The 115,343-nt window shown below is 52.6% G+C and carries 97 protein-coding genes and 1 pseudogene (2 of these 98 running past the window's edge); 41 read left to right on the forward strand and 57 right to left on the reverse strand.

From position 1 onward, the window contains the following. The 4 genes from C8N40_RS09420 to C8N40_RS09435 form a co-directional block, all read left to right on the forward strand. A protein-coding gene (locus C8N40_RS09420; RefSeq protein ID WP_108211529.1) for a ribose-phosphate pyrophosphokinase crosses the window boundary here: on the forward strand, positions 1-72 show its 3' end. 858 nt of this gene lie to the left of the window's left edge; the window shows 72 of its 930 coding nt (coding positions 859-930); its start codon lies off the left edge, out of view; it ends in the stop codon at positions 70-72. Positions 73-187: 115 nt separating this feature from the next. After that, positions 188-772: a 50S ribosomal protein L25/general stress protein Ctc gene (locus tag C8N40_RS09425; RefSeq protein WP_108211530.1), complete on the forward strand. Its 585-nt coding sequence runs from the start codon at positions 188-190 to the stop codon at positions 770-772. A gap of 300 nt (positions 773-1,072) precedes the next feature. Further along, positions 1,073-1,636, forward strand: a complete 564-nt coding sequence (gene pth, locus C8N40_RS09430) for an aminoacyl-tRNA hydrolase (RefSeq protein ID WP_108211761.1) — start codon at positions 1,073-1,075, stop codon at positions 1,634-1,636. A 205-nt stretch (positions 1,637-1,841) separates the two neighbouring features. After that, positions 1,842-3,107, forward strand: coding sequence for an MFS transporter (locus tag C8N40_RS09435; RefSeq protein WP_108211531.1), 1,266 nt, complete (start codon positions 1,842-1,844; stop codon positions 3,105-3,107). A gap of 43 nt (positions 3,108-3,150) precedes the next feature. On the opposite strand, the gene C8N40_RS09440 is transcribed toward C8N40_RS09435, so the two are convergent. After that, positions 3,151-5,139 (reverse strand): adenylate/guanylate cyclase domain-containing protein, encoded by a 1,989-nt coding sequence (locus C8N40_RS09440; protein WP_108211532.1) that lies wholly within the window; start codon positions 5,137-5,139, stop codon positions 3,151-3,153. Positions 5,140-5,547: 408 nt separating this feature from the next. Here C8N40_RS09440 and C8N40_RS09445 point away from each other — a divergent pair, with 408 nt between their 5' ends. Next, the gene (locus C8N40_RS09445) at positions 5,548-6,732 is read left to right on the forward strand and encodes a Pycsar system effector family protein (RefSeq protein ID WP_108211533.1); all 1,185 of its coding nucleotides are present in this window, start codon (positions 5,548-5,550) and stop codon (positions 6,730-6,732) included. A gap of 107 nt (positions 6,733-6,839) precedes the next feature. Here C8N40_RS09445 and metG read toward each other — a convergent pair whose 3' ends face one another. Then, positions 6,840-8,885 carry a methionine--tRNA ligase gene (gene metG, locus C8N40_RS09450; RefSeq protein ID WP_108211534.1) on the reverse strand — a complete coding sequence of 682 codons (2,046 nt, stop codon included), beginning with the start codon at positions 8,883-8,885 and terminating at the stop codon, positions 6,840-6,842. 187 nt (positions 8,886-9,072) lie between these two features. Between metG and C8N40_RS09455 the strand changes: the two genes are divergently transcribed. After that, positions 9,073-9,303, forward strand: coding sequence for a hypothetical protein (locus C8N40_RS09455; protein WP_108211762.1), 231 nt, complete (start codon positions 9,073-9,075; stop codon positions 9,301-9,303). 57 nt (positions 9,304-9,360) lie between these two features. Here the strand turns inward: C8N40_RS09455 and C8N40_RS09460 are convergent, their stop codons facing one another. The 3 genes from C8N40_RS09460 to msrB all read right to left on the reverse strand — a co-directional run bounded on the left by C8N40_RS09460 (position 9,361) and on the right by msrB (position 10,893). After that, positions 9,361-9,699, reverse strand: a complete 339-nt coding sequence (locus tag C8N40_RS09460) for a hypothetical protein (RefSeq protein WP_108211535.1) — start codon at positions 9,697-9,699, stop codon at positions 9,361-9,363. A 165-nt stretch (positions 9,700-9,864) separates the two neighbouring features. Continuing rightward, on the reverse strand, positions 9,865-10,134 hold the full coding sequence (locus C8N40_RS09465; RefSeq protein WP_092105101.1) for a hypothetical protein: 270 nt from the start codon (positions 10,132-10,134) through the stop codon (positions 9,865-9,867). Between the two features lie 201 nt (positions 10,135-10,335). After that, positions 10,336-10,893, reverse strand: a complete 558-nt coding sequence (gene msrB / locus C8N40_RS09470) for a peptide-methionine (R)-S-oxide reductase MsrB (protein WP_245905059.1) — start codon at positions 10,891-10,893, stop codon at positions 10,336-10,338. A 197-nt stretch (positions 10,894-11,090) separates the two neighbouring features. Here msrB and typA point away from each other — a divergent pair, with 197 nt between their 5' ends. From typA to C8N40_RS09495, 5 genes are all read left to right on the forward strand, one after another. Then, positions 11,091-12,896, forward strand: coding sequence for a translational GTPase TypA (gene typA / locus C8N40_RS09475; RefSeq protein ID WP_108211536.1), 1,806 nt, complete (start codon positions 11,091-11,093; stop codon positions 12,894-12,896). Between the two features lie 250 nt (positions 12,897-13,146). Next, entirely contained in the window at positions 13,147-14,109 is a 963-nt protein-coding gene (locus tag C8N40_RS09480) for an aldo/keto reductase (protein WP_108211537.1), read from the forward strand. Positions 14,110-14,354: 245 nt separating this feature from the next. Next, entirely contained in the window at positions 14,355-15,569 is a 1,215-nt protein-coding gene (locus C8N40_RS09485; protein ID WP_146173543.1) for an OmpA family protein, read from the forward strand. A gap of 222 nt (positions 15,570-15,791) precedes the next feature. Continuing rightward, positions 15,792-18,131, forward strand: a complete 2,340-nt coding sequence (locus C8N40_RS09490; RefSeq protein WP_108211539.1) for a TonB-dependent receptor — start codon at positions 15,792-15,794, stop codon at positions 18,129-18,131. A 4-nt stretch (positions 18,132-18,135) separates the two neighbouring features. Further along, positions 18,136-19,239 carry a PepSY-associated TM helix domain-containing protein gene (locus tag C8N40_RS09495; protein WP_170114067.1) on the forward strand — a complete coding sequence of 368 codons (1,104 nt, stop codon included), beginning with the start codon at positions 18,136-18,138 and terminating at the stop codon, positions 19,237-19,239. A 573-nt stretch (positions 19,240-19,812) separates the two neighbouring features. Here C8N40_RS09495 and C8N40_RS09500 read toward each other — a convergent pair. Then, positions 19,813-22,299: a DUF5686 and carboxypeptidase-like regulatory domain-containing protein gene (locus tag C8N40_RS09500; RefSeq protein ID WP_170114069.1), complete on the reverse strand. Its 2,487-nt coding sequence runs from the start codon at positions 22,297-22,299 to the stop codon at positions 19,813-19,815. 295 nt (positions 22,300-22,594) lie between these two features. On the opposite strand from C8N40_RS09500, the gene C8N40_RS09505 reads away from it, so the two are divergent. Then, positions 22,595-24,187 (forward strand): hypothetical protein, encoded by a 1,593-nt coding sequence (locus C8N40_RS09505; protein ID WP_108211542.1) that lies wholly within the window; start codon positions 22,595-22,597, stop codon positions 24,185-24,187. Between the two features lie 9 nt (positions 24,188-24,196). Beyond that, positions 24,197-25,843, forward strand: coding sequence for a hypothetical protein (locus tag C8N40_RS09510; protein WP_108211543.1), 1,647 nt, complete (start codon positions 24,197-24,199; stop codon positions 25,841-25,843). 97 nt (positions 25,844-25,940) lie between these two features. On the opposite strand, the gene C8N40_RS09515 is transcribed toward C8N40_RS09510, so the two are convergent. From C8N40_RS09515 to C8N40_RS09530, 4 genes are all read right to left on the reverse strand, one after another. Beyond that, positions 25,941-26,693 (reverse strand): SDR family NAD(P)-dependent oxidoreductase, encoded by a 753-nt coding sequence (locus C8N40_RS09515; RefSeq protein ID WP_108211544.1) that lies wholly within the window; start codon positions 26,691-26,693, stop codon positions 25,941-25,943. Between the two features lie 3 nt (positions 26,694-26,696). Further along, positions 26,697-27,461, reverse strand: a complete 765-nt coding sequence (gene porT, locus C8N40_RS09520; RefSeq protein WP_108211545.1) for a type IX secretion/gliding motility protein PorT/SprT — start codon at positions 27,459-27,461, stop codon at positions 26,697-26,699. Then, positions 27,410-28,132 carry a bifunctional demethylmenaquinone methyltransferase/2-methoxy-6-polyprenyl-1,4-benzoquinol methylase UbiE gene (ubiE, locus tag C8N40_RS09525; RefSeq protein ID WP_108211546.1) on the reverse strand — a complete coding sequence of 241 codons (723 nt, stop codon included), beginning with the start codon at positions 28,130-28,132 and terminating at the stop codon, positions 27,410-27,412. The genes porT and ubiE overlap by 52 nt, the downstream gene beginning before the upstream one ends. A gap of 150 nt (positions 28,133-28,282) precedes the next feature. Further along, positions 28,283-30,274, reverse strand: coding sequence for an OmpA family protein (locus tag C8N40_RS09530; protein WP_108211547.1), 1,992 nt, complete (start codon positions 30,272-30,274; stop codon positions 28,283-28,285). 555 nt (positions 30,275-30,829) lie between these two features. Between C8N40_RS09530 and yihA the strand changes: the two genes are divergently transcribed. The 4 genes from yihA (at position 30,830) to C8N40_RS09550 (ending at position 33,378) form a co-directional block, all read left to right on the forward strand. After that, positions 30,830-31,438 (forward strand): ribosome biogenesis GTP-binding protein YihA/YsxC, encoded by a 609-nt coding sequence (gene yihA / locus C8N40_RS09535; protein ID WP_092105126.1) that lies wholly within the window; start codon positions 30,830-30,832, stop codon positions 31,436-31,438. A 76-nt stretch (positions 31,439-31,514) separates the two neighbouring features. After that, positions 31,515-31,925, forward strand: a complete 411-nt coding sequence (locus tag C8N40_RS09540; protein WP_108211764.1) for an energy transducer TonB — start codon at positions 31,515-31,517, stop codon at positions 31,923-31,925. A 21-nt stretch (positions 31,926-31,946) separates the two neighbouring features. After that, entirely contained in the window at positions 31,947-32,471 is a 525-nt protein-coding gene (locus tag C8N40_RS09545) for a DUF5606 family protein (RefSeq protein WP_108211548.1), read from the forward strand. Between the two features lie 583 nt (positions 32,472-33,054). After that, on the forward strand, positions 33,055-33,378 hold the full coding sequence (locus C8N40_RS09550) for a hypothetical protein (RefSeq protein WP_108211549.1): 324 nt from the start codon (positions 33,055-33,057) through the stop codon (positions 33,376-33,378). A gap of 82 nt (positions 33,379-33,460) precedes the next feature. On the opposite strand, the gene fbp is transcribed toward C8N40_RS09550, so the two are convergent. After that, positions 33,461-34,468, reverse strand: a complete 1,008-nt coding sequence (fbp, locus tag C8N40_RS09555; RefSeq protein ID WP_108211550.1) for a class 1 fructose-bisphosphatase — start codon at positions 34,466-34,468, stop codon at positions 33,461-33,463. 82 nt (positions 34,469-34,550) lie between these two features. Between fbp and C8N40_RS09560 the strand changes: the two genes are divergently transcribed. The 4 genes from C8N40_RS09560 to C8N40_RS09575 all read left to right on the forward strand — a co-directional run bounded on the left by C8N40_RS09560 (position 34,551) and on the right by C8N40_RS09575 (position 38,638). Beyond that, a complete protein-coding gene (locus C8N40_RS09560; RefSeq protein WP_108211551.1) occupies positions 34,551-35,825 on the forward strand; it encodes an aspartate kinase in 1,275 nt (424 codons plus the stop codon). Positions 35,826-35,899: 74 nt separating this feature from the next. After that, positions 35,900-36,673 (forward strand): enoyl-CoA hydratase-related protein, encoded by a 774-nt coding sequence (locus C8N40_RS09565; protein ID WP_108211552.1) that lies wholly within the window; start codon positions 35,900-35,902, stop codon positions 36,671-36,673. An 836-nt stretch (positions 36,674-37,509) separates the two neighbouring features. After that, positions 37,510-37,977, forward strand: a complete 468-nt coding sequence (locus C8N40_RS09570) for a Fur family transcriptional regulator (protein ID WP_108211553.1) — start codon at positions 37,510-37,512, stop codon at positions 37,975-37,977. Positions 37,978-38,008: 31 nt separating this feature from the next. Then, positions 38,009-38,638 carry a peroxiredoxin gene (locus C8N40_RS09575; RefSeq protein WP_108211554.1) on the forward strand — a complete coding sequence of 210 codons (630 nt, stop codon included), beginning with the start codon at positions 38,009-38,011 and terminating at the stop codon, positions 38,636-38,638. A 76-nt stretch (positions 38,639-38,714) separates the two neighbouring features. On the opposite strand, the gene C8N40_RS09580 is transcribed toward C8N40_RS09575, so the two are convergent. Beyond that, positions 38,715-39,629: a ClpXP adapter SpxH family protein gene (locus C8N40_RS09580; RefSeq protein ID WP_108211555.1), complete on the reverse strand. Its 915-nt coding sequence runs from the start codon at positions 39,627-39,629 to the stop codon at positions 38,715-38,717. A gap of 124 nt (positions 39,630-39,753) precedes the next feature. Here C8N40_RS09580 and C8N40_RS09585 point away from each other — a divergent pair, with 124 nt between their 5' ends. Beyond that, positions 39,754-40,068: a winged helix-turn-helix transcriptional regulator gene (locus C8N40_RS09585; RefSeq protein ID WP_108211556.1), complete on the forward strand. Its 315-nt coding sequence runs from the start codon at positions 39,754-39,756 to the stop codon at positions 40,066-40,068. Between the two features lie 3 nt (positions 40,069-40,071). On the opposite strand, the gene crcB is transcribed toward C8N40_RS09585, so the two are convergent. The 8 genes from crcB to C8N40_RS09625 all read right to left on the reverse strand — a co-directional run bounded on the left by crcB (position 40,072) and on the right by C8N40_RS09625 (position 46,557). Further along, on the reverse strand, positions 40,072-40,443 hold the full coding sequence (crcB, locus tag C8N40_RS09590; RefSeq protein ID WP_108211557.1) for a fluoride efflux transporter CrcB: 372 nt from the start codon (positions 40,441-40,443) through the stop codon (positions 40,072-40,074). A gap of 104 nt (positions 40,444-40,547) precedes the next feature. After that, the gene (locus C8N40_RS09595) at positions 40,548-40,979 is read right to left on the reverse strand and encodes a VOC family protein (protein ID WP_108211558.1); all 432 of its coding nucleotides are present in this window, start codon (positions 40,977-40,979) and stop codon (positions 40,548-40,550) included. A gap of 215 nt (positions 40,980-41,194) precedes the next feature. Next, positions 41,195-41,821 carry a class I SAM-dependent methyltransferase gene (locus tag C8N40_RS09600; RefSeq protein WP_108211559.1) on the reverse strand — a complete coding sequence of 209 codons (627 nt, stop codon included), beginning with the start codon at positions 41,819-41,821 and terminating at the stop codon, positions 41,195-41,197. Then, positions 41,818-42,300: a GNAT family N-acetyltransferase gene (locus tag C8N40_RS09605; RefSeq protein WP_108211560.1), complete on the reverse strand. Its 483-nt coding sequence runs from the start codon at positions 42,298-42,300 to the stop codon at positions 41,818-41,820. Before C8N40_RS09605 ends, C8N40_RS09600 begins: the two co-directional genes overlap by 4 nt. Positions 42,301-42,399: 99 nt before the next feature. Beyond that, the gene (locus C8N40_RS09610) at positions 42,400-43,278 is read right to left on the reverse strand and encodes a dimethylarginine dimethylaminohydrolase family protein (protein WP_170114070.1); all 879 of its coding nucleotides are present in this window, start codon (positions 43,276-43,278) and stop codon (positions 42,400-42,402) included. 152 nt (positions 43,279-43,430) lie between these two features. Continuing rightward, positions 43,431-44,207: a Type 1 glutamine amidotransferase-like domain-containing protein gene (locus C8N40_RS09615; RefSeq protein WP_108211562.1), complete on the reverse strand. Its 777-nt coding sequence runs from the start codon at positions 44,205-44,207 to the stop codon at positions 43,431-43,433. A gap of 87 nt (positions 44,208-44,294) precedes the next feature. Next, positions 44,295-44,708, reverse strand: coding sequence for a DUF8192 domain-containing protein (locus C8N40_RS09620; protein WP_108211563.1), 414 nt, complete (start codon positions 44,706-44,708; stop codon positions 44,295-44,297). Positions 44,709-44,817: 109 nt separating this feature from the next. Further along, on the reverse strand, positions 44,818-46,557 hold the full coding sequence (locus C8N40_RS09625) for a TlpA family protein disulfide reductase (protein ID WP_108211564.1): 1,740 nt from the start codon (positions 46,555-46,557) through the stop codon (positions 44,818-44,820). A 205-nt stretch (positions 46,558-46,762) separates the two neighbouring features. On the opposite strand from C8N40_RS09625, the gene C8N40_RS09630 reads away from it, so the two are divergent. Continuing rightward, the gene (locus tag C8N40_RS09630) at positions 46,763-48,004 is read left to right on the forward strand and encodes a 3-deoxy-D-manno-octulosonic acid transferase (protein ID WP_108211565.1); all 1,242 of its coding nucleotides are present in this window, start codon (positions 46,763-46,765) and stop codon (positions 48,002-48,004) included. Between the two features lie 5 nt (positions 48,005-48,009). Then, a complete protein-coding gene (gene rsgA, locus C8N40_RS09635; RefSeq protein ID WP_108211566.1) occupies positions 48,010-48,933 on the forward strand; it encodes a ribosome small subunit-dependent GTPase A in 924 nt (307 codons plus the stop codon). Positions 48,934-49,424: 491 nt separating this feature from the next. On the opposite strand, the gene C8N40_RS09640 is transcribed toward rsgA, so the two are convergent. Then, positions 49,425-50,084 (reverse strand): fasciclin domain-containing protein, encoded by a 660-nt coding sequence (locus C8N40_RS09640; RefSeq protein ID WP_108211567.1) that lies wholly within the window; start codon positions 50,082-50,084, stop codon positions 49,425-49,427. 128 nt (positions 50,085-50,212) lie between these two features. Here C8N40_RS09640 and C8N40_RS09645 point away from each other — a divergent pair, with 128 nt between their 5' ends. The 3 genes from C8N40_RS09645 to C8N40_RS09655 all read left to right on the forward strand — a co-directional run bounded on the left by C8N40_RS09645 (position 50,213) and on the right by C8N40_RS09655 (position 54,012). Beyond that, complete coding sequence (locus tag C8N40_RS09645; protein ID WP_108211568.1) at positions 50,213-50,671, forward strand: peptidylprolyl isomerase; 459 nt, start codon at positions 50,213-50,215, stop codon at positions 50,669-50,671. A gap of 315 nt (positions 50,672-50,986) precedes the next feature. Beyond that, positions 50,987-52,291, forward strand: a complete 1,305-nt coding sequence (locus tag C8N40_RS09650) for a dicarboxylate/amino acid:cation symporter (RefSeq protein WP_108211569.1) — start codon at positions 50,987-50,989, stop codon at positions 52,289-52,291. 62 nt (positions 52,292-52,353) lie between these two features. After that, positions 52,354-54,012 carry a S8 family peptidase gene (locus C8N40_RS09655; RefSeq protein ID WP_108211570.1) on the forward strand — a complete coding sequence of 553 codons (1,659 nt, stop codon included), beginning with the start codon at positions 52,354-52,356 and terminating at the stop codon, positions 54,010-54,012. Positions 54,013-54,076: 64 nt separating this feature from the next. On the opposite strand, the gene C8N40_RS09660 is transcribed toward C8N40_RS09655, so the two are convergent. After that, the gene (locus tag C8N40_RS09660; protein WP_108211571.1) at positions 54,077-54,808 is read right to left on the reverse strand and encodes a hypothetical protein; all 732 of its coding nucleotides are present in this window, start codon (positions 54,806-54,808) and stop codon (positions 54,077-54,079) included. 110 nt (positions 54,809-54,918) lie between these two features. Here C8N40_RS09660 and C8N40_RS09665 point away from each other — a divergent pair, with 110 nt between their 5' ends. Together C8N40_RS09665 and C8N40_RS09670 are read left to right on the forward strand one after the other, a co-directional pair. Continuing rightward, a complete protein-coding gene (locus C8N40_RS09665; protein ID WP_108211572.1) occupies positions 54,919-55,545 on the forward strand; it encodes a hypothetical protein in 627 nt (208 codons plus the stop codon). Positions 55,546-55,557: 12 nt separating this feature from the next. Beyond that, positions 55,558-55,851, forward strand: a complete 294-nt coding sequence (locus C8N40_RS09670; protein WP_108211573.1) for a hypothetical protein — start codon at positions 55,558-55,560, stop codon at positions 55,849-55,851. Positions 55,852-55,950: 99 nt separating this feature from the next. On the opposite strand, the gene C8N40_RS09675 is transcribed toward C8N40_RS09670, so the two are convergent. From C8N40_RS09675 to C8N40_RS09700, 6 genes are all read right to left on the reverse strand, one after another. Beyond that, on the reverse strand, positions 55,951-57,471 hold the full coding sequence (locus C8N40_RS09675; RefSeq protein ID WP_108211574.1) for a sigma 54-interacting transcriptional regulator: 1,521 nt from the start codon (positions 57,469-57,471) through the stop codon (positions 55,951-55,953). Between the two features lie 200 nt (positions 57,472-57,671). Then, entirely contained in the window at positions 57,672-58,772 is a 1,101-nt protein-coding gene (locus C8N40_RS09680) for a vWA domain-containing protein (RefSeq protein ID WP_108211575.1), read from the reverse strand. Between the two features lie 170 nt (positions 58,773-58,942). Next, positions 58,943-59,926, reverse strand: a complete 984-nt coding sequence (locus tag C8N40_RS09685) for an acyl-ACP desaturase (protein WP_108211576.1) — start codon at positions 59,924-59,926, stop codon at positions 58,943-58,945. 190 nt (positions 59,927-60,116) lie between these two features. Beyond that, complete coding sequence (locus C8N40_RS09690; protein ID WP_108211577.1) at positions 60,117-61,058, reverse strand: glycosyltransferase; 942 nt, start codon at positions 61,056-61,058, stop codon at positions 60,117-60,119. A 947-nt stretch (positions 61,059-62,005) separates the two neighbouring features. Continuing rightward, positions 62,006-63,112: a DegT/DnrJ/EryC1/StrS family aminotransferase gene (locus tag C8N40_RS09695; RefSeq protein WP_108211578.1), complete on the reverse strand. Its 1,107-nt coding sequence runs from the start codon at positions 63,110-63,112 to the stop codon at positions 62,006-62,008. A 130-nt stretch (positions 63,113-63,242) separates the two neighbouring features. Further along, positions 63,243-63,656, reverse strand: a complete 414-nt coding sequence (locus tag C8N40_RS09700; RefSeq protein ID WP_108211579.1) for a sugar 3,4-ketoisomerase — start codon at positions 63,654-63,656, stop codon at positions 63,243-63,245. Between the two features lie 107 nt (positions 63,657-63,763). Here C8N40_RS09700 and C8N40_RS09705 point away from each other — a divergent pair, with 107 nt between their 5' ends. Together C8N40_RS09705 and corA are read left to right on the forward strand one after the other, a co-directional pair. Next, positions 63,764-64,387, forward strand: a complete 624-nt coding sequence (locus C8N40_RS09705) for an IMPACT family protein (RefSeq protein ID WP_108211765.1) — start codon at positions 63,764-63,766, stop codon at positions 64,385-64,387. Positions 64,388-64,423: 36 nt separating this feature from the next. Continuing rightward, positions 64,424-65,554, forward strand: coding sequence for a magnesium/cobalt transporter CorA (corA, locus tag C8N40_RS09710; RefSeq protein WP_108211580.1), 1,131 nt, complete (start codon positions 64,424-64,426; stop codon positions 65,552-65,554). Between the two features lie 19 nt (positions 65,555-65,573). Here corA and C8N40_RS09715 read toward each other — a convergent pair whose 3' ends face one another. Beyond that, positions 65,574-66,362, reverse strand: a complete 789-nt coding sequence (locus C8N40_RS09715; RefSeq protein WP_108211581.1) for a hypothetical protein — start codon at positions 66,360-66,362, stop codon at positions 65,574-65,576. A gap of 82 nt (positions 66,363-66,444) precedes the next feature. Next, positions 66,445-69,147: a hypothetical protein gene (locus C8N40_RS09720; RefSeq protein WP_108211582.1), complete on the reverse strand. Its 2,703-nt coding sequence runs from the start codon at positions 69,145-69,147 to the stop codon at positions 66,445-66,447. 154 nt (positions 69,148-69,301) lie between these two features. Between C8N40_RS09720 and C8N40_RS09725 the strand changes: the two genes are divergently transcribed. Beyond that, the gene (locus tag C8N40_RS09725) at positions 69,302-70,207 is read left to right on the forward strand and encodes a universal stress protein (RefSeq protein ID WP_146173545.1); all 906 of its coding nucleotides are present in this window, start codon (positions 69,302-69,304) and stop codon (positions 70,205-70,207) included. Here the strand turns inward: C8N40_RS09725 and C8N40_RS09730 are convergent. Beyond that, positions 70,204-71,100 (reverse strand): ATP-grasp domain-containing protein, encoded by an 897-nt coding sequence (locus C8N40_RS09730; RefSeq protein ID WP_108211584.1) that lies wholly within the window; start codon positions 71,098-71,100, stop codon positions 70,204-70,206. The genes C8N40_RS09725 and C8N40_RS09730 overlap by 4 nt on opposite strands. A 148-nt stretch (positions 71,101-71,248) precedes the next feature. Between C8N40_RS09730 and C8N40_RS09735 the strand changes: the two genes are divergently transcribed. From C8N40_RS09735 to C8N40_RS09745, 3 genes are all read left to right on the forward strand, one after another. Continuing rightward, positions 71,249-71,884, forward strand: coding sequence for a hypothetical protein (locus tag C8N40_RS09735; protein WP_108211585.1), 636 nt, complete (start codon positions 71,249-71,251; stop codon positions 71,882-71,884). Between the two features lie 157 nt (positions 71,885-72,041). Next, the gene (gene dtd / locus C8N40_RS09740; protein WP_108211586.1) at positions 72,042-72,500 is read left to right on the forward strand and encodes a D-aminoacyl-tRNA deacylase; all 459 of its coding nucleotides are present in this window, start codon (positions 72,042-72,044) and stop codon (positions 72,498-72,500) included. Positions 72,501-72,502: 2 nt separating this feature from the next. After that, on the forward strand, positions 72,503-72,829 hold the full coding sequence (locus C8N40_RS09745; RefSeq protein ID WP_108211587.1) for a nucleotide pyrophosphohydrolase: 327 nt from the start codon (positions 72,503-72,505) through the stop codon (positions 72,827-72,829). A gap of 514 nt (positions 72,830-73,343) precedes the next feature. Here the strand turns inward: C8N40_RS09745 and C8N40_RS09750 are convergent. Together C8N40_RS09750 and gcvT are read right to left on the reverse strand one after the other, a co-directional pair. Then, positions 73,344-74,072: a 2-phosphosulfolactate phosphatase gene (locus C8N40_RS09750; RefSeq protein WP_108211588.1), complete on the reverse strand. Its 729-nt coding sequence runs from the start codon at positions 74,070-74,072 to the stop codon at positions 73,344-73,346. Positions 74,073-74,151: 79 nt separating this feature from the next. Continuing rightward, positions 74,152-75,240, reverse strand: a complete 1,089-nt coding sequence (gene gcvT, locus C8N40_RS09755) for a glycine cleavage system aminomethyltransferase GcvT (protein ID WP_108211589.1) — start codon at positions 75,238-75,240, stop codon at positions 74,152-74,154. A gap of 335 nt (positions 75,241-75,575) precedes the next feature. Between gcvT and C8N40_RS09760 the strand changes: the two genes are divergently transcribed. Further along, the gene (locus C8N40_RS09760) at positions 75,576-77,078 is read left to right on the forward strand and encodes a sensor histidine kinase (RefSeq protein ID WP_108211590.1); all 1,503 of its coding nucleotides are present in this window, start codon (positions 75,576-75,578) and stop codon (positions 77,076-77,078) included. 23 nt (positions 77,079-77,101) lie between these two features. Next, a complete protein-coding gene (locus tag C8N40_RS09765; protein ID WP_108211591.1) occupies positions 77,102-77,536 on the forward strand; it encodes a response regulator in 435 nt (144 codons plus the stop codon). Positions 77,537-77,697: 161 nt separating this feature from the next. Here C8N40_RS09765 and C8N40_RS09770 read toward each other — a convergent pair whose 3' ends face one another. The 20 genes and pseudogenes from C8N40_RS09770 to C8N40_RS09860 form a co-directional block, all read right to left on the reverse strand. After that, a complete protein-coding gene (locus C8N40_RS09770; RefSeq protein ID WP_108211592.1) occupies positions 77,698-78,288 on the reverse strand; it encodes a ribonuclease HII in 591 nt (196 codons plus the stop codon). A gap of 116 nt (positions 78,289-78,404) precedes the next feature. Continuing rightward, on the reverse strand, positions 78,405-80,006 hold the full coding sequence (locus tag C8N40_RS09775; protein WP_108211766.1) for a RagB/SusD family nutrient uptake outer membrane protein: 1,602 nt from the start codon (positions 80,004-80,006) through the stop codon (positions 78,405-78,407). 36 nt (positions 80,007-80,042) lie between these two features. After that, positions 80,043-83,180 (reverse strand): SusC/RagA family TonB-linked outer membrane protein, encoded by a 3,138-nt coding sequence (locus C8N40_RS09780; protein ID WP_211318070.1) that lies wholly within the window; start codon positions 83,178-83,180, stop codon positions 80,043-80,045. Between the two features lie 414 nt (positions 83,181-83,594). Continuing rightward, the gene (locus C8N40_RS09785) at positions 83,595-85,040 is read right to left on the reverse strand and encodes a RagB/SusD family nutrient uptake outer membrane protein (protein WP_108211593.1); all 1,446 of its coding nucleotides are present in this window, start codon (positions 85,038-85,040) and stop codon (positions 83,595-83,597) included. Between the two features lie 27 nt (positions 85,041-85,067). Further along, positions 85,068-88,226 (reverse strand): SusC/RagA family TonB-linked outer membrane protein, encoded by a 3,159-nt coding sequence (locus tag C8N40_RS09790; RefSeq protein WP_108211594.1) that lies wholly within the window; start codon positions 88,224-88,226, stop codon positions 85,068-85,070. A 621-nt stretch (positions 88,227-88,847) separates the two neighbouring features. Next, positions 88,848-89,925 (reverse strand): peptide chain release factor 2 gene (prfB, locus tag C8N40_RS09795; protein ID WP_108211595.1). Its coding sequence is split into 2 segments (ribosomal slippage): positions 88,848-89,864 and positions 89,866-89,925, totalling 1,077 coding nucleotides; the frame shifts between segments, so codons are not numbered across the junction. Positions 89,926-90,017: 92 nt separating this feature from the next. After that, positions 90,018-91,091: a branched-chain amino acid aminotransferase gene (locus tag C8N40_RS09800; RefSeq protein ID WP_108211596.1), complete on the reverse strand. Its 1,074-nt coding sequence runs from the start codon at positions 91,089-91,091 to the stop codon at positions 90,018-90,020. Between the two features lie 41 nt (positions 91,092-91,132). Then, positions 91,133-91,684: a cob(I)yrinic acid a,c-diamide adenosyltransferase gene (locus C8N40_RS09805; RefSeq protein ID WP_108211597.1), complete on the reverse strand. Its 552-nt coding sequence runs from the start codon at positions 91,682-91,684 to the stop codon at positions 91,133-91,135. A 154-nt stretch (positions 91,685-91,838) separates the two neighbouring features. Then, positions 91,839-92,564 carry an ABC transporter ATP-binding protein gene (locus C8N40_RS09810; RefSeq protein ID WP_108211598.1) on the reverse strand — a complete coding sequence of 242 codons (726 nt, stop codon included), beginning with the start codon at positions 92,562-92,564 and terminating at the stop codon, positions 91,839-91,841. A gap of 10 nt (positions 92,565-92,574) precedes the next feature. Beyond that, entirely contained in the window at positions 92,575-95,613 is a 3,039-nt protein-coding gene (locus C8N40_RS09815; RefSeq protein ID WP_108211599.1) for a tetratricopeptide repeat protein, read from the reverse strand. Between the two features lie 16 nt (positions 95,614-95,629). Then, the gene (gatC, locus tag C8N40_RS09820; protein ID WP_092101546.1) at positions 95,630-95,917 is read right to left on the reverse strand and encodes an Asp-tRNA(Asn)/Glu-tRNA(Gln) amidotransferase subunit GatC; all 288 of its coding nucleotides are present in this window, start codon (positions 95,915-95,917) and stop codon (positions 95,630-95,632) included. Then, entirely contained in the window at positions 95,859-96,665 is an 807-nt protein-coding gene (locus C8N40_RS09825) for a lysophospholipid acyltransferase family protein (RefSeq protein WP_108211600.1), read from the reverse strand. Before C8N40_RS09825 ends, gatC begins: the two co-directional genes overlap by 59 nt. A 99-nt stretch (positions 96,666-96,764) precedes the next feature. Continuing rightward, positions 96,765-97,328 carry an NUDIX domain-containing protein gene (locus tag C8N40_RS09830; RefSeq protein WP_108211601.1) on the reverse strand — a complete coding sequence of 188 codons (564 nt, stop codon included), beginning with the start codon at positions 97,326-97,328 and terminating at the stop codon, positions 96,765-96,767. Between the two features lie 103 nt (positions 97,329-97,431). Then, on the reverse strand, positions 97,432-97,761 hold the full coding sequence (locus tag C8N40_RS09835; RefSeq protein ID WP_108211602.1) for a DUF1801 domain-containing protein: 330 nt from the start codon (positions 97,759-97,761) through the stop codon (positions 97,432-97,434). A 113-nt stretch (positions 97,762-97,874) separates the two neighbouring features. Next, positions 97,875-98,255 carry a RidA family protein gene (locus tag C8N40_RS09840; protein WP_108211603.1) on the reverse strand — a complete coding sequence of 127 codons (381 nt, stop codon included), beginning with the start codon at positions 98,253-98,255 and terminating at the stop codon, positions 97,875-97,877. An 880-nt stretch (positions 98,256-99,135) separates the two neighbouring features. After that, positions 99,136-101,034, reverse strand: a complete 1,899-nt coding sequence (gene acs, locus C8N40_RS22930) for an acetate--CoA ligase (protein WP_211318076.1) — start codon at positions 101,032-101,034, stop codon at positions 99,136-99,138. Positions 101,035-101,112: 78 nt separating this feature from the next. Next, positions 101,113-103,005: pseudogene (locus C8N40_RS22935) on the reverse strand (propionyl-CoA synthetase); the annotation flags it as partial. A gap of 97 nt (positions 103,006-103,102) precedes the next feature. Next, complete coding sequence (locus C8N40_RS09850; RefSeq protein WP_108211605.1) at positions 103,103-104,794, reverse strand: sodium:solute symporter family protein; 1,692 nt, start codon at positions 104,792-104,794, stop codon at positions 103,103-103,105. A gap of 27 nt (positions 104,795-104,821) precedes the next feature. Continuing rightward, positions 104,822-105,085, reverse strand: a complete 264-nt coding sequence (locus C8N40_RS09855) for a DUF4212 domain-containing protein (RefSeq protein ID WP_108211606.1) — start codon at positions 105,083-105,085, stop codon at positions 104,822-104,824. 275 nt (positions 105,086-105,360) lie between these two features. Then, positions 105,361-106,089 carry an SDR family NAD(P)-dependent oxidoreductase gene (locus C8N40_RS09860; protein WP_108211607.1) on the reverse strand — a complete coding sequence of 243 codons (729 nt, stop codon included), beginning with the start codon at positions 106,087-106,089 and terminating at the stop codon, positions 105,361-105,363. Positions 106,090-106,328: 239 nt separating this feature from the next. Between C8N40_RS09860 and C8N40_RS22640 the strand changes: the two genes are divergently transcribed. Next, a complete protein-coding gene (locus C8N40_RS22640; protein WP_170114072.1) occupies positions 106,329-106,496 on the forward strand; it encodes a hypothetical protein in 168 nt (55 codons plus the stop codon). Positions 106,497-106,583: 87 nt separating this feature from the next. On the opposite strand, the gene hslU is transcribed toward C8N40_RS22640, so the two are convergent. From hslU to lon, 3 genes are all read right to left on the reverse strand, one after another. Then, entirely contained in the window at positions 106,584-107,978 is a 1,395-nt protein-coding gene (gene hslU / locus C8N40_RS09865; RefSeq protein WP_108211608.1) for an ATP-dependent protease ATPase subunit HslU, read from the reverse strand. Positions 107,979-108,047: 69 nt separating this feature from the next. Further along, the gene (porQ, locus tag C8N40_RS09870) at positions 108,048-109,091 is read right to left on the reverse strand and encodes a type IX secretion system protein PorQ (RefSeq protein WP_108211609.1); all 1,044 of its coding nucleotides are present in this window, start codon (positions 109,089-109,091) and stop codon (positions 108,048-108,050) included. A gap of 180 nt (positions 109,092-109,271) precedes the next feature. Further along, entirely contained in the window at positions 109,272-111,758 is a 2,487-nt protein-coding gene (gene lon / locus C8N40_RS09875) for an endopeptidase La (protein WP_108211610.1), read from the reverse strand. 223 nt (positions 111,759-111,981) lie between these two features. Between lon and C8N40_RS09880 the strand changes: the two genes are divergently transcribed. The 3 genes from C8N40_RS09880 (at position 111,982) to C8N40_RS09890 (ending at position 115,243) form a co-directional block, all read left to right on the forward strand. Beyond that, positions 111,982-113,955, forward strand: a complete 1,974-nt coding sequence (locus C8N40_RS09880) for an OmpA family protein (protein ID WP_108211768.1) — start codon at positions 111,982-111,984, stop codon at positions 113,953-113,955. A 212-nt stretch (positions 113,956-114,167) separates the two neighbouring features. After that, positions 114,168-114,419: a hypothetical protein gene (locus tag C8N40_RS09885; RefSeq protein WP_108211611.1), complete on the forward strand. Its 252-nt coding sequence runs from the start codon at positions 114,168-114,170 to the stop codon at positions 114,417-114,419. A 65-nt stretch (positions 114,420-114,484) separates the two neighbouring features. Further along, positions 114,485-115,243, forward strand: a complete 759-nt coding sequence (locus tag C8N40_RS09890; RefSeq protein ID WP_108211612.1) for a DUF4184 family protein — start codon at positions 114,485-114,487, stop codon at positions 115,241-115,243. A 51-nt stretch (positions 115,244-115,294) separates the two neighbouring features. Here the strand turns inward: C8N40_RS09890 and C8N40_RS09895 are convergent, their stop codons facing one another. Continuing rightward, positions 115,295-115,343 carry the final stretch of a LysM peptidoglycan-binding domain-containing protein gene (locus tag C8N40_RS09895; RefSeq protein ID WP_108211613.1) on the reverse strand. Its footprint extends 1,112 nt past the window's final position, so the window shows 49 of its 1,161 coding nt (coding positions 1,113-1,161); its start codon lies beyond the right edge, outside the window; its stop codon occupies positions 115,295-115,297.

Consider the following 115,343-nt stretch of genomic DNA (forward strand, 5'->3'; position numbering starts at 1 on the left):
TTTGCAGACCTGTTCGCAAGGGCGATCAACAACGTGGTAACGCACGAGTCGATCAGCTCGCTGTTTATTTAGTTGTTTGTTACCCGTTATCCGTTATTCGCTCTCAGAATACGATCAACGGTTAACCAGCAACGCTTAACGAAAAAGGCTATACTTTTGTAGCGATATATTTTAACAAAACAATTTTATGAAAACGTTAGAGATTATAGGGTTTAAAAGAGCAAATCTCGGCAAGCAGCAATCCAAAGAACTGCGCAATGAGTCTTATGTACCAGGCGTGCTGTATGGCGGCAAGGAGCAAGTGCACTTCTACACTCCTGCCATCATGTTCCGCGAACTGATCTACACACCAGAGGTACACGAGGTAGACCTGAACATTGAGGGTACTCACTACCGCGCTATCCTTCAGGATGCTCAGTTCCACCCAGTGAACGAGATGCTGCTGCACGTTGACCTTCTGGAGCTGCAGGACGACAAGGAAGTAAAAATCGATGTGCCTGTTAAGTTTGTTGGTGTTTCTCCTGGTGTATTGGCCGGTGGTAAGCTGGTAACGAAGCTGCGTTCTATCAAGATCAAGGCGCTTCCTGCTAACCTGCCAGATTTCGTAGAGGTAAACATCTCTGACCTGGAGCTTGGTAAGTCTATCAAGGTTTCTAAAATCCAGCCGGAGAACTACGAAATCCTAACAAACCCGAACGCTCCAATCGCTACAGTAACGATTCCGCGTGCCCTTAAGAGTGCACAGGCTGAGGAAGCTCGTGGCAAGAAGTAATTTTTTGAGCCACAGCTCAGAATATTCTCAAAAGTCCTGTCCTGCGCTATGCGGGGCAGGATTTTTTGTTAAGGTATATTGTTAATTGGCTAAATTGCCGGACCGGTGATGGTATAGAATTACCCATCACAAAGGATTTACAGGCCCCCCGGATCAGTGGGATTTGTAGTTCAGACCACCGTTTAGTCATTGAGCAATAAAACAATTAGCAATCAACAATTGAGCAACTCAACCTTTCAAAGTATAAAAAAGTGGCTGGGCCTCTCCCCTGCGGCTCCCGCCACGGCTGAAGATACAAGTATGAAATACCTGATCGTGGGCCTCGGTAACATCGGCCCGGAGTATGCAGAGACACGCCACAACATTGGCTTTATGGTGCTGGACTACCTGGCCAAAAAACATGAAGCCAGCTTCGACTCAGGGCGCCATGCCTTTGTAACGGAGATTAAAACCAAGGGCCGCACCTTTGTACTGGTAAAGCCCACTACTTACATGAACCTGAGCGGGAAAGCAGTTGGCCACTGGCTAAACTCCCTGAAGCTGCCTGTAGACCAGATGATGGTGATTACCGATGACATTGCCCTGCCTTTCGGGAAGATGCGCATACGTGCCAAAGGCAGCGCCGGCGGGCACAACGGCTTGAAGCACATTGAGCAAACGCTGGGGCACAACAACTACCCGCGCCTGCGCTTCGGTGTCGGCGACTCCTTCCACAAAGGCAAGCAGGTAGACTATGTGCTGAGCAAGTTCGGTGAGGACGAGCTCCCCGAACTACAGACGCTGATTGAGAAAGCCGCGGAGTCGGTGGTCTCCTTCGGTACCATCGGGCTGGAGCGCACCATGAACCACTTTAACACCAAGTAAGCATTGGGGAGCGGAGGATCACAACAGCGTTAGTTGTGTTCAATCTCCTCCTCAATTTGCTACCGCTCTTAGTGTTCAGTTAAGCACCACAAAAGCCCCTCCTGGTTTATACTTGCGAGGGGCTTATACTTTTAGGTGAGCAGCAACTAGAATATCCCGCCGAACCCATACATTTGCCATCTCCCCATTCGTTGGGGCCACTGCTATGAAAAAAGTTCTTCTCCTCTACCGCAATGCCTTCGGCGGCCTCTCCCGCCCTGCCTGGATGCTCTCGCTCATTATGTTCATCAACAGGAGCGGTGCCATGGTAATACCTTTCCTGGGGGTTTACCTCACAGAGTCGCTTGGTTATACTTTAAAGGAGGCCGGTATTATACTTAGCATTTACGGGCTTGGCGCCGTGAGCGGCTCGTTCCTGGGGGGCTGGCTAACCGATAAGATCGGGCATTTTAAGGTGCAGCTGTTTAGCCTTACCGTGGGGGGCAGTTTATACTTCATGTTCCTGTTTCTGGAGGAGTTCCAGTACATTGCGGCGGGCGTATTTATACTTAGCCTGGTAAACGACATGCTTCGCCCCGCCAACTCCGCCTCCATTGCACATTACGCCAGGCCCGAAAACGTAACCAGGGCTTTTTCCTTAAACCGGATGGCCCTGAACTTGGGCTTCTCCATCGGCCCGGCGATTGGCGGCCTGGTGGCTGCCATCTCTTACAAATATCTGTTTATCGGAGATGGGGTCGCCTCCATGATGGCGGGCCTGTTCTTCTTTATTTACTTCCGGAAACGGCAGGGGCACAAACCGCAAAAGGCAGCAGCTACCGCTGCGGCTGTCACAGAAAAGGTGCGCTCGCCTTATACCGACGGCATGTACCTGGTCTTCATTCTGCTTAACTGCGGCTTTGCCATCCTGTTTTTCCAGTTGCTCTCCACGCTGCCCTTATACTACCGCCAGGTGTATGTGCTGCCGGAAGGACGCATCGGCACACTGCTGGCCCTAAACGGGTTCATTGTTTTCCTGTTCGAGATGATCCTGGTGTACCTGCTGGGCGATAAAATAAAGAAGGCGTGGCTGATTCCGGCGGGGGTGCTGGTGCTGGGCTCGTCTTTCGTGGTCCTTAACCTGGGGCACCATACTTCCCTGCTCTACATGGCCATGGTGCTGCTTAGCTTCTCGGAGATTCTGGTGATGCCTTTCATGGCTACTATTTCGGTGGAACGCTCCAACGACCGGAACCGCGGCTCTTACCTGGGGCTTTATACTATATCCTATGCGGCAGCGCACGTGGTGGCCCCTTACCTGGGCACTACCATTGCCTCCCGGTATAGCTTCGATACACTTTGGTGGACACTAAGCGTGTTTGCCATAGCGGTAAGCATCGGTTTATACTTTGTAGTACAGCACATGGAGCGGGAGCGACTAAGCGGGAAAACCAGAATAACAGCAAACGAGGCAGGCGTGACGGTGAGCTAAATCTCTATCTAAGCCGGTTATACTTTTGATAAACGGGGTACTTCTACCTGCGCTGTGACCGCGGCAAGTTAGGGGAATTCATTTTATCCAGCAGCCTCTGGTAGCGCGGGTCCGCCCGGACGGCATCGGAAACCCAGTGCTCGTGCCTGAGCGAGACCAGCAGGGGGTCGTGCTCCCGGTAGCCTCTCTCAAAGTAATGAAAAGCCTCATCCAGGCTGTCGTTTACCCAACCGGCCGCAATCCCGATTACGGTGCACACAATGTACTCCTTTTCAGCCCGATCCTTGAGGTTGCTCAGTTCCAGGCGTGCGCGCTCCAGGTCTCCCATTTTGCTCAGTGTCATCACCAGGGCCCCGTGCACGAAGTTATGCCTGTCTGAAAGCACCATCAGCCGCTCAAAACAGGCCAGCGCCTTCTCATATTGCTTCATGAAAAGGTAAGAGTAGCCCTCATAAAGCAGGCACAGGAAGGAATTGCCATCCAGTTCCAGCCCCGTTTTACAGGCTTCGAGCGCCTCTTCGAACTTGCCGGCCGTGTGCAGAATCTGGGCATAGATACCGAAGCAGATGGCGCTAAGCGGCTCCAACTTGATGGCCTTCCGACCATGCTCCTCCGCTTTGGCGAAGTCTCCTTTTATCCAGGCCAGGTAATTCAGCCCGTAGCGGACGTGCGCCGGCGCGTAGCTTGGGTTGAGCTCCAACGACTTGAGGAAATGCCTCTCCGCCTCTGGTAAGTCCCAGACGTAGCAATAGTAGGACCCAAGGGCACAGTAGGTCTCGCACAGCAGGGGGTTCAGCTTAAGGGCCGTTTCAGCTGATCGCCTGGCTTTGAGCATCACCTTGTTGGGCGGCACCAGCCCGTAGAGGCCGGCCATAAGGTTGGCGTCGGCGTATTCGGCATGTGCCAGGGCAAAATCCGGATCCAGTTTGATGGCCTGCTGCAGGTATGATATACCTGTTAAGATGTAAGTGCCCCTCCTGTTGAGGTAGAACCTGCCTTTCAGGTATAGCTCATAGGCCTCTGAGTTATGGGTAGAGGTTTTGCGTAACTTGCTCTTGCCTTTTCCCAGCAGCGTCACCTTCATTTTCTCTGTTATTTCTGTCGCGATCTGGTCCTGCACCGCAAAAATATCATGCATGTCCCCGTCATAACGCTCCGACCAGATATGAAACCCATCCTCTACCTTGGTCAGCTGAACGGTGATGCGGAAGCGCTCGCCCTGCTTGCGCACGCTTCCTTCCAGCACTGTGCTCACGCCCAGCTTCTCGCCCACTTCCCGCAGGTCCACGTTATTCCTGTCGAACCTGAAGGAGGAGGTGCGGCCGGCCACTTTCAGGTCCTTCAGGTTCGACAGTGAGTTGATGATCTCCTCGGCAATGCCATCGCTGAAATACTGCTGTTCCGGGTCGTTGCTCATATTTACCAGGGGGAGCACGGCTATACTTTTGGGGGGCGGCCTTTTAGAGGTTCTCAGGGAAGCTTTCTTCTTTATTTCCGTCTTCCCGTTTAGGGAGTCTGGCGCTGGTCTCACCAAGCCTTCGTGGTCCAGGGCAAACACCTCCACTTTCCGCTCCACGTTCTTGAACTGATAAGCCCCCACAGAGTATGTCTTGATATTCGGGTGGTTCAGGACTTCGTCCCGGATCTTGTCCGAGATCAGCACGCTGCCGGCCACGCCCAAAGACTCCACGCGGGAAGCCAGGTTCACCCCATCGCCAAAGAGTTGCTCCTCATCGAAAACCACGTCCCCCATGTGCAGGCCCATGCGCACCGGAACCTGCGGCGCTTGCCGGTATGCCAGCTGCATGGCCAGGGCACACTCTACCGCATTCACAGCGCTCTGAAACATACTTAGCGCTCCGTCTCCATAGTACTGCACAATGCGGCCATTGTATTGCTGATGACAGCGCTGCAGCACCTCGCGGTGCCGGTTTTTAAGAGCCAATGCCTGCTGCTCATTCTGCTGCATGATAGCAGTGTACCCTTCGATATCGGTAAACATGATAGCGGCAAGTTGTCTTTTTTGGCTCATCTGTAAAGCAATTACATACTATTGGTATAATTCAGATTGATATTTTATACTTCATATTTACGTCAACAGAGATAAAATGAATGCTGTCGGATAGCACATTGTTTGCAGTTCTGTCCAATGTTTTCTGCTGCGTCGGCTTACTTTATAATAGTCGAAAAAAGACCTGTCTGTCTGGTAGAAGGAAGACTTTAAGCCCTGAATACGATCAGCATGGAGGTGGGTGCGAAGAAGAGCACCAGTACACTTTAAAAACCTCGCCACCCGCTAAATATACTGGATCACACCTATGACCAAAGAAACCGTATACATAAATTACCTAACAATCATTTATACTTTACTTATTCCTTATAGTGGCAGTTATGGACCCTGAGTGATTTTGAACAAGTACTAACCTAATGCCGTGCGACCATGATAGAGGATGATATTCTGGATAGGGCGAATGTCTTTGTGGGACACCACCTTCCGATAGAGGGCACCAACGAGTCGGTGGGGTTTGACCTGCAGCACACCAAAAGTCTGGTTGCCGTGGCAGAGTCCATCAGCAGGTTCTGTGACTTCAATGAGCGCGACAACAGGCTGCTGATGCTGGCGGCATGGCTCCACGACCTGTACTGCAATGAGGACGGGGATCTGCTGGAGGAGCAAAAGATCCTGCCTGTTACCGAGTTCCTGGTGAGCTGCGGCCTGACCAAAGCCGAGATATTGCGGATCTCGCAGAGTATAGCCGCCACACGCTATCCCCAACAGCCACGGGACCTGCTGGAGGAGGCGCTCTGCGATGCCGTTGCCAGTTTCCTGGCGGCAGACGACTACGTGACCAGGGCCGAGAAGAAAGCGGCGGACCCGAGCTCGAAGCTTGGCCAGTATGACTGGATAGACAGGCACATCGCCCTCCTGAAAAAGCATTATTACTTTACCAGGTACGCTAAGCGCGCTTTCTCCGGTGGCAAAGAGAGCAACCTGAAGCTCCTGAAGAAGAAGCGAAAGGAATTGAGTAAAGAAAATGCGGAACTAGAGACTTTGTGGGAGGAAAACAAAAGCCTGAAGAAGGACCTGCGCAAGGAGAAGGAGCAGAAAGTGAGCAAAGGGATAGAGACCATGTTCCGGACCACCATGGCCAGCCACCTGCAGCTGAGCGTGATAGCCGACAACAAGGCCAACATGCTCATTTCGGTGAATGCCATCATCGCCTCCATCATGATATCGTCCTTCTTCAGCAAATTCCAGGACGTGCCGCACTTACTTCTCCCCTCCATCCTGCTCACGGTAGTTTGCCTTGTCACCGTCATCCTGGCCATACGCTCCACCCGCCCCAACATCAAGAACACCGTGATGCCCGACAACAAGATCGACTTTCTCTTCTTCGGAGACTTCGTGCAGCTGGACCCGGGCACATACAGGGATGGCATCCGCAACATCATGCGCGACCATAACCTGCTCTACAACAGTATGGCCGACAACATCTACCTGCAGGGGAAAGTGCTGTCCAGGAAATACCGCCTGCTCAAGCTGGCCTATACTGTTTTTGCGCTGGGTGTGGGACTTGTGCTGGTTAGCTACGTACTGGCATGGCTGTTCTTCAGCAATTCCTGAGCAGGGAGTTGAAGGTCTAACTACGACGCCTTGTATCAAAAGTATAAACCTCACCCGCTTTACAGGCAGGTGAGGTTTAGTTTTATACTTTGAACTTAGGCTATACTTTAGCTAACCGTGCCGCCATTCTTAATAGACTTGCTTGGTTGCACAAATGCCAGCGAACCATCTGCGTTCTCGGCCATCAGGATCATGCCCTGGCTGGTGATGCCTTTTATCTCGCGCGGCGCCAGGTTTACAAGTATACTTACCTGCTGCCCGACGATCTCCTCCGGGTTAAAGAACTCGGCAATGCCACTCACTACCGTGCGCTGGTCAATGCCGGTATCAATGGTCAGTTTCAGGAGCTTTTTGGTTTTGGCTACTTTTTCAGCGGCAAGTATGGTTCCGATACGGATATCCATTTTGGAGAACTCGTCGAACGTGATGTCCTCTTTGGCTGGGGCTACAACAGCGTTTGCCGCCTCGTTTGCCTTCTTGGTATCCAGCAGCTTCTGCACCTGCGCCTCTACTGCGGCGTCCTCTACCTTCTCGAACAGCAGTTCCGGTTTGCCAATTACGTGGCCTTCCTTCAGCAGATCGGCAGCGCCGGCATCAGCCCAGCTGTTGCCTAAAGCCAGGTTCAGCATGTTGCGCAGCTTTGTGGCAGACTCTGGCAGGAATGGCTCCATCAGGATGGCAAGGCTACCGGAAATCTGCAGCGCGATGTTCATGATCGTCTTCACCCGCTCTTCATCCGTTTTGATCAGCTTCCAGGGCTCGGTGTCGGCCAGGTACTTGTTGCCCAGGCGCGCCAGGTTCATCAGCTCGGCCAGTGCATCGCGGAAACGGTAGCGCTCTATATAAGTGGCGATTACCATCGGCATGCCTTCCAGTACCTCCAGCACTTGCTTGTCGTAGTCGGTCAGCTCGCCGCGTGCAGGCACGGCGGCCTCATAATATTTTTGGGTGAGCACCACCGCCCGGTTGATGAAGTTGCCAAGTATAGCCAGCAGTTCGTTGTTGTTGCGGGCCTGGTAATCTTTCCAGGTAAAGTCGTTGTCTTTCGTTTCGGGCATGTTGGCGGCCAGTGCATAACGTAGCACGTCGCCTTTGCCCGGGAACGCCTCCAGGTACTCGTGCAGCCACACGGCCCAGTTGCGCGAAGTAGAGATTTTATCGCCCTCCAGGTTCAGGAACTCATTGGCCGGCACATTGTCCGCCAGAATATAGTCGCCGTGCGCCTTTAGCATGCTCGGGAAGATGATGCAGTGGAACACGATGTTGTCCTTGCCGATAAAGTGCACCAGCTTGGTTTCCTCGTCTTTCCAGTATTTCTCCCAATCATCGGTAAGCGCCTTAGTGGCCGAAATATAACCGATAGGCGCATCGAACCACACGTAGAGCACTTTGCCCTCGGCACCTTCTACCGGCACCGGCACACCCCAGTCCAGGTCGCGGGTTACAGCGCGCGGCTGCAGGCCCTGGTCTATCCAGCTCTTGCACTGGCCGTACACGTTTGGTTTCCAATCGCCTTTGTGGCCCTCTACAATCCACTCACGCAGCCATGGCTCGTACTCGTTCAGGGGCAGGTACCAGTGCTTTGTCTCGCGCATTACCGGCACGGCTCCGCTCAGGGTGCTTTTCGGGTTTATCAGGTCAGTCGCGTTGAGGGAAGTGCCGCAGCTTTCGCACTGGTCGCCGTAAGCGTTCTCGTTGCCGCACTTGGGGCAGGTACCCACAATGTAACGGTCGGCCAGGAACTGCTGGGCCTTCTCGTCGTAGTACTGCTGCGTGGTCTGCTCTATAAACTTGCCGTCGTTGTAGAGCTTCAGGAAGAAGTCGGCGGCTGTCTCGTGGTGTATTTTAGACGAGGTGCGATCGTAGATATCAAAGGAGATATTGAAATCGGCAAACGACTTCTTTATCAGCTCATGATACTTATCCACGGCCTGCTGAGGCGTAATGCCCTCTTTCTTGGCCCGAATCGTGATCGGCACACCGTGCTCATCTGATCCGCAGATAAATTTCACGTCGCGGTTCTGCAGGCGCAGGTAGCGCACATAGATATCAGCCGGCAGGTATACCCCGGCCAGGTGGCCGATGTGCACCGGTCCGTTGGCGTAAGGCAGCGCCGCTGTTACAGTATAGCGTTTGGGAGTAGTTGTTGTCATTTTTCGTCTTAAAAAAACAAATATACAAATACAGCGCGGAATGAATGGCCAAGCGACGGCAAACCCGCTGCAGGAAATACGGCTACGCCCCCGGGTTTTCCGTAAAACAGGGCAGGCAATGCACCCATACTTTACTTTCAGGCGCTGCAGGGCCTTTGTTTCGGAAACAAAATCATCCTTAAACTATATGAAGAGCAAAGATAATTTCAAAACCACGAAGCACGATGGCGACACTTTAGGTGAACGTGACAGCAAGCAGAAGGTGACAAAAAACCCGGCCCCGCGCCAGGCCGATCGCGAATCGATGAACACCCCACCCGAGAACGAGGTTTACGTGGACCTGGAGCCAGACGAGCTGCACCTGGGCGATGACGAGCAGCCCGAGGAGGTTGGTAAAAAAGAGAAAAACAAAAAATAGGCCTCTGGTTTACCTGAAGAAGCGGCCCGAAGTAAGGTATACTTCGGGCCGCGTCTTTTATCGCTGATCAACCGGCGGCAAGGGTCTCACCTCGGATTGTTGCGGCCAGTTAATGTTATGCCTCGAGGAGTCTACGGGCGCATTGGGCAACAGCTGCGGGCGCATGCTTTCGGGCGTCATGGCCGGGCGGTTGGAGTCGAACTGCTCTATGTTGCGCTTGCGGTTTATCTCGCTGGCCTGGTTATTCATCCGCTGCCGCAGGTTTTGGCTGGCGTCGGGGCGCAGCCTCACCCGCTCTACTGTTGGCGCTGCCGGGATTGTCTCCTGCCCCTCGCTCAGCGATGTACAGCCGGCCAGCAGCACTATACTTATACTATATCCATACTTTATTTTCATAGCTGCTTATACTTAATCCCCTCTTATCTAGGGTATTTTTGTATACGCACAGGTGCAAGCTATGGCTTATAGTTATGGCAGCAACGCAAACAGCCCGCACCCAAAGTATAGCTTATACTTTGGGTGCGGGCTGTTTATACTTGTACTATAGTATAATCAGGGATTTCAGGCCTCACTTTCTCCCCAAACATACGCATCGCCGACCTGCGTCAGCATCAGGCCGTCGGGTGCCGGGTTCACATAGCCTTCTTTGGTAAGGTGATGCTCGGCCTCTTTCTGCACATCTTTGTAGTGCGGGTAGCGCTCCTGCAGGTAGGGGTACAGCTGCTGGTAAGGCAGCACATCCCCTGCCCGGATGTCGAATTGCTTAAAGGCCTCTACAATGCACTGCGCGGTATTTTCTATATTGTCGGCTTCAGAACGTATTTCTGCCATAATTCTATACTTTTTGGTTTAGAGTTTAAGGTACGGCAGAGGGTAGTTGTTAGTTAGTTATAGTTATTGGTTGATAGTTATTCGTTGTTAGTTATTAGAGGTGGCCGGTTTATACTTGGTAAGGGACGAACAAAGGGTAACCTCCCCTACTCATTTCGATAGAGAACCCAATAACGAATAACTATCAACCAACAACTAACCTCACTTCTTTTCTGTGAAGCTAAGGGCGGCGGAGTTGAGGCAGTAGCGCAGGCCGGTTGGCTCGGGGCCGTCCTCAAACACATGCCCGATGTGGGAGCCGCAGCGGGCGCACTCCACTTCCGTTCTCACCTCGCCAGGGAAAGACCTGTCTTCCACCTCTTTTATGCGATCTTTGGCTAAGGGCGCGTAAAAGCTTGGCCAGCCGGTACCGGAGTCGAACTTAGTCCGGGAGCTGAACATGGGGTTGCCACAGGCCGCACAGGCGTAAATACCTTTCTTTTTATTGTTGTTATACTTGTTTTTGAAAGGAGGCTCGGTGCCCTCCTGCCGCAGCACATAATACTGCTCCGGCGTCAGGATTTTGCGCCACTCGGCCTCTGTTTTCACCACGGTATCCTGCAGGCTCGCGTCTTGCAGCGCCTGCCTTTCCTCCTCCTCCAACTGTACGTCGCCGGTTATACCTGTTGTGGCCACGTTCGCTGCGGCATCCTGCTCGGAGCATGCAAACATGCCCACGGATGCAAGCACTATAAAAAACTGCGCTACTCTCATACTCATACTTTTAAGGCAGGCACCTTGCTCGCAAAATACCTAACCAATTAGGAAACAAACTTTAATATAACAATGTTTGGCTCCTGAACCGTGCCATTGCGGCCCTCAAATTAATTTAATACAACCATAACCTGTTTATTTCGAAGCAAATACTAAAAGTGTGAAGGCTTTTTTGTATTTTTGCGCCTCGAAAAACCAATTCAATGCAAAATATCCGGAATATTGCGATTATCGCACACGTTGACCACGGCAAGACGACGACCGTGGATAAGATCATCCACGCCTCTAAGCTGTTCGCAGAGCACCAGCAGTTCGACGACCTCATTCTCGACAACAACGACCTGGAGCGCGAGCGCGGCATCACGATCGTTTCCAAGAACGTGTCGGTTCGCTACAAAGGCGTTAAAATTAACGTTATCGACACCCCTGGTCACGCCGACTTCGGTGGCGAGGTGGAGCGCGTGCTGAAGATGGCCGATGGCGTACTGCTGCTGGTAGACGCTTTTGAGGGTGCCATGCCGCAGACCCGCTTCGTATTGGGCAAAGCCATCCAGCTCGGTCTCAAGCCCATTGTAGTAGTAAACAAAGTAGACAAAGAAAACTGCCGTCCAGACGAGGTGCACGAACAGGTGTTCGACCTGATGTTCAACCTCGACGCTACGGAAGATCAGCTGGACTTCGTTACCCTGTACGGTTCCTCTAAAAACGGCTGGATGAGCCGCGACTGGAGAGAGAAAACCGAAGACATCACCCCGCTGCTGGATGCCATTATCGAAGAGATTCCGGCCGCGCCATACCAGGATGGTACCCCGCAGATGCAGATCACGTCGCTCGACTACTCTTCTTTTGTGGGCCGTATCGCCATTGGCCGCGTAAACCGTGGTACCCTGAAAGAAGGTATGCCGATTAGCCTGTGCAAGGCCGATGGCAGCATCAAGAAGGGCCGCATCAAAGAGCTTCATGTATTTGAAGGACTTGGCAAGCAAAAAGTTGCCGAGGTGAAGGCAGGTGAAATCTGCGCCGTGACAGGCATCGAAGGCTTCGATATCGGCGACACGATTGCCGATGCGGAGAACCCGGAGGCCATGGAGCGCATCTCGATTGACGAGCCGACTATGAACATGCTGTTTACGATCAACAACTCTCCTTTCTTCGGCAAAGAGGGCAAGTTCGTAACCTCCCGCCACCTACGTGACCGCCTGTTCAAGGAAACAGAGAAAAACCTGGCCCTGCGCGTGCAGGAGACAGACCGTGAGGACTCTTTCCTGGTGTTTGGACGTGGTATCCTGCACTTGTCTGTACTGATTGAGACCATGCGCCGCGAGGGCTATGAACTGCAGGTAGGTCAGCCGCAGGTAATCTATAAAGAAATTGACGGACAGCGCCACGAGCCAATCGAGCAACTGGTGGTGGACGTACCGGAGGAGACAGCCGGTAAGGTAATCGAGCTGGTATCGATGCGCAAAGGCGAGCTGAACGTGATGGAGCCGAAAGGCGACCTGCAGCACCTGGAGTTCACGATTCCTTCGCGCGGTCTGATCGGCCTGCGTAACAACGTGCTGACGGCCACTGCCGGCGAGGCCATCATGAACCACCGCTTCCTGGCCTATGAGCCATACAAAGGCACCATCCCTGGCCGTAACAACGGTTCCATCATCTCTATGGAGACTGGTCCGGGCACTGCTTACTCTATCGATAAGCTGCAGGACCGCGGCGTGTTCTTCGTGGATCCAGGCGAGGATGTGTACATGGGCATGGTAATCGGCGAGCACAACCGCCAGAACGACATCACGGTAAATATCCAGAAAGGCAAGAAGCTGACAAATATGCGTGCTTCCGGTTCTGACGACAACGTGAAGATCGCCCCTGCCAAGCGTTTCTCCCTGGAGGAAGCCATGGAATACATCCAGAAAGATGAGTACCTGGAAGTAACGCCAAAGAGCATCCGCATGCGCAAAATTTACCTTGACGAGAACGAGCGTAACCGCATGTCCAGAGCGGATGCGTAAGCGTCTGAAAGTATAAACACACTATAGCCCCATGCGATGATGAATTGCATGGGGCTATTTTTTTGGTTAGAACATTAGCGTACGAATGCAGGCACCTCTCCTACTTTCAACCTGACCAACCTCAGCCCGGCAACCCGGTAAAAGCGCCTGCTTACCTGAGCCGGCCCGAAAACATTACGTGCGATAAACTAGTTAGTCGAAGAACAGCCTGTGGCAAGCAGAATGTAACATCCACCTATAAAAGTATACTATGAACAAACGAAAATTAGGAAACACGACCTTACAAACATCGCCTATCGTGGTAGGAGCCAATGTTTTTGGCTGGACCTTGAATGAAAAGGAGTCCTTTGCCATTTTGGATGAGGCGTTTGAGGCTGGCTTTAACACCATCGACACCGCCGACGCCTATTCCCGCTGGGCCGAAGGCAACAAAGGAGGCGAGTCTGAGACCATTATTGGCAAGTGGATGAAGGATCGCGGTAACCGGGAGCAGGTAGTCGTCATCACCAAAGTGGGATCAGACATGGGCCAGGGCCACAAGGACATTTCGGAAAAGTACATCCTGAAAGCAGCGGAAGACTCGCTCAGAAGGCTGCAGACGGACCATATCGATTTATACTTCACGCATTGGGACGATGATAAAACCCCGGTGGAGGAAACGCTCGGCGCTTACCAGAAACTGATCCAGGCCGGGAAAGTGCGTTACATCGGCGCCTCCAACCTTTCGCCGGAGAGGCTGCGCGCCTCCCTTAAGGCCAGCCAAGCGCACGGGCTGCCGCGTTACGAAGTTTTCCAACCAGGGTACAACCTCTACGACCGCCAGGAGTACGAGCAGGGCGTGGCCCCCATCTGCCAGGAGGAAGGGCTGGGCGTGATTACCTATTATGCGCTGGCAAGCGGTTTTCTGAGCGGCAAATACCGTAGTGAGGAAGACCTGAGCAAGAGCGTTCGCGGGGGTGGCGTCAAAAAGTACCTCGACGCCCGGGGCCAGCGCATTCTGGCCGCGCTCGATTCTCTTTCCGAAAAGTATGCTGTTTCGCAAGCAAGTATAGCGCTGGCCTGGCTCATGCACAATCCGCTGGTGACAGCGCCCATCGCCAGCGCGACCAAAAGCAAGCATGTACAGGCCTTTACGGAGGCTACGCAGGTAGTGCTCAGCCCTGAGGACATGCAACTGCTCGATAAGGCCTCGGCCTATACAACATCCTCCTAAATAGCACTACACCAGGTACCCACAACCTTCTCCGGCTATTCGCCAGAGAAGGTTTTTTATTGGGTTATACTTTCACAGCAAAACAAGTACAAACTACCTGGCCCCCACCTTGTATTTTAACCACCCTACTTGCGGTTTTCAGCCTTTTGCTAATGGCATACTATTAAACATGTATAAATTCGTGCAATTTTTTATAGTTTAAACAAAATTTTATACGTTTGTTCCACTACTCAACCAAGGAAACCATGAAAAAAAGAATCTTGCTGTTTATTGGAACAATCTTGTTAGCCGCGGGCACACTTCCTGCTCAGGCCCAGTTTAACGTTGCCAACAAGATCAAAAACAAGGTTAACCAGAAAATCGATCAGAAGATTGACAAGACCATTGATGAGTCGCTGGAGGGTAAGAAGAGTACGAACAATAAAAACGCTGCCACGACAGATGAAGCCGCTACCAACGGCGGCGCCGGCAGTGCTCCCGAAACGGAAGCAGGCAGAATGAAAGCCTGGACCAAGTATGATTTTGTGCCGGGAGATAAAGTAATGTTCTCGGATAACCTGGCCGGCGAGGAAGTAGGTGAATTTCCGTCGCGCTGGGACCTGAAACACGGTAATGCCGAAGTAGCCGTGCTTGGAGACGAGAAAGTGATCAACCTGGTGCAGAGCAGCACAAGCATCACCCCGCTGATGAAAGGAGAAAACTGGTTGCCTGAAACCTTCACCATAGAGATGGATGTGTTCTTCGACAGCGACAACGGCAACGTGGCTTATGAGATATTCCTGGTAAGCGACCAAAAAACGTACAAAGAAGAAGTACATGGCGATTTCTGGAACCCCATCGACATCCGGGCCAACCAGTTAAGGTTCAAAACCTTCGGTTCCGAGTCGGAGGAATTGGCTGCCAAGGAGGTAAAAAACCAGTGGCGGCACGTGGCTATCTCGTTTAACAAGCGCAGCATGAAAGTATACCTCGACGAGCACCGCCTGATCAACATCCCGAACGTAAACGGCAAACCAACCGGCCTGCGCATTGAAGTGGACAAGCGCATTGATGCCAACACGATGATAAAGAACGTGATGATTGCCCAGGGCGGCAAGAAGCTCTATGACCAGGTTCTGGCCGATGGCAAAATCGTTACCTACGGCATCAAGTTCGACGTGAACAAGGCTACCATCCGCCCGGAGTCGGTAGGCACGCTGGCAAGTATAGCCAAGCTCATGCAGGAGCAGCCGGAGCTGAAATTTAGCGTAGAGGGACACACCGACAGCGACGGCGACGATACCTCCAACCTGAAGCTGAGCCAGCAGCGCGCGGAAGCGGTGAAAACATACCTGGTGGATCAGGGCATTGCCGCTGAACGCCTGGCCGCCAAAGGCCACGGCGAGGCGAAGCCCATCGACAAGAACAATACTCCCGAGGCCAAGTCGAATAACCGGCGGGTGGAGTTTGTAAAACTATAATCACACCGGCAGCGCCCGCCCGGGTTCTGCCACCCAATTATTCTTTCAGTATCTTTTACCAAGCCTGTTACTTAACTGTAACAGGCTTTTCGGTTTACAGATACCTGTGTTTGAACAAAGAATATTATTTAGATTTATTTTAAATAAGACTTGCATGGATGCTCCCCCTCCTATACTTTTGCCCTAATTATAATCAGTCTAAATAAGAACACCTAACCATCCATGCGCAAGTTTCTACTCCTCTTCATATGGCTATTTGCCTTGTCCGAAGGACAGGCGCAAAGCAACGCCACCATTGCCGGCAAAGTAACCACATCACAGGGCCAGCCGGTTGAGCTGCTCACCGTTGCCCTGGAAGGGACCGTGCTGGGCACGAATACCAACGCTGCCGGCGAGTTTATACTTAACAACATCAAGCCGGGCAGTTATACCTTGCGTGTGGGCGGAATCGGCTACAAGTCCTTGCGCCAGCCCATCACCCTTGGCAGCGGCGACAACCTGAACCTGCAGCTAACCATACAAGCAAGCACCAGCACCCTGGATGAGGTGGTGGTATCGGCCAGCCGCAGCGTGGAAACCCTGGACGAGACACCTGCCTCCGTACATGTGATCGATTCGCGAACCCTGCAGATTCAGTCGCAGATAAGCACCGACATTTCTAACATCCTGGCGAACTCGGTCCCCGGCCTGGCCTTCAACAGCAACACCACCAGCAACGTGGGCCAGACGCTGCGCGGCCGCAACGCCCTGGTAATGGTAGACGGGATACCGCAGTCCACGCCGCTGCGCAACGGTAGCCGCGACATCCGCACCATCGACCCTACCGCTATTGAGCGAGTGGAGGTGGTAAAAGGCGCCACCGCGGTGTATGGCAACGGCGCTGACGGCGGCCTGATCAACTACATCACCAAGCAGGCTAACACCAGCCAGCCTTTCAGCGCCTATACTTCCGTTACCGGCACGGGCAACCTTTTCCATGCTGATGGCACCCTGGGTGGCCGCATCTCGCAGCAGTTTACCGGTAAACTCAATAACTTCGACTACGTAGCCAGCGGCACCTATGAGAAAACCGGCGTACTGCGCGATGGTGAGGGAGAGGTTATCTCTCCGGTGTACGGGTTGGGTGAAACGAAAATGTACAACGGCTTTGCCAAGGCAGGCTATAATTTCAACTCCAACCACCGTCTGGAAGGCATGTACAACTACTTCGGTAGCCGCCAGAACTCGGACTATATCCTCCAGGAGGGCATCTATGGCGAAAAGCCATCTATCGGCGTGAGGGGCGAAGTACAGGGCGAGCCGGAGGGCACCAAGTATAACCACAACGCCCAGCTGCGCTACATTGGCAAAAACCTGTTCCTGAACACTAACCTGGAGCTAAGCTCTTACCTGCAAAGCTTCTACACCGTCTACGGCTATACGCCATACTTTGAGGGTGGCGGGCAATCGACCATCAAATCCGCTAAAAGGGGTGTGCGCCTGAACCTGAACACGCCTTTTAGAATTAGCAGCGGTATTGAGGGCAGCGTGGTGTATGGTGCCGATTACCTCAACGACGTTACCTCCCAGCCGCTGGTGGATGGCCGCACCTGGGTGCCGGAGATGGACCTGCACAACCTGGCTCCTTATGCGCAACTGCAGCTCAACATCCTGCAGGACCTGAATTTCAAGGCGGGCTACCGCTTCGACAATGTGTCGGTAAATGTGGATGATTTTCAGCAGTTGGTGCTGGCAAGCGGCGCTGGTGGGGACTTTGTGCAGGGTGCAAAACTGAAGTTCAATGCCAACACCTTCAACCTTGGCCTGCGCTACTCCGGGCTGGAATACTTCAAACCGTTTGTCAGCTACTCACAAGGGTTCTCTATGATAGACGTGGGCCGTTACGTACGCAGTGCCACCGAAGACTTTATCGCGCAAATGGACCTGGAGCCGGTGATCGTGAACAACTACGAGGCTGGTTTCCACAGCCAGTTCGGGATTGCCTCTTTCAGCGGTGCCTACTTTATCAGCACCTCTAAGCTGGGGGCCAACCTGATTGCCAACGAGGCCGGCGTGTACGAGATTGAGCGTGCACCGGAGCGCGTGGAAGGCTTTGAGGCGCTGGTAGACCTGTTCCTCTCCGACAAAATAACACTGGGCGTCAACGCCTCTTACAGCGAAGGCAAGGCAGACATCAACAACAACGAAAAGTATAGCGACAGCGAAGACAAGTACCTGACCAGCCTGCGCATCCCGCCGTTCAAGTTCACGTCTTACCTGAACCTGAAGCCCATCCAGAACCTGAGCGTGAACCTGCAGTGGATATACTCCGGCGAGCGCGACCGCTTTGACCGTAACGCCAAAGGCGGCTACAACTCTGGCGAGGGTCCGGTGAAGGCATTCGACGTGTTTAACCTGGCTGCCTCTTACCAGGCCACTGAAAAGCTGAGCCTGAACGTGGGCGTGGAGAACCTGCTGGACAAAGCCTACTACCTGCCACAAGCTTACTGGTATGGCCGAAACGACAACTTTACCAGAGCCAACGGCGCCAGATTTCAGTTAGGAGCAGCCTATAAGTGGTAATACTTTGAAGAAACGCGTAAAAAGAACCTTTTCCATTCACCATTGGTGCGGGCTGATAGCCGGGATATTCATCCTGGTTATCAGCCTTTCTGGCGTTATACTGGTCTTTGATGATGACATCGACGACGCTATGTTTGCCAACCATGCCAGACTGGAAACGCCGGCCAAAGCACTGCACATTGATAAATCAATTGGCTGGGTAAGGGCGGAGAACTCGGGCTGGGACATTCGGGTGCCTGCGTTGCCTGCCTCGCCAGACGAAGCGCTGCTGTACGAGCTGCGGCAGGGGCAGCTGCGCCGGTGGCTCTTCGTGCACCCTGAAACCGGGGAGAAGCTGTCTACCGTGGGACAGGCCCACAACCGCTTTTCCTACGTGGTGCTCAATATCCATTACAACCTGCTCTCAGGCACGCCGGGTAAAATCGTGGTGCTGCTGATAGGCGTGGCACTGCTGCTGCTTACCATTACCGGGTTTATACTTTACCGACGTTCGGTGCTCAAGGTGCTTACTTTCCGGCAAAAAATCAGTTTTAGCAGCCGCCGAAGCATATTTTCCGGTCTGCACCGCGTGGTAGGCGTGTGGGCATTGGCGTTTAACCTGCTCATGTGTGTTACGGGTTTATCCTTGGCTATTACGGTGGTAAATGCCGCCCTCAAAGGCGGGCCAAAGGAAATTGCTGTGCCCGAAATCACCACCTCTGTAGATGCCACCATGGCCGAAGCGCGGGCCACCTATCCCGAGTTTGAAATCACGTACCTGCGCTTTCCGGTAAATGAAGAGGGCAAGCTCCAACTGCTCGGCCGCCTGTACTCCGACCCCTCCTACTACGGCAAGTTCTACAGCAAAATACAGGCAGATTATACCACCGGTGAGCTGGGTGCCCCCTACTTTGTGCGGGACCAACCGTTGCTCGACCGCTTCCTTACCTCGCTGCACCCCGTCCACTTTGGTGATTTTGCGGGGCTCTTTGTAAAGCTGCTCTACGCCTTCTTTGGGCTGATGCCTGGGATACTTTCCATCTCCGGCTTTGTGATTTGGTACTACCGCCAGCAGCCGCAGCCGGAGCAAAAACAGGTGAGAAGGCAAGTGGTGAAGGTGGTGCGGTAGTGGTTTGTAATTGAATAATTAACCCACCCCTACCTTTTCGAGAAACAGGTCTTTTCATTCTACTTTCAAAGCTTCTAACCTCCCTGTCATTCTGTAAAGAAACTTGGTGGTAGGGAGGTTAAGCCAACACTACTGGCCAACAAGATCCTTTCAGGATGACAAAAGAGATGGGAATGCCTCCGGTGTCTGCCTCCGCTCTTTCGGATTTGCAATCAGGGAGAGCGAAGCAACTGTCCCCTTGAGGGGACCGCAGGGGTGTAAAGCTACGGAGCAAGTCACTTTAGATTGGTTGTATTATTTCCGCAGGTGTAAACACCCCTATAGCTGTCCCCTTGAGGGGACAGCTATAGGGTATGTAGCCCTCGCTCGCCTCTGGCGAGTGTGAGCTATTGCACGGCCTCTGGCCGCTAGGGTTTATACTTCTGCACTTGGTTGTGTCACGTGGCGGGACGCCACCAAATAACGCACATCACTGTTTGTGAGTATCTCAAATATACTTTATACCACTAAAAACACCGGCGCCGCAGGTTTATACTTGCGGCGCCGGCTTTTCATACTTTGATTTATACTTGCCTACAGTTTAAACTGCACCGAGAACTTGAGCCCGAACTTCCGGGTGCCTTCGTCCAGGTGGGTGAGGCGGTGGAAAGCATCCACGCGCAGGATTTTGAAGATGTTCTCGATGCCATAGCCCAGCTCCACATACGGCGTATCCCCCAGTGTTTTAAAGGCTTCCTGCCGGCTACCTGATGGTGTGAATTCCGGCATCAGCTCGAGGTTGCTTTGGCTCAGGCTGCCGTAGAGGATGTTAGCTGAGCCCAGCACGCGCCACTTGAGCTTTTTGATAAGCGGCAGGCGGTTAAACAGTAGCCCCTCGAAATACTGCTCGTAGTGCAGGGCGGCATACGTATCGCTGGCAAACTCGAAGTAGTCCATCAGGTTGTAGGTGGCGTCGTAGTAGAAGGGCGTCTCGTTGCCGGTGTGCACCTCCAGCAGCGGGTAAGGCACCGGCGAGAAAATCTTGCCAGCCTCGAGTCGGTACATCGCATTGCCCAGTCGGCCCATCACAAAGTCCTGCTCCACCCCCAGGTCCACGCGCTGGTAATCCACCGTAGCGCCCAGGGCGTTGTTCAGGCCCAGCGTATACTTCAGGCTCAGCACGGGGTAGCTACCGCTTCCCAGGCTGATGCGCTCGTTATCGTTCTCCACGTATACTTCATCCTGGGCGTAGCGCGTCAGGAAACTTACCTCGGTGGCGGTAAAGCTGCTGGCGAGCTGGTCAGGCTGAGCAGGGCCTTTTTTGTAGTAGGCAAAGTCATACTGCGGGTCGAAGTGGCGTTTGCGCAGGCTCACGCGCTCGGTTACACCGCGCAGCACATCGCGCTGCAAGTATACATTCGTCTCGCGCACCATCACCGGTTTGCGTAGCTCCCCGAACCGGGAGAAGCCCAGAAAGAATGGGCTCGAGGCCAACCGGTCAGACATCAGCCCCACCTGCTGCAAATCCTCCTGGTGCGTAAAGCCTACCTCGCTCCAGCGCTTGCGGTCAAAAATGTAGCGCCCGCCCAGGCTATACTTGTAGGCCTGGTCTTCGGTGCCATAGGCCACATAGCCGCGCAGCTCTAGTTTGTTGCTAAAGTTGATGTTCGTTTTGCCGCCTACCTGAAAACGGTGCCCCTCCACGTCGTTCAGCGCATAGGTATAAGGCCAAGGTCCCCAGCTCACTTTCCCGAAGCTCTTGTAACCGGTGCCCAGCACGGTGGCGAAATTGGTAAAGCGCTTTACTTTCGGTGTCTCGCGGATGGCGTTGATGGTGGCGTAAACCTGCTGGTCGGCCAGGCTGAGGGTGTCGTGGCGGCGTTCTTCCCAAAAGCTCTCCGCCTGCCTGCCGGCCCCGGCCAACAGCTCCACCGGCTTATCAAAGAAGTCCGGCTTCTGCGGCTGGTTGACCACCACCTTCTGGTACGAAGTATAAACTTTCGCCAGAATGCCCGGTCGTTTCGGCGTCAGGCCCACAATCTTAATCTTCACCTCGGTACCGGCGGGCATCCAGGCCTGCTCCCCTACCTGCTGCAGCTCCTGCTTCAGGGCGATGCTTTCCACGAAGTTGATGTTGGCCGATTTGCTCACGGTGGCTTCCAGTTTGCGCAGCGCATAGCCATCTGCCGTAATCCACATGCGGCCGTTAAAGGCCAAATCCTGCGGGCGCTTTTGCTTAAAGGATAGTTCGTAACACCAGTCGTCGCCGATGTAGGTACTGTCCTCCAGCTCATAGTGGTAATAGCTTTTCCAGCCATCGGCAATCGGGCTGATGAAGTTTTTCTGCAGCACACTCACCCAGTTCTGGTAAAAATTGTAATCCTGGTAGTTGCTGCCAATCACCTGCGAGACCAGCGTGCCATCCTGCAGGCCGATGCCGGTTACCTTGGTGGCTTTGATGATTTCCTTGCTGCGCTTGGGGTCGCGGGTATAGTATACATCGGAGAGCGACTCGGAGAGAAAGAAGGGCAGCAGCTTTTTGCCGTCCTCGCCGGCCAGATACATCTGCGAGTCAACCAGCGAGGTAATGGCCTTGCCTACTACGCCTTTGCCTTTCTGTTGCCCCACGTTGTCCACGTCGAGCTGCATTTTGGTATAAGCCTCGTACTGGTAGGCCGTGAGCTTGCGCTTGTCGTTAAGGTTCTTGTTGTCTATCACGCGCCGCATAATGGGCCAGGCCGGGTTTTCGCCGGGGCGTATGACTACCTCCTGCAGCTGCTGGGCGTTTGTTTGCAGCTTAAAGTCGAGCGTCTGGGTGACTACGCCTTTCTGCACGGGCAGCGTGAGGGGCAGGTAGCCCACAAAGGCAGCCGTGAGTGAGTCCGGGGTGCTGGAAAGGCGGATGTTATACTTTCCCTCCACATCCGTGGACGTACCGATGGAAGAATTTTTAACAAAGATGCCCACAAAAGGCAGTGCCTCGCCTGTGGCGGCATCGGTTACCTGGCCTGAAATGCGGGTTTGGGCCTGGCTGACCAGCGAGGCAAGTATAAGCAGGGTGAATAGGAAAAATCTTTGCAAAGCTATACTTTTTGAAGCGCGCAAAGGTAAGAGGATTTCACTGATTTACCAGCATATTTGTTTAGACAACAATAAGGTAAAGTCCTGACGCTGTTCCGGGTTTCCTGCCAGCAGGTTAACATAAGGTAAGCGTTCCAGTACGCTCTGCCTCAATAGAATTACATTGGTATAGCTATACTTGCAGCTACGCTTCCCTCTACCCAATCTTTCGTTGCCTAAAGCATCCGGCCCGTTCACGTGAAAACATTACAGACGGTTTACGTTAAATAACCTGTTTACCAGCACCTACATCGGCATGAGGCTATATTTTTGGCAGGTTATACTTGCCATCACTTTACTTACTTCCGCTGGCTGTGCCAGAAAAAACTTCTACGCCAGCACACCGGTCGTAGACGGGGAAGTATTTGAGCACCTAAAATCCAATTCTGCCACCCCGGACAGCGTGACCATACAGGCGGGGGCACATTACAAGCGCGGTTTCCTGCACCGTCTTTTCTGGGGCACCCATTACCGCCCCGTTTGGAGTGTTCCGGTTACTGTACCAGTGTTTGAGATGGACACCACCTGGGGCGGGCTGACGGTTGAAAAAAAAGGCGGCGGTTTCCAGACCACCAGCTTTACCATGGTCAGCGCCGACAACAAAACCTACGCCCTCCGCTCCCTCGACAAAGACCCCAAGGAGGTGCTGCCCGGCTTTTGGCGTAAAACATTCGTGGTGAACATCCTGCGCGACCAGATTTCGGCCTCGAACCCCTACGGTGCCCTCATTATCCCGCCCCTGGCCAAGGCTGCCGGTATTCCGCATGCCACGCCGCAGCTGGTGTATGTGCGCCCCAACGACGCGGACTTTGGCGAGCACCAGGACGTAGCCAGCAACAAAGTATACATGCTGGAGGAAAAGTATACCGACGAGCGCATGGTGGACGAAGTGACGGGCAACCCCGTGGATATCGTGGGCAGCGGCAAAATGCTCAACCAGGTTTTTGGGGATCAAAACCATTACCCCAACCAGCTGGCCTTTGCCAAGGCCCGCCTCTTCGACCTACTTCTGGGCGACTGGGACCGCCACGAGGGGCAATGGGAATGGGCTCGATATGAACGCGGCGGCAACCACTACTACCGCCCTATCCCCAAAGACCGCGACAACGCCTTTTACCGCTTCCAGGATGGCATCATCCCTTGGCTCTTCAGCCGTAACTGGGCCATCCGTAAGTTTGAGTCCTTTGACGAGGATTTGAGCGACGTGTACGCCCTGACCATCAACTCCCGGTTTATCGATGAGCGGGCACTGGCGCAGGTAACACGCGCGCAGTTCGACTCGCTGGCTGTGGCCTTGCAGCAAAGTATAACCGACGAGGTGATAGCGCAGGCGGTTAGCCAGTTCCCTGCCCCGGTGCAAGAGCTGGAGGGCGAGGCAACTAAGCGCAAGCTCATGAGCCGCCGCGACCAGCTGCGTCAGGCCGCCGACAAGTTTTATGACATCCTGGCCAAGGAAGTATTGGTCGCGGGCACCGATGGCGAGGATGTGTTTGAAGTGAAGCGGCTGAACGACGAGGAAACAGCGGTCACCGTTCGCCGCAAGTCCGACGACTACGTCTCCTTTCAGCGCACCTTTAAGCGTTCCGAAACCAAGCTCATCACCCTGCACGGCCTTGCCGGCGACGATGAATTCGAGCTAAGCGGAAAGGTAAAAAAGGGCATCAACATTAAGCTTGTAGGTGGCCGCGGAGAGGATGAAATCAAAGATGATTCGAAAGTAAGCGGCTGGGGCAAGAAGACCAAAGTATACGACACCGTACGCGGCACCGAGCTGGAGGCCGGACCTGACACCAAAGACAGACGCACCAGCGACGTGCGGGTGCATGCTTTCGACCGCGAAGGGTTTTAAAGAAGAGTAATGAGACAAACTGATTTACCTGGCTTTCTGGGCCGTTTTTATACTTTATTTTGCCTGCTTCTGCTTTCCGGCCTGGCTGGGTGCGGCAAGCGCTTCAGCCACAGTGTGCGGCAGGTGCCTGCGCCCGTCCCTGTGGCAGCCACCGTTCCGGATTACACCGACAGTACCTTAACGCTGGCAGCAGGCGAACACTATGGCCGAAGCCGCCTGCATACCTTCTTGTATGGCAAGCACTACCGCTCCGTCTGGACCACGCCTGTAGAGGTGCCGGTGCTGGATATCGGCACCGCCTATGGCGGACTGGAGCCGCTGCAGATGGGCGGCAGCCGCCAGACCATCAACCTGCGCCTGCAGGACAGCACCGGCACCGAGTATGTCATCCGATCCCTGGACAAAGAACCTGCCAGTGCCCTCCCTAAAAGGCTGCAGAAAAGCTACCTGGCCGATTTCATCCGGGATGCCACTTCCGCCACCAATCCGTATGCCCCGTTGGCGCTGCCCGCCATGGCAGAGGCCATTGGCATCCACTACCTGGAACCAGAGCTGGTGTTTGTGCCGCACGACCCGCGGCTAGGCGAGTTTATGGATAAGATAGGCGGCACCATGGCCTTGCTCGAGCGCCGGCCCGCCAAAGACCAATCCGACTACGACCCCATGGGAAACGCCTCCAAGGTAAAAAGCACCCGCTCCGCCATCACCGAGCGCCTCACCGACAACGATTCTCACTTCGACGCCAGGCTGTTTCTGCGGTCGCGCCTTTTCGACATGCTGCTCGGCGACTGGAGCCGCCACGAGGACAACTGGCGCTGGGCCGAGGAAGAGTACAGCGACAAGGCATACGTATACCGCGCCATCCCCCGCGACCGCGACAACATCTTTTTCAAGATGGATGATGGCCCTGTGCCCTGGCTCTTGCAGCGCCTGGGTGTGAAGCCCCACTTCCAGTCCTTCCACAAACGTATAAGCGCCAGCCGTCTGGAAAAACTTAACCGCAGTGGCCGCAACCTGGATGAGCTTATACTTGCCCGCCTGAGTTGGCAGGACTGGCAGCAAATTGCCGACAGTGTGCAGCAGGCCCTAACCGACGAAGTCATTGAACAGGCCTTTACCGCCCTGCCGGACACCATCCATGCGCTCACAGCCGCGTCCACTATCAGCAAGCTAAAGTCCCGGCGCGATGCACTTCCCCAAATGGCCCGCAGCTGCTATGCCACCTTGGCCAAAAAGGTACAGGTAGTGGGCACGGATAAACACGAGCGTTTTGCGGTGGAAGTGCAGCCAAACGGTGGGATACTGGTGCGCGTGTATAAGATGCACAAGGACAAGGAGGTGCAGCAGCTGCTTTACGAGCGCCTCTTCCATTCTTCCGAAACACGCACCTTGGAGCTCTACGGGCTCGGTGGGGATGACGTGTTCATTTTGAGCGGTGACGCAAGGCCAGGGATGAAGATTAAAGTATGGGGTGGTTCCGGAGAAGACCACTATGAGGCCAACAGCCCCAAGCCGGCTTCCCGCCTGCAAATCTTCGACTCCAAGTATAGAAACCGGCTGGAGGTGCCCCGCAAGGCAAAAGTCAAGCTCAGCAACGAGCAAAATGTCCAGACATTTAATGCGGAAGGCTGGCTGCTGCGGTACTACCTCGATTAGGCAAGCGGTTTATACTTTGCACTCCGTGCTAAAAAGAAATCCCCGCCCCTGGTTTATACTTCCGGAGGCGGGGATTTATACTTTATACTGTAGCGTTCTACTGCTCTTTTACGATAATAGTAGAGGAGGCCTGTGCCGTTGGCAGCACCAGCACTTCGGCCAGGTTTACGTGGGCAGGGCGTGTCACCATAAAGGCTATCAACTCGGCAATATCCTGCGCCAGCAGCGGCTGAAAGCCTTTGTACACAGCGGCCGCACGCTCCTTGTCGCCCTTAAAGCGCACCTCCGAAAACTCGGTCTCCACCGCTCCCGGGTTTACCTCTGACACCTTGATACCGAACTGCACCAGATCCATGCGCATGGCTTTGGAGAGGGCGTCCACGGCGTGCTTGGAGGCACAGTACACGTTGCCGTTCGGGTATACTTCCTTGCCCGCAATTGAACCGATGTTAACGATGTGGCCTCCGCCCTGCTCCTGCAACAGCGGCAGTACCGCCTTGGTCACGTAGAGCAGGCCCTTCACGTTAATGTCCAGCATGGCGTCCCAATCGTCTATGGCGCCATCCTGCACCGGTGCCAGGCCATGGGCGTTACCGGCATTGTTCACCAGTACGCTTACCGCGCGCCACTCCTCCGGCAACGTAGCCACCGCCTCTACCACTGCCACTTTATCCCGCACGTCAAACACCAGCGGGTATACGTTGTCTTCTCCTAAGCGCCGCTGCAAATCCTGCAGGCGCTCGTGACGGCGGCCGGTGGCAATAATCTTAAATCCGTGCTTGGCAAGCTCCACGGCAGTGGCAAGCCCAATACCAGAGGTGGCTCCGGTAACAAGTGCAATCTTGGTCATTTCCTACTCAAAGAAAAGTATAAGTGATACGTTATGGTGGGTCAGCTTGTCGATGGACCTGCTGTAGGTGCTGTTTGATAAAAGCTTGTGCTGGTTCAGCAAACCGTGGGAGAAACGCAGCTCCGGGGCAAACTTAAAGTATGGGTAGAAGATATCGATGCCGATGCCATACTCCAGCGCCAGGTCAAACTTCTCCACTTCCAGGTAATTGTCAACCTTTGCGCCATTATTGCCTTTGCCCAGGTCTATACCGGGCTTAATACCCGCCACCATGTAGGGCCTGTAGTTAGAGCGGCGCTTGGATTTATACTTCAGCAGCACCGGCAGCTCAATCATGGTGTTGCTGATTGTCTCCAGCATCACGTCCTCTGTCTCCTCTGTGGTTGGTACCTTGGTAAACTCCAGGGTGCGGCCATAAAACCCCACTCCCGGCACAAAGCGGGCATCCAGGTAATCAGCCAGGCGCACGTTCAGCACCAGGCCCGTGTAAAATCCCAGAGACTTTTTGGAGTTGATGGCTTCCTCACTGCCTGCTCTCAGACGGTCCACATACTCCTGCGAGTGGTGCACGTTATACTTGGTAAGCGGCACGGCCAGGTAAAAGCCGTAGTGCACGGGGCGCTCGTCGTAGCCGGGCTTGTTAAGGGCGTTTACTTTTTGCTGCGCCTGCGCTTTGCCGCCCAGCATCAGTAAAAGTATAAACAGACTACAAAAGGCTATTTTTTGCCTGTGTAGATAGAGCTTATGCCAAATGTGAGTGAATGCCATTTTGTGTCTCTAAATCCAACTTTATGGTAGATGTTCAGGAAGTTCTGCCCGTCCGGGAACGCCTGCACCGACTCCGGCAGGTACGTATAGGCAGCGTTGTCCTTAGAAACGAGTTTACCCACCACCGGTAGTATATTTTTAAAATAAAATTGATACAGCTGCTTCATCGGGAAGCTGCGCGGCATGGAGAACTCCAGCACCACCGCCGTTCCGCCCGGTTTGAGCACGCGGTGCATCTCCGCCAGGCCCTTCTCCAGGTTCTCGAAGTTGCGCACGCCAAAGGCCACGGTAATGGCATCAAAGGTGTTGTCTTCAAAGGGCAGGTTCTCCGAGTCGCCGTACTTGAGCTCTATCTTATCGGTGAGGCCGCGCTTGGCCAGCTTCTCCCGTCCTACGGCCAGCATGCCCTCCGAGATGTCCACGCCCGTGATTTTGTCCGGGTTCAGGCGGAGCGCCTCGATGGCGAAGTCTGCGGTGCCGGTGGCGATGTCCAGCAGCTGCTTTGGTTTTTCGGGAACGAGCAGGCTGATGGCCTTCTTCCGCCAGATAATATCGATGCCAGCGCTCAAAAAGTGGTTCAGGAAATCGTAGTTGCCGGCAATGTTGTTAAACATCGTGGCCACCTGCGATTTTTTGTTCTCGTTCTGGTCTTTGTAAGGTACTACCGCCATGGGTTGGGATAAAATGATTGTAATAAGGCAAAAATACAGTACCTAAAACTATAATCCGCAGAATATGTTCCGAAAAGTAAAAAAAGCAGGCCGGGTATGCGCCCGGCCTGCTTCTGAAGTATAGTTTTGGCTCAGGGCCAAGGTTTGGTCTTACTGCACTTCCTTACCTTTCTGTATCTCGTCGCGCTCCAGCACTCTGAAGATAGTTCTGCGGTTCAGCTGCATGTTGTCAGCAGAGGTGTTCGGCACGGCAGGTCTGCTCTCGCCGTAGCTCACCGTTACCATGCGCTTAGCCGAGATACCTTTCTTCACTAAGTAATCGAAGGCGGCGTCAGCACGGTTCTGGCCAAGGGTCATGTTGTAGGAGTCGCTGGCACGTGAGTCGGTGTGGCCTTCGATGCTGATGTTCATGGTTGGGTTAGCCTTCATGATTTCAGCAATTTTGTCCAGTTCCTGGATAGCCTCAGGGCGCAGGTCATACTTGTCGGTAGCGAAGTAGATGTTTTCGAACTTGAATTCTCCTACAGCGGCATCCGGAGCCAGGCGGGCAATGCGGGCGGCTGTCGTGTCGTCCAGCGTCACGAAGAAGTCTTTTCTAACCGTGGTCGTGTCGTCCAGCACAACAGGTACCTCTACCTCCTGTGTCTCCAGCACCTGACCGTCTAGCGACAGCTGCACCTGGTAGTTACGGCCGGAGAGCACGTTTACGCTATAGGTAGCAGAATCCGGCTTGCTCACGTCGCGGTAAGAAATCGGACGGTTGTCGGCCTGCACACCGTTAAAGATAAGCTCTACGCCTGGCAGGGTAAGGGTGCTATCGCCCATTACCAGCACACGGCCCTTAACCTCGGTGTTTTTGATGTAGTTAATCGTGTAGATGTCCTTCTCGCCGTAGCCACCGATGCGGTAAGACGACAGGTAAGCGTAGCTTCCGTCCGGAGCCAGGCGGTAGTAAGTGTCATCATCCGGCGTGTTGATTGGAGAGCCCAGGTTTACCGGACGGCCCCAGCGGCGCGCCACCGAGTCATACTTGGAAGCGAATATGTCGTAACCGCCCATGCTGTTGTGGCCGCGGGAGGCAAAGAATAACGTTCCGTCAGCAGACAGGTAGGGGCTGTCCTCGTCGAAGCGGGTGTTGATGGTTCTGCCAAGGCTCTTCGGGTTGCCCCAGTTGCCGCTCTTTTCGCGCTGCACCATGTAGATGTCCAGGTCACCGTTCTCGGAGTAGTGGCTCGTAGAGAAGAACAGCGTAGATCCGTCTGGCGTGATGTAGGCATCAGACTCAAAATCACGGGTGTTCACTTTGTCGCTGATGCTCTTCGGCGTGCCCCAGCTTCCGTCCGACTGGCGCTCGGATACCATGATATCACCGTTGTTGATTGATTGGTACAGCAACAGCTTGGTATCGTTGTCGAAGAGTTGGATAGAGGCGTCATGGCCGGCGCTGTTCAGGCCGCCTGCCACAATGCGCGGTTTCTCCCAGGAGTCCTCGCCGGTGCGGGTGGTCTCGAAAATATCCTCAAAGTACTCCCCGTCTTCAGCAGCCTTACCGCCCGTGGCTCCCTCGGCGCGCGAAGTGAACAGCAGGTAGTTATAGTCTGATGAGATAACCGGGCTGTGCTCGGAGAATGCCGTGTTCACATCACCGCCCAGGTTTTTCACGAACACATCCTTCGGGTTAGCCACCTCGCGCTTGGCGTTCTGGGCATACTGGATCAGCTGTGCCACCTCCTCTTTACGCTCTACGTTGCGCGGCTTGATGGTTTTCTGATAGTTCTTGAAGTGCTCAATGGCGCTGTCGAAGCGGTAGTTGATGTGGTCGGTGCGCCCCAACCAGTATTCCAGCTCCTTGTCCACTTTCGGGTTAAGCTCGGCTGCGCGGTACAGGTAGTCAGCCGACCTCTCCTTGTCAAAGCTCAGGTAGCTGATACCGGCAAAGTATAGCGCCTTAGCATTGTTAGGGTCTGCCGTTAACACCTGGTCATAATAAGGAAGCGCAGCACGGTAGTTCTCCTTATTAAAGAATTTGTTTGCAGTTCGCAATTGCTTTCTGGTGCTTTGCCCCGATGCGGAAGTGGCCATAAGGCATACCACGGCAAGCAGCAGAGATCCCCGCGAGAACGTTTTGGCTAAATAATTCATGTGATAAAGGGTTTGTTATACTTTCCTAAACTAGTGGTGATTTAAAAAATCTCCTGAGACATTAGGCAGCTCCAAGCGGGCTGCCGGGATATTCCAGCATCTATACGAGATATATATATTTTAGTATATCTGAAATACATATCTCTCCCTTAAAAATTTGGCCGGTGTACGTCTGGCAATCCGGAAATAGTAAGCGGGTTTCCGGAAGCCCTGCATCTAAAAGAGGCAGGTATAGGTATAAAATTACTCACACGAAATTGAATCAGCAGCAAATATATACAATATATTATATAAGCAAAGTATATATGACCATAAATAAGGCAACTTTACCCCAATAAGGTATACTTTTTAAAATATTTCCGGGGGAGCTCAGGATAAGGTGGCCCGGGACTAAATGTTACGTGTTTTTTTGCGTTTCAGAGCTGAGAGTGGTACCTGCCAAACACCACGGAGAATTAATTTGCTACCTTTGGGGTTTTACAACAGGATTGCCGCCCAAACTTTGGAAGAAGTGCGGACAAAGAGGCGGCTTTAGCTACCACAACACACAGCAGCATGGTAATAAAGGAAGCACAGTTTTTGATGAGCAACACCAAGGTGGAGGCCTGCCCGAAGCCGGACAAGCCGGAGTATGCCTTTATCGGGCGATCCAACGTGGGCAAGTCGTCGCTCATTAACATGCTCACAAACCAGAAGAACCTGGCCAAGACCTCGGGGCAGCCTGGCAAGACGCAGCTCATCAACCACTTTCTGATAAACAACGAGTGGTACCTGGTGGACTTACCGGGCTACGGATACGCCAAGGTGAGCAAGCGCTCGCGCGAGGAGTGGCGCCGCATGATAAACTTTTACCTGCAGAAGCGCGAGAACCTGGCCTGCATGTTTGTGCTGATAGACAGCCGCCACGACCCTATGGCGCAGGACCTGGAGTTCATACACCAGCTCGGCAACATGGGCGTGCCTTTTGTGATTGTGTTCACCAAGCTCGATAAGCAGTCGTCCATCAAGACGGACTCAACCATCGCTGCCTGGAAGCGTAAACTGCGGGAAACATGGGAAGAGTTGCCGCAGATGTTCCGCACTTCCTCAGAAAAGCAGATCGGCCGCGACGAGATCCTCAGCTTTATAGAAGAGGTGAACGCGCAGGTGCAGAACCAGCCCTGAGGCAGCGGACATTGGTTAGCATTTAAGAGTGTGGCAGCAGGACCCGTGATGTAGAAAATTTTAAATGTTTACCCTTATGAGAACTGGAATTTCGTTTTTGTTTCTTTTATTTGCCATGCTGGCAGTAACGGCGGCAAACGCCCAAAACACTGGCAAAGCCACCGCGCAGGCGGCCACGGAGGATAAAGTATGGATCCCTGGGAAAGCCGTACCGGTGGCCGAGTACTACGAGGGTGGCCAGGAGGCAATGTACCAGGCTATTTATAAAGAGCTGCAGTACCCCATGCTGGCTAAGCGCAACCGCGTGCAGGGCGACTGCATCATCAGCTTCACCCTGAACCCGGATGGCTCCACCACCAACTTTAAGGTACTGCGCAATGCCGGCGCCGGCACCGGGGAGGAGGCGCTGCGGGTGGCCAAGCTGCTGAAGTTTAAAGCCCCCGGCTACGGTGTGGATGCCAGTATTCCGATAATGTTTAAACTATAACCGACACAAGACATATTACCTATGCCTATTGATTTAAGACAAGTTGCAGCAGTTTCCGGCCAAAGCGGCCTTTACCGTGTAGTGAAACCTACACGCACCGGTGTGATTTTGGAGAGCCTGGAGGACACTCCGAAGACGATGGTAGCACAGGCGCGCCACCGCATGTCGCTGCTCGACGAGATCTCGATCTATACCACCGACGGAGAAGGCACTGTGCCGCTTGCCGAGGTGTTTGACCGCGTAAACGAGAAGTATGGCGAGGACCTGCCCCTGGGCGACAAGCCATCGAACGAGGACTACAAGGAGTTTATGAGCAACGTGCTGCCAAACTTCGACGAGGACCGCGTTTACGTATCGGACATGAAGAAACTGGTAAGCTGGTACAGCATCGTGAGAAAGCACGTTGGCTTTACCGAGGCTGCCAAGTCTGAAGAATCAAAGGCGGAAAAGAAACCAGCGGCCAAAAAGGAAGCTGAGGCTAAAAAAGAAAAGGAACCCGCTGAGAAAAAGGCTCCCAGCAAGAAGAAATCTGAAAAGGAAGCCTAACCTATAAGAAAAGCCCTCCCGCACGGAGGGCTTTTTTGTTGCTGCTGGTTTATACTTTGAGCTTTTATACTTTAGGCAAATTATACTTTTGCGGGCTGGCTGAAGTATAAAGTATAGATGCTGTGATTTATACTTACGTGAAGGTGTAAACCCACCCCCGCCCCGCCCGAGAGGGGAATTCCTGTACCTGTATTCCAGCCCCCCTTCCTCTGAAAAAAGATCCCTTAAGTCTACAAGTAACTGTCCCCTTGAGGGGACCATAGGGGTGTAAGGCCAGTGGCAAGAGTCTTCACTAAAAGTAAACCCAACCCCTTAAGGCTACTCTCGCTAACTCAAAACTCGCGCTTTGGCTAGCCCAGAGGAGCGAAATCGGGGAACGATTGTCATCCCCCTACCCCCTTCGAAGGGGGACTTGGCAGAAGTATAATTCCCCTCCTTGGAGAGGTTAGGGGTGGATTAAGCGGGCCCAGCAAGTATAAAAACCAGAAGTATAAAACCACACTCCATTCTCTGGCCAAAGTATAAGTATAAAACATTTGCCGCCTTCAGCTATTTATACTTGCAGCAACAATTTCTAAAGTATATGTACCTTTACGCAATGCCTTACTCCCCTGCCCTGCTTGCAGGTACCACCAACCACCTGCAGCGTATTTTTGACGTGGAAAACCTGCCAGCCACCAACCTGGAGGCGCTGGAGTTTAAGCTCGCGCACATCGTGCAGCAACTTCTGCGCAACGACTTCAGCCGGCTGCTGCACATCCTCTACCGCATCGACGTGGACGAGCAAAAGGTAAAAGAGGCCATGATTGACGCCGACGAGGAAATCATTGCCACCCGCATTGCCCGCCTTATCATCAAAAGAGAAATACAAAAAGCCGAGATAAGACTGCGGTACAGCGGGCACTAAAGCAAGAAAGGCAGGAAGCGTTGCGCCTCCTGCCTTTGTGATGTTGTTAGTCAGATTACTAATTCCAGATGGGTGGGTTGGGTTAACTTACGGCTAGTTCAACTTTCAAAAACTCCTCTGCCTTGTCTACCATCTCTGGCGAGCCGATAAACAGCGGGCAGCGCTCGTGTAGTTCGGTAGGTACCAGCTCCATAATGCGCTGCGAACCGTTAGTGGCCTTTCCGCCCGCCTGCTCTGCAATAAAGGCAAGCGCGTTGCACTCGTACATCAGGCGCAGCTTGCCGTTGGGAGCTTTGGCCGTGGCTGGGTAAATGTAAATACCTCCTTTAATCAGGTTACGGTGGAAATCGCCTACCAGCGAGCCAATATAGCGCGCCGAGTACTCGTTTTCCTTGCAATACTGCACATACTGCTTCACGCCCTCCGGGAAAGAGTTGTAAGTGCCCTCGTTGATGGAGTAGATCTTGCCCGTTTTAGGAGTGCACATGTTAGGGTGCGACAGGAAAAACTCGCCCAGCGTGGGGTCGTAGGTGAAGCCGTTTACGCCTGCCCCGGTCGTATACACCAGCATGGTAGATGAGCCGTAGATAACGTAACCGGCTGCCACCTGGCGCGTGCCGCTCTGCAGGCAGTCCTCCATGGTGCCATCGCCGCCTTGATCGGAAATACGGCGGTAGATGGAGAAGATCGTGCCGATAGACACGTTCACGTCAATGTTGGAGGAGCCGTCCAGCGGGTCGATGGCCACGATGTACTTGCCGCGGGTGTTGCCGGTCTGGATAACCTCGTCCTCCTCCTCCGAAATGATGGAGCATACCTCACCGCCGTTGCGCAGGGCACGTATAAAGCGGATGTTCGCGATCACGTCCAGCTTCTGCTGGTCCTCGCCCTGCACATTTTGCTGGCCGTAGGCACCAGTTACATCAAGCAAACCTGCGCGATTTATCTCGCGGTTTACGATCTTTGCAGCCAGGGCAATGTCGCGAAGCAACTGAGACAGCTCCCCCGTCGCGAAGGGGAAGTCCTCCTGCTTCCTCATAATAAACCTGTCGAGTGTCGTTCCGACAGGCAGTCCTAATTTTTCATTCATGTTGATAGGTTTTACTGATAGTAAGTAATTTACAAAAATATCATTTTTAGACTATATTCCGAGAGCCCTGCGTCTACGATATATGAATACAGAAAGGATTAAAGTATACAAGTTTGGCGGCGCTTCCGTTAAAGATGCCGCTGCGTTCCGCAACCTGGCCCGCATCATCCAAACCCAGGACGACGGGAGCCGGCTGCTGGTGGTTGTCTCTGCCATGGGCAAAACCACCAACGCCCTGGAGGCGCTTCTCGGGCTGGCCTTCCGCCAGCAGGATTTTAGCGCAGAGCTGGAGCAGCTCAAAGCATACCATCTGCAGGTGCTGCAGGAGCTCTTTTCGGAGCAGGGGCACCCGGCACACGAACGGCTGGAGCACCTGTTCGATCTACTCCGCACCAGGCTCAGCGAAATCTCCCCGACCGATAATTTTGATTGGGTATACGATCAAACAGTAAGTTTTGGCGAACTTTTTTCCGCCACCATTCTGCATTATTTCCTGGCCGAACAGGATGTTTACAACTCACTGATAGACAGCAGGAAGTACATCCAAACCGACAATAACTGGCGCGAAGGGAAAGTAGATTGGGCCTGGACCGAGCGCCTGATCCGCCGCGACGTGCCGCAACTGCTGCAGCAAGGGCTAGTGGTAACGCAGGGCTTCCTGGGCGGCACCAACAACGGCCATACCACCACGCTGGGCCGCGAGGGCTCCGACTTCAGCGCCGCCATCTTTGCCTTCTGCCTCGATGCCTCGGAAATGGTGATCTGGAAAGATGTGGCCGGCCTGCTCAACGCCGACCCCAAGCACTTCCCCGACACGGTGCGCTACCCGGAAATCTCCTATCAGGAGACAGTGGAGATGGCTTATTACGGAGCCTCGGTCATCCACCCCAAAACCATCAAGCCGCTCGCCAACAAGAAAATACCGCTCTACGTGAAGTCGTTTCTGGACCCCGAGGGCGAGGGCACCAAGATCTGCGACTGCCGTTTTGAGGTACAGGCCCCGGCTTATATTATAAAAGAAAACCAGTGCCTGGTGTCGTTTGGGGTGAAGGATTTTACCTTTATCTCGGAGAAGAACCTGGGCACCATATTTAACGCGCTCTCAGAGCTGCGCATCAAAATCAACCTGATGCAGAACTCGGCCATCTCCTTCTCCATCTGCACCGACTACAACCCTGAGCGCCTGGAGCGGCTGATGCAGACCCTGCAGGACCAGTTCGTGATCCACTACAACACCCAGCTGCAGCTCTACACGGTTAAAAACTACAACGCGGAAAGTATAAAACGCATACAGGAGGGCAAGGAGGTGCTGCTGGAGCAGCGCACGCGTACTACTTTCCAGATCGTGTGCCGCTAGTTTATACTTTGAGTGTTTCTATACTTGCCGCAAAAAGCTAACTTCATACGTCATAACCGAAACCTATCACTACAATGGAATTTATACTTGTAACCCCACAGGCGCAGCCGCACGTGGCGCTTATCCAACTCAACCGCCCCAAAGAACTGAATGCCCTGAACCTGCAGCTCATGGGCGAGCTGCGCGATGCCCTCAAGGCACTAGACGAGGACGATGCCGTTCGCGTGATCATCATCACGGGCAACGAGCGCGCCTTCGCCGCCGGAGCTGACATCAAGCAAATGGCCGGCAAAACCGCCATCGACATGCTCAACATCGATCAGTTCTCTACCTGGGATCAGATCCGCAAGACTAAGAAGCCGATCATCGCGGCGGTTTCGGGTTTTGCCCTGGGTGGCGGCTGTGAACTGGCTATGACCTGCGACATGATTGTAGCCTCGGAGACAGCGCAATTCGGTCAGCCGGAGATCAAGATCGGCGTGATGCCCGGCGCCGGCGGCACGCAGCGCCTGACCAAAGCCATCGGAAAAGCCAAAGCCATGGAAATGGTGCTGACCAGCAGGTTTATGAGCGCCGTAGAAGCCGAGAAGCACGGCCTCATTAACCGCGTGGTGCCAGTGGAGCTATACCTGGAGGAGGCTTTTAAACTGGCCTCCGAGATTGCGCAGATGTCGCCGGTGGCAGCCAAGCTAGCCAAGGAAGCCGTGAACCGCTCTTTCGAAACTAACCTGGACGAGGGTTTATACTTTGAGCGCAAGAACTTCTACCTCTGCTTCGCCTCCGAAGACCAGACCGAAGGCATGAACGCCTTTGTGGAGAAACGCAAGCCGGAGTTTAAGGGAAGGTAGTTTGGGAGTTAGAGAGTTGGGGAGTTTAGGAGTTGGGAAGTTAGAAGGTTAAAAAGTTAGAAAGTCATCCAACCACCCCTGACCCCTCCTTGTCCAAGGAGGGGAGCTTATTCTTACTGCTTCAGGCGTTGCCATCATTGCCCCGGCTTTTTACTTGTCATCCTGGGTGGATCTTGGTTGAAGGGAGGTTAAGCTGAAGCTGCATCACTTATACTTTAGCTGAAGTAGTAGCAGACTCCCCGCCTTGGCTAAGGAGGGGTTGGGGGTGGTTCGACCCGGAACTGCAGGAGTATACTCTTCCTACCGCAAGTTTAGCAATGCGCAACTTGTGGTAGCTTTGGCTGCAGTTTGAAACTGCTTTGCTTTGAAAAAGCAAGGTTGCCACGGCTTTGGCTATACTTTATACTTTGGGTAAAAGGCTTTCATACTTCACCTCTGAAGTCTGTAGAAGTATAGATTGTTGGTGAAAACACCACCAATGGCGGGAAAAGGAGCAGGCCATACTTTAGCTATAGCGAATCGAAGTATAGAGTGTCTGCTTATTTATACTTTTCTGCTCGCGCAGAAAGCAAGTTGCAAACTTGCCTCATGTACAGCCACATTTACGCTTCGCTAAACTTGCGGCAGAAGTATAAACTCAGAAAGCACTACCCACTTTCTAACTTTTTAACTTCCCAACTTTCTAACTAAAAAGACGCAAGGTATTGCGTCTCTACAACTCCCCAACTCTCTAACTCCCAAACTCCTAAACTTTATTAACTCTTAACTTTTAACTCTTAACTATAAGCTCTATCTTTGCAGGAACTTTTCCTAAGTAAGAAACATTCTTATCTAGTATGCAGCACAACCAGACCCGAGACGAATTGCGACAACGCCTGCTGGAAGGTGGTTTGAAAGCCACACACCAGCGCATTGTGGTGTTCGAGGCAGTGATGGAGCTGCATGGGCACCATCCCACTCCCGAGGAAGTATACCAGCACCTGCGGCCCGCTAACCCAACTCTTTCACTAGGCACGGTTTACAAAACCCTGGACACCTTCGTAGAGACAGGCCTCATCAAACGAGCACTTTCGGAGAAAGGCGGCAAGCGCTACGATGCCAACACGCACGTGCACAACCACATCTTCTGCAGCAAAACCAAAGAAATTGTAGATTTTGAGGATGAGGAGCTGGAGCAGCTGCTCACCGAGTTCTTCAGCAAACGAAAACTGGAAAACTTTGAGATTAAGGGCTTTTCGGTGCAGCTGACGGGGAATAAAGTGGAGCCCGATAAACAAATACGCATTTCAAGAGTTTCAAAATAGATTATTCAAAACCCTAAAAACTAAATAACACATGGCAGTATTAGTTGGTAAAAAAGCACCTTCTTTTAAAGCAACAGCCGTTGAGAACGGAGAATTTGTAGAGAACTTCTCTCTGGAGCAGTACATTGGCAAGAAGCACGTAATTTTCTACTTCTACCCAATGGACTTCACGTTTGTGTGCCCAACAGAGATCATCGCCTTCCAGGACAGAATGGAAGAGTTTGAGCGCAAGAACGTAGCCGTAGTAGGCTGCTCTACTGACACGCATTTCTCTCACTTCGCATGGCTGAACACACCACGCAACCAGGGTGGTATCGAGGGTGTAAACTACCCACTTGTAGCAGATGCTTCTAAAACTATCGCGCAGAACTACGACGTGCTGGCTGGTCACTACGACTACAACGAAGAAGGCGAAGCAGTATTTGTAGGTGAGCCGGTTGCTTACCGCGGTCTGTTCCTGATCGACAAAGAAGGCGTAGTTCGTCACCAGGTTGTAAACGACCTGCCGCTTGGCCGCTCAATCGACGAGGCTCTGCGTATGGTAGACGCCCTGCAGTATTTCGAAGAGAAAGGCGAAGTTTGCCCGGCCAACTGGTCTGAAGGCAAAGAAGGTATGCAGGCTACCAAAGAAGGTGTTTCTAACTACCTTGCAAAGCACTAAGCTTTAAGTAACTTATTGATAGAAAAGCCCCGGCGATTGCCGGGGCTTTTTGTTTTTATACTTTGTCTTGGCCGGTTTACTGCTTCAGCCACAGGGCACCGTTCTTGGAAGTATACTTCCCAATTTTGCCTTGCGCGTGCAGGTTCTGCAGGTATACTTCGGCCTCGCCGGTTTTCATACCAGAGATAACGGCAAACTCCTTGGTGGTAAGTGTGCTATACTTAGCAAAAACCGAAGTATAGGCTGTTTCATACACCTGCTTTTTTGCCTCCGGGTGCAGCTGCAGCAGCGCCTGCTCATACTGCTCGTAAGGGCGGGAGCCGTATACCAGCACGCGGTTATCATTCTGATCAGATACAAAGATGGTCGGGAAGCCGCGCACGCCCAACTGACGCGCCAGCGCCAGATCTTCTTGGAACAGCGTTACTGCCTTGCCTTCAAAATCAGACTTCAGCTGCGCCACATCCAGGCCAGTCTGCTCGGCGGCCAGCGCCAGGTTTTCCCAGCGGGCAATGTTTTTCTTCTCCAGGAAGATCATCTCCTTTATCCTTCTCAGGAACTTCACGGCCTTGTCCTCGCCCTGCAACTGAGCTGCCTTAAAGGCGATGGAAGGCGGGTAAGAGGATGGCAGCGGGTCTTCCAGCCACAGGTCGCCGTCTATTGGCATTTCGTAGTAGGCGCCGGCCTCTTCCCAGTGCTGGGCTACGCTGGCAGGTCCGTTTACGTCGCGGCCGCCGTAGGCTTCCCAGCTTGGCAGCAAGCCGCCCATGCGGTACTCTACTTCAAAGTATGGGCCGTACTCCAGCGCCAGTTTCTTCAGTTGCGGATCGATACCCCAGCACGAGGAACAGATCGGGTCGGTAAAGTATAGCAGCTTGATCGGCTTCTGCGCAGCGGCAATGTTAGTTTCTTCTGTGGTTTCCTGTGCTACCGGCATTTCGCAAACGCCAGTCTCCATATCGCAGTGCATGATTGTTGGTTTTGTCTCCATGGTCTTCTTATCTTGGTTAAACTTTGTATAAGGCGGCCTGTTAGCTTAGTAACCAACCGGCCGTGCTGAACTTCTTTTACAAAGGTCGGCCTATACTTTAGGAGAGTCAATTAGTCAAAAAAACATGACTACCAACAATTTTTCGCAGGAGGAGGCAAGCTGCCCCGCCGAGGGCATTCTGAAGCAGTTATCGGGAAAGTGGAAGCCGCAGATTTTCCGGCTGGCGCTGGACGGGCCGGTGCGGTTTAATGGTTTGCTGCGCCAGTTGCCGGGCTCTAATAAGCAGTCGGTGGCGACGGCGCTGAAAGAGATGGAGGAAGCTGATATCCTGGTGAAGACCGTGGTACAGGAAAAACCGCTGCACATAGAGTATACTTTGTCGGAGAGAGGGCAGGCGATGGTGACGGTGTTCCGAAGTATGGAAGGGTTCCTGAGCTAAGGCTTAGACCAGCTTGACCAGCCACATCCCGGCAAAGGTTGCCAGCAGGCCCAACACCACGCTGGCCAGGATGTAAAGTATAGCCTGCCCGTACTGCTCTGCCTGCAGCAAGTAAACCGACTCCATCGAGAAAGACGAGAAAGTGGTAAACCCACCCAGGATACCGGTAACCAGGAAGGGCCGCCATTCCGGTGCCAGCGTTCCCCTGGACAAGACAGCCACAATGAGCCCGATAAGAAAGCAGCCCAGTATATTTACCCCCAGCGTACCGAATGGAAACGCAGCGCCAGACCGTGTCTGGATAAGCAACGAGAGCAGGTAGCGCGCCACACCGCCCACAAAACTGCCTATCCCTACCGCTAAAAGTATCTTCATCAAAATTTATACCTGCTCTAAGGCAGTAAATGGTACAGTGAAAGTATAAAAACCACTCCTAGCCTCTTCAGGGGTCAGGAGTGGGTAAATCGCAAATGAGTTGCTTAATATTTCTGCTCGTAGTCGTAGTTTACCATCCACTGGATGCCGAACTTATCGGTGAACATGCCGAACAGCGCGCCCCAGAAAGTTTTGTTCAGCGGCATCGTTACCTTGCCACCTTCCGATAATCCATCGAACAGACGCTTGGCCTCTTCCTCATTCTCGGCGTTGATGGAGATGGAGAAATTGTTGCCCATTACGGTGGCATGTCCGAACGCCTCGGATGAGTCGCTGCCCATCAATGTAGTCTCCTTGCTGATAGGCAGGGAAATGTGCATGATTTTGTTTCCTTCTGATTCCGGAATCGGGTTCTCGGAAGGCATGTCTTTAAAACGGCCTACATACGGAAAATCGCCGCCGAATACGGATTTGTAGAAGTTGAAAGCTTCTTCGCAGTTACCTGTAAAGGTGAGGTAAGGACTGATGGATGCCATGGTATAGGTTAGTTAAGTAGTGATGAAGCTAAATAAAGAGCCGAGGAATACTTTAGTGACGGATAAACCTGCACAGCCAGCATTTAAGAAACATATAGCTCTTGTCAAATATAAGATAATTATCCCATTTGCCGCCAGGCACGAGGCTTTGCATTTAAAGGCATGCAAGTATAAAAGGAGGCGAAAGGCTAGGGCTAACCCGGGAAGGTGCCGGCCTATACTTTCTGCAACAGGATGGTCAGGATGCGCGGGATGCCGGTGCGGTCGTTGTTGTCGAAGTACTCGTTTACATCCACCAGCTTTAGGCCGTGTCGCCGGGCAGCCTGCACAAAATCGGATACGTGGTGGGTGTAGCACTCCACCTCCTGCCTCCCCTCCTCCGTGTCGAAGCGGGCCTTGGTGCCGCTGTATTGCTTAAAGGGATGCAACTCGCCGATGTACACGTACCCGCCGTGGTTCAACGCGAGGGCCGCCTGCTTAAAGGTATGCTCCAGGTCCGCGATGTGCTCCAGCACCAGGCTAAAGCTCACTAAATCATATGGCTGCGCGACAAAACTCCAGTTTTGGGTGATGTCGGCAAGTATAAAATCGGCCTTGTTGGAGCTTACTTTCTTTCTGGCCCGCTCCAGCATCTGCTCCGACAAATCCACAGCCGTGACCTGCAGCGCCCTTCGCACCAGCCATTCGGTGTTTTTGCCTGTACCGCAGCCAATTTCCAGACATCTATCAAAAGCTATACTTCCCAATGTAGCGCGCAGGGCCATCGCCTCCAGGTCGCGGGTGCGGTTCTTGTTCGTGTCGTATTGCGGGGCCCAACGGTTGTAGGCTTCTTCTATGCTCATAATTCTTTCAACATCCAGATGGTGCAGGCGTAGTGGCCGGAGTTGCCCAGTGCGTGCGGCAAAGATACAAAACCTGCTTTCTCATACATTGATACGGCCTTGGCCAGCTCAGGAAACGACTCTAAGTAGAGCTGCGTGTAACCAAGCTCCCTGGCTGCTTTTATACTTTGCTGCATTAATTCGTGGCCAATGCCCTTGCCCCTGGCCTCGGCAGCGAGGTAAAATTTCACCAGCTCCGCGCAGCCTTCGGGCAAGCCATCGGTGGGATATACGCCGCAGCCACCAAGTATCACGCCGTCTTCTTCAGCAACAAAGTAGGCGCTGGCCGGGTTTTGGAAGAGCTGATACAAGGCGTCGGTGGTCGGGTCAGTATACACCGTACCGGGCTTATCAATCTTAAACTCCCGGAAAACCTGCCGGATTAGCGTGGCCAGTGGCTCGTTGTCTGTGGGCTGGATGGGGCGGATGGTGAGGGACATAGGTCTGTTATACTTTTAGCCGTAAACTACTCAAAATTGCTCTCGTTTATGTCTCCACCAAACCCGATTTTATACTTCCACTGTTGATGCCCGGGTAACCTAGCCCCGTAGTAAAGGCAGACTGCAGCACCTGAACGAGCCGCCCGTGGCCGGCGCTGCATCAAAGGTTATTTCCGTTACCTCTATGCCTGCCTTCCTGATTTCCTCGTTGATGGGCTTGCACAGCGGATGGTCGCGGCTGATGATCCGGTCCTGCGACAGCGACAGGATGTTGGTGGCCAGTTCCCGCTGCTGCTCCTTGTTCACCCGGATCAGGTCGTAGCTGTCCAGTATCTCACGTGGAACCTGCCTGAAGCCTTCCTCATAAATCAGCGCCGCCTTACCTCCCACAGGATTGAACATGCAGTCCAGGTGCAGCACGTTTTCGCCTTCTGCGAGGGTTCGCGCCTCTACCGGCACCACGTTAAAGGCATCGCCAAACTGCTCCTCCAGAAAAGCCACGCCCTCGTGGTTCGTGCGCTGCGACACAGCCACAAAGATGTTCCCTTTGTCTACCAGTATGTCGCCGCCCTCTATAAAACAGGAGGGTGAGTCAGGGATGATGATGTTGGCTTCGTGGCCGGGGATGTCGTGCAAGTAGCGAAAAATACCGGCGCTCTCGTAGCGGCGGCTCCTTTTTACCATGTTGCAGAGCAGGAACTTCTCCCCTATCACCACACCCAGGTCGCGCGGCGTGAGCTGGTCGTAGACAAACTTGCCCACGTAATCCGGCACCAGCACCTCTACGCCCGCCTCCGTCAGCACCCGCCTGAAAGTATCGAACTCCTCCTTCAACTGCTCTTTCTGCGGCAGCCCCTGCTTCTGGTCCTCGTTCACCAGCTCCACATAGGCCGGGGCCTCACTGTAGTTCTCGTACCTCCCGATAATTACTTTCTGTAGCGTATCGGTTTCGCTGTATTGCCTGATGGTCTTACTCAATTCTATACTATCTAATGATGCTTTCTGCGCTGCAAAAATAAGACCTTAAATTTGATTTGTTATACTTTATACTTTGGAAGGATGGATGATTGAAGAAGGGTTTCCTGGATTACAGCCATAGCAATTAGCAGTTACCGGCTGCGAATATATATCTAAATTAGTTCAGGCTCTAAGGCTGTCTCTACCACTTTACCTTTACTTTTTGTTACCTTATAAGCCTTATCTGCTTTATTTTGTGTGACGACTCTTTTCAATTGGGTGCCTTCAAAGTAAAGACCGGCTGTTTCGTCACAGGCATACCCCGGAAGCAACGTACCTTCTTCAATCATTTTCAAGTATAAAGGACGCCTTTCAGCTTCGGTATGGTAGTGAGGACAGTTACTTCCTTTCAAAAATCCCAATCCTTTCACAGCAGTATACTCCACTGGCCTGGAGTCAGAAAGTCCTTCTTCAAACCAGCAAATCGCTCCCGCACTGGGTCCTGATAAAACGATTCCTTTCTCCCAGGCTTTCCTGAGGATAACGTCAATTCCATGGGCTTTCCATAAAGCTACAGCATTCAGTGTGTTGCCGCCTGTAACCAGAATAGCATCCATTTGCAGCAATGTTTCTTCGAAAGGTGTTTTCTGTTCGGTACTTGAAATAAACACCTTCTGCACAAAGGGTTGTAGCGGCAGTTCTTTCGCTATTTCAAACCATTTGTTGATGTATGCTTCACTATCTCCCATGGGAGTAGGCAGGAAACATATTTTAGGATTTTCTTTTCCTGTAAGGGAAATTAGGTAGTTGATGGTTTTAAGGTCATACCCTCCACCGGTTATAAATAGCCTCCTTATTTCCCATTTCTGTGCAAACAACTCCGCATTTGCAGCGATAGAAATGCCAGCGGTTGCAACGGCTGTATTTCTTAAAAAGTCTCTTCTTTTCATGTTTTGGAGCTTTCAGATAACGGCCGCGTGCTTAAGATGCCCGCAGCGTCAGGAGGGTAACTTAAGCATTGTGTTTGTAACAGGCTTTTATTTGACTGGCGCAAGTTTAGCGAGATTTTTTAAGTTGGCCTTATGCTGTCTCGGAGTATATATTTTTGGTACCTGCATTACTATGATATCGTAACCGTTCGCCGTCTGTCTCTCTTGTTCACTAAGTTTACGGTATGAAATCACAGGATTTATACCTTTATCCAAATAGTCAAAAATAAATTTTTTAAGGAAATAGTCTTTGTGGTTAATTTCATTTCCAGAATGCCCTGATATAAATGCAACTTTCTTGTCCTTAAAACTGAAGTGAGTCTTTTTGTTTATCAGCAATGAGTCAAGAAGTCGTTGCTCTTTAATTGTCAAATTAGACTTAATTTCTTGTCCAAACGAAATATATTGGAATACCAGGTTTATAAATATGGTACATGTTAATATTAATAAACATCTTTTCATACGATATGGTATTTGTTTTCGGCTTGAGGCCAACGATACTCGTACTGCCAATGAGCGCAGCGTAGCCAATCATAAAGCTGCACCAGGTTACCCAAGCAGGCTTCCTGGTTTACTCCTTTAATGCTTTCTGGATCAAGCTATTTAAATCTGCTTCGTTAAACTCTCCATGAAATAGCACCTTGCCCTTCTTGTCTAAGAGGACAATTGTTGGGAAAAAACTAATGCCGTATTCCTCGGCCACTTTCTGTCCCTTGTAGACGGTCTTATAAACTGGCCTAGTTCTTTGGTTAAAGTTCTGAATATCTTCCGCTTTGTCGTGTAGATTAACGCCTAAGACCGCAAGATCTTTCCCTTGAAATTTTTTAGATAGTGCATTGAGCTTTGGCACAGCCGCTATGCAGTAGCCGCAGTTCTTAGTCCAGAACTCAAGTACTACTACTTTTCCTTTCAGTTGACTAAGGCTCAATGACTGGCTGCTGTCAAACAAAGGGAGTTCCCAGGCTGGTGCAGGCGAGTGCAACGCCAAAGGCACAACCGGTTTCTTGTGTTCCAGGTCAAAATCTGTTGTATAACTGGAGAAATACCACGAAAGCTCGGACGGGCTGTCGGGGTTAGTGCTAACATCACGGAACACTGATCTTGTAAAATCTCTGTTCACACTGTTACCCTGTATCATTTGAACAGGCATCAAACTGCTCTTGTCAATGATGATATCATATATCATTCTTCTATCAAGGCTCAGCTTTGAAAACCCACCCAACCGCTCGATTGTGCGACTATTTAGCACAAGTTTAACCAAATAGAAATCCTGTTCTGCTATACTTGTATCGGAGACACTTTTGATGATATCCTGATCTGCGACGAGAGCCGGTATCGTCTTTCTAAGCGTTACCAATGAGTTATGGAAAGGGGTGATGCCTGCAAAATTCTCAAATTTAGGCGTCACATTTACGGTCATGGTCTTCCGTGCCTTGTCCAGGTTAAAGCTCTCTGAGCCGTTGTACACGAACTTACCATTCTCACTCTCCACCTGGTACTTGAACCCAAGCAACGCATCAGGGGCTGAAAAATCCAGGAAAGCAGTACCCGAAATGCTTTGGTTATAGTTCTCGGAAGCGTAGTTAAGTTCTAAAAGGTAATCATACCGTATTATTTTCAGGCTTTCCAGCTTTTGGTGCACCTCTGTCAACAGCTTATTCGCCGTTGGTCGCTCAGTTCTGCTATCATTCAGCGCAAAGGCTCCTGTAGTTCCGGCAAGGTATAAACAAAATACTACTGGAATAATCAACCAGGTTGAAGGCACAAACTTCGACACAGCATAAAGTATAACGGGCCGGATGAAGCGGTACAACACCAGCCCCACCAAACTGACTACTGCCCCAAATGCAGTCGGAAGCACGGCACCGAAAGTATAAGTCATCGCCAGCACAAAGCCCAGCAGGCACTCGGACCGGTAAACCGGGAAGAACAGGGCCAGCAGAAGCAGTCCCAGCATCAGGTAGTCTAGGATGACAGTATACCCGGAACTAAAGCAAACGGCAATGAGTGTTCCGAACAGCAAGCCGCCTGCAAACCCATAAAGCACGCCCGGTAAAAGGCTGCGGGTTTCGGCCTCTCCATACTTGTCGCTGAAGACTCGCTTCTGGATGCGGTACAAGAGGAACCACGTCAGTACAGGAAGCACCAGCGCGCCCCACCAGTTCGAAATGGCCGGAAAGCTATCATCCGCCGCGATATGGTGGCTCGGCACGCCTCCGTTGTAATGGCTCCACACCAGCAGTGCCCCTATAGCGATGGTCACGATGCCTGTCAGGTAAAGGCAAATCGTACGAAGTTCCTTCTCGTTCATAAATCCTGTATCCGTTTTATACTTGAGCTTGTGGGCACGCTGTTGATATTCACTTAATTGGCATGAGATAAATTAACACAACGGATTACATTAATCCTATTCTATATAGAAAATTATCTACCCTACCACAAAGTATAGCCCCCTTGCCAACTATCCCTCCGCAAAGCACTATATTTGCAGTAGAACCCCGCAAGCAAGTATAAATTTGAAGTTACTCTACGACATCGGCCTGAAGGCTTATAGTACGGCCATTGCCCTGGCAGCCCCTTTCAATGAGAAGGCGAAGCTGATGCGGCAGGGGCGTGAGCGGCAGTTCGAACGGCTGCAGCAGGCCTTGCAGCAGAACCAGGCGCCGCTGGTATGGTTTCACTGCGCCTCGCTGGGCGAGTTTGAGCAGGGACGGCCGGTGATAGAGGCATTCCGGGAGGCGTTTCCAAAGTATAAAGTGCTGCTTACCTTCTTCTCCCCTTCCGGCTACGAGGTGCGCAAAAACTACGCGGGCGCCGACTACATCTTCTACCTGCCGCTGGACAGCGCCGCCAACGCCAAACGCTTTCTGGACATCGCGCAGCCCAAACTGGCCGTGTTTGTGAAGTATGAGTTCTGGCACTACTACCTGCAGGAGCTGGCTAAGCGAAGCATTCCTATACTTTCCATTTCGGCTATTTTCCGGCCAGAGCAGGTGTTCTTTAAGCCTTACGGCGATTTTTACCGCAACATCCTGCGCCGCTTCACGCATATCTATACCCAGAACCATACTTCGCTGGAGCTGCTGCAACGTATCAACATCACCCACGCAAGTATAGCCGGCGACACGCGTTTCGATAGGGTGCTGCAAACGGCGGCAAGTATAAAACCCATTCCGCTGGTAGAGGCCTTCGCGGCCGGGCAACAGGTATTTATGGTGGGCAGCAGCTGGCCCGCCGACATAGAAGTGCTGCTGCCACTGATCCAGAAGTATAAACCAAGTATAAAATTCATCATCGCGCCACACGAGGTAAACGAGGCAAGTATAAACACGGTGATGCAGGCTTTGGGCGAGGGATCGGTGCGCTTCTCCCAAACCTCTGAGGCAGATGCGGCCAGGTATCAGGTGCTGGTGATTGACAACATCGGCATGCTCTCGGCACTCTACAGCTACGGCACCTACGCCTACATCGGCGGGGCCTTCGGCAAAGGGCTGCACAACACCCTGGAGGCGGCCGTATTCGGGCTGCCGCTCTTCTTCGGGCCCAAGTATGACAAGTTTCAGGAGGCGAAGGATTTGGTGGCGCGGGGCTGCGCTTTTCCGGTGCAAAATGCCGAAGAGCTGCTGCAGGCCTTTGAGCGGGTGCACACCACGCCTGGCCTACGCCAAAGTATAACCGACAAAGAAAAAGTATACGTACAAGAGCAAGCCGGCGCTACGGCCAAAATCATGGCTGATGTAAGGCAACTGCTGAAATAGATTACATGAAAGGAGTAGTAATAAAATCGACGGGATCGTGGTACCTGGTGCGCGACGAGGAAGGAAAGCTGCACCGGGCGCGCCTGCGCGGGAAGTTCAAGATAAAGGGCCTGAAGGTAAGCAACCCGCTGGCCGTGGGCGACCGCGTGGCATTTGAGGTAGAGCAGACGGGCGAAGACACCGCCGTAATTTACCAGATCGAGGACCGCGAGAACTACATCATCCGACAGAGCACGCACAAAACTGCCTACTCCCACATCATCGCCGCGAACCTCGACCAGGCCCTGCTTATCGTAACGCTCGTGTCGCCGCGCACCTCCTTTGGCTTTATAGATCGCTTCCTGGTTACCGCCGAGGCCTACGACATCCCTACCACACTTGTCTTCAACAAAACGGACCTTTACGACGACGAGGTGCGCGACTACCAGCGCCAGATAAGCCACATGTACCAGCAGATTGGGTATAACAGCCTGGCGGTGTCGGCAGCAACCAACGAGGGGATTGAGGATATAAAGGCGCTGCTGCACGGCAAAACCACGCTGCTCTCGGGCCACTCGGGCGTAGGCAAGTCCACGCTCATCAACCTCATCGTGCCCGACCTGGAGCTGAAAACCTCCGAGATCTCCGACTTCTCCGACAAAGGCGTGCACACCACCACCTTCGCCGAGATGTTCGAGATAGATCCCGAAACCTTCATCATCGACACGCCCGGTATCAAAGAGCTGGGCATTGTGGACATTCCCCCGGCGGAGCTGAGCCACTTTTTTCCGGAAATGCGCGAGCGCCTGAACCAGTGCCGCTTCAACAACTGCACGCACTTCAACGAGCCGGGCTGCGCCGTAATAGAGGCCGTGCGCCACAACGAGATTTCCCTCTCCCGCTACGAGAGCTACCTGAGCATGCTGCATGGGCAGGACAACCGGAAGTAGCTTTGGAGTTTAAGAGTTGGGGAGTTAGAGAGTTTGGGAGTTGTAGAGACGCAATGACTTGCGTCTTTATAGTTAGAAAGTTAGAAAAGGGTGGAGTGGAGATTTGCTTGTTCTGCCTGCTTGCTTCCAAAGTATAAAGTATACTTCTCAAGTATAAGACCAATAACGAACGAGTTTTGCACCTTAGTTTGTGCCTCGCTCGCCTCTGGCGAGTGTGCGTCATTTGGTGGCGTCCCGCCACCCGTGCCCGGAGGCACACGTTAAAGCGGCCAGAGTCCCCCTAATAGTTCACACTCGCCAGAGGCGAGCGAGGGGAGATTTACTTTCTCTACCTGGTCCGGCTGCAAAGTATAAAGTATACTTCCCAGGTATAAACCTGCGGCCTTGCAAATAGCTAGCCGAGGTTTATTGGTCGGAACGAACTTTACTTCTGAAAAAAGTAGCGGCAGATACTTTTGGGGTATCTGCCGCTACTTTTCTTGTTTAGCCGATTACTTCTCTTCGGCCAACAGCTTTTCTACTAAGTGCAGCACGCCGTTCTGATTCTCTATGTCGGCTTGCCTTACCCTGGCACCGTTCACGAAGATGGTATTGCCTTTCCGGGTAACGCTCAGCTGCTGACCGCCTACCGTCTTCAGTGTAGCGCCGTTGGTGAGGTCGGCAGCCGTGATCTTACCGGTCACGATATGGTTGTTGAGCATCGTTACGAGGCGCTGCTTGTTGCTCGGTCGCATCCAGTCGTCCAGGGTTCTGTCCGGGATGGCATCAAAAACGCTGTCGACGGGGGCGAACACGGTATAGGGGCCGGTGCCGTTTAACAGCCCAACAAGCTCGGCCTTGCGCAGTGCGCCCACAAACATCGTCAGGTCGGGGTGTGCCGAGATGTTTTCCATCAGCTTTCTGGAAGGGGTCATCACATTATCCCCTATCCTGGGGTGCGGTTTGCGAGCTTCGTCACGGCCTTCTCCGGCCTGCTTGCCTTCTGTGGTAGGGGTTGTTCCACGGGAGCCCGGCTCCTCGCGCAGGTTAGTGCCCGCCTCCCGCTGCATCTCGTTGGCTGCGTTTTCCTCGTTGGTGCCGCCTCCGCAGCCTGCCAACGCCACGCTGCCACAAAGGGCCAGCGCGCACCCTAAAGTTCTTATTGTTTTCATAGCGTATGATATACTTGAGCGTGATGTGAATTCGGCCCGGCCCTAAAGCCAGGCTTATAGCTCTCTTAAACTATAAATTCCGTACTTTTGTTATTTGTAACAATGTTCAAGCTAAACCAGAACTATTCATGAAAACCGCAGAAATCCATACTCCAAAAGGTGTAATGAAAGTAGAGTTTTATGAGAAAGACGCTCCTAAAACCGTAGATAATTTTGTAAAGCTGGCCAAAGAGGGTTTTTACGACGGGCTGACCTTCCATCGCGTGCTTCCGGACTTTGTGATCCAGGGTGGCTGCCCCAACACCCGCGAAGGCGCCAAAGGCGTGCCTGGCACCGGCGGCCCCGGCTACAAAATCGACTGCGAACTCTCCGGCGACAACCAGTACCACGACCGTGGCGTGCTGAGCATGGCCCATGCCGGCCGCAACACCGGTGGCTCGCAGTTCTTTATCTGCCACAGCCGCAAAAACACCGCCCACCTGGACCGCAACCACACCTGCTTCGGCAAAGTGGTGGAAGGCCTGGACGTAATCGACCAGATTCGCGCCAACGATCGCATCGAGAAAATTGTGGTAAACGAGGCATAAAACCCTCAACATCAACACATAAAAACAAAGCCAGCGCCTGCAGACACAGGGCTGGCTTTGTTGCTTTCCGGCCTCCTGCTTCTCCCCTCAGAGCCATTCCCCAAGTATAAACCCACTGCTCGTCAGGCTGTTTTTTTGCAGATAGGCCAAAAATCCTACAGAAAATGCTTAATTTTACCTAACATCTGTTCGGCACCTGCACTTTACATGCTTGCACCGCTTTGGCTGTGTCGTTTCAGCAGAATAATTCTAGCAAATAGTATACTTTAGTAAACCGGTGGAATCAGAACCCTTATCCCGCCGGCACCCTTGCGTATGAAGAGACTCGCTTTACACTGGCAAATTCTGATCGGTATGGCTCTGGGCGTGGCCTGGGGAATGATGTCCAGCTCCTTTGGCCTCAATAGCTTTACCACCGACTGGATTGGCCCCTTCGGTACCATCTTCATCAACATGCTGAAGCTGATTGCCGTGCCGCTGGTGCTCGTGTCGCTTATCACCGGTGTTTCCAGCCTCAGCGATATCAGCCGCCTCTCGCGCATCGGCACCAAAACCATCGGCACCTACCTGGGCACCACTGTGTTGGCCGTGGTGCTGGGCCTGGTACTTGTGAATATCTTTGAGCCTGGCAAAGCCTTCTCGCCCGAGAAGCGGGAGGAGTTTAAACAACAGTACGCCGGCACTGCCTCTGCCAAATCAAGCGATGCCGCCGCTCTGGAGCAACAGGGGCCACTGCAGCCGCTCGTGGACATCGTACCCGAAAACCTGTTCCGGGCCATGACCAGTAACGGCAGCATGCTGCAGGTTATCTTTTTTGCCCTGCTCTTTGGCATCGCCCTCATCCTCATCCCTCCCGACAAGGCACAGCCCGTCAACGATTTCTTCGAGGGCGTGAACATGGCCATACTTAAGATTGTGGATATTATCATGATGACCGCCCCCTACGGCGTGTTCGCCCTGCTGGCTGGGCTGGTGGTAGACTTCGCCGGCGATGACCCGGGTGCTGCCCTGGAGCTGCTGATGGTGCTGGGGTATTACTGCATTGTGGTAGCCATAGGCCTGGCCCTGATGATTTTGGTTGTGTATCCGGCGCTGGTAGTTACAGTTGGCAGAACAAAGTATGCGCATTTCATAAGAGGGATTTTCCCGGCACAGATGCTGGCCTTCTCTACCTCATCGAGTGCGGCCACGCTGCCTGCCACCATGGAGTGCTCGGAGAAGAACCTGGGCATCAATAAAGAGATTACCAGCTTTGTGCTGCCGCTGGGGGCCACCATCAACATGGATGGTACCAGCCTTTACCAGTCGGTTGCCGCTGTGTTTATTGCCCAGGCCTATGGGATAGAACTGGACCTGGCCGCACAGCTGGGCATTGTGATGACCGCCACACTGGCCTCAATAGGCTCTGCGGCCGTGCCGGGTGCGGGTATTGTGATGCTGGTAATTGTGCTGCAGCAGGCCGGTATCCCGATTGAAGGCATTGCCCTTATACTTGCCCCGGACCGCCTGCTGGACATGCTGCGCACCACGGTAAACGTTACCGGCGATGCCACAGTGGCCATGATGGTGGCCCGCACCGAAGGGCAGCTGCACCCGCCCACAGAGATTACAGTAAAATAGCAAAAGCTTTCCTCAAAGTATAAGCCCTAGCCAAACGTACATCAGCAACTATCAGATTTAATATGAGAACAAACATGTACCGCCACCTGAAGGCCACGGCTGCCTTCCTTCTACTTAGCGGTTCGGTTGCCTTTGCCCAGGACGGCGTTTCGTCTGTCGCGGAGATAGACAAGGCCTACCACAATTGGTACAACCTGGACATGAAGCAGGATAAGATACCGGGCGTAAGCGTGAACCGCGCCTACAGCGAACTGCTGGTTTCCAAACAGCCCCGCAAAAAGGTGGTGGTAGCCGTGATAGACAGCGGCACCGATATCAACCATGTCGAGCTTCAGGGAAGGGTTTGGGTAAACAAGAATGAGATCCCGGGTAACGGGATAGACGACGACAACAACGGTTACGTGGACGACATCCACGGCTGGGGTTTTCTGGGCAACGCTGCCGGCGAAAACATCCAGTACGAGACCTACGAGTACGTGCGCCTGCTCCGCCAACTGGCTCCAAAGTATGGCAAGGTAACGTCGCCGCAGGGGCTTACGGAGGCAGAGCAAAAGGAGTATAACACGTACCTGGTTACCCGCAAAAACTTCGAGGAAGAGCTGACAGATCGCCTCAAGACAAAGCAAAACCTGGACGCTTTCGACGAAGTGCTGGCCATCTGCGAGCAACTGGTAACCGGCCACCTGGGCAAAGACACCTATACTGTTGAGGACCTAAAAGGCATTTCCTCCACTAACCAGGACGTGATGCGGGCGCGCAACTGGCTGGTGCAAAAGTATAGCCAGGGCTTCACGCCTAAGTCGTTCAGGTCTTACAAAGAGTACATCGATAAGTTTGTCAACTACCACCTGAACCCGGACTTCGACCCGAGAACAGAAATAGTGGCCGACAATCCGGAGGATATAAACGATACCGACTACGGCAATGGCGATGTGATTGGCCCGAGAGCCGACCACGGCACGCCGGTATCAGGCATTATTGCCGGCATCCGCGGAAACGGGGTGGGGATAGACGGCATTGCGGAGCATGTGGAGATTATGGCGCTGCGTGCGGTGCCAAGCGGGGACGAGCGCGACAAGGACATTGCCCTGGCCATTCGTTATGCGGTAGATAACGGCGCCCACATCATCAACATGAGCTTTGGCAAAGACTTTTCGCCGCAGAAGCACTTTGTGGACGAGGCCGTGAAGTATGCCGAGTCAAAGAACGTGCTGCTGGTACATGCCGCCGGCAACGACGCCAAAAACATCGACAACGCCGACAACTTCCCCACAAAGCAACTGCAGGACGGCACCCGCGCCAGCACCTGGCTGGAGGTAGGCGCCACATCCAAAAACCTGAAGAAAAACTTTGTGGGCGAATTCTCAAACTACGGCCGCGAAAGCGTGGACCTGTTTGCCCCTGGCGTGGACCTCGTGCTGCTGGCCCCGGACAACAAGTATGATAAGATGAACGGCACCAGCTTCGCCAGCCCTGTAGTATCGGGTGTGGCGGCTTTGGTTTGGTCTTATTACCCGGAGCTTACGGCGGTGGAGCTGAAGAACATCCTGCTGGAGTCATCCACCAAATACCCGAGGCTGAAAGTATACTACCCAACCGAGGACCCTAAGAGTAAAAAGAAAGTGAAGTTCTCGACGCTATCAGCATCCGGCGGTGTGGTAAACGCCTACGAGGCCCTGAAACTGGCCGAGAAGGTGGTGCAGCAGAAAGGTGTGCTATAGTCTAAAGTATAAAATAAAGTATAAACAGGGAGCGAAAAGGCTCCCTGTTTGCTTTTACGGGTGCTTACAGCGATAACAGCAGGGCCGCATACAAGCCCGCCCCAAGTGCAAAAGCCCAGTAGCGGCTCTCGCGCTCCTCGGGCAGCTCTTCTTTCAGCACGTTCATGATCACGCCGCCTCCTACAAAGGCCATCACCAGGATAACAAGCGCCTCGGGTAGTTCCACCACAAAGCCAATGCCCCACCCGGCTACCAGGGCAACCACCAATACCCAACGGCCAATGCGTCGGTAACTGTCGTGGTGGTGCTCTTGCAACCCAAAATCATTCACGATGAAGTGCAGGGCCATGGCGATGGAAAACAGCAGCAGGTTCTGCAAAGTCCCCTCCTCCCGCTGAAAAAGGATGTACCCAATCAGGGCGTTATAAATGGCAAAGGAACCGATGTGCAGCCAGAAGATGCCTTGCTCGTGTCGCGGCTCCTCCTGTCCCTTTTTCTTCTGCCTGTACTTGGTCTCCACCACCACCCGCTCCAGCCCGTAAAATACGGCCAGCCCGATCAGGGACATCAGGTACACGTGGTGGTTCAGGAAGCGCTCCGCCCAGTTCAGCTTAGACACCTGCTCCTGCCCCTCGCCCAGCTCCGGAAACAGGTGCAGAAACACGTAGGCCACCGATACGCCGCCCGCCACAGAGAGCCACACGCTGCGTGGCACCCCTGCCAGAAACCGTAGCCGTGTTCCGAAAAAGTGTATAAACGCCAGCACCAGCACCGGCCATATCGAAACGTACCCCATACCTAAACCTACTTTGTCCGCACGGCTTAGGTTTTATACTATCCCGCCACCAAAGAATAATAAATTTACTATATTAGACTTGGCAACGGAGCCGTCATTTATAAACGTAAATGCCCTTGTCCCTTGGCTGCTATCTCAATCGCATGGTCTATCAACTCTCCGAATTCATACTTCCCTACATTCTAGGTATCGACCTTTTCCTGATTGCGCTGCTGTACCTGTCTAAGCTGCCAGACGAGAGAATAACACGCCGGTTCATTCTTGCGGCAGCCCTGGCAGGATTTGCCGGCCTGTCTTTCTTCAAGCTCCTGTTCACAGAAACTGGTATCGCTGCTTCCACGCCTGTAAGCATTGAGTTCATAAACAAAGACCTTCCAGCACCGGTCTACTTCATAAAAGATGGTCGCGAGGGCAAAAGAGTGTTCTGGAAAGACAGCCTTCCTAAAGGTGCAACGACACATACGTTTGAACAGGAGGGTAACCCAGACCTAACGCTTGCCACGAAATTTGACGGGGAGTGGCATTATACCACGATTAACCTCAGGCAGGTTCTTAAAGTAACGGTAGAAAAACCGGCCTTCAAAAAAGTAGATCAACCCGAAGTTGAACAGGCGATCAGCAAGTATAGATGGATAGAAACCGGTAACTACGCATCCAATTTTCTGGTAGTGGGCTTTGTGGCTATACTTGTATGGAGACTGAAAAAAACCCGTAAAACTGTTATGTTGAAAGTATAAGCAAAGTATACCATGAACCTCACCACCTTCAAAGCCAGCCTGTCAGGCGCCACGCCCCCGCCCGCAGCCAACGTATACCTGCAGGCGCTGTGGCACGAGGCAAAAGGCGACTGGGACAAAGCACATGAACTGATACAGGACCTGCCGGATAAGAACGCCGCCTGGATACACGCTTACCTGCACCGCCAGGAAGGCGACACGTGGAACGCCGATTACTGGTACCGCCGGGCCGGCAGAAAACGCCCCCAGCAAACACTGGCAGAGGAGTGGGAAAGTATAGCTGCTGCCCTGCTGGAGGAAGTATAAACCAGGCTACCTATAAAAGCTAAAGAGCCGCAACTGGTTGCGGCTCTTTATGTATGGAGTATAAATCTCTAACTCCTAAACTCTCCAACTCTTAAATTCCTAAAAGTCTTCCTCGTCTTCCTCTTCGCCAAAGCTGGGCATCGTGAACATGCCGCTGAGCAGGTCCTTAAACTGCAGGCCGGTGCTGAGGCGGCTTTTGCTGAGCTGGCTGTGCTCGGCTAAACCGTGCAGGGCAAACTCCATCATAAACAGCTTCTCGTCGCCTTTGGCATCGGGCTGGTGCTTTTCCACCAACTCGGCCAGGCCCGGTATACTTTGCAGCGCCTTTTTATACTCCGAGGTAGAGGCGTCGTTCAGAATGTCAATCGTATGGCCATCACCGAACCAGTCGGTTATCTTCTTGTAAGGGTTGCCCGCTTTCGATTTCTTGGCCTTATCCGGGTCGGGAAAGTAATTGAGGAACTGCGTACGGATGGCTTTTCCCATCAGCACCTGCGCCACATGGCCAGCCCCCTCCTGCTCGCCCTCGTACACCAGCTCCACCTTACCCGTTACCGAAGGAATGGTATTCAGAAAATCCGACACTCGCACATAGGTTTTGTTCTCGCCATTCAATAGGGCGCGCCGCTCGGCGGCACTCAGCAGGTTCTCAAAGGCAGATATCGTTAAACGGGCCGACACACCACTTTTGGGATCCACGTACTCGCTCTCGCGGGCCTCAAAGGCCACCTGCTCTATCAGGTCGCCAATGATGTCGTTGGTCTGCACCAACTCGCCCTGGCCATCTTTTACTCTGGCCTCCTGCTGCGTGATTTTCTTGCCGGTTTCTATCGTTTTCGGATAGTGCGTGATGATCTGGGAATCGATACGGTCTTTGAGCGGGGTAACGATAGAGCCACGGTTGGTATAATCCTCGGGGTTGGCCGTGAACACAAACTGAATATCCAGCGGCATACGCACCCTAAACCCACGAATCTGAATGTCGCCTTCCTGCAGAATGTTAAAAAGAGCTACCTGGATGCGCGCCTGCAGGTCGGGTAGCTCGTTTATCACAAAAATGCCCCGGTGCGAACGCGGAATCAGGCCGAAATGTATCACGCGCTCATCGGAGTAAGGCAGCTTCATGGTGGCCGCTTTTATCGGGTCAGCATCACCAATCAGGTCGGCTACGGAAACATCTGGTGTGGCCAGTTTCTCGGTATAGCGGTCTGAGCGGTGCAGCCAGGCAACGGGCGTGTCGTCGCCGTGCTCGTGCACCAGGTCTTTGGCGAAGCGCGAAAGCGGGTGCAACGGATCGTCGTTCAGTTCAGAGCCCTGCACCACAGGGATGTACGCATCCAGCAGGTCTATCATTTGCCGCGCGATACGGGTTTTGGCCTGCCCGCGCAAGCCCAGCAGGTTGATGTGGTGCATCGAAAGTATGGCCCGCTGCATGTCCGGAATCACGGTTTCCTCATAGCCCCAGATGCCCGGAAAAACCTCCTCCTTATTCTGTAATCTCTTGATGAGGTTGCGGCGCAGCTCCTGCTTCACGCTCTCCGGCTCATAGCCGGCAGCCTTTAGTTGGCCAAGTGTTTTTATCTGGTGCAGCTTTTCGGCTGGTATGTCTCTGTAGTTCATTTGTACAGTTATCAGTTAACATTTATCAGCAACCAATCATTGGTTGTGATGGTTAATTCCTCTATTCTAGCAGCTTTCCCTCGGGGGTATGCTTGGGTTATCAGGTTGTTTTTTGTCTGAATCAGGATTTACAGGATGAAGGGATTGACAGGATTATAATTCACTTATCCACTCAATCACTCATTCAAAATTCCCAAACTCTAAAAGCTTTTCTTGCGGTTGCGCCCGTAGTCGCGGAACACCAGGTGGCCGAGGCCTTTAAGTGAGCTATAGTACGCCTGCCCGTTATTCACCTTCGTGAACTCGTCTACGAACTGCTGCAGGTAGGGATCTGAGGCAATCATAAAGGTGGTGATCGGAATCTTCAGACGGCGGCACTGGGCGGCCAGGTTCAGGGTTTTGTTCACCACTTTCCTATCCAGCCCGAAACTGTTTTTATAATAGCGCAGCCCTTCTTTCAGGCAGGTAGGTTTGCCGTCGGTGATCATAAAGATCTGCTTGTTCTGAGTTTTGCGCTTGCGCAGGATGTCCATGGCCAGCTCCAGACCGGCAACGGTATTGGTATGGTAGGGGCCGACCTCTAAGTATGGCAGGTCATTGATCTCTATCTGCCAGGCATCGTTGCCGAACACAATCACATCGAGCGTATCCTTGGGGTACTTTTGTTTGATGAGTTCGGCCAGGGCCATGGCAACCTTTTTGGCTGGTGTGATGCGGTCCTCGCCGTACAGGATCATCGAGTGTGATATGTCGATCATCAACACTGTAGAGGCCTGCGTTTTGTGCTCTGTCTCGGTTACCTCCAGGTCCTGCTCGGTTAGCCGCAGGTCGCCGATGCCGTGGTTGATCTGGGCGTTGCGCAGCGAGTCGGTCATGGAGATCTGCTCCAGCGCATCGCCGAAGCGGTACTCGCGGCGGTCGGTGCTGGCCTCGTCGCCTATGCCGGTGTGCGGCGTGGCATGGCTGCCTTTGCCTCCTTTCTTCAGCTTCCCGAAAATCTCTTCCAGGGCGCTGCGCCTTATACTTTGCTCGCTTTTGGCGGTAAGTATAAACCCTCCTCTTTCCTGCGGATTTTCATCCAGGTAGCCTTTGCGCTTCAGGTCTTCGATAAAATCGCCGATGCCATACTCGTCGCTGGTCAGGTTATACTGCTTGTCCAGCGAGCTGAGCCAGTTGAGCGCCTCCCCCACATCACCGGAGCTGATGGTTACCAGCTGCAGAAAGATCTTCAGCAACGATTCAAAATCGGCCTTACTGTCTTCCGGTGGAATATATTCTCCAAATCTGTATCCTAAAGCCATAGTTTGTAAAGATTGTATAGTATAACAACGCTCTGGCGTTTTTGTTAGGTATACGCGCTTTACCCTCTTCTGGCACCACCTTGTTTTCAGGAAGATAGCTAGTGAACGTAAAAAACAAAGGGCAGGCTGCTGCTGCAACCTGCCCTTATTTATACTTTATCGCTCGCCTGTTAGGAGGCTATCCAGCGGAATTTATACTCTAATTCAGGCACTTTCATGCGCTCGGCCACGCGCTTGAGGCGGGCGGGCAGGGCCATTACATAGTCGCGGGCGCGCTCGCCGGCTTCGTCCAGACCGGTAAGTGCCTCGATTTTCCACTCTTTTATCAAGCCATCTAGAATGTCGGTATAGTCTGCGGAAGTATAAACCCCGAGGCGTTGTGCCGCATCTGTAAAGTGGCCGAAAGTTTTGCCTAAATCCACCCCCAGCTCGCGCATGTAGTGGGCCGGCATTACGATTTTCTTGCGCATCATATCCTCAAAAGCCAGCATCATCTCGTTCGGGTCAGCCTCGAAAATCTTGCCCACAAACGATTTATAGGCTTTGGCGTGGCGCGCCTCATCGGCCGCTACGTGGCCGCACAGCTTGGCCAGTTGGGTATCGCCCTGCTTCTTGGCTAGCTGGGCTACGCGGCGGTGCGAAATATTAGTGGCAGTCTCCTGAAAAGAAGTATAAACAAACGAGCGGTATGGGTCGTTGTCCGTCTGCAGGTCAAATCCGTCAGCAATCAGGTACTGCGTGGAGGCTTCCATTTCGCGCATGTTGATGCGGCCGCTCAGGTACAGGTAGCGGTTCAGCACATCGCCGTGGCGGTTTTCCTCTGCCGTCCAGGCACGGTTCCATACCATCCATGGGCCGCTCGGATCTTTCGGCAGGCCGTCAATTGTCATCAGCCAGCTCTCGTAGGTAGGCAGTGCTTCCTCGGTAATGGTATCTCCCACCAGCACGGCCAGCAGGTCGTAGCTTAGGTCGCGGGCACGTTCGCGCAACTCTTTCACCTCATCAAAGAAATTCTCCATGGTGGCGTCTGGCAAAAGGTCTGCTGGTTGCCAGCTATCCTCTACAGTTTTAAGAAACTCGGAGATCTTTTCTCCCACGAAGTCTTCCATCCATTTTATGACTTCTCCACGGGAGGCGAGTGCTGGTGTAATCATGATGCTGTTGTTTAATTGAATTCCAAATATAACTATTAAATCCCGATAATAACCCGTCGTAGATAACAAATCACCCACAAAACACCCTTTTTGGATGATTTTGGGGGCTAAAACATATGATACTCCACTAAAGGCCAGTATAGCTTTAGCTTACGGATAAAAAGAGAGTAGGTAAACAAAACAGTGCTATTTACTGCCGGTGCCGAAGCCGGTGGTAGTACTCGCGCAGGAAACCGAGGTTAATTTTGCGCCTGTTCAGCTGCCGGATAAAGCGGTATAAAAAAGGGATACCCGTGGTTTGTTTCAGTAGCTGCAGCAACTGCTCTGCCTCGTTAAAATTGCCGGTGAGGTAGGCGTGCCGCGCCTCATACTTTAGCCGCAAAGCTAGCGCCGCGCGCTCGGGCGGGGTTTGCACTAAGGCTGCGGCCCTCCTGCATACTACAACAGTGGAGGATAACAATTGGTTGCCTTTCCGGTACCAGCCGCTGGAAAGGGAGCGGCCGTGCAGCCTACGTTTGGTGGTTACCTTGGGCAGGTAGGCATACTTATACTTGCGGGCAGAGCGCACCCAGAAGTCGAAGTCCTCGTAGGCCAGGCGCTCGTCATACCCGTTTAGTTCCTCAAACACCTCTCGCCGGATGAGCATGGTGGGCGGGCAGATGAAGTAGCGGCCCAGCACCTCGGCAAACACATCGCCATCAGGTGCTGCTCTATACTTCTGGCTATGAAAGTACAGGTGCTCCGAGTCGTCGGATATATACTCGGCATCGGAATACACCACGCCATACTCCGGCCCAAGGCGCTGAAACTGCTCTACCTGCTGCGCCACCCGCTCAGGCAGCAGCACGTCGTCGGTCGCAAAATCAAGTATAAACTGCCCGTGGCTGGCCCGCCACCCCCTGTTAAAGGCCCGGGTGTTGCCCAGGTTGCTGCCCGTGCTGATGAACCTGAGCTGCGGATACCGCTGCACATACTCCTGAATTACGCGGACGCTGTTGTCGGTACTGCAGTCATCCACAATAATTACCTCCAGGTTGGGGTAGGTCTGCGCTAAAACAGAATCCAGGGCCTCAGGCAGGAAGCGCTCGTGGTTGTAGCACAAGCAGATGATGGAGACAAGGGGTTGCGGCATGGGCGAAGATAAGGGTTTTCTGGTTTTTGTTAGTAGTGTGAGTGCTGTAGTCCGTGCCATGTTGTACTTCTATACTTTGGCTATACTTTACACTTCCCCTAGCGCAAGCGTCCGCTTGTGTCTTTATCCTTTGGCCGCTGTCCTTCCCCACCGCTGGCGCGGGTTTGTAACCCGTGCCTAACTATGGTGTTGGGTTTGCAACCCAACTGGTTTGAAAAGCCATACTTTATACTTTAGCAATACTTTTATACTTGCCGGTTTATAATTTCCTTACCACCGCTTCTTTTGCTGGCGCGAGCTTGTAGCTCGTGTCTTTTTATACTTGGGTTATACTTTCCTAGCCGCCGCTTCCTTCCATTTGACACAAGCTATCCTTACTAGCTTCCGTTCATCCTCCAGCCTTATATACCTACAGTTGCATCTATACTTTGGTACCCTCAAGGCCGGGAGGCCTCGCCTTCGGGCATCGCGCTGTGTGCCTGAAGCTGCTCCTCGCTCCGCTGCGGGCTGCCCTTAACGGGCACCAGAAATCTAGAAGGCGCTCAACCCAAAGGCTGGGAGCAGAATCGATAGCCGCAGCTTTTTGTCATCTCGACCTATGGGAGAGATCTGTTTAGAATTCCAGATAGATCTCTCACAGCTACGCTGGCTCTCTTCGGCTCCCGCCTCGAGAGTACTCGAGATGACAGGGAATGATTAAAGTACAGACTGTCCCCTTGAGGACAAGTGAGAACGAGAGTTCGAAACTTGCGAGCAAAGCTCAATAGGGGTGTAGTTGTATACTGGGTTTATACTTTGTAGGGACAGGTCGCGACCTGTCCGCGCGAGGACAACAGCTATAGAACTTATACTTTGGCCAGAGCAGCTACAGGCTCCCCTCCTTAGCCAAGGAGGGGCTAGGGGTGGTTGGGCGCGGAACTACAAGAGTCCCTGTTCAGAGATGATCTCTACCGCTTGAAAAAGGCCTTTACCCTCTCCACCACGCGCTGTTGCTCAGCTTCTGTTAACCCGGGGAACAAGGGCAAGCTGAGGCTGGTGCGGGCCAGTTCTTCTGCAATGGGAAAATCTCCGGCTTTGTGCCCCAGGAAAGTATAGGCTGGCTGCAGGTGCACCGGAAAGGGGTAGTGTATGGCCGTGCTGATGCCTTGCGCTTGCAGCCAGGCTTGCAAGGCGTCTCGGTGCCGGGTGCGGATATTGAAGATGTGGTAGACATGCGCACAGTCCGGGGCCGTGTGCGGAAGTATAAGATCGCCCGTGTTTTGCAGTCCCTGTAAGTATACTTGTGCCAGTCGTTTCCGCTCCAGGTTCAGCGCCTCCAGGTGGCGAAGCTTTACCCGCAGCACCGCTGCCTGCAGTTCATCCAGCCTGGAGTTTACCCCAACCAGCTCGGAGTTATACTTGCGCGACTCGCCATAGTTCCTATACCTGGCAGCGAAGGACGAAACACGTGCATCAGAGCTTACCACAGCGCCGGCATCTCCCAGTGCGCCCAGGTTCTTGGTAGGGTAAAAACTAAAGGCAGCAGCATCGCCTATACTTCCCGCATAACGGCCTTTATACTTGGCACCATGCGCCTGAGCGGCATCCTCCAGTAATTTTATATCATGTTCCTGCGCCAACTGCTGCAACTCCTCCATCTGGCATACCTGCCCGTAGAGGTGCACGGCAAGTATGGCTTTGGTTTTGGAAGTGATATGCGGCGCGGCCCTCTCGGCGGTGAGGTTGTAGGTATACTTGTCGGGCTCGGCCAGCACCGGCCTGGCCCCCACCTGCAGCACCGCGTTTATGGTGGCAATAAACGTATGGACCGGCAGCACCACCTCATCCCCGGCACCAATGCCCAAACCCTTCAGCGCGATCACGAGAGCGTCGTATCCGTTGCCTACCCCGATGGCGGTTTCTGCACCTAAATAAGTGGCAAACTCCTGCTCGAACGCCTGCACCTGCGGCCCCAGCACAAACTGCTTTTCCGCCACAGCCTCCTGCACCGCCTGCTGCACCCGCGCCTCCAAGCCAACCGGAAAATCTCTGAACTGAAAGTATGGAAGAGGCATAGGAGAGTTTGGGAGTTAGGGAGTTAGAGAGTTAGAGAGTTGGGGAGTTTTGAATGAGTGAAAGAGTGAATTTTAATCCTGCCAATCCTTAAATCCTGATTCAGACAATTTACAATCAACAAGTATACTTCTACAACTCCTGATGCGCCGCCAACTGTTTAAAGCGACTATAATCACGGATGTAATCGGCTTCGCTGAAGTCGGTGGAGGCAAGGCACAGGGCCACGGCTCCATCCGAAAAACGCAGCTCAGTCCAGCACATGGCCGGGATGTATAAGCCCTGCGTTGAATCAGTAAGCGTAAACGCCTGCTTTTCGCGGCCGGTGTCTGTCAGCACGTGTATACTTCCGCTCAGGGCAATCAGCACTTCCTCGGTGGCCAGGTTGGCATGGTGCCCGCGCTCTACCTCCGGCGGAGTGGCTTGGGTCCAGAACACGCGTTTTACCTCAAACGGGATGGCGTCGGCATACTGGGTGCTGGTGATGAACCCAGTGCCCAAACTACCGGCGCGGTGAAAGGTGAGCAAGTATGGATTAGCTGGCAAAAGTATAAAGTATGGTATCGCTGCAAATGTAACGATTTTGAAGAGATGCCGATAATTTTTACCCTTGCTGCGCTTTGGTTAACTTGCAGGATTGCAACCAGCGTACCATGGAAGATACCTACAGAACCATAGCCGAGCCTTCCGAAGGATTGTACAAGGAGAAAGGCAGCAAGTTTATTGCGCTGGCCTATGCGGTGTACTCCGAGGAGGAGGTAAAGGAAATTATCGCGGAGCTGAAGAAGAAGTACTACGATGCCCGCCACCATTGCTATGCCTACATCCTGGGGGCCGACCAGAGCCGCTACCGCGCCAACGACGACGGCGAGCCCAACCACTCTGCCGGCGACCCTATACTTGGCCAGATCCGCTCCGCCGGCCTCAGCAACGTGCTGGTGGTAGTGGTGCGCTACTTCGGGGGTACCAAGCTAGGGGTAAGCGGCTTGATTAATGCCTACAAAGTATCGACAGCCGATGCGCTGGCCAACGCCACCATCGTGGAGAAACACGAAACCGTGCTGCTGCAGGCCCACTATGCCTACCCGCAGATGAATGACGTGATGAGCCTGGTAAAGGAGTACGACCTGCCCGTGCGCGACCAGCAGTTCGAGCTTGATTGCAAGCTGACACTGGAGGTGCGCCGCAAGCTGCAGGATGAGATCACCACCAAACTACAGGACATAGAAGGCGTAAAAGTATCCGTTTTCACCGGAAGCAACTCTTTAACTCTCTAACTCCCCAACTCTCAAACTCCTAAACTCTCTCACCCTATGTCGAAGCGAAACAGGCAGCAGCGCCGAAACAAGATCCTGGAACGTAAGGCCGGCGTGAAACCAGGCTCCCTGGTCATCTCCTCAGAGGCATTTGCACCGCGCTTCTTCCTGATGTCGTTTAACGAGGATCTGTTTGAGGAGCATGAGTTTGGCACCTACGACGAGCTGATGCGACAAGTGAAAGGGCTGCCCAACGCCAGGCACTGGATCGACATCAGGGGGTACGCCGACAAGGTCATGCTGGAGAAGCTGATGCAGGATTTCGCGCTGCATGCCCTGCAACTGGAGGATGTGCTTAACGATTACCAGCGCCCAAAGGTAGAGGAGTTCGGAGATAACCGCCTGTTTATAATTACCCGCATGCTGCGCTGGTCGCCGGAGTTCAGATCTCTGGACGATATCCAGTTCTCGCTCTTTACCGGACCTAATTACGTTTTAAGCCTGCAAAGCGACTACGGCGACTGCCTGAACCCGCTCCGCGACCGCATCCGGGCCGGCAAGGGCATCATACGCCAGCGCCCTGCCACCTACATTGCCTATGCCATACTCGACGTCGTGCTGGACTACTACTTCCCGGTGATGGCCGATATTGGTGCCTATATAGAGGAAATGGAGCAGCAGGTTCTTATAAATCCGTCCAAAACAACACTTGCCCAGGTGCTGGACCTGAAGAACGAGCTCGTGAAGCTGCGCCGCATTACCTGGCCCGCCCGCGACCTGATGAACGAACTCCTGCGCATGGATGAAACCACCATTCCCGCAAACCTGAAAGTATACTTCCGCGACGCCTACGACCACGCCGTCCAACTGATAGACCTGGTAGAGAACCACCGGGAAATGGCCTCCAGTTTGGTGGAGCTGTACATGTCCACGGTGAGCAACCGCATGAACGAGATCATGAAAGTGCTTACCATCATCTCCAGCATCTTTATTCCGCTCAGTTTTATTGTGGGTTTGTATGGGATGAACTTCGCGCGCCAGGATCCGGAAACGGGTCAGGTTTTCCCGTACAGCATGCCCGAACTTTACCAGCCCTACTCCTACCCCATCCTGGTGGGGCTGATGGCCATACTTATACTTTTGCAGCTATACTTCTTCTACCGGAAAGGCTGGTTCAGGAGCTTTTAGAGGAAGAGGAGCGGTACAATCAGTTTGAATAATCCACACGTCCATCATCACCATAAACCAGCACCCAACTTTTACTTTCAGAAGCTCCTTCCGTTTTATAAGAATATGTGGTGAAGTTATTTGTGGATAGGGTTCTGTAGAGTAAGTCCTGCCACAGGCACTGTCCTTTTAGAGGGTTGGGTTTGTCGTCATAGCCTCCGAACAACTCTTCAGTTTTCGATAGGACCGTATCATCATACCTGGATTTTTCGACACCCACTATTCTCTGTAGATTGCCGTTACTATCAAAAAAATAATCTCTCTCAACTATTCTATGCTTTAAGCCCTGCTTTGTACTTTGCAACCTCCTTTGGGAGTCGTAGAAATAGAATATGGTATCAGTATATGCGTGATTGCTTTTATCATCGTAGGTTATCTTCTGTTTGATAAGACCTTTTTCAAGTATAATTTCCCTCTTATTCACAGAACCGTCCAGGTAACCGATATCATCTTTAGTTCTTAATGTAATGAGATTTGCCGAAGTATATTCTACCTCATCATAAATCGCATCTATATATATACCTGCGTAGCCGCCCGCACCTACAGCACCGATGTAGCCCCCAATTCGCTTTACAATTCTATTGCCCTTGTACACAAAACTGGCGGTGCCTCCAATAAACTGAGGAGCAGTATGATTTTCTTTATTGATAGTATACTGTGCCGCAACGGACTCAAACTGTGCAAATAAAACAGGCTCAGGAGTATCTTTCTCTGAACAGCCGAAAAATATCGTGCTGGAGATAAACAACAAAAGTATAAATCGTTTCATAGCGGTTTTATTTATCAGTGCCCTAGTTAAGGCTGGCCTGAATGGAGTGGTGCAACATGGCTATTTTATTTCGAGTTTTCACCTACTCTCCTACTTTGAAACGCAGTTTTTTCAGTTCCTTGCCGAAGGTATAGTATAAAGTATAATCGTGGGTGATGTCGTTGTAAAAGATGGTGACAGGATTGCTGGTCTCCAGCGAGCGCCCTCCGATGAGCCTGCCGTTGGCGTCGTAAAGGTAGGTTTTGCCTGGCCCGGTTTCGGTGATGGCGTAGATTCTGTTCACGCTGCCAAAGCGGAAGTACTGCACAATTTTAGGGGCTGAGGTGACATAGCGCTTCTCAAACACCTCTTTCAGGTCCTGGTCAAAAATGGCCACCTTCCCCATTTCCTGCCGCACGATTACGGCGGAGCGGCCGTTGCTGCTCTCCGGCACCAGATCGAACATGGCCCGTTTGCTCGGGCGGTGCAGCTGTTGCTGCCGCAGCACCCTGCCCTGCAGGTTAAAGGTGATCACATTGCCATACCGGGTTACTGCCGTTACCTCCGTGCGCTGCAGGTCTGCCCCGGCTTTAATCGTCAGCCCCGAGGTTAGGGGCACCTTCAGGTCGATGGGGAAGCCCGGGTAGGTGTCGCCGGTGCGGCTTAGGGCATAGATATAGCCATTCTGCAGGGGCACCAGCACCACATCCTGGCCACCAACACGCACGTGCTGCGGGCTTGCCGACAGGCGGTAATCCATGCGGCGTGGCTGCCAGCCCTGCACCGCAGCACCCTGCATGTTAAACATATACAGGTTCCCGAAACTGTCGTCTACCAGCAGGTGGTAATTTCCATCCTTCTCATAGTCGAACACGGCCAGGTGCTGCAGTTCCACTGTATCCGGCAGGTTAAACGGAAAGTTTACCAGAGGCGCGCCCTGGTTATTGATAGCGTGGATGCGGTTGGCCGTGATGAACAGGTAACGCAGCTTTTTATCGGCCCCATACTCTATTTGCCTGATGTCGCTGCGAAGGGCGGTGCCGAGGCTGTCGGTCCAGCCGCGCCTGCCCTGGTCTGTGATGTTGATGAGCACATTCGCCGAGTCCTGCACCACTACCTCCCGGGTGCGGGTTACCGCATTCTGCACCGGAAATGGCTGCGTGTCGATCCGGTTATTCAGCGCTATACTTTCAACCTCCTCAAAACCGTCCTGGCTGTCAGGCTTGATTTGGTCTGGCCGCCGGATGACAAGGCTGGTGTAGTAGCGTCCGTCATTCTCTACCAGCGAAAACTGCAGCCCCACCTGCGCAAAGCGCTTGATCAGGGTAGCATTCTGCAGCAGGTCTTCCCGCTCGTCTTCCCGGGTGTAGCGGTTCAGGAGGTACCAGGCGTTGGCATTGCTCAGGAAAAAGCTAAGGTTTGCCTCATGCTGCGCCTCCTCCAGAAAAGCTTTCTGCACGCCAGACTCGCTCCAGACATCGCCCTTGGCAATGTCGTCCAGAAGGTGCCGCAGCGTAACAGCCTCTTCGGCCATGACCAGGTAATCGTCCAACTGCACCGCATACGTTTGCTCAAAACCTTTGAACACGCGCCCCAGCAATTGCTCCGGCAGGTTGGGTACATCCAACAACCGAATGGTATACTTGCCATACTTCTCAGTATAAGGTTCTTCCTGCTGGCTGGCGGCCAGGTTGCTGAGCAGGCGCTGTGTGCGGGCAGGGTTAGTTGTATGGGTATAGATAAGCTTCTCGGGGCTCTGCACTATGCTGTTCGACTCCAGGTACACCACTGCTGCCTCCTTGCTCAGGCCGCGGGACAGGCTGTCTGCTAATGCCGTGGCTGCAACCTGCCCTTGCCGCAGCTTGGATACATCCTGCAGGCCGAAGTGCAGTATCATGGCCGTGTTGTTGGGCAGATAGCCTCTTATACCCAGTGGCTGCGGCTTTTGGGGCTGCATGGTATTGTGCAGTGAGTTTTTCAGCCGCTCCGGCACAGAAAAACCGTTCAGGAAGATGCGGTTCTGCCTCAGTTTCAGCTCCAGCATGCCGCTCTGGCAAAGCGACGAGAGGTAGCGCACCTGCGGCATCAGCTCCTTCTCCAGAAAAAGCCCCAGCAAATCGGGCAGCGCCCGGTAGTTCACAAACACGTTGGCGTACACATCGGGCTGGCTCAGGTAATTTACATTGCTGAAATCTGCCGCCACAGAAACGGGTATGCCACGAGAGGAACGCCGCACTATCTCCTCCACCAAAGCCGGCGAAGAACTGAGGATGATGTTGTTATGAAAGGTAAAGTAGGTAAAGCTGCTGCCGTTGCGCTTGTTGGTGATGCTGGTGAGCAACTGGCCCTGGTAATCGCGGGAGTTCTGCTCGTAGATGTCGCTTTTGTTGATGTTCTCGGCAAGGGTGCGCATGAAGCGGAGCTCGCCCACGGAGTTTACCGGCACGTAAAACACGAACCTCGTTTCGGCCCCACCCTCTACGTGCAGCGAGGTCAGGATATGCTTCTCGTTGAGGAAGCGGTCCAGGCGCTGGTTGCCGGGGGCCACGCTATCCAGGTAGACCAGGTTGTCGGAAAGGCTTGCCGTGGCAGGCAGCATCGCCACGCTCTCCCACAGGTTTGTTTCCCGCAGGTGCTCCAGTAGTTGCTGATGGTTGTTCGTCTCCACCACGAGCGCCGCATCCTCAGGCACCAGTGTCCAAAGGTCTACCTTCTCCTGCGAGGCCTTCCAGCGGTTAAACCCGTAGAAGATAAGGGAGGCCAGTATAACGAAGCCAACAAAGATTAATACAAGGCGTTTTGGCATAGCAAGCGCTGTGGAGCTACAAAAATAGGAGAAAATTCTGAACTACACGGTCGACGCGCCGGGGCACCGGTATAGTTTGGCCATCTGCGCACCTCCTTTTGCGACTTACCACGTATACATCATCCAAGTTAAAATCAAAGACCCTTACGTTTATATGTTCAGAATACTGATACCCGTTGACTTCACAGAAAGCTCCACGAATGCCTGCCGCTATGCCCTGCACCTGTGCGCTGCCTTGCCCCAGGCCGAGATTCTGTTGCTGCACTGCTTCAGCGATTACCTGCTACAGCCCCAGCTCGACGACCCGACCACGGATACGGGCTACAGCCCCCTGAGCCCCGGCTCGGAGATGATGACGGACCGCGTGCTCCACCTCAACCAGCAGGAGCAGCAGGAAAAGCTCGAAAAGCTGTACAAGGAGCTACTGGCTGAGGCCCACACACACAGCAACCACACCCAACTGAAGCAAGCTTTTATCAATGGCCTGGCGGAAGACGTGATCCGCGACGAGATAAGCCGCTACAAGCCTGACCTGCTGCTGATGGGCACCAAGGGAGAGGACAACATCGCCCGCTCCCTTTTCGGCACTATTACGACTAAAATGGTAGAGGACGCCAAAGTGCCGCTCTTAACCGTGCCGGAATCCTACAAAGATTTTAGCCTGCACCGCGCCCTCTACGCCACCGACTTCGACAAGACCGACGCCGAGGCGATTACGGTGCTGCTGCAGCTGCTAAAGCCGTTTAACCCCGAGATACTCTGCACCCACATCGGCACGCAGGACTCGGAGCGGGACGACAGTTTTAAAATGGAGCAGCTGCAGGCAAGGCTTTACGCCGCCCTGCCCGACAACAACCTGCAGTTTGCCATACTTCCGAGCGAGGATGATGTGGCCGATGCCCTGCAGGACTTTGTGGCCCGCGAGCACATCGGCCTGATTGCCGTCACCAACCAGCAGCGCTCCCTGTTCAGCAGCATTTTTAAACCGAGCCTGAGCAAAAAACTGGTGCTGGAGGCGCAGGTGCCGCTACTTGTCTTCCACAGTACCGAGAAAGTCTAAGCTATACTGTTGGTTTGCAGTTGCGCTGCCAGTGCCTCGTAATACCGCTCTATGGCTCCCTCGCTGGTGGCCATAAACAGGAAAGGCTCTATGAGCTCCAGTTCCATCAACACCAGCTCACCGGCGCGCTCTATGCCGTCCACACGCGCATAGAGGCAGCCCTGGGCATACTTGTCTACCAGGTTGTGGGCAGCCTCCAGCAGGTGCGCCGGCGGCTCCGGGGTGTGTATCGTTCCACCAAAGAAATGCTGCACCCTAAAGTCGCCGGCCTTGGCGGTTTTGAGCACGGCATGGCTGTATTCGCCGTTAAAGAACAGGAAAGACCACTCGCCTTTGGTCTGGATTTCGGGGATGAAGGGCTGCGCCAGAAAGCTCTCCTGCTGCAGCAGGCTGTTTATACTTTCGGCCTGCGCTTCGGCCTCCGGTGGGGTAAGGGCAAAGGTGTTCTTGGCGCCTCCGCTCACGGCCGGCTTCACGATTATTTTATCCGACTGCAGTCGCTCGAAAACGGTGGCCACGTCCAGGCTGCTGCCCTGCTCCAGCCACAGGGTGGGCACTACCCGCTCGCCTTTCTCCTGCAGCTCCACCAGGTAGCGCTTGTCCGCGTTCCAGCGCACGATGCTGATCGGGTTGAGCACCCGCACCCGCAGCTCCTCCAGCCTATCCAGCCAAGTATAAAAAGTGCCGATTTTGTCGAAATAATCCCAGGGCGATTTCAGCAGCACCAGCTCATACTTGCCCCAGTCCACGGCCGGGTCGTCCCATACTTCGAGCGTTACCTGCAGCCCTTTTTGCGTCAGAAACTGGTGTAGACGGGCATTTTCCTCCTCCGATACCCCTGTATACTTGCCCGCGTCTTTATAAGTGACGAGCGCTATTTGCTGTGTGTTCATTTTTTATCATCTTTGCCGCCAAATTATACTTTATCCCAGGCCAAAACAACCCATCGGGCGGTGTGCTAAAACTTATAAACTTTTGGGCGGTTGATCCTCGTATGTAAGTATACTTTACCTGCACTTTCTACTATATTTAACGTTCACTATGTTCCTCCGCCCTCACAGCATAAGCCACGCCTGCGGTCTGAAGGCCCGTTTGCTCCTGCTGTTGCTGTTTATACACACCTTTGCCACTGCCTGCACCGACAATGCCACAGAAGAAGAGGCCGAGCTGCCGCCTGTGGTGCGCCGCAGCGCTACCGACACCGATACCACCACAGTAGCCAGCGCCAATACCTTTGACCTGCTGGGCAATCCGTTTGTGGCCACCCTGGAGCAGAGCAACGACCTTACCAGCTACTTCGATCGCATCCACGCTGACTTTACCGTAGACGCCGAAGCCATCGAGAACCGCCACAACGCCGGTGTAACCGACACGATTTATACTATCCGCTCCGGCGAATCGGCCCTGGAGTTCTACGCCCCGTCTTACTCGGGCGAGCTGCTGCTGCAAATGGCCGACATCCGCAGCGCCGACATCGTGCTGCGCGACAACCTTCGGGTGGGCATGCCGCAGGCAGAGCTGCTCAAGCGCCTGCGCAGCCAGGGCGGCGACCTGAAAATTACCCAGACTCCCACCGAAATTATCGCCTCGGCCAGAGAAGGCGCCCCCATGAGCCTGCATTTCTTTATGCAGGGCGGCAAGGTAACGCGCATCCTGTATGAGGGGTATGTGGATTAGGGCTGAGGCCGAATCGTTACACAGCTGAACCGTTGCTGTACGTGCCAGGCTGCATGCAGTCCGACAGATTTCACTTCATACGTACGTCCGCTCCCATTCTTCCAGTTCCCCTCACCTCATTTTGCTATCTTTGCCCCGAACCAAAGTATAGCATACTATGCGAATTGTGATTCAGCGGGTGACGCAGGCTGCCGTGCGGATTGAAGGCGCCACAAAAGGAGAAATAGGTTTAGGTTTGCTGCTGCTGGCCGGCTTCAGCGCCGATGACACCGAGGAAGACCTGAAATGGATGGCCGGCAAAGTAGCGGCCCTGCGGATTTTCTCCGATGCCGAGGGCAAGATGAACCTGAGTATAAAGGATGTGGATGGCGAAGCCCTGGTCATCAGCCAGTTTACGCTTTACGCCAGCACCAAAAAAGGCAACCGCCCCTCCTACATCAACGCCGCTCCTCCGGCTGTTTCTATACCTTTGTATGAACGTTTTGTACAACTGATGGAAGAGGCGCTGGGCAAGCCGGTGCAGACAGGTGCGTTTGGGGCTGATATGAAAGTATCGCTGCTGAACGACGGCCCGGTGACGATTGTGATGGACACCAAGCAGAAAGACCTTTTTTAAGCATGACCATAGCCGAAGCACAGGCCATTGTAGATCAGTGGATCAAAGAGAACGGGGTGCGTTATTTTAACGAGCTCACCAACATGGCCATCCTTACCGAAGAGGTAGGCGAAGTGGCCCGCATTATCTCCCGCCAGTACGGTGAGCAGTCGTTCAAGAAAAGCGACGAGGGCAAGCAGCTGGGCGACGAGCTGGCCGACGTGTTGTTCGTACTTATCTGCCTGGCCAACCAAACAGGTGTAGACCTGACCGAAGCGCTGCAGAAAAACCTCGAAAAGAAAACCAACCGCGACAGCAACCGCCACAAACAAAACGAAAAGCTCAAGTAAGCCCTGGGAGTTTGGGAGTTAGAGAGTTGAGGAGTTTGGGAGTTAGAAAGTTTGAAAGTATAAAATCTAGTTGGTGCAGATTTACTTTCGTGCACAAGTATAACAAGTACCACTGGCGCCGGTATCCAACCGGTGCCGCCCGGTGTGCTGCGAGTCTCCAGACTCGCTTTGGAACAGGTTTATACTTTGATTAAACAGCTTTCATACTTCGCCCCTGCAGTTTGCCGAAGTATAGATTGTTGGTGAAAACACCAACAATGGCGCAAAAAGGCTATAGCTATACTTTATACTTTAGCCGTGGCCAATCCAGTTATAAAGTATATACCAACCTGCGCTTTTCTGCTTACGCAGAAAGCAAGTTGAAAACTTGCCTCATACGTAGCCACAAGTTACGCTGTCGCTAAACTTGCGGCAGAAAGTCATAAAGTATAAAACGGGAGCGGCTGGCACTACTAAAATGCCAGCCGCTCCCGTTTTATACTTTAGAGAGTTAACTTTCTAACTCCTAAACTCTCTAACTCTTAACTTCCCCAACTCTCACCAGGTCCACCAGCCTGTCGTGGCGCCAAACGGGTAGTACATCGTACACGTCGTGGCGGAGGCAGAACTCGATGTCTTTGTGGATTTCCAGGTGCTCTAGGCGGCGCACGTGCGAGGACTGACGCAGAAACTCCACCAGATCCTGCTTGGCCGTCTGGTATAAGTATAGCGCAGCCAGGGCGCTGTCATGTTCGTAGCTAAAGCTATCGTTCAGCCGCTCTACCAGGGCGCCGGCAAATAGGGTGTCCTCCAGGTTAAACTGGCCTTTCCAGCCGGCACAAACCACCAGTACATCCAGGTTCAGCTCCCGTAGGTGGTTGACCACCGCCTGCAGGTTCAGGAAAGCGCCCACCACAATCTCCTCTGCCGCCTCCGACAGCCGGATGGCACGCGTACCGTTAGTAGTCGTGATCGCGATGTCGCGCCCCGCCACGTTCCCGTTCATGTATGCGAACGGGGAGTTGCCCAGGTCAAAACCCTCGGCTTTGATGCCGTTACGCTCCGCGGCTGTCAGGCAACCGCGCTCGGCAAATCCACGGCACTCTTCCAGCTCCATCACCGGGAAGATGTGAGAAGCCCCCTCCGCAAAGGCTGTTACCATGGTAGAAGTAGCCCGCAGCACATCCACAGCCACCACAGCCTTTCCCTTCAAATCATACAAGTGCAGCAGCTCCGGGCTGAAACACACATCTATACTTGGCATAAGTATTTGTTATTCGTTAGTAGTTGTTAGTTGTTCGTAAGAATGTAGTAACGAACAATTAACAACTACTAACCATTAGCTATTTCTTAACGAAAGGCAGCTTTACCACCTGTGCCTTCATGTCCTTGTTGCGCACGCGGATGCTTATCTCGGTGCCTACCTTGCTGTAGTCTTTGGTTACGTAGCCCAGCCCGATGCCCTTACCAAGCGATGGCGACATGGTGCCGGAGGTCACTTCGCCCACCTTCTCGCCCTCAGCGTTCACGATCTCGTAGTGCGAGCGCGGAATAGCTTTCTCCAGCATCTCAAACCCAATCAGCTTGCGGCTTACGCCCTGCTCTTTCTGCGCCTTCAGGTTCTCTGAGTTCACAAACTCCTTGTCAAACTTGGTGATCCAGCCCAGGCCAGCCTCCAGCGGGGAGGTGGTATCGTCGATGTCGTTACCGTAGAGGCAGAAGCCCATCTCCAGACGCAGCGTGTCGCGGGCACCCAGGCCGATTGGCTTAATGCCATGCGCCTTGCCAGCCTCCATTATCGCGTCGAATACCTTGCGGGCATCCTCGTTTTTCACGTAGATCTCAAAACCGCCCGCACCAGTATAGCCTGTTGCAGACACCAGCACATCCGGCACACCGGCAAACTCGCCCCGCTCAAACGTATAGTAAGCCATACTGGCCAGGTCGATCTTGGTCAACGGTTGCAGCGCCTCAACGGTTTTAGGCCCCTGCACGGCAAACAGGGAGGTTTCATCAGAGATGTTCACCATCTCCGCGCCCTCGGTGTTATACTTGCTGATCCAGTTCCAGTCCTTTTCGATGTTAGAAGCGTTTACCACCAGCAGGTACTCTTCCTCAGCCATGCGGTACACCAAAAGGTCGTCCACGATGCCGCCCTCCTCGTTTGGTAGGCAGGAATACTGTATTTTTCCGTCCGCCAGTTTAGAGGCATCATTGGTGGTTACGCGCTGGATCAGGTCCAGGGCTTTGGGGCCACGAAGTATAAACTCGCCCATGTGCGACACGTCGAAGATGCCAACTGCCTCGCGCACCGTCTTATGTTCTTCTATATCTGATGAGTAGCGCACAGGCATGTTATAGCCGGCAAAAGGCACCATTTTAGCGCCCAGCGCCTCGTGCACATCATTTAAAGCGATTTTCTTAAGTTCCATATCAGATTGAGCTATTCATTGTTATATGGCAAAATTAAGTATTTTTCGGGCTCATCCTAAATTAATCCCCTGCCGCTGGCTAGGTTTGCCGCCGGTGGAACAAGTGCGCCATCGTTGTAACCATTACCTATAACTCTCGTATGAGCTTAGACCAGAATAATCGCCAAAGGAAATATATGTTTACCCAGATACAATTTGCCTGCACTGCTGGCCTAGCCTCGCTGTGCTGCTCTCTAAGCTCCCTATCTCCTGATTTGTCTACGCTATTGCAGGCTTAACCACTGTCAACTCTCCCTGCACAGGAGCCAGCCAACTTATAGCCTCAGCCCTTATCCATGAAACTATCTGTAAAACTATTTGCCGGATTTCTGCTGATCTCGGTGCTGTTTACAGCCGTAGCCATTGTTAACTTCCGCCTGTCGGAGGCCGTTATCGAGAACTCGAAATGGGTGTCCCGCTCGCAGATTGTCGTGCGCAACTCTGCCGCGCTCCAACGTAACATCATCGACATGGAAACCGGCCTGCGGGGCTTCCTGCTAAACGGCAACGAGACTTTTCTGAAGCCGTACTGGCAGGCCCGCGACCAGATGCCGAGTCTGATGCAGGAAACGCGCAACTTCGTAACCAACCTGCCCGACCAGCAAAAGAAGCTAGATGAGATAGCCGAACTGCAGCAGCGGCTGGAAAAAGATTTCGCTACGCCACTCATCCAGATGAAACGCTCCCATCAGGACACGATCATGACGGATCGGGAGCTAGACCTAAAGCTGGAGGAGCTGGTGCTGGGCGAGCAAATGGTGATGGACTCCATTCGGGCCGCCTTCCGTGCCTTTAACGCCATCGAGTACCAGGTGCGGGCAGACCGCAGCGAGCGCCTGAACAAAAGTATAAACAACACCCGCCAGCTCTCCACCATACTTACCATACTTTCTGTGATCATCGGCCTGAGCTGGGCCTACTACATTACCCGCCTCATCAGTAACCGCATCATGAAGATGGTGACGCTGGCCGAGCAAATTTCCAGGGGCGACTATAAAACCCAGATTGTAGATACGGGCCAGGATGAGCTGAGCCGCCTGTCGCACTCCCTTAACCGCATGTCGGCCACCATCGATGAGACCTTTACGGAGCTGGATCAAAAGAACAAGGAGCTGGACCAGTTTGCCTACGTGGTGTCGCATGACCTGAAAGCCCCCTTGCGCGGCATTGAGGTGGCATCGCGTTGGGTGGAGGAGGACATGGGAAGCCAGCTGCCCGATAACATAAAGGAATATCTGAAGATGATGCGCGCCCGTGTGCACCGGATGGAGAACCTGATAAACGGCATTCTGGCCCTCTCCCGCATTGGGCGCACAAGCCAGGCGAAGGAGCAGGTAGATACAAACGAGCTTCTGGCGGAAGTTGTGGAGTTACTGTCGCCGCCGCCGGGCTTCCGAATAGATGTACAGCGTAACTTACCTGCCCTCCATACCGTTCGAATACAGTTACAGCAGGTCTTCAGCAACCTGATCAGCAACGCCATCAAATACCACGATAAGGAGAATGGGAAAATTACAGTTCGGCACCACGAAACAGAGGAATTTCACGTTTTCTCTGTAACGGACGACGGCCCCGGCATAGATCCGGAGTACCATGCACGGATATTCGTGATATTTCAGACGCTGCAGGAACGGGATGCTTTGGAGAGCACCGGCGTAGGCCTAAGTATAGTAAAGAAGATTGTTGAGTTGCAAGGGGGAACTGTGTGGGTAACTTCGGAGCCAGGCTCGGGATCTACTTTTACTTTTACGTGGCCAAAACATACTGTTATTGAACAAGAAATTAGTAGCTTTGTCTAATACTCTGAAGGGATTAAAGTATAATGAGCGAGAAAGAAGTTAATATCCTGCTAGTAGAGGATGACTACCTGGATACGATGAATGTTGAGCGGGAGCTTAAGAAGATTGGCGTGAATCACCCGGTATTTGAGGCACGCAACGGCAAGGAAGCCCTGAACCTGCTGCGCGGCGTCGGTGTGCCCAAAATCTCGCCAGCCCCCAGCGTTATACTCCTGGATATAAACATGCCGAAAATGAACGGCCTGGAATTCCTGACGGAGTTACGCCACGACCCGGAGTTCAGCCACATCCCTGTCTTTATCATGACCACCTCCAACGAGGAAACCGACCGCCTGGCCGCACAGAAACTCAATGTATCGGGCTATATTGTGAAGCCCCTCTCCTTCGACAGCTTCGAGCGCAGCGACTCTTCCCTCGACAGCTTCAGCCTCTTCCTGGACCTGATTAAGCTTAAATAAGCACCCGCTTTCTTCTCGAAAGTAATAAGTATAAAAGCCGCTGAGCATCTGCTGTTCAGCGGCTTTTATACTTTAGAAGGCATTTTATACTTCGCCTCCGGGTGATCAGCTTATACGTTGCAGCGAGTATAAACCCGAGGCAAGTATAAGTATAAGTACAACTACTGCAGTTGCTTTGGCAGGAGCGTAAAAGATTGCCGGTGATGCTCCGTAGCACCGTGGCTGGAGATGCCCATCCGGTGTGCCTTCGTAGGATAGCCTGCATTTTGTTCCCAACCGTAATGCGGGTGTTCCTGCGCCAGACGGCTCATCAGGTCGTCGCGGTGGGTCTTAGCCAGCACAGAGGCAGCCGCTATAGACAGGTAGCTGGAATCGCCTTTCACAATGCAGGCGTAGGGTATTTGGTTGTATGGCTTAAAGCGGTTCCCATCCACCAGCAGGTACTCCGGCTGCTGCGGCAGCGCCTCCAGGGCACGGTGCATGGCCAGGTAAGTGGCATTCAGGATGTTTACCTCATCAATTTCTTCTACAGAGGCCTCCCCTATGGCCCAGGCCACGGCATCGCGTGTAAGCTCACCGCGCAGCTGCTCCCGGAGTTTTTTTGTAAGTTTCTTGGAATCGGTAAGGAGCTGGTGCCGGTAATCGGGCGGAAGTATAACAGCTGCCGCCACCACCGGACCGGCCAGGCAGCCTCTTCCCACCTCGTCTACGCCCGCCTCTAAGGTATAGCCACTGTAGTTTGGTAATAGCATTTGTATAAACTTTGGGCACAAGTATAAAAAGAAAAGCCCGCCAGTCAAACGACCGGCGGGCTTTAAGGTTAAACTTTCACTTTAAACTAGTATTTGACTGTCATGTCATGACTTAATTACCTCGGGCTTATTACAGGAGCCGAACCAGCTGAAGGAGCATTAAAATCCAGCTCATTTTCTGGCACATCCCATCTTTCAAGGTAATTATAATCAATTGTTGCATTCTTATCTAGCTCTAAAGTTCCTTTCGCGTTGTGAAGCACAACTGCATTGGTTCTGCCGCCGCCCTCAGAAACAGGCTTAAGGAATCCAAACCTTCTGGCATCATAGAACGCAACACCATTCTTAAGAAGGGCAACTCTTCTCTCGCGACGTAGTACTTCAGCAGCCTCATCTTGGCTGATACCACTACCAGCTACTGCAGGCAGGCCCGCAGATTGATAAGCTCTTACCGCATCGATAATTTCAAGACCTTCCTCAACCTGACCAAGTCTTATTTTAGCTTCAGCAAGCATCAACTGATTTTCTTCATAAGAACCTGCAATATTAAGTTCAGCAGAACCGGCCTCTACTGAGGCATAGTCACCGCCCTGCTCAATCGGAATAAGGGTGTATCTGGTGCTGTATGCAAAACCACGTCCTTGGGCATTAAGCTGCGTATAGCCTCTTGCAGGAATAGCAAAGTTCCTTTCCATCCTGTTATCATCAGGATAGTATTCCTGAATAAGACGCTCACTGATGTGTGACCATACGGAAATCAGTGAACGGTATGGTTGCCACGCTGTAAGAGAAACAAGGTCATTCTCATTTGCTGAACGCATAGTAAAGATTTTGTCATTAGCCTGAATACCATTTTCAGCGAGTGTCACGATAGCATTCCAATCAGCGGCTGTCATCTCCTCTACCTTCTTATTTACCAAGATATTTCTGGCTTTATAGGTATTCATGTTCCTAATCCACTCCTGAGGAGACAATACACCACCTTTGCCAACCTTGGTGAAGGACGGGATCATAGCTCCTAAAAAGGCCTCATACTCAGCTGTTGCAGTAACACCTTCCAATTCTTTGATAGCAGCGTCGAAGTTGCTGTTTGCCTCAGCAATTACAGCTTCATAACTAACAAAGTCGTTGTTGGTCTCATTTAATGTGTTCGCAATGATGCCAGAGATATACATTGAACCGATACGGGAGTAAGCAAAGCCTTTCCACCAATAGGCCCATGCCCTAAGAACTTTCTTTTTTGCTTCCGCATCACCTGTAAGTTCTAAGTCGGGATTTTCAACAGCTGAAAGGATTAAGTTTGCCTGGTTGTTGACCAGATACATGGACAACCACTCGTACTGCATGGCATTATCATCGCCTACTGCACGGGAGTTTCTGTTCCTGAGCTCAGTAGCCTGAGAACCACCTTGAGGAGGAGTTAAAACTGTTCCATCGCTTAGCGTTATAGAAGAAGCCTGGTTCACCCATCTCCAACCAAAGTTACCTACTGAGGTAAAATAGGCATCTCCCATGATATCATGGTTTTGCAGGGTAATCCACCAGTACTCTAGTCCAAACTTATCATATACACCTAAACCTGCCCTTTTCATCCCTTCTTCAGTAGTTAGGGCGGTTAGACCAGGAGAGTTCGGGTTCTCCAAGTCTAGTATGTCCTTTTCGCAGGCAGTTGTGCCGAACAAAAAGACTGCTAAAAAAATATATACTATCTTTTTCATTATCATTCTTAAATTAAAATGTCCTTTAGCTTGCTACTACAATCCAATATTTACCCCAAACTGAATCGTCTTCATGTTAGGGAACGCATGCAAATCAAGTCCTCTTCTCAATGGGTCGTTCAAGCTAGCACCAGCCTCTGGATCCATACCTGAATAGTTTGTAATTGTAAACAGGTTTCTTCCGCTTGCGGTAAGCTGCAGGCTTCTAATAAAGCCAACATTGATAATGTTGCCAAGGTCATAAGAGACAGACAGATCACGTAGGCGTGCAAAGGAGCCCTTCTCTACAAAGTATGCATTTGTAGTGTTTGTGTTATATAAGCTGTTGTAGAAGTTAACGTAGGCACCAGAAACACCACCCACTGTAATTTCATTGTCTAGGTCACCATCAACCAGGTCGCGATACATCCACTGCTTGGTCTGGTTGTAAATATCATTACCGTACACCCAGTCAACCTGCACATTAACACTCAGATTTCTGTAGATATTGAAAGAGTTGATGAATGACATATTGAATTTAGGTGTCGGATCACCAATAGCATGGTTGTCTGAAGTAAACTGGACGGCTTTAGTTTCTTTATTTACCACCATACCATTTACAACCTCGTAGTTAGCAGCATTAGCCTGGTTTAAATAAGGCACGCCTTCTGCATTTGTCTGATCAATACTGGAAAGCGGCTTCTTACCAAAGAAAGCACCCAAGCGCTCACCCTCAGTGATTGTGAACTGCCCTGATCCGCCAGCACCCAATGCAATTGGCATACCGTTTGAAATCTTGTCAACAAGAGTTTCCTGCGTACCGAATCGTGTTCCGAAAGTCCACGAGAAGTTTTCTCCTGAATAAACATCAGCATCTAATCCTAACTGGAAACCACTTGCTTTTAAAGTGATAGCATTGTCGGTAATACCTGATGCGCCTGAAGATGGGGCTAAGTCGATGTTATATATAACGTCTTCGCTTGTGCGTTTCCAGTAAGTCGCGTTAAGTGTGATGCGGTTGAACCAGTTAGAGTTTCCAAAGGTGAACCCAATATCTGCACCGACTTCGGATTCTTCTGAAACCTGAACGTTAAGGTTTGCATTATTAGCAATGCTCTGCAGAGCAAGGTAGGAGCCTTCACCAATATTTCCAGAGTTCAGCGTAATGCGACGAGCATATGGGCTTGGCTGGATACCTGCCTGTCCGTAGGCGGCACGCAGTTTCAAAGCTGTTAAAGTGTTGGATGTGATAAAGTCCCCAACGTTAACATAAGCATCAGCACGTGGGAAAACGAAAGCATCGCTACCAGCACCAAATGCAGAAGAGTAGTCTACACGTACACCACCCGATACACCGAACAGTGAGCCATAGTCCAGGCGCTGGTTAATGAGGTAACCATAAGTTATAAACTCAGAGAACACCTCATCATTGCTCTTTGTATTGGCATTACGAATGGTGTAAGGAGGGAATGAAGCAAAGCCTGTACCTTGTGCCTGAAGTTGGTGGCTATGAACACGTCTGTAATCGTACGCTAAATGAGTGGTAGTTTGGATAGGAACGTTAAGATTGAAGTCCTCCTCGAAATTGGTTTTGATGAACGCAGTCAGCAAGGAGTTCTGAGTTGTTTCGTTCGTGCCTGTTCGCGTAATTCTTCCATCAATTGAAGGTAGCGGAGTACCTGGCGTAGTTACATCTCCCTGATACTTAACATAGTCAGTAAAGTCATAACGATAGTTATCTATACCATACTTATAGTCTAACTCTAAGAATCGGTTAAACTTATAGTTGAAGTTAAAGTTCTGAACAATGCGAGTATTCTCAGCGGAGTAATCTCTGAACTGCTGTGTGTAGAATGGGTTCACAGAATTTTGTCCCTCAGGGTTAATTACATACTGACCAGCAGGATTCTGGTAGGTCAGGTCCCAATATCTGCGAGAAAGAAGTGCAGCACCAATACCGCTGTAGATGTTGTTCTGTCCGTTGATGCCACCGGTTGAGTTATCTGAGTAAATCAGCTGTGTGATACTGCGAACTGTAAAGTTCTTAAACAGTTCAGCGCCTATGTTGGCTGAAAGGTTACTTCTCTCTAGACGACCATTAATAGCACTTTCCTGGTTCAAGTGAGAGAGGTTAACAGCATAATCGATGGCCTCACCGCCACCACTGATGCCTACGCTGTTGTTTGTAGTCATCGCATTTGACCTGAACACCTGATCAAGCTGGTTGTATGTCTGCTCTCTGTAGGGTTTGTTATTAAGCGTAGCGCCATTAATAACAGGAATACCAGGTTGAGCGATTGCTCCATCTTCTGTACGCTGCAGGCGGTTTCCTGAAGCATCCAGGATATAACCATCATCGTCCGTATTGAAATAATGGTTTTCAGCAAACTTCAGATTTCCAGTTATCGGGTTATCAAAAGCAACTCGGCTACTGACATTTATAGCTGGCTTTTGCCCCCTCTGTCCTTTTTTAGTAAAGATTTGGATAACACCATTGGCCCCCTGGGCACCATAAATAGTACCAGCGGCAGCTCCTTGGATAACTTCCACTCGCTCAACATTCGATAGGTCAAGATCTGCTAACCTCGAAGAAAGGTTGCTAGCCGAACCATTCTGGTTGTTTGTTGTGCTAACTTGTACCCCATCTACCAGAATCATTGGTTGGGAAGAGCCTAAAGAGTTAATGCCACGCAGCAAAATAGCTGCCTGCTGACCAGGTTGGCCAGAAATTGAAGAAATTTGCGCACCAGCTACCTTACCAACAAGAGCCTGGTCAATAGAGGCTGATGATACTTTTGGCATATCTTCCGCTGTTACAGTTTCAACGGCAATAGCTACTTTCTTGCGCTCAGTAGCAACCCCAACACCTGTTACAACAACCTCACTCAACTGCTTTGTATCAGTTCCCAAAGCAACGTTAATCGTAGATGCATTACCGATGGTTCTTTCAGTAGTCTGGTATCCGATAAAACGGAACACCAGGGTGCTACCTTCCGCCGGTACTGTAATAGAGTAAGATCCATCAGCACCTGTGGTGGTACCCACCGTAGTGCCTTTCACTATCACCGCCACGCCTGGCAGCCCTTGCGATGTGCCCTGGTCCGTCACCGTGCCAGTCACCGTTCTGCTTTGGGCATAGGCCTGCTGCAGCAGCGCCAGCACCATCACAAAACTCATTAGTAATAGTTTTCTCATTTGTTGTTAGAATTAAGGTGAATAGAATTGGTTGGTAATAAGTTTATGATTTCCGAGATAATGAGAAAGCGGATAATTAGTGTTTAGGTAAGATAGCCTAGTTCAAAATATCGGAATCACACTACAATAATAATGAATACCTATATTTTAAACAATCATTATTAGCCTGTAAATACCTGTGTCACAACATCAACCATAACAAACCATCTATTCCTACAGCTAAAGCTTATCTTATATATTGGATAGCTATTATATCTTATACCTACTGGACTAACCCCGCATAAAAATTATAGTAATTAAACCCTTCCTTAAGTAGAAAAGCCTGCCGGTCAAACGACCGGCAGGCTTTAAGATTAAACTTTCACTTTATAACTCATCCCAGGCTATTACTAGGATGGCAGATACTGAATCAATTTACAAATCTGGGTTATTATTAACTTCACTTACTGGTATAGGGAAGATATAGCGCGGATCGGTCGGTGCAATATCAGTACCAGCACCCTGCGACCTTATCGGCTGCCCGGTACGAACTATATCATTTGCTCTAAAGCCTTCCGCAATAAGCTCAATTCTTCTTTCTGTTAAGATGGCATCGATCAACTCCTGCTGAGACAAGTCACCGAAGTCATAATCTGCATCAGAACGGTGGTGTACCGCCTCAAGCAGTGCCAATGAACGCCCTTGGTCGCCTACACGCGCTTCAGCTTCAGCCAGGTTCAGCAGCACCTCCGCATAACGGATAATCGGAACAAAATCAGTATAGGGAGAAACACCGCTAAACTTTGTTAGGTGCCTACCAATTCCATCATAATTAGCTGTAAGCTTTGTTTTTCTGTCATCCTCAGCTGCCCACTGCGGGTCTGCATAGATACCTGGTTCATTTGGATTGAGATAGTACTCCAGGTTGCCAGCATTAAAGTAATACCCCAGCTGGTTCTGTGTACCCGGAGCATTGGTTGCTGCCATAGGCACAGAGAAAATTGACTCAGCAGTCGTATACGGTGCTTTAAATACTGAAGTAATATCAGCCTGCAAAGCATGCTTTACCCCGGTTGGCGCAGTGAAAGGTGCAGTAGCAGACACAATTTTATTACCTTCTGTGATAACTCCTGCATAATCACCCTTCACCAGGTTAACGCGTGTTTTCAGCGCTATAGCAGAGTTCTTATGAGCCCTGGTAGTATTAAGCAGAGCTGAACCCTGAGTATCAGGAAGGCCCGCCTCTGCCTCGTTAAGATCCTTCAGGATTTGCTCATATACCTTGGCTACACTGCTTCTTGCCAAGCCATTGTTGGCAGATGAGGTCTCAGGTTGCAGCCTTAGCGGAAGACCTGGAGAAGCACCGTTATCCTGCGTATAGGGGGTCGCAAATATCTGTACAAGGGAGAAATAGCTGAGAGCTCTGATAAACTTGGCCTCCGCTTGGTACTGTGCATAAAGTTCGGAGTCTATCTTTTCCTTGTTCTTCTCCAAGCCATCCAGAAACAGGTTAACCCTATTGATAGTCAAGTAACCCTGCGTCCACATATTACTCAGATATGTGTTGTTTGAGTTGCTTGTATGCTGCCAAATATCGTAACCGGTTACGTTGTTTGGAGACCTATTGATGAACTCTTCTGCTCTGATATCATTGTAAATTTGATAGCGCCCCCCCAGAAAGGTGCCGCTCTTTGCAGAAAGATACAAACCGTTAACTAGGGTCTCAATCCTATCAGGAGTATCAAACGCATTAGCGTCAGAAATAGAAGTTTCTGGTATAGCTTCCAGGAAATCCTTTTCGCAAGAAGTCAAGCCAGCCAGCGGCATTGCCAGTAAAGCTAATCTTATTAGATACTGCTTCTTGGTTTTTATATAAAACATATGAATTAATCTCTAAAGTTTAACTAATTAAAATCCAACGTTAACACCAAAAGTAAAAGCTCTTCCCTGAGGAATCGTGTTACGTTCCACACCTGGGGCTGTGTTAGAGTTACCATTCGTGGAGATTTCCGGGTCAACACCTTTATATTTGGTAATCAAGAAGGCATTATCAACCTGTGCGTATACCCTTACAGATGAGATGCCACTGTTGCCGAAGAGATTCGGAAGGCGATAACCAAGAGTTGCAGTCTGCAGACGCAGGAAATCACCTTTTTGTACGTTGGCGTCAATCGGGAAAGAAGAACCATTAGATACGTTATCTCCCCAAACGGCAAGAGGAATGTCTGTTTGTTGTCCAGGAGTGGTCCAGGCACGAAGAACGTCTGTTGAGTTGTTCCATACACGTTGGTCTCTTAAGCCAGCCTGGCTACCATTGTAGATATAATTACCCCCTGAGTAGGTGAACATGAGGTTCATGTCAAAATTACCATACTTAAGTGTGTTGCTGAAACCACCATACCACTTAGGTAGTGAGCTTCCGTATACCTGAGCATCTGCACTTGAAACTGCTTTTGCAGGTCTACCGTCAAGGTAAGTCCATCCGCTATGGTGCAGGTACTGAACTTCCTCGCCAGCTTTGTTGATAAAAATTCTGCGGCCGTTATCTGGATTAACACCAGCTGTTCTTACCACATAGATACTGCCAACAGACTCACCAACTGTTGTGATGTTAGCACTCTCTAGGCCACCTGTACTACCGATAATTGGCGCATTATTATTAGCAAGGGAAGTTACTTCATTTTTGTTCAGGGTCAGGTTCAGGTTAGTCGACCATGTGAAATTACCATTATCCACTGGAACAGCATTAATAGCAAACTCGAAGCCCTTGTTGTACATAGATCCTACGTTTATCAGAATCTCGTTACCTGGGATACCTTTTGAAGGAGCCTGAGGTGCGTACAGAATCAGGTTATCAATATCATTGTGATAGTAGTTGGCCTCAAAGCTGATACGGTTGTTAAGTACACCGAGATCTAAACCAATGTTAGTCTGATTGCTGGTTTCCCACTGCAGTTCGTTGTTACCGGCTTGGCTGAAGGATAAAGCAGATGCTTCTCCATAAAGGCCGGCACCGTATGTGGTGTAGGCACCATATGCACTTGGCAAGTTACCATTACCAACACGTCCCCAGCTTCCTTTTAGCCTGAAGTTTGTCACAATGTCTGCTACGCTTGAATTCTTAAAGAATTCCTCCTCTGATATTGTCCAGCCCACGGAAGCACCACCGAAGTCACCCCAGCGTTTCTCCGGAGCCAAAGCAGAGTTACCATCTCTTCTGTAGTTAGCACTAATAAAATACCTTCCTCCAAAGTTGTAGTTCACACTACCAAGGTAAGCCTCGTATGCACGTTGAGTGATACCATTTCCACCAGCAACGTTGATACCGAACTGACCCTGGAATTGCGTAAAGAATGGGTCAGACAGGTCTTGGCGTACAGCACCCCAGTTCTCTACTCTTGTCTTCTGCACATCAGAACCTACCAATACTGTAAAGTTGTGCAGGTCATTAATTGACTTCTGGAATTGAAGCGTGTTTACAAGGTTCCAGTTGTTTCTCTTAGCATTGTTGTTATAAGCATAGCCATTATAATTCCAACCATCTCCTTGGTATGGGTTCCAGAACTGTATGTTTTCTGTATTGCCTCTGTCCCAAGAGTAAGAGCTACGGAAAGTAAGTCCTTTGGCAAGTGTTAAATCAGCTGCCAAGTTTGCAATAATTCTACTTGTTTCGGAGCTGTTTTTGTCCAGATCAATTAGCGGCAGCGGGTTAGCCCAGCTCGTAGGTATCAAGTTGTTGCCGTTATCGATCGTGTTATTGCGTTCTGGGTTGATATTGTAACTTCCATCAGCTCTTCTTGGAGCCAAGTTTGGAGACATAGCAACAGCTATACGGCCAAGGCCAGAAGAGTTGAAGGCTGCACCCGGAGCAGAACCGCTGTTTGGAGCGTTGTTCAGCGTGTTATTATAGTTCACGTTAGCAGACAGCTTCATCCAATCGGTAGCTTGGTGAGATAGGTTGAAACGACCTGACCTTCTTTCAAAGTCATTTGCTTTCAAGAAGCCTTCCTGATCTGTAAAACCTGCAGAGAAGTAATAGCTGGTTTTATCTGTACCCCCAGATACTGTAAGGCTATGGTTGTGCGACAGTGCAGTACGATATACTTCATCATACCAGTCTGTATCAACCATGGAGCCATCTGCATTATAGTTCGGGAAGAAGCTTTTGTTTCCTTCACCAAGTTGAGAAGCTGGAACAGCTTTAGGGTTTAACTTCAAAGCGTTGGCTATCGCACCATTTTTATGATCAATATATTGCTGGGCATTCAGAAGTTCTGGAAGCCTTACAGCACTGTTGGAACTAACCCAACCGTCATAGGTAACTTTGGCTTTGCCCTGTTTTCCTCTCTTGGTCGTAATCAACAACACACCATTCGCTGCTCTTGAACCGTAGATAGAAGAAGAAGCCGCGTCCTTCAGAATATCGATTGACTCAATATCAGATGGGTTGATATCTCCTAGTGGGTTGTTAGTTGCAGAGTTAGCCGAAGCATCGTCTGTTGAAATTGGAATACCATCCACAACAACTAGAGGAAAAGAACTTAGTGAGATAGAGTTAATACCGCGGATACGGATTACCGGCGGGTTGTTCAAAAGCCCGTTTGGCTGCACGATATTTACACCAGCAGCACGTCCGGTAAGGGCCTGCGCAAAGCTTTGTACAGGACGGTCTTTAATCACATCACCACCAACGGTTGCGGCAGCACCGGTAAACTCTTCCCTAGTCTGAGTAGCATAGCCCGTTACAATTACTTCGCTAAGCATCTTGTCGTCTGTAGCCAGGGCGGCGTTAACAACGCTCGCATTACCAATCGTTTTCTCTAAATTTTGATAGCCAATAAAACGAAACACGAGCGTATTCCCCCCCTCCGGTACAGTAATAGAGTAAGTACCATCAGCGCCTGTGGTGGTGCCCACCGTAGTGCCTTTCACAATCACCGCCACGCCTGGCAGCCCTTGCGATGTGCCCTGGTCCGTCACCGTACCAGTCACAGTTCTGCTTTGGGCATAGGCCTGCTGCAGCAGCGCCAGCACCATCACAAAACTCATTAGTAATAGTTTTCTCATTTGTTGTTAGAATTAAGGTGAATAGAATTGGTTGTTTTAAGTTTTTAGTTCATATAGTAAAGGTTAGGCAAAGCTCTGCCAGGCTCATAAAGAATGAGCTTTAAAATTTTATGCACAGTACCAGCACTGCTTTACAAAAGCAGCCTATCGGCATAGAAATCTGTTGTGTGATATGATTTTTTAAAGCAATGTGCCGCGAAAGACACCAGCTGCTCTTCATTAAGAATTAAGTTACTAACCTATCCAGCCACAATCCTTTGTGAGATGAATGAAGGGATAGTTACCTATTCCGCTCCAATAATAGGTAGATAAAAATTCAAATACAACAGTCGCTAAACAAACTTATTTGATGTCAAAACACAGTATTTTAGACTTTTACATCTTCTCGTTTCTTACCCAACTTCACGTGAGTACAATTTAATAACACCCATAAAGAGCTTTGAAATGGATCTGAAACCATTTCTTCCAAATTTCAACTATTCAATGTTGCAACGCAGACATTCACAAGACAGTAATTCCTATCAGTTTTTGCCCTAAAACCTTTTATACAAAATTTCGTTGGAAGCCAAAAAAAAACGAGGCACCCGGGAAAGGTCCTCGTTTCTGCTCTGGTAAGGCAGTCTATACCTGCATCAGGTAAGCTTTTATATATTCGTCCAGGTCGCCATCGAGCACGTTCTGCACATCCGTACGCTCTACCCCTGTGCGTACGTCCTTTACCAGCTTGTAAGGGTGCAGCACGTAGTTGCGTATCTGCGAGCCAAAGTCAATCCGCTTTTTGGTGCTCTCGATGCGGTCCCGCTCGGCATTGCGTTTGTCAAGTTCCATCTGGTACAGCCTGGATCGGAGCATGCGCAGGGCGTGCTCTTTGTTCATGAGCTGCGAGCGCTCTATCTGGCACTCTATCACAATGCCGGTTGGCTTGTGCTTCAGGCGAACGGCCGTTTCTACTTTGTTTACGTTCTGCCCGCCTGCACCTCCTGATCGGAAGGTGTCCCACTCGATATCACTTTGGTTTACCTCTACCTGGATTGTATCATCCACCACAGGGTAGGCAAACACGGAGGCAAACGAAGTATGGCGGCGGCCACCGGAATCGAAGGGCGAGATGCGCACCAGGCGGTGCACCCCAATTTCAGACTTCAGGTAACCGTAGGCAAAATCGCCGGTAATCTCCAGCGTAGCCGATTTTATACCAGCTCCGTCGCCGGCCTGGTAGCTCACCTGCTTCACGGCAAAGTCATGCGACTCGGCCCACATGATGTACATGCGCATCAGAATCTCGGCCCAATCCTGGCTTTCGGTGCCACCTGCACCGGCGTTTATCTCCAGTATGGCGCTCAGCTGGTCTTCTTCGCCGCTCAGCATGCGCTTAAACTCCAGTGCTTCCACAGCCTCCTCGGCCTTCTTCAGCTCCTGCTGTATGTCCTCCTCCGACACATCGCCTTCCTTGAAGAAGTCGAAGAGCACCTCGAAGTCTGACACGGCTTTCTCCACCTCCTCATAATGGTCGGTCCATACTTTCACGGATTTGATTTCCTTAAGTACCTTCTCGGCCTCCTTCGGATCATCCCAGAAATCAGGGGCGGTGGTTTGGGCCTCTGTCTCTTTTACCTGCTCTTTCTTGGCATCGTAGTCAAAGATACCTCCTCAAGGCCCCTACTCTGGCCTTCAACTCTTTTACTTGTTCAGTTGTCATTAGCGTGTTGGTTATACTTTCTTTAAACGTGAGATGCTGAAGTATAAACGGCCACGCCCATACTTCAGCATCCTCTTTTTATACTTTATACTTTAAAGGCTGATGCGATGCACCCAGTGATGGGTGTCAGGTGCCTGCCCTGTCTTTATCTTATCCAGTTCTGTGGCAACGTGGTTTGAGATTTTCCTATCTTCTATCGCGGGCAGATCCATGTCCTGGCCTTTGTGGTGGATGGTGGCAATTTGCGCAATGGTGGCAGCCGTGCCCGTGCCAAATGCCTCCTGCAGCTTGCCAGCCTTGTACGCCTCCACCAGCTCATCTACCGATACCTTGCGTTCCTCCACTGTGTAGCCCAGGTCTCTGGCTACTTGTAGTACGCTGTCGCGGGTGATGCCGGCAAGGATAGTGGTGCTGACAGGCGGCGTTACCAGCTTGCCGTCCAGCACGAACATCAGGTTCATGGTGCCCGACTCCTCTATATACTTATGCTCCTTGGCATCGGTCCAGATAAGCTGGTGATAGCCGCGCTCCTGCATTTGGCGGGCGGGGTAAAGCGCAGCGCCATAATTGCCCGCCGCCTTGGCATAACCGGCCCCACCCTCTACAGAGCGTGCAAAGTGCGGCTCGATGGCTACCCGCAGCGGCTGGCCATAGTAAGCCCCAACAGGGCAGGTGAAAATGGCAAAGCGGTAACCCGACGATGGACGCACCCCAATATATTCATCGGTTGCGAACATGAACGGGCGGATATACAACGCACAGCCGGCGGTGGGCGGAACCCAGGCGGCATCCAGGCGCAGCAGCTGCTCCAGCCCCTGCATAAAAATGTCCTCCGTGATCGCCGGCATGCACATGCGCTCGGCAGACTTGTTCAGGCGGTGAAAGTTATCCAGCGGACGGAACAGCAGGATATCGCCATTAGCATCGCGGTAGGCCTTCATCCCCTCAAAAATAGACTGGCCATAGTGCAGGACCGAGGTGGCAGGGCTCAACGACATGTTGCCGTATGGGCGGATGTGCGGGTTTTCCCACTTCCCCTCTCTGTAATCGGCCACCAGCATATGGTCCGAGAAAATCTTGCCGAACTCGATGTTGTTATAGTCCAGTTCCGCGATGCGCGAGTTCTCCACGCATTGTGCCGGTATCGTGAGCATATCCAGTGACATTTTAAGTTAGTTTTTAATCCGGTTAGGGTATGGTACGGTAGCTATAGTCTTGGTTTCCAGGCAATCTCCTCGGCGCCCAGCTCCTGAGACATTACGCGGCAAAGGGCAAAGAGGTAATCCGACAGCCTGTTTAAATATTTTATCACCAGGTCATCTACCGGCGACTCTTCCTGCAAGCCAATGGCCAGGCGCTCGGCGCGGCGGCACACGCAGCGGGCCACATGGCAGAAGGATACCGACTGGTGCCCGCCCGGAAGTATAAACGCACGCAACGGCGGCACGGCAGCAGTATACTTGTCTATTTCCTGCTCCAGCAGCACCACGTCTTCCTCATGCAAATCTGGGGTGGCCATCTTAGTGTTCTTGTCCGGATCTGTGGCCAGTGTAGAGCCGATGGTAAACAGCCTGTCCTGTATTTCTTTCAGGATATCAGCCCTGGACTTGTTCACTTCCTGGTCGCGCACCAGCCCGATGTAGGAGTTCAGCTCATCCACCGTGCCGTATACTTCGATACGCAGGTGCGACTTCGGAACCCTGGTGCCACCAATCAGTGCGGTGGTGCCTTTATCGCCTGTCTTGGTGTAGATCTTCATGTATAGAGTTAGAGAGTTGAGGAGTTTGGGAGTTTAGGAGTTAGAGAGTTAAAAAGTTAGAGAGTTAGAAAGTTGATTTCTCATCTATTCACTTACTCAAAACTCTAATAACTAATAACTAATAACTAATAACCAACAACGAATAACTAACAGCTTACAGTTGCTCTGCCTGCATGCGGGCGGCGGTGGTGATGTCCGGGTTTAGCGTGTCAGACTCTACCAGGCCGTCGCGGAGGCGCACGATGCGGTGTGCATACTTGGCGATGTCCTCCTCGTGCGTTACCATAATAATGGTATTGCCTTTGGCGTGCAGGTTCTCGAAAAGCTCCATGATCTCGTAAGAGGTTTTGGTGTCGAGGTTACCGGTAGGCTCGTCGGCAAGTATAATGCTGGGGTCGTTAATAAGCGCTCTGGCAATGGCCACACGCTGCCGCTGGCCGCCCGACAACTCGTTGGGCTTGTGCTTGCCGCGCGTACCCAGGCCAACGCTCTCCAGCGCCTTTTGTGCCCGCTCCTCGCGCTCACTTTTGCTGTACCCCGCATAAATCAGCGGCAGGGCCACATTCTCCAGCGACGACTGGCGCGGCAGCAGGTTAAAGGTCTGAAACACGAAACCGATCTCCTTGTTGCGCACCTCCGCAAGTTCGTTATCGGTCATGTTGCTCACATCCTGCCCGTTCAGGATATAGGTACCGCCGGTGGGTGTATCCAGGCAGCCGATGATGTTCATAAACGTGGACTTACCGGAGCCCGAGGGGCCCATGAAAGCGACATACTCTCCCCTGTTGATACTGATGGACACGGATTTGAGGGCATTGATCGTCTCAGCGCCCATGCGGTATACTTTCGAGATGTCGTGGGTTTCGATTATGGTGCTCATACAGCCTTTATCATAGTTGCCAATTTTCGACGCGGTTCTCCGCTTCCTGGCGTTTTTGTTCAAGTTCTTCTATAAATGTAGCATATTCAGCGGGAGGAAGCAAGTCCCGGAGCGTTTCTGCAGCCTGGGTAGCGTAAGAAACTAAGCCCTGATCTATACTTTCCAGCGCGTAAGCTTTGTACAGCTGGGCAGCATACGGGTTATAGGTGATGCCATCCAACAGAATATTATATGCTTTGTCACCGTCGGGGTCCTGTTTCCTGAAGAAGTTGGCGGCAGCCAGCAAGGTCTCCTCGTCGTAGGCCAGCATTTTCACCGCCTGGTCATAACGGGTAGCGGCTTCCTCGGTGCGGCCCCGTACCTCGGCGACGCGCGCCTTAAAGTACAAGGCCATGCGTTTGTCGCGGTCGTTCAGGTGCAGGCGGTCCATCCTGTTGAGCAGCACATCATACTTCTCGGTGTAGAGCCACAGCTTTAGCTGCAGCAGGTTCAGGGCCGAGCGCAGTTCTCCCTCGGGGCGCAGCATGTCGCCTGCTTCTTTGATAGCATCGTAAGCCAGCTTCCACCTCCTCTTGTTGAGCAGGTACTCCACACGGGTCACCAGGGCATGTCGTTTCAGGTCTTTCTCCTGAATGGAGCTTGCCAAACTATTTACCTGATCTAGGTTAAGCGTAGGCAGATAAGTAAGAAGATACTGTAGCTTTTCCTTGTCTGTTGCTTGCACCAGCACCGAATCCAGATCCTGGCGCAGCAGGGTTGCCATACTCTGTGCCACCGCAATCGCGGCCTCGTTCTCGGTGTAGGCCACCTCCTCCAGCGCCCCTACGGCTGCTTCCGGCCGGTGCGCCATCGCCAGTGCATAGCCATGCGCCAGGTAGGCCTGTGCATAGCCGTGGTCTTTGGCCTGCTTGAAGTAGGAGGCCGCCGCACGGTAGTTTTTCTCCTCCATCATCCAGAGGGCGAGGGTGTTGTAGTAATAACCACTCTGGTTCTCCATCTGCAGGGCCAGGTTCTCCATCAGGCGCCTTCCTTCGCGCGGAAGCCCATTATAGTGGTGCACCAGTCCCTTCAGGAAAATCAGATCACTGAAAAAGAGCTGGTTGCCCGGTGCAGCTAAGTAATCGTTTATGTGTTTCAGGCGGGCTGTGTCTCCCTTGCTCAGGCTGCTGATGGTCTGGTTGTAAAAAAGAGTAAAGTCCTCTACCTGTTCCAGCGAGTCGGGCATGAAGCGCTCCCTGTCCTGCGGCTCCAGGCCGAGCAGCTGGCGCAGCACGGCCTGGTTGCTGCGCAGTGTTTTATACTTTCCTTTCCTGGACTCCTCCAGCACCAGCTTGGCCGGCTCCAGCATTGCCTGTCGGGTGTAATAGGCCAGGCGGTTGCTGCGCACCACCTCATTGCCCGGGCCATACTCCTGCGCCAGGTTAAAGTAGTACTCGGTGCTGTCCTGCACACTGGTTTGGGTGTACAGCAAGGCCAGGTTGTTGTAGATCTCGGAACTCTCCGGGAATTTCTCGGCTCCCTGCTGCAGCACATACAGTTTCTCGAAGAAGTATTGTTTCTCGTCGTAGAGGTTGGCCAGCCGGATGTATAGCTTTGGGTTAGGCCTGCGGTCGATGGCTTCCTTCAGGAGCAGAATTTCCTGGTTGCGCTGGTTTTCCTGCCTGTACATGGAGGCCAGGCTGTAGTTTGCCTTCACGTTGCCGTTGTCGTACACATTGCTCTCCTCGTAAAAGCGCTTGGCCAGGATGTTGTTGCCGGAAGCACGGTACAAATCTCCGACATAGCTATAGTAGCCTGCCTGCATCTGAAAGTAAGAGCGGTACTGGGTGCGCATGATCAGGATCACGCATATCACCAGGCTCATGATAAAGAAGGAGAAAAGCGAGAAGGTCCTGGGCTCGTACACCACCTTGTACACCTGCAGGCGCTGCTCCAGCAGCCGCCCGAAGTTGATCATCACATAGGCGAAAAAGCCAAAGCCAAAGGCCAGGTGCGTGTACACGATCAGGTTGCGGTAAAGCAGCGTGAGCGAGTCGTTGGCAGTGGCAAAGGCATAGCCTATGCTCAGGAAGGCAAGTATGGCAAACACCAAGTATAAAACGGCGCCTGTGGGCCTGAACGGGAAGAGCCTGCCGTAGAATGCCTCGCGCTGCCGCATGCCCCAGAAACCGGCCACCGTGGAGAGCAGCAGGATAACGTATGGGTTGATTGGAATCAGCTCTGCATCGAAGTAGCCCAGGTGGCGCAGGTACAGCAACACCAGGGTAAGCAAGTATAAAATGCTGATAAGTATAAACTGCCACATGCTGAAGCGGCGCTCCGGCGACTTGGCCTGGGTGTTTATCCAGAGCAGGGCGTTTACGTTCTCAAAGCTCACCCACAGCATAAAAATAACCGTGGCCGCCAGCAGTCCCAGCGAGCTGTAGCTAACCAGGTGCAGCGTGATCAGCTCCGGGGTAAAATCGGCCTCTGTGTAAATCAGCAGCCCCAGCACCGCGACCACCCCCAGCATGGCCAGCACCCGCAGGCCAAAGCCGGTGTTGGGCAGGAAGGCCTGAAAGGCGTAGCTGCCCAGCGCAAAGAGCACAATGCTCACCAGCAGGGTGGTTTGGCCGGCCCCACCGAAAATCTCGAGCAAGTCGAAGTTAAAGGTTGCCAGGAAGAGCATGAGCAGCAGAATGCCCGCAAAGTATGGCAGTTGCCGCATGGTGCTGATGGCCGCCGTGTAAAAGGCCAGGCTCACGCCCAGTATAAGCAACAACACGCCGGCTGCCGCCGTGTTGGCTTCGGGCAGGGCCACGTCGTACTGCTCCAGCAGCAGGTAGCCATCGGCCGAGAGCGTGAACCCCTCCAGCAGCGCCGGAACCTCGCTTACCGGCACCGGCACCACCTGCAGGTCGGTTAGCTTATCCCAGGCAAAGAGGGAGCTCTCGCCGGTGAAGAAGTAGTATACCCCCAACCCCAGCGCCAGCACACCCAGCAGCAGTAAAAAAAGATAGGGATACCTGGTGTGCGTATCCCATTTCTCCCAAAACTTTATCTTACTCATATATTAAGCCTGCGATTTATTCCAGCACTTTCGGCACACGGAAATAATCGGAGTCTTTTTTGGGTGCGTTCTGTAAGGCTTCCTCGTGGGTGATGGTGTTGCGGGGCTCGTCCTCACGCAGCACGTTCACCTCCTCCGACATATGGATAAGCGGGGCCACGTGCTCGGTGTCGAGCTGGCGCAGCTGGTCTACCCAGTTCAGGATCTTGTTCAGGTCCTGCAGCACCTCCTGCTCCTTTTCCTCGTTAAACTCCAGCCTTGCTAAGTGCGCTATCTTGCGGATGGTTTGAATATCTGTTGACATGTACTTTTGTATGTTTCGAAATTTCAGCCTGAATAATGTTAAATACCTGCTCTTTCAGCCGTGGCAGGTCCTCCAGCGTCATGCCCCTGGTCTCGATTGGCTCGTGCAGCACAATCTTGAGCGGGTGCCAGCGCACCTTCAGCTTACCGTCCAGGTCGGGCAAAAAGTGCTGGTTGTAGGGCATGGTTACCGGCACCACGGGCACCTGCTTCTCAATAGCCAGTTTAAAGGGACCGTCCTTAAAGGCCATCAGCTTCTCGCCGGCGGTTTTCGGAATAGTGCCTTCCGGGAAAATAGCCAGGCTACGCCCCTCCTCCAGCGTTTTTGCCGACTTTATATAGCTTTTGGCACTGCTGATGGCGCTTCTGCGGTCTACGGATATGTATAGTTTCTCATACACCTTGCCCCACAGCGGCACCTTGCACAAATCGGCCTTTCCCACAAAGTTAAGAAATCCGGGGATGGCATGCAGCATGACCGGGATATCGAGGTAGGAGCTATGGTTGGGGGCAAAAATGTAGCGTTGCTTCGGGTTGTGCCTGAAGTGCCACTCTACCTGCAACGGCACCAGGAACATGCGCAGCGAGGTGGAGGACCAGAACCTGTTGATACCATGCAGCCTCCTGTACCACTGTTCCCGGCGCATCAGCACGGCCTGCAGCGGATAGGTAACCACGAAAGGAAGCACAAACCAGGTAACGCACCAGGTAGTATAAATCCGATGTGATAAGTATTTTATGGCCTTCATCTGCTCAAATGTAAGTATAATCCCTGGGTTTGCCGCCGCACGGCGTGCCTGTATAACGCAGAAATTTCCTGCTTTTATACTTTAGCAAAGTATAAAGGGCTACAGCCGGCCCTGTTGCTGCAGCAGAAACGCCGCTTTCAGGATTCCGGCCACGCTGATGGCATCCGTAATCTCGTTGTTGGTGGCCATGCGCACCGCCTCCTGAAAGGGCACCTTTTTGATGTGCAGCACCTCAGTTTCTTCAAAAGCAGTTTCGCCGGCGGTTAGTTCCTCGGCCAGAAAAACAAAGCCCTCCTCATCGGTTACGGAGTTGGACGTATGGAGCCGGCAGATATTCGTCCACTTGGCGGCCGTGAAACCGGTTTCCTCCTGCAGCTCGCGCTTGGCCGATTCCAAGATGTCCTTTTCCACCAGCCCGCCGCCCATGGGTATTTCCCAGCTATACTCGTGCAGGGGGTAGCGGTACTGGCCAATCAGGTAAGTATAGCCCTCGTCATCTATGGGTATAATGCCGATGGCTTTGTTTTTCATACTTACCACGCCGTAGATGCCTTCGCTGCCGCCGGGGGTAAGCACTTTGTCTTCGCGCAGTTTAATCCAGGGGTTCTGGTAAATCTCCCGGCTGGACAGGGTGGTCCAGGGGTTATGTGTTTCGTCGATCATAGCTTAAAAAGTTGCCAGTGCAAAGATAGGAAAGATGCGGGTCTTCAGGCTACCTTGGCCTAGCTGTAAAAATCTTGCTGTAGCTTTTAAAAGACCAGCTACACTAAGCCGAAGCCGCTTTGAACCACTCCCGCAGCAGCGCCTTGTCTATATCAGCAGCAGATTTGAGTTTGATGTGCCGCATATCCTTGCCTGTGCCTTCCAGCAGGTTGTGCTCGTCGGATAGCTTCTCAAACTGGAAGAAGCCCAGCGTAACGTAGGCTTTCGCTGTTTTGAGGTAGGCAAAGTCTTTCGCTGCTTTGAAAACAGGCCGGCTCCATTTCAACTCCTCTACCACATTTGGCACGCTCTCGTGTACGAGTTGGCGTACCGCCTCCATGATCTCCTGGTGCTTGCCGGCATTGGTGATGTATTCTGTTACCTGTGGGTTCATGAAGTATATTTTATACTTTGGTTTGGTGAAGTAACAAGACGTATAGCTTTAAAACTACAGAAATTATACTTTATACTTACTCGTAGCTACATACAAGTGACATAAGTATAAAATCAGCCTTTCCGGGCTATCATTTCCATCTCTACCTGCGCGCCCAGTGGAAGCGAGGCTACGCCGATGGTGGTGCGGGCGGGGTATGGCTCAGAAAACTGAGTCTTGTATACTTCGTTCATGGCACTGAAATTGGCCATATCGGTTAAGAACACATTTACCTTTACCACATGATCCGGTGTTAGCCCGGCCGCGGCCAGCACCTGAAAGAGGTTTTTAAAACACTGCTCCGTCTGGGCGCTAATGTCTCCCTCCACCAGTTTACCGTTTGTGGCGTCAATAGGCGTTTGCCCGGACAGGAAAATAAGCTCGCCCGCCTGAACGGCATGGGAATAGGGGCCTACGGCTACGGCGCCTCCGGCGGTAAATGCTTTTCTGGGCATGAGTAGGTTTCTAGGTTAATTGTTAAGTATAGATAACTAGCGTCTAAACTCAATAAACATACGCTTTTTTGTTGAAATCTGTAGATTACTGCAAATGTCTAAACACACATTTATACCTATATTTCATCATCGCCTCACAAGCTTTGTTCTCCGCTTTTGCCCGGTGCTTGTAGCTTTAGCAGAATATTATACCAGTAGATGGGTTTTGATAAGTTAGTTGGGGATAATATACTTTAGCTATACTTTCCTAGCTACTGCTTCCTGCAACTTGAACCAAGCTATCCTTGCTAGCCCCCGTTCATCCTCTAGTACCCACAAGCGGTTCGTTTCACATCTAGCTTTGGTGCTCTCAAGCCCGAGAGGGCTCGCCTTCGGACATCGCGCTGTCTACATTTCCTTTGCTCCTGACGTCGCAATGCCCTTCGGGCACCGGAAAAACTCGCATAGGCGCCTCCCAGAAAAACTGCGAATCATTTAGGTAGCCGAGGCCTATTCTGTCATCTCGACCTTCGGGAGAGATCTGGATAGAATCCCCGATAGATCTCTCACTACGTTCGAGATGACAAGGAAAGAATGGAGTATAAATTCCCCTCTTGGGAGGGGTCAGGGGTGGGTTTATACTTTGTAGGGACAGGTCGCGACCTGTCCGCGCGAGAACTGAGGCTATGGAATTGATACTTCACCCGCAGTAACTATAGAACTTATACTTCAGCCAAAGCAATCACAGTGCTCCCCTCCTTGGCTAAGGAGGAGCAGGGGTGGTTGGGCCCGGGACTGCTGAGGAAATCCTCCATACTCTGTCATGATGTAAATACGGCTATCATCTAAAAATAAAAACCCCCTCCTGAAAACAGGAGGGGGTAAGGGGGAGGTTATACTTTTACAACGCCCCGGCCTTTATCTCATCCACCACATCCGGGTCGAGCAGCGTGGACGTGTCGCCCAGGTTGGACGTTTCGCCCTCGGCTATTTTGCGCAGAATGCGGCGCATGATTTTGCCCGAACGCGTCTTCGGCAGCCCGCTTACGAGCTGGATCTTATCCGGCTTGGCAATCTTTCCGATCTTCTCCACCACCGTCTCGATGATCTCGGCGCGCAGGTACTCCTCTTTCTCCGGAATCTCCTTGCAGATCACGAACGCATAGATGCCCTGCCCTTTCACGTCGTGCGGGTAGCCCACCACGGCCGACTCCACCACGTGCTCGTTGTGGTTGATGGCCTCTTCAATCTCAGCCGTTCCAAAACGGTGGCCGGATACGTTGATCACGTCGTCCACACGGCCGATGATGCGGTACAAGCCGTTCTCGTCGCGCTTGGCGCCGTCGCCGGTGAAGTATAAGCCTTTGTAAGTAGAGAAATAGCTCAAACGGCAGCGCTCGTGGTCGCCGTAGGTGGTGCGAATCATACCCGGCCATGGGAACTTCATGCACAGGTAACCCTCTACCCCATTCTCGGCGATTTCGTTGCCGTCACTGTCTACCAGTATCGGCTGAATACCAGGCAAAGGCAGCGCGGCATGGCTTGGCTTCATCGGCGTCACGTTGGCCAGCGTTGAGATCATGATGCCACCGGTTTCGGTCTGCCACCAGGTATCCACCACCGGGCAGCGTTCCTTGCCCACGTGGGTATGGTACCAGTGCCAGGCCTCCTCGTTTATCGGCTCACCCACTGAGCCCAGCACCTTCAGGGAGTCGAGGCTGTAGGAGAGCACGTCGTCGATATCGCCGGCCATCAGCGAGCGAATAGCCGTTGGCGCCGTGTAGAAGATCGTCACGCCATACTTGTCGCACACCTGCCAGAAGCGGCCGTTGTCCGGGTAGGTCGGCACGCCCTCAAACATCAGCGTGGTCGCGCCGCTCAGCAGCGGGCCGTAGAGCAGGTAGGTATGCCCCGTCACCCAGCCGATGTCGGCCGTACACCAGTAGATGTCGCTTTCCTGGTACTGGAACACGTTCATGAAGCTGTACTGCGCATAAACCATGTAGCCGCCGCAGGTATGCACCACACCTTTCGGTTTGCCCGTAGAGCCCGACGTATAAAGTATAAAGAGCATGTCCTCGGCATCCATTTCCTCGGCAGGGCAGTCTTTGCTTACGGTTTTCACCTCATCGTGGAACCACACATCGCGGCCTTCCACCATGTTCACAGCCCAGCCCAAACGCTCTACTACAATCACGCGCTGCACCGATGGGCAGTTCTCCAGGGCCTCGTCCACCACGCGCTTCACCGGAATCTGCTTGGCACCGCGGTTCAAACCATCAGAAGTCAGTACCATGGTCGCCTGCGCATCGTTGATGCGGTCGGCCATACTTACTGCCGAGAAACCGGCAAAGATAACAGAGTGGGTCGCGCCAATGCGGGCACAGGCCAGCACCGCAATCGCCAGCTCCGGAATCATCGGCATATAGATACAGATGCGGTCGCCTTTCTTGGCACCGTTCTTCTTGAGCACATTGGCAAACTGGCACACTTTCTCGTGCAGTTCGCGGTAAGTATAGCGGATAAAGCGTTCTTTCGGGTCGTTGGGCTCCCAAATCAGGGCCAGTTTGTTGCCGCGTGTTTTCAGGTGGCGGTCGAGGCAGTTCTCGGTAATGTTCATCTTTCCGCCCTGAAACCACTTCACGTTCGGCTCGTCAAAGTTCCAGTCCAGCACCTTGTCCCACTTCTTGCGCCAGGTAAAGGTGTCGGCAATGTCAGCCCAGAACCCCTCGGGGTCCTCCGTGCTGCGTTTGTAGGCCTCCTGGTACTCCTCGTAGGACTTAAGTTGATAATTTGTCATGGCAAGATTTAATTCTTGGTTAGATAGTGTTTTAAGGTTTATAAAAGCATTTCCGATTCGCCTGCTCTTCAGGCGGTCGCGTATTTCGGTTAGTATGGCCGGGTCGTCAATGGTAGACGGCACAGCGTAAGGAGTACCATCGGCGATGTGGCGCAGGATACGCCTCAGAATTTTGCCGGAGCGCGTCTTGGGCAGGCGCTGTACCTGCAGCACCGTTCTGAAGTAGGCCACGGCCCCAATCTTCTCCCGCACCAGCGCCACCAGCTCTTTTTCCAGTTCAAGCTCCGGAATGGTCTGCCCGTCTTTGAGCACCACCAGCCCCACGGGCCGCTGCCCTCTGAGTTCGTCCCCTATTCCAATCACGGCACACTCGGCCACGGCAGGGTGCGAGGAGACCATTTCCTCCATTTCGCCGGTGGAAAGCCTGTGGCCCGACACGTTGATTACATCGTCGATGCGGCCCATAATGTATACATAGCCGTCCTCGTCGATGTAGCCGCCGTCGCCGGTCATGTAGTAGCCCGGAAAGCGCTCCAGGTAGGATTTCCGGAACCGCTCGTCGTCCTCCCACAGCGCGGGGAGGCAGCCTGGCGGCAAAGGCAGCTTCACGGCTACAATGCCCTCCTGGCCCGGGATAAGCCGTTGCCCCTCCTCGTTGAGGATATGCACCTCGTAGCCGCTCACAGGTTTTCCTGCCGACCCGGGTTTGGCCGGGAAAGGCTCCACGCCCATCATAGTCGCCACCATCGGCCAGCCCGATTCGGTTTGCCACCAGTGGTCAATAACCGGCACTTGCAGCAGGTCCTTCGCCCAGTAATAGGTGGCCGGATCGCAACGCTCACCAGCTAAAAATAGGTATTTTAATGAAGGAGTGCCGTATTTTTTCTTAAAATGTCCGTCTGGGTCTTCTTTTTTGATAGCCCGGAAAGCGGTTGGCGCCGTGAACAGTACTTTTACCTCATGCTCCTGGATAATACGCCAGAAGGTGCCGGCATCGGGCGTGCGCACGGGCTTGCCCTCGAAAAGGATGGAGGTACAGCCATGGATAAGCGGCGCATACACCAGGTAGGAATGTCCCACAGCCCAGCCTACGTCAGAGGCCGCCCAGAACACATCGCCCGGGTCCACATCGTACACCGCCTTCATGCTATACTTTAGTGCCACGGCATGGCCACCGTTGTCGCGCACAATGCCTTTGGGCTTGCCGGTGGTGCCGGAAGTATAAAGTATGTACAGCGGGTCGGTGGCATCCACAGGTACGCATGCGGCTGGTTCTGCCTGCTCGAGCAGCTCCATATAGTCCAGGTCGCGGCCCGGCTGCAGCTCGGCCTGCACCTGTGGCCGCTGTAGGATGATGGTATGGTCTGGTTGGTGCGTGCTGCTGGCCAGCGCTTTGTCCAGCAAAGGCTTGTAGGGAATAACGTTGGAAAACTCGATGCCGCAGGAGGCAGAGATAACGACCTTGGGTTTGGCATCGTCGATGCGCACGCTTAACTCGTGCGGCGCAAAGCCCCCGAACACAACCGAGTGAATGGCTCCCAGCCGCGCGCAGGCTAGCATCGCCACCACTGCCTCGGGTATCACCGGCATGTAAATCACCACCGTATCGCCTTTGCCGATGCCCAGGTGCTGCAGCGCCCCGGCAAAGCGGGCGACCAAATCGCGCAGCTCGGCATACGTATACTTGCGGAGCACACCCGTTACCGGCGAGTCGTAGATAAGGGCGTGCTGCTCCGCCCGGCCGTTCTCGACATGGTAGTCCAGCGCCAGGTAGGCGGTGTTAAGCTGGCCGCCCTTGAACCAGCGGTAAAAGCCCTTTTCATCGGTGCTCAGGACTTGCGCAGGTTTCTCGTACCAGGCAATCTGCTCGGCCTGCTCGCCCCAGAAGCTTTCCGGGTTGGCTATACTTCGGGCATACTCCCGGGCATAGCTATTTGGTTTTCGTTGTGAAGTTCCCATAGTTCCAGCCATCTGAATTTCTGTTTAAGCATCAGGGATTTCCCCCTTCATCAAAACGCATAAAATGAGTCTTTGGGATGTGCTAAACTGCCCGCCGCATCAAAATTTATCAGTGGTGCGCCACCGCGGCACCTGACCCTCTCGGAACGCGGATGTCTTCTATCAACTCCTGAATATGCATCGGCGGTGGCGGCGTCATCCTTGACACTATGAAGGAGACGATGAAGTTAAACAGCATCCCCAACGTGCCGATGCCCTCCGGAGAGATGCCGAACCACCAGTTTTCCGGCAGGTTTGCCTCCGGGTGGATAAACTTGAAGTAGGAGATGTAGGAAATGGTAAAGGCAAGCCCTACCACCATGCCCCAGATAGCCCCCTGCTTATTCATACGCGTAGAGAAAATACCCATGATGATGACCGGGAAAAAAGAGGCCGCCGCCAGACCAAAGGCAAAGGCCACCACCTCGGCCACAAAGCCGGGCGGGTTGATACCGAAATAGCCGGCCACCACCACCGCCAGCATCGCGGCCAGGCGTGCCGCTGCCAGCTCTCGTTTTTCCGAAATTCCGGGCATAAAGGATTTCTTGAGCAAATCGTGGGAAATGGAGGTGGAAATAACCAGCAGCAAACCGGCCGCCGTGGAAAGCGCGGCCGCCAGGCCTCCGGCTGCCACCAGGGCAATCACCCAGTTAGGCAGGTTGGCAATTTCGGGGTTGGCCAGCACCATGATGTCTTTGTCGATGGTCAGCTCGTTAGCCTCGGGGTGGTTGACGTACTGCACATGGCCGTCGCCGTTTTTATCGTCGATGCTGATAAGTCCGGTTTTTTGCCAGTTCTGCACCCATTGCGGCATTTCGGCTACAGGCTGGTTGCTGATGTTGTTGAGCATGTTATAGAGGCCAAAAGCGCCGATTGCCGGCGCCGTTGTATACAGTATGGCAATAAACGCCAGCGCATACCCGGCAGATTTCCTGGCATCTCTCACTTTAGGCACGGTAAAGAAGCGCACAATAACGTGGGGCAGCCCGGCAGTACCCACCATCAGCGCGGCCGTGATAAAAAACACATCGATGGTTGATTTGGTACCGCTGGTGTAGGGGGCAAAGCCCAGTTCACCCAGCATGCCATCCAGTTTCTGCAACAGGGGCGTACCGTCCTCCAACGTGCCCCCCAAGCCGAGCTGCGGAATCGGGTGCCCGGTGAGTATGACGGAGATGAAAATGGCCGGCACCATGTAGGCAAAAATCAGCACACAGTACTGCGCTACCTGGGTGTAGGTGATGCCTTTCATACCGCCCAGCACCGCGTAAAACAGCACAATCACCATCCCGATAATCACTCCTGTCTCTATCTGCACCTCCAGGAAGCGGGAGAACACAATGCCCACGCCGCGCATCTGCCCCGCCACGTAGGTAAACGAAACAAAGATGGCACAAACCACCGCCACCAGGCGGGCTGTTTTGGAGTAGTAACGCTCGCCCACAAAGTCGGGCACGGTAAATTTACCGAACTTACGCAGGTACGGAGCCAGCAGCAGGGCCAGCAACACATAGCCACCCGTCCAGCCCATCAGGTACACCGAGCCGTCGTAGCCCATAAACGAAATCAGGCCCGCCATAGAGATAAAAGAGGCCGCGCTCATCCAGTCGGCGGCGGTGGCCATGCCGTTTGCCAGCGGGCTAACGCCGCCCCCGGCCACGTAAAACTCTTTGGTAGATCCGGCACGCGACCAAATGGCAATGCCTATGTATAAGGCAAACGTGAGGCCTACGATCAGGTAGGTCCAGGCTAAAATACTCATGGGAATTATGTTTAAGGTGAGATGGGATTAGTCTTCGTGCACGTCGAACTCGCGGTCGAGCCTGTTCATCAGCCACACATAAGCGAAGATAATCAGCATGAAAAAGTAAATAGACCCTTGCTGCGCAAACCAGAAGCCCAGCTTAAAGCCGCCCAGCGTAAACTGGTTCAGCTCCTCAACCAGCAAAATCCCGAACAGGTAGGACACAGCAAACCAGATCCCAAGTAGAAAGAGCAGGATGCGGAGATTTCGTTTCCAGTAGGCCTGCATCTTTTGTCTTTTATTATTCATCTTTTAGCAGTTAGAAGTAAGTAGGTAGTGCTTTGCTTTTTCGAGTTGATCCTCCTGCCTATACTTTAGCAGGTCGTCTTCCCCATACTTTGGCAAACCTGCATCCTGCATAAGGTGGACTTAGGTTTGAGCATAGCATTAAGAAATTAGTGAATTTGAAATATAAGAAAAAGCTTTTATACTTCAACCTCTGCACTTTAACGATGGCAGACATTAGAATAAAAAAGGCTCTGCTGTGTAGCAGAGCCTGAAAAAGAAGTATGTCTTAAAGTAGATTACATGTCCCGCACCGATACCAGCACGTCGTTATACTTGCCCGTGTTGTGGAGAAAGTCTATGATCTTTAAAGCAACCTCTTCCGGTGAGGCCAGCTCGTTATCGGCTTTATACTGCCGGAACTTCTCTACCGTGCTGAAGCGGCCGGCGTCGCTGGAGCGTATCTGGCCCTGCATCTGCGTATCCACCACGCCCGGAGAGAGGGCGTATACTTTCACGCCGGTGCCACGCTTGTCCTGCTCCAGTTGCACGGTGTGCGAAAGCATGTCGATGGCAGCCTTGGAGGCGCAGTAGCTCGCCCAACCGTCTACGGGGTACTTGCCAGCTCCCGAACTGATGTTGACAATAACCTTCTGCGCCTGCTGCTCCTGGTATACTTCCAGAAAGGTGTTCATCAGCATGGCGGGCACAATCACGTTCACGTCGAACACAAACTGAAAGCGCTCGTTGGGCATCCCCTCCCCTACATACCCGATATCGCCCAAGACGCCGGCATTGTTTATGAGCACCAGTTTCTCGGCTTCCGGGTAAGGCAGGAAGATCTTCTGCAGGTTGTGTTCCACGGCAGGTATATCGGAGAAATCGAGGGGCTGGTGGCGGTAGTTCGGGTGCTTGATGCTGCAGCTGCGCGATACGCCTACCACGCGGTTATTCTCGTCTTTCAGCAGCTCTTCGGCCAGCGCCTTGCCTATGCCCTTGCTGGCTCCGGTGATGATGTAGATGTTCAAAGTTAGAAAGTTAGAAGGTTAAAAAGTTAGAAAGTTGGAGTTAGAGGTACGGAGGAGAGGAATGTTAAGGTTATTTCCCATACTTCTCCTGATGCATTCCTTGATACAACTTGTTGATTGTGTCTTCCCCTACCTTTGCAGAAAGCTTTCCATCTATACTTTCCCTGGTCATATACTCAACTTTATACTTCCTCAAAGTATAAAATTGCCGCCAAAACAAAAAGCCAGCGTTCCTGCCTTTGCAGAAACACTGGCTTTTAAAGTATAGCCAAAGTATAAACCTGTTCCAAAGCGAGTCAGGAGACTCGCGGCACACCGGGCGGCACCGGTTGGATACCAGCGCCAGTGGCACCTTTTATACTTGGCCCGGAAGTGAATCCGCCTCAGTTATACTTTATACTTTCTAACCTTCTAACTTTTTAACTCAAAAGACGGGATATTGCACCTCTACAACTCTCTAACTCTCTAACTCCCAAACTCCCAAACCCTCTAACTTACAGAATATACTGGCTCAGGTCGCGGTTTTTCACCATGTCGGTCAGCTTTTCCTGTACCATCTCGCGGGTAACCACGATGCGGGCGTTGGCGCCGATCTTGTCCGGCACGTCGAAGAGGATGTCGTTGAGCAGACGGCTCATCACGGTGTGCAGACGGCGGGCGCCGATGTTCTCCACCTCCGTGTTCACCTCATAGGCAATAGAGGCGATCTCGTCCAGGGCCTCGTCATTAAAGGTCAGTTCCACGTTCTCAGCCGACATCAGTGCCTCGTACTGCTTGGTCAGCGCGTTTTTCGGGAACTTGAGGATCTGGTAGAAATCGTCTTTGGTCAGGCTATCCAGCTCCACACGAATCGGGAAACGGCCCTGTAATTCCGGAATCAGGTCGGATGGCTTGGCTACGTGGAAGGCACCAGCCGCAATAAACAGAATATGGTCGGTGTTGATAACGCCATACTTGGTGTTCACCGTGGAACCCTCCACAATTGGCAAGAGGTCACGCTGCACGCCTTCGCGGCTCACATCAGGACCGCCACCGCCCTTGTTGCTGGCACTGGCCACCTTGTCAATCTCATCGATAAAGATCACGCCCGAGTTCTCTGCCTTAAAAATGGCTTCCTCCTTCACCTCGTCCATGTCGATCAGCTTAGAAGCTTCTTCCTCCAGCAGGATCTTGCGTGCTTCGGCGATGGTAACTTTGCGCTTCTTGGTTTTCTTGGGCATCATGCCGCTGATCATCTCCTGGATATTCATCATCGAGGCCTCGTCCATACCCGGTCCCATTACGCCTACGCCCGGCATAGCGCTTTGCTGCACCCGGATCTCAATCTTGCGGTCTTCCAGCTCCCCGTTGCGGATCTTCTCGCGAAATTTATCACGGGTGCGCTCGTTGAGCTCGTAATCGTTGTCCGGCATGGCGTTCGGGTCTGCCGTGGTGGAGTAGGACGGAGTGGCGCGGCCCTGAATCGGTGGAATCAGCGCATCAAGTATGATATCCTCTACAACCTCAGCGGCCTTCTGCTTCACTTCCTCCTTCTTCTTGGTCTTCACCATGTTCACCGACTGCTCCACCAGGTCACGCACCATACTTTCCACGTCGCGGCCCACGTAGCCCACCTCGGTAAACTTGGAGGCCTCTACCTTGGTAAAAGGCGCATCGGCAATCTTGGCCAGGCGGCGGGCAATCTCTGTCTTACCAACACCGGTGGCTCCAATCATCAGGATATTGTTGGGCACGATGTCGGCCTGGATGCTTTTGTCGGCATTCATGCGGCGCCAGCGGTTGCGCAGCGCGATGGCCACGTTGCGCTTGGCGTCTTTCTGCCCGATGATGTATTTATCCAGCTCCGCCACAATCTGGGCTGGTGTTAAGGATGCGATATTATCTAACATGTCTTCTTCTTGTGTTTATACTTTAAAAACCGGCTCCTGCTTATAACAGGCCGCTACGCCATGGGTTTCTCAACTATTCTTCTTTCTCAAAAAGGCGCCGGTGTTCGTTGCCAGGGTGATGTAGTGCGTGACCCCCGAAGGATGAAAAAACGCGCTGCCGTAGTTCAGCTCAAAGTTCCGCACCCGCACCATGGCCCCCACGGAGAAACCTGCTCCCCCTGCTTTAGTATCTAAACGTAGTTCTTTGCGTCGGAGGTGATTGTAGCCGGCCCGCAGCTGAAAATTTTTGCTCAACACAAACTCCGCTCCTGCCACAAAGTGCCGCGCAATCTTGTCGCCCAGCTTCTTTTCCTCCTCTATTTCGTTGCCGTTTGCATCGAGTTTTCCGGGCGCGTTGGGGTCTAAGTACACAATGTCGAACTGGTAGAGCCGGTGCGCCGTGAGCGAGAGCCGCACGGGCATGTGCTCGGGTTTGTAGCTCACCCCCAGTTGCGCGTCCCAGGGCATCTGCTGCCGCTCGCCGCTGTCGAAGGGCTTTACCTGGTAACCCACGTTCTTAAACGCCAGCCCCACCGTAAAGTCCTGCTCCGGATGCCGGAACACCGCCCCCGCATCGGCCAAAAGGCCCACCGCCTGGTCGCCGGCTATACTGGATACGGCCACTTTAGCCGTAGCGCCAATCGTGAAGGCCTCCACTTCCCGGGAGTGCGTCAGCGCCAGCGCATAGTCGTTCACGTTGAAAGTGCCCAGCTCCAGTCCCGTAGGATCGCGCTGCACAAAGTCTCCGTAGTGGAGGTAATTTATACTTGCCGCCCAGCGCCCCAGCTTCTCGGAGTTGAAGGCATACACGGCGTGGCTTTGCTTGATATCGGCCAGATAGCCCACATAACTCAGGCTCACCTGCCCGTCCATCTCCTGGTTCAGCAGCGCCGGGTTTGCCGTCACCATGTTCACGTCGTGGGCACCTGCCGTTACGTTTACCCCACCCAAAGCTGCCTGCTTGGCACTGGCCGGAAGCTCCAGAAACGGAAAACCCCGCTGGCCGCCCACCTGCGCCTGCGCCGTGAGCGAAAGGCCCACCAGAGAGCAAAGTATAAAGGCGGCTTTTTTCATACTTAGTTTTGAATGAGCGAATGAGTGATTGAGTGAATTTTTAGTTTTGAATAAGGACCACAATCTCCCATACTTTCTGATTTTCCGAGCGCAGCGAGAAATAAGAGTTCATAGCTTCACACTACCTCAAATTCTTATTCGCGTTCGAAATGGTTGAGAAAGATTCACTCATTCGCTCACTCACTCATTCTCAATTTTCTCTTCCCGCACCACCAGCTTGAGCGGATGCTTCACTTTCTCCTTCAGCAACGCGATTTTCACGACCTCATCTACACGGTCCACATAGTGGATGTGCAGCCCCTTGATGTACTGCTCCGGAATCTCGTTGATGTCCTTCCGGTTCTTCTGGCTGAGGATAATGTCGGTGATGCCGGCGCGCTTGGCCGCCAGGATTTTCTCTTTGATACCGCCCACTGGCAGCACTTTGCCGCGCAGCGTTATCTCCCCCGTCATCGCCAGTCTGGATTTCACCTTGCGCTGCGTAAACACCGAGGCAATGGACGTGAAAATAGCGATACCCGCCGACGGGCCGTCTTTTGGCACGGCCCCTTCCGGGAAGTGGATGTGCAGGTCGTACTGGTCGAAGAGACGGTAGTCGATGTCGAGCAGCTCGGCGTGCGCTTTTAAGTAGGAAATCGCCGTCATCGCCGACTCTTTCATTACGTCGCCCAACTGGCCCGACAACGTCAGCTTGCCTTTGCCCCGGCTAAGTATACTTTCGATAAAGAGGATATCGCCGCCCACCGAGGTCCAGGCCAGGCCCGTTACCACGCCGGCTGTGTCGATGTCCTGGTAAATCTCCTTGTCGAAAATCTCCGAACCCAGAATCTTGGTCACATCCTCCGGCTTTATCGCAGGGTTATACTTCTCCTCCATCGCCTTTTGCTTGGCCGTGTTGCGCACCAGCTGCCCAATCTTACGCTCCAGGTTCCGCACCCCCGACTCGCGGGTGTAATCCTCGATCACCTTGTGCAGGGTAGCTTTCGATACCTTCACATCTTCCGGCTCCAGCCCGTGCTCGGTTACCTGCTTAGGTACCAGGTGGCGCTTGGCGATCTCAGTTTTCTCTTCTAAAGTATAGCCGGTCAATTCAATAATCTCCATACGGTCGCGCAGGGCGGGCTGTATGGTTTCCAGGGAGTTGGCCGTGGCAATGAACAGCACCTTCGACAGGTCGTACTCCACGTCCAGGTAGTTGTCCATAAACGTATGGTTCTGCTCCGGGTCCAGCACCTCCAGCAAGGCCGAAGAAGGGTCGCCACGGAAATCAGAAGCCAGTTTATCGATTTCGTCAAGTATAATCACCGGGTTAGAGGAGCCCGTTTTCTTAATTTGGCTGATGATCTTGCCCGGCATGGCACCCACGTAGGTACGGCGGTGCCCGCGGATCTCGGCCTCATCGCGCACCCCGCCCAGCGACATGCGCACGTAGTTGCGGCCCAGGGCTTTGGCAATGGAACGGCCCAGCGAGGTTTTACCCACGCCCGGAGGTCCGTACAGGCACAGAATAGGTGCCTTCATGTCGTTTTTGAGCTTGAGCACAGCCAGGTACTCCAGAATGCGCTCCTTCACCTTCTCCAGCCCGTAGTGGTCGGCATCGAGGATTTTCTTGGTGCGCTTCAGGTTGAAATTATCTTTGGTATACTCGTTCCAGGGCAGGTCCAGCAGGAACTCGAGGTAGTTGACGGACACCGGGTACTCGGCGGCCTGCGGATTCAGGCGGGCCAGTTTGTCGATTTCCTTCTTGAAATGCTGCGCCACCGGCTCGGGCCATTTCTTTTTCAGGGCACGCTCGCGGAAGCGCTCGATCTCCTGGTCGGGTCCCTCCTGCCCCAGCTCGTCCTGCAATACTTTTATCTGCTGGCGCAGGAAATAATCGCGCTGCTGCTGATCCAGGTCGGTGTGTACTTTAGAGTGGATTTCCTGCTTCAGTTCGAGCAGCTGTATTTCGCGGAGCATGAGCTCCAGCAACTGGGTGCCGCGCTCCTTGCTGTCGTTCACCTCCAGCAGTTCCTGTTTCTGGGCCACTTCCACGTTCAGGTTGCTCGACAGGAAGTGCGTCAGGAAGCTTGGGCTGTCGATGTTGTCGAGCGCCACCTGCGCCTCCTGCGGAATTTCCGGGTTCAGCTTCAGCATCTTGGCCGCCGCATCTTTGAGCGAGTGCACCAGCGCCTTCACCTCGCGGCTCTGCTTGTCCATCGGGGTCTCCTCGCAAAGGCTGACCTTAGCCGTTAAGAAAGGATCTTCCTGGGTAACCTCGTCGATTTTGAAGCGGCTTTGGCCTTGTATGATGATGGTCGTGTTGCCGTCGGGCAGCACCAGCATCTTGAGTATCTTGGCCACGGTGCCTACGCCGTACAGGTCTTCAGCTGTTGGGTCGTCAGAGTTCGTATTTTTCTGCGCCACCACTCCTATCACGCTGCCGCTGCTGTGCGCCTTGCGCACCAGCTTGACAGATTTTTTGCGGCTTACGGTAATCGGCAGCACCACCCCCGGAAACAGCACCGTGTTGCGCACCGCCAGAATCGGCAGCTCGTCAGGCAGGTTTACGGATTTGATATCGTCCTCTATTTCAGCAGTTATCACAGGTATTAGCTCCATGCCGTCATCGTCCGAAGCGCTACTGAGAAGTAAGTTTTGAAGAAAATGCTTTAGTGTTTGGTTCATATGTAGATCAGTGCCAATTTGGCAGGGAAACGCATCAGTCCCCCCGTTTCCCTGCGTTGCTGATATTGTTCAAGTCTTGTGCCAAGGGTGCTGCCCTGCTGATTTGTCTGCCTTTAAAAGGATATTAGTCTTCCCGCAAAAAAATAGCATTATCCAACTGCACTATTACAATAATATAGCGCAAAATAAATATCTTTGAGCGTTGGGCAAAATTACATCGCTGATGAAACGCTTGTTCCTGTTGGTATATCTCCTGCTCACGTTCCTGCTGCCTGCGGCTGTGCAGGCGCAGCAAATCACCAATGTAGAGCCCGAGGCAATTACCGAAGCGAAGATCCAGGTTTCAGAGCTTCAGCCAACCTCCGAGTTTCACCTCGATTTCCCCAATTTAAACAAAATCCCTTATTATCACGACCGTAAAAAGCTCTCGCTGATTAACCGGCTGGAGAAACGCAGGCAGTACGGCAAGGTGCTTCCGCTGCTGGAGGAGTATGTGCATAACTTTGGGATAGAGAATTTTTACAAGGACACCGAGCTGCTGTGGCGCCTGGGCCAGCTGCTCGAGCGCCAGGGCAACACAGAAAAAGCCAAGGCCCTGTACCGCCTCGTGCTCAAGCACCACCGCTCCGATGCGCGCACCATCATATCTTACTACGACTCGCTGGAGCAGAATACGAAAGACTATTACGTACCGCTGGACTATTACTACGAGCTGGTGGAGTACCGCAAGTCCATCGCCACGTTTAAGCCGCCGCAAGGGGTGTACCTTAACATGGGTTACGCCATCAACTCGCCCTACGCCGACTACGGCCCCACCCTGAACGACGAGAACGAGCTGCTCATCTTCACCTCCAAGCGCAACGTGGTGGGACTGCACAACCGTACCAACGAGGATTTATACTTCAGCAAGCAAAATAACGGCTTCTGGGAGGAGGCACAGTCGTTTGGCAAGCCGATCAACAGCATTTACAACGAAGGCTCTGCCTGCCTGAGCCGCGACGGCAAGACGCTATACTTTGCCCGCTGCGAGGCGCCCGACAGCTACGGCAACTGCGATATTTACGTGGCCACGCGCCAGGAGGACGGCAGCTGGGGCCAGATACGGAACCTGGGCCAGAATGTGAACAGCCCCGCCTGGGACTCGCAGCCCACCCTCTCCCAAAACGAAGACACGTTATACTTTGCCTCCGACCGGCTGGGCGGTTTCGGCCTCTCCGACATCTACTTTACCCATAAAACAAAGTCAGGTAACTGGGCTCCGGCGCAGAACCTGGGGCCGGTTGTCAACACCCGCGAGAGTGAGGTAAGCCCTTTTCTGCACCCCAAGTTTCAGGTTTTATACTTTAGCTCGCGCGGCCAGCTCAACCACTTCGGCGATTTCGACATCTACAAAACGTACCAGTCTCGGGGGCATTGGCAGGAGCCGCGCAACATTGGGCCTTTGGTGAACGGCCGTGGCAGCGAGTATTATTTCACCATCGATGCTGAGTCGAGGAACCTATACTATGCCCGCTCAGAGGCCAACGACATCCAGAACCTGGATTTATACTCTTTCCCGCTGCCTATGGAGGCCCACCCGCTGGCCGTAACCAAGGTGGAGGGCACGCTGCGGGACTCGGTTACGAACAAGCCACTTTCTGCAGTGGTGTCGGTGATTGATTTGGACAATGGCATTGAGATCTCGAGTAAGTATGTGCGCCCGGACGGATCGTTCGAGTTTAACCTCATCGACAATGCCCGCTACCTGATCCTTATCCAGAGCCCGGATTTCTTCACAATCGAGCGGGAGCTGGAGCTGCGCGGCGATACCTCGCTGGACTTCATGACCTCTGTGATCGACTACAGCATCCCGCTGGTGTTCAAGAACATTGAGTTCGACCCGATGCAGTCGGATATTACGCCGGAGATGGAGCCCATCCTGGATGAGGTGGCTTACTTCCTGATTGACCACCCTACTTACCTGTTGGAGATTGCCGGCCATACCGACAGCGCCGGAGATGCAGAGTTTAACCAGGTGCTCTCGCAGGACCGTGCAGATGCCATCAAGCGCTACATCGAGCGCAAGGTAAACATCGGCAGCGACCGCATTGAGGCCATCGGCTACGGTAGCAGCAAGCCTATCCGGGAGGAGCAAACCGAGGAAGACCGCCGCATTAACCGCCGCGTTGAGTTCAAGATCATTAAGCTGAGGCAGTAAGTTACTTAGTTGGAGTATTTATACTTTACTTTGCCTGAAACGCTAAAGTATGACGGCCATACTTTATACTTTGATTTGCGATTCACCCGCCCCTCCATGGAGGGGAATTATATTACTCTTGCGCGAATTCCCCTCCCTGGAGGGGTTAGGGGCGGGTTTACACCTTCACTACTGCAGTAGACAAAATCTGAGCTTTATACTTTGAGACAAGTATGACAGAAGATATTTTCTCAGGCTTTTCGTTGCTGGAACGACTGGGAGCCGCTACCCGCTGGCTCTACTATTTTCTGCATAGCGAACTGACCGGCAGCAGGCGCCGGAAGTATGGCGAATTTTACGAAGGCAAAAAAGGATGGAGATTTTCCAGGAAGACCCACAATGCCATCTATAATAACGTAGTGGGCACCATTACCCTGCTTGTTATCATCGTTCTGCTGGTGTTCCCCTCCGATAACTTTTATTGAAAGTATAAAAGCTGAGCCTCCTTCCTGAAATTTGCGTTAGCTTGTAGGGGAACACCAGAAGTCCTATGCCTTTTACAGCCGCCCACCCTGCAATCATACTTCCGCTGCTGCGCCGCCGCTGGCTTTCTGACACCGCCCTGGTAGTGGGCAGCATCGCCCCTGACTTCGAGTACTTTTTCCGCCTGGAGACGCTGAGCCGCATCAGCCATACATTGCCCGGTCTGCTGCTGTTTAACCTGCCCGTTACGCTGCTCCTGTGCCTGCTCTTCCATACGTTTGTGCGAAACCAGGCCATCCAATACCTGCCGCCATACTTTAAGCAGCGGGCCTTAGCGATAAACTACCCGGCAAACTGGCTGCACTACCTGCGCGGCAACTGGTTGGTGATCGTCGTATCGGCCCTGATTGGTTCTTTCTCGCACCTGTTCTGGGATAGCTTTACTCACACTGGTTTATACTTTGTAAACCTGTTTCCTGTCCTGTCAGAATCCATCGGCATACCCTTTACCAACGAGGAAATAGCATTGCACCGCGTGGTGCAGCACGTCAGTACCTTAGTAGGAACTATACTTATACTTTGGTACGTGCACCTGCTGCCCGCCAAGCCCTTGCCCGAAGAGGAAATGGATGCGTGGCTCTGGTTCTGGCTTCTGATTGGCACCATGGGCTATTTTTTCCTGCTGTTTAACCTGATGGTGCGGAGGCACCTGGAGCGAAAGCCCGGCCATATGATCGTCACCCTAATCAGCGGCTGGCTTCTTACGCTTCTGCTATACGGCCTGGTGGCCTGGTTGCAGCGGCAGCTGAGAATGAGAAAAGGCTGAGCCCCTCCACAGGAACCCAGCCTTTTTTATACTTTATACTTGCAATCGACTTTACTTACGGGCCGTTGGCAGGTCGGAGAGCACGCGCTTGGCCATGTTA

Origin of the sequence: Pontibacter mucosus (genome assembly GCF_003054055.1) — a bacterium.
GTDB classification, from domain to species: Bacteria; Bacteroidota; Bacteroidia; order Cytophagales; family Hymenobacteraceae; genus Pontibacter; species Pontibacter mucosus.

Bases quoted from the DNA above. Each gene is read 5' to 3' on its own strand.
- C8N40_RS09425 (WP_108211530.1), top strand. From the start codon at position 188: ATGAAAACGTTAGAGATTATAGGGTTTAAAAGAGCAAATCTCGGCAAG.
- pth (WP_108211761.1), top strand. From the start codon at position 1,073: ATGAAATACCTGATCGTGGGCCTCGGTAACATCGGCCCGGAGTATGCA.
- C8N40_RS09435 (WP_108211531.1), top strand. From the start codon at position 1,842: ATGAAAAAAGTTCTTCTCCTCTACCGCAATGCCTTCGGCGGCCTCTCC.
- C8N40_RS09440 (WP_108211532.1), bottom strand. From the start codon at position 5,139: ATGAGCCAAAAAAGACAACTTGCCGCTATCATGTTTACCGATATCGAA.
- C8N40_RS09445 (WP_108211533.1), top strand. From the start codon at position 5,548: ATGATAGAGGATGATATTCTGGATAGGGCGAATGTCTTTGTGGGACAC.
- metG (WP_108211534.1), bottom strand. From the start codon at position 8,885: ATGACAACAACTACTCCCAAACGCTATACTGTAACAGCGGCGCTGCCT.
- C8N40_RS09455 (WP_108211762.1), top strand. From the start codon at position 9,073: ATGAAGAGCAAAGATAATTTCAAAACCACGAAGCACGATGGCGACACT.
- C8N40_RS09460 (WP_108211535.1), bottom strand. From the start codon at position 9,699: ATGAAAATAAAGTATGGATATAGTATAAGTATAGTGCTGCTGGCCGGC.
- C8N40_RS09465 (WP_092105101.1), bottom strand. From the start codon at position 10,134: ATGGCAGAAATACGTTCTGAAGCCGACAATATAGAAAATACCGCGCAG.
- msrB (WP_245905059.1), bottom strand. From the start codon at position 10,893: ATGAGTATGAGAGTAGCGCAGTTTTTTATAGTGCTTGCATCCGTGGGC.
- typA (WP_108211536.1), top strand. From the start codon at position 11,091: ATGCAAAATATCCGGAATATTGCGATTATCGCACACGTTGACCACGGC.
- C8N40_RS09480 (WP_108211537.1), top strand. From the start codon at position 13,147: ATGAACAAACGAAAATTAGGAAACACGACCTTACAAACATCGCCTATC.
- C8N40_RS09485 (WP_146173543.1), top strand. From the start codon at position 14,355: ATGAAAAAAAGAATCTTGCTGTTTATTGGAACAATCTTGTTAGCCGCG.
- C8N40_RS09490 (WP_108211539.1), top strand. From the start codon at position 15,792: ATGCGCAAGTTTCTACTCCTCTTCATATGGCTATTTGCCTTGTCCGAA.
- C8N40_RS09505 (WP_108211542.1), top strand. From the start codon at position 22,595: ATGAGGCTATATTTTTGGCAGGTTATACTTGCCATCACTTTACTTACT.
- C8N40_RS09510 (WP_108211543.1), top strand. From the start codon at position 24,197: ATGAGACAAACTGATTTACCTGGCTTTCTGGGCCGTTTTTATACTTTA.
- C8N40_RS09515 (WP_108211544.1), bottom strand. From the start codon at position 26,693: ATGACCAAGATTGCACTTGTTACCGGAGCCACCTCTGGTATTGGGCTT.
- porT (WP_108211545.1), bottom strand. From the start codon at position 27,461: ATGGCATTCACTCACATTTGGCATAAGCTCTATCTACACAGGCAAAAA.
- ubiE (WP_108211546.1), bottom strand. From the start codon at position 28,132: ATGGCGGTAGTACCTTACAAAGACCAGAACGAGAACAAAAAATCGCAG.
- C8N40_RS09530 (WP_108211547.1), bottom strand. From the start codon at position 30,274: ATGAATTATTTAGCCAAAACGTTCTCGCGGGGATCTCTGCTGCTTGCC.
- yihA (WP_092105126.1), top strand. From the start codon at position 30,830: ATGGTAATAAAGGAAGCACAGTTTTTGATGAGCAACACCAAGGTGGAG.
- C8N40_RS09540 (WP_108211764.1), top strand. From the start codon at position 31,515: ATGAGAACTGGAATTTCGTTTTTGTTTCTTTTATTTGCCATGCTGGCA.
- C8N40_RS09545 (WP_108211548.1), top strand. From the start codon at position 31,947: ATGCCTATTGATTTAAGACAAGTTGCAGCAGTTTCCGGCCAAAGCGGC.
- C8N40_RS09550 (WP_108211549.1), top strand. From the start codon at position 33,055: ATGTACCTTTACGCAATGCCTTACTCCCCTGCCCTGCTTGCAGGTACC.
- fbp (WP_108211550.1), bottom strand. From the start codon at position 34,468: ATGAATGAAAAATTAGGACTGCCTGTCGGAACGACACTCGACAGGTTT.
- C8N40_RS09560 (WP_108211551.1), top strand. From the start codon at position 34,551: ATGAATACAGAAAGGATTAAAGTATACAAGTTTGGCGGCGCTTCCGTT.
- C8N40_RS09565 (WP_108211552.1), top strand. From the start codon at position 35,900: ATGGAATTTATACTTGTAACCCCACAGGCGCAGCCGCACGTGGCGCTT.
- C8N40_RS09570 (WP_108211553.1), top strand. From the start codon at position 37,510: ATGCAGCACAACCAGACCCGAGACGAATTGCGACAACGCCTGCTGGAA.
- C8N40_RS09575 (WP_108211554.1), top strand. From the start codon at position 38,009: ATGGCAGTATTAGTTGGTAAAAAAGCACCTTCTTTTAAAGCAACAGCC.
- C8N40_RS09580 (WP_108211555.1), bottom strand. From the start codon at position 39,629: ATGGAGACAAAACCAACAATCATGCACTGCGATATGGAGACTGGCGTT.
- C8N40_RS09585 (WP_108211556.1), top strand. From the start codon at position 39,754: ATGACTACCAACAATTTTTCGCAGGAGGAGGCAAGCTGCCCCGCCGAG.
- crcB (WP_108211557.1), bottom strand. From the start codon at position 40,443: ATGAAGATACTTTTAGCGGTAGGGATAGGCAGTTTTGTGGGCGGTGTG.
- C8N40_RS09595 (WP_108211558.1), bottom strand. From the start codon at position 40,979: ATGGCATCCATCAGTCCTTACCTCACCTTTACAGGTAACTGCGAAGAA.
- C8N40_RS09600 (WP_108211559.1), bottom strand. From the start codon at position 41,821: ATGAGCATAGAAGAAGCCTACAACCGTTGGGCCCCGCAATACGACACG.
- C8N40_RS09605 (WP_108211560.1), bottom strand. From the start codon at position 42,300: ATGTCCCTCACCATCCGCCCCATCCAGCCCACAGACAACGAGCCACTG.
- C8N40_RS09615 (WP_108211562.1), bottom strand. From the start codon at position 44,207: ATGAAAAGAAGAGACTTTTTAAGAAATACAGCCGTTGCAACCGCTGGC.
- C8N40_RS09620 (WP_108211563.1), bottom strand. From the start codon at position 44,708: ATGAAAAGATGTTTATTAATATTAACATGTACCATATTTATAAACCTG.
- C8N40_RS09625 (WP_108211564.1), bottom strand. From the start codon at position 46,557: ATGAACGAGAAGGAACTTCGTACGATTTGCCTTTACCTGACAGGCATC.
- rsgA (WP_108211566.1), top strand. From the start codon at position 48,010: ATGAAAGGAGTAGTAATAAAATCGACGGGATCGTGGTACCTGGTGCGC.
- C8N40_RS09640 (WP_108211567.1), bottom strand. From the start codon at position 50,084: ATGAAAACAATAAGAACTTTAGGGTGCGCGCTGGCCCTTTGTGGCAGC.
- C8N40_RS09645 (WP_108211568.1), top strand. From the start codon at position 50,213: ATGAAAACCGCAGAAATCCATACTCCAAAAGGTGTAATGAAAGTAGAG.
- C8N40_RS09650 (WP_108211569.1), top strand. From the start codon at position 50,987: ATGAAGAGACTCGCTTTACACTGGCAAATTCTGATCGGTATGGCTCTG.
- C8N40_RS09655 (WP_108211570.1), top strand. From the start codon at position 52,354: ATGAGAACAAACATGTACCGCCACCTGAAGGCCACGGCTGCCTTCCTT.
- C8N40_RS09660 (WP_108211571.1), bottom strand. From the start codon at position 54,808: ATGGGGTACGTTTCGATATGGCCGGTGCTGGTGCTGGCGTTTATACAC.
- C8N40_RS09665 (WP_108211572.1), top strand. From the start codon at position 54,919: ATGCCCTTGTCCCTTGGCTGCTATCTCAATCGCATGGTCTATCAACTC.
- C8N40_RS09670 (WP_108211573.1), top strand. From the start codon at position 55,558: ATGAACCTCACCACCTTCAAAGCCAGCCTGTCAGGCGCCACGCCCCCG.
- C8N40_RS09675 (WP_108211574.1), bottom strand. From the start codon at position 57,471: ATGAACTACAGAGACATACCAGCCGAAAAGCTGCACCAGATAAAAACA.
- C8N40_RS09680 (WP_108211575.1), bottom strand. From the start codon at position 58,772: ATGGCTTTAGGATACAGATTTGGAGAATATATTCCACCGGAAGACAGT.
- C8N40_RS09685 (WP_108211576.1), bottom strand. From the start codon at position 59,926: ATGATTACACCAGCACTCGCCTCCCGTGGAGAAGTCATAAAATGGATG.
- C8N40_RS09690 (WP_108211577.1), bottom strand. From the start codon at position 61,058: ATGCCGCAACCCCTTGTCTCCATCATCTGCTTGTGCTACAACCACGAG.
- C8N40_RS09695 (WP_108211578.1), bottom strand. From the start codon at position 63,112: ATGCCTCTTCCATACTTTCAGTTCAGAGATTTTCCGGTTGGCTTGGAG.
- C8N40_RS09705 (WP_108211765.1), top strand. From the start codon at position 63,764: ATGGAAGATACCTACAGAACCATAGCCGAGCCTTCCGAAGGATTGTAC.
- corA (WP_108211580.1), top strand. From the start codon at position 64,424: ATGTCGAAGCGAAACAGGCAGCAGCGCCGAAACAAGATCCTGGAACGT.
- C8N40_RS09715 (WP_108211581.1), bottom strand. From the start codon at position 66,362: ATGAAACGATTTATACTTTTGTTGTTTATCTCCAGCACGATATTTTTC.
- C8N40_RS09720 (WP_108211582.1), bottom strand. From the start codon at position 69,147: ATGCCAAAACGCCTTGTATTAATCTTTGTTGGCTTCGTTATACTGGCC.
- C8N40_RS09725 (WP_146173545.1), top strand. From the start codon at position 69,302: ATGTTCAGAATACTGATACCCGTTGACTTCACAGAAAGCTCCACGAAT.
- C8N40_RS09730 (WP_108211584.1), bottom strand. From the start codon at position 71,100: ATGAACACACAGCAAATAGCGCTCGTCACTTATAAAGACGCGGGCAAG.
- C8N40_RS09735 (WP_108211585.1), top strand. From the start codon at position 71,249: ATGTTCCTCCGCCCTCACAGCATAAGCCACGCCTGCGGTCTGAAGGCC.
- dtd (WP_108211586.1), top strand. From the start codon at position 72,042: ATGCGAATTGTGATTCAGCGGGTGACGCAGGCTGCCGTGCGGATTGAA.
- C8N40_RS09745 (WP_108211587.1), top strand. From the start codon at position 72,503: ATGACCATAGCCGAAGCACAGGCCATTGTAGATCAGTGGATCAAAGAG.
- C8N40_RS09750 (WP_108211588.1), bottom strand. From the start codon at position 74,072: ATGCCAAGTATAGATGTGTGTTTCAGCCCGGAGCTGCTGCACTTGTAT.
- gcvT (WP_108211589.1), bottom strand. From the start codon at position 75,240: ATGGAACTTAAGAAAATCGCTTTAAATGATGTGCACGAGGCGCTGGGC.
- C8N40_RS09760 (WP_108211590.1), top strand. From the start codon at position 75,576: ATGAAACTATCTGTAAAACTATTTGCCGGATTTCTGCTGATCTCGGTG.
- C8N40_RS09765 (WP_108211591.1), top strand. From the start codon at position 77,102: ATGAGCGAGAAAGAAGTTAATATCCTGCTAGTAGAGGATGACTACCTG.
- C8N40_RS09770 (WP_108211592.1), bottom strand. From the start codon at position 78,288: ATGCTATTACCAAACTACAGTGGCTATACCTTAGAGGCGGGCGTAGAC.
- C8N40_RS09775 (WP_108211766.1), bottom strand. From the start codon at position 80,006: ATGAAAAAGATAGTATATATTTTTTTAGCAGTCTTTTTGTTCGGCACA.
- C8N40_RS09780 (WP_211318070.1), bottom strand. From the start codon at position 83,180: ATGAGAAAACTATTACTAATGAGTTTTGTGATGGTGCTGGCGCTGCTG.
- C8N40_RS09785 (WP_108211593.1), bottom strand. From the start codon at position 85,040: ATGTTTTATATAAAAACCAAGAAGCAGTATCTAATAAGATTAGCTTTA.
- C8N40_RS09790 (WP_108211594.1), bottom strand. From the start codon at position 88,226: ATGAGAAAACTATTACTAATGAGTTTTGTGATGGTGCTGGCGCTGCTG.
- C8N40_RS09800 (WP_108211596.1), bottom strand. From the start codon at position 91,091: ATGTCACTGGATATGCTCACGATACCGGCACAATGCGTGGAGAACTCG.
- C8N40_RS09805 (WP_108211597.1), bottom strand. From the start codon at position 91,684: ATGAAGATCTACACCAAGACAGGCGATAAAGGCACCACCGCACTGATT.
- C8N40_RS09810 (WP_108211598.1), bottom strand. From the start codon at position 92,564: ATGAGCACCATAATCGAAACCCACGACATCTCGAAAGTATACCGCATG.
- C8N40_RS09815 (WP_108211599.1), bottom strand. From the start codon at position 95,613: ATGAGTAAGATAAAGTTTTGGGAGAAATGGGATACGCACACCAGGTAT.
- gatC (WP_092101546.1), bottom strand. From the start codon at position 95,917: ATGTCAACAGATATTCAAACCATCCGCAAGATAGCGCACTTAGCAAGG.
- C8N40_RS09825 (WP_108211600.1), bottom strand. From the start codon at position 96,665: ATGAAGGCCATAAAATACTTATCACATCGGATTTATACTACCTGGTGC.
- C8N40_RS09830 (WP_108211601.1), bottom strand. From the start codon at position 97,328: ATGATCGACGAAACACATAACCCCTGGACCACCCTGTCCAGCCGGGAG.
- C8N40_RS09835 (WP_108211602.1), bottom strand. From the start codon at position 97,761: ATGAACCCACAGGTAACAGAATACATCACCAATGCCGGCAAGCACCAG.
- C8N40_RS09840 (WP_108211603.1), bottom strand. From the start codon at position 98,255: ATGCCCAGAAAAGCATTTACCGCCGGAGGCGCCGTAGCCGTAGGCCCC.
- acs (WP_211318076.1), bottom strand. From the start codon at position 101,034: ATGACAAATTATCAACTTAAGTCCTACGAGGAGTACCAGGAGGCCTAC.
- C8N40_RS09850 (WP_108211605.1), bottom strand. From the start codon at position 104,794: ATGAGTATTTTAGCCTGGACCTACCTGATCGTAGGCCTCACGTTTGCC.
- C8N40_RS09855 (WP_108211606.1), bottom strand. From the start codon at position 105,085: ATGAATAATAAAAGACAAAAGATGCAGGCCTACTGGAAACGAAATCTC.
- hslU (WP_108211608.1), bottom strand. From the start codon at position 107,978: ATGTTAGATAATATCGCATCCTTAACACCAGCCCAGATTGTGGCGGAG.
- porQ (WP_108211609.1), bottom strand. From the start codon at position 109,091: ATGAAAAAAGCCGCCTTTATACTTTGCTCTCTGGTGGGCCTTTCGCTC.
- lon (WP_108211610.1), bottom strand. From the start codon at position 111,758: ATGAACCAAACACTAAAGCATTTTCTTCAAAACTTACTTCTCAGTAGC.
- C8N40_RS09880 (WP_108211768.1), top strand. From the start codon at position 111,982: ATGAAACGCTTGTTCCTGTTGGTATATCTCCTGCTCACGTTCCTGCTG.
- C8N40_RS09885 (WP_108211611.1), top strand. From the start codon at position 114,168: ATGACAGAAGATATTTTCTCAGGCTTTTCGTTGCTGGAACGACTGGGA.
- C8N40_RS09890 (WP_108211612.1), top strand. From the start codon at position 114,485: ATGCCTTTTACAGCCGCCCACCCTGCAATCATACTTCCGCTGCTGCGC.